Annotated in this window: 97 protein-coding genes and 4 tRNA genes (2 of these 101 cut by a window edge); 61 read left to right on the top strand and 40 right to left on the bottom strand. The window is 43.8% G+C overall.

What is annotated here, in order from left to right; genetic code table 11:
- Positions 1-575: the 3' portion of an amino acid ABC transporter substrate-binding protein gene (locus C7Y69_RS04085; RefSeq protein ID WP_126871904.1), read on the top strand. It extends 286 nt beyond the left edge of the window; only the last 575 of its 861 coding nucleotides appear in the window; its start codon lies beyond the left edge, outside the window; it ends in the stop codon at positions 573-575.
- Positions 576-706: 131 nt separating this feature from the next.
- On the opposite strand, the gene asnB is transcribed toward C7Y69_RS04085, so the two are convergent.
- Positions 707-2,380: an asparagine synthase B gene (asnB, locus tag C7Y69_RS04080; protein ID WP_013784944.1), complete on the bottom strand. Its 1,674-nt coding sequence runs from the start codon at positions 2,378-2,380 to the stop codon at positions 707-709.
- A gap of 391 nt (positions 2,381-2,771) precedes the next feature.
- Here asnB and C7Y69_RS04075 point away from each other — a divergent pair, with 391 nt between their 5' ends.
- A complete protein-coding gene (locus tag C7Y69_RS04075; RefSeq protein WP_013784943.1) occupies positions 2,772-3,554 on the top strand; it encodes an RMD1 family protein in 783 nt (260 codons plus the stop codon).
- A gap of 95 nt (positions 3,555-3,649) precedes the next feature.
- Here C7Y69_RS04075 and C7Y69_RS04070 read toward each other — a convergent pair whose 3' ends face one another.
- A complete protein-coding gene (locus C7Y69_RS04070; RefSeq protein ID WP_126871903.1) occupies positions 3,650-5,356 on the bottom strand; it encodes a M28 family metallopeptidase in 1,707 nt (568 codons plus the stop codon).
- Between the two features lie 69 nt (positions 5,357-5,425).
- On the opposite strand from C7Y69_RS04070, the gene C7Y69_RS04065 reads away from it, so the two are divergent.
- Positions 5,426-6,331: a DUF3025 domain-containing protein gene (locus C7Y69_RS04065; protein ID WP_126871902.1), complete on the top strand. Its 906-nt coding sequence runs from the start codon at positions 5,426-5,428 to the stop codon at positions 6,329-6,331.
- 57 nt (positions 6,332-6,388) lie between these two features.
- Here C7Y69_RS04065 and C7Y69_RS04060 read toward each other — a convergent pair whose 3' ends face one another.
- From C7Y69_RS04060 to C7Y69_RS03980, 17 genes are all read right to left on the bottom strand, one after another.
- Positions 6,389-7,090 carry a YIP1 family protein gene (locus C7Y69_RS04060; RefSeq protein ID WP_013784940.1) on the bottom strand — a complete coding sequence of 234 codons (702 nt, stop codon included), beginning with the start codon at positions 7,088-7,090 and terminating at the stop codon, positions 6,389-6,391.
- Positions 7,091-7,332: 242 nt separating this feature from the next.
- A complete protein-coding gene (locus tag C7Y69_RS04055) occupies positions 7,333-9,063 on the bottom strand; it encodes an SLC13 family permease (protein ID WP_013784939.1) in 1,731 nt (576 codons plus the stop codon).
- Positions 9,064-9,082: 19 nt separating this feature from the next.
- The gene (gene cysN, locus C7Y69_RS04050) at positions 9,083-10,498 is read right to left on the bottom strand and encodes a sulfate adenylyltransferase subunit CysN (protein WP_013784938.1); all 1,416 of its coding nucleotides are present in this window, start codon (positions 10,496-10,498) and stop codon (positions 9,083-9,085) included.
- 1 nt (position 10,499) lies between these two features.
- Positions 10,500-11,300, bottom strand: a complete 801-nt coding sequence (cysQ, locus tag C7Y69_RS04045; protein ID WP_013784937.1) for a 3'(2'),5'-bisphosphate nucleotidase CysQ — start codon at positions 11,298-11,300, stop codon at positions 10,500-10,502.
- The gene (cysC, locus tag C7Y69_RS04040) at positions 11,300-11,896 is read right to left on the bottom strand and encodes an adenylyl-sulfate kinase (protein WP_126871901.1); all 597 of its coding nucleotides are present in this window, start codon (positions 11,894-11,896) and stop codon (positions 11,300-11,302) included. Before cysC ends, cysQ begins: the two co-directional genes overlap by 1 nt.
- Positions 11,896-12,810, bottom strand: a complete 915-nt coding sequence (gene cysD / locus C7Y69_RS04035) for a sulfate adenylyltransferase subunit CysD (protein WP_013784935.1) — start codon at positions 12,808-12,810, stop codon at positions 11,896-11,898. The genes cysC and cysD overlap by 1 nt, the downstream gene beginning before the upstream one ends.
- Positions 12,811-13,096: 286 nt before the next feature.
- Complete coding sequence (gene putP / locus C7Y69_RS04030; RefSeq protein ID WP_126871900.1) at positions 13,097-14,605, bottom strand: sodium/proline symporter PutP; 1,509 nt, start codon at positions 14,603-14,605, stop codon at positions 13,097-13,099.
- Between the two features lie 150 nt (positions 14,606-14,755).
- Positions 14,756-16,564, bottom strand: a complete 1,809-nt coding sequence (locus C7Y69_RS04025) for a GGDEF domain-containing protein (protein ID WP_185864137.1) — start codon at positions 16,562-16,564, stop codon at positions 14,756-14,758.
- Positions 16,565-17,019: 455 nt separating this feature from the next.
- On the bottom strand, positions 17,020-17,724 hold the full coding sequence (locus C7Y69_RS04020; protein ID WP_013784932.1) for a DUF3379 family protein: 705 nt from the start codon (positions 17,722-17,724) through the stop codon (positions 17,020-17,022).
- On the bottom strand, positions 17,717-18,274 hold the full coding sequence (locus tag C7Y69_RS04015; protein ID WP_041452566.1) for a sigma-70 family RNA polymerase sigma factor: 558 nt from the start codon (positions 18,272-18,274) through the stop codon (positions 17,717-17,719). Before C7Y69_RS04015 ends, C7Y69_RS04020 begins: the two co-directional genes overlap by 8 nt.
- A 172-nt stretch (positions 18,275-18,446) precedes the next feature.
- Positions 18,447-20,300, bottom strand: coding sequence for a DUF885 domain-containing protein (locus C7Y69_RS04010; RefSeq protein WP_126871898.1), 1,854 nt, complete (start codon positions 20,298-20,300; stop codon positions 18,447-18,449).
- A 151-nt stretch (positions 20,301-20,451) separates the two neighbouring features.
- Positions 20,452-22,233, bottom strand: coding sequence for a BatD family protein (locus C7Y69_RS04005; RefSeq protein ID WP_126871897.1), 1,782 nt, complete (start codon positions 22,231-22,233; stop codon positions 20,452-20,454).
- A complete protein-coding gene (locus C7Y69_RS04000) occupies positions 22,234-24,231 on the bottom strand; it encodes a vWA domain-containing protein (protein WP_126871896.1) in 1,998 nt (665 codons plus the stop codon).
- Positions 24,231-25,265 (bottom strand): vWA domain-containing protein, encoded by a 1,035-nt coding sequence (locus C7Y69_RS03995; RefSeq protein ID WP_126871895.1) that lies wholly within the window; start codon positions 25,263-25,265, stop codon positions 24,231-24,233. Before C7Y69_RS03995 ends, C7Y69_RS04000 begins: the two co-directional genes overlap by 1 nt.
- Positions 25,258-25,830: a DUF4381 domain-containing protein gene (locus C7Y69_RS03990; protein WP_126871894.1), complete on the bottom strand. Its 573-nt coding sequence runs from the start codon at positions 25,828-25,830 to the stop codon at positions 25,258-25,260. Before C7Y69_RS03990 ends, C7Y69_RS03995 begins: the two co-directional genes overlap by 8 nt.
- On the bottom strand, positions 25,830-26,792 hold the full coding sequence (locus tag C7Y69_RS03985; RefSeq protein ID WP_126871893.1) for a DUF58 domain-containing protein: 963 nt from the start codon (positions 26,790-26,792) through the stop codon (positions 25,830-25,832). The genes C7Y69_RS03990 and C7Y69_RS03985 overlap by 1 nt, the downstream gene beginning before the upstream one ends.
- 3 nt (positions 26,793-26,795) lie before the next feature.
- Positions 26,796-27,752 (bottom strand): AAA family ATPase, encoded by a 957-nt coding sequence (locus tag C7Y69_RS03980; RefSeq protein WP_057793039.1) that lies wholly within the window; start codon positions 27,750-27,752, stop codon positions 26,796-26,798.
- Between the two features lie 305 nt (positions 27,753-28,057).
- Between C7Y69_RS03980 and fadI the strand changes: the two genes are divergently transcribed.
- From fadI to C7Y69_RS03965, 3 genes are all read left to right on the top strand, one after another.
- On the top strand, positions 28,058-29,368 hold the full coding sequence (gene fadI / locus C7Y69_RS03975) for an acetyl-CoA C-acyltransferase FadI (RefSeq protein WP_013784923.1): 1,311 nt from the start codon (positions 28,058-28,060) through the stop codon (positions 29,366-29,368).
- A 19-nt stretch (positions 29,369-29,387) separates the two neighbouring features.
- A complete protein-coding gene (fadJ, locus tag C7Y69_RS03970) occupies positions 29,388-31,526 on the top strand; it encodes a fatty acid oxidation complex subunit alpha FadJ (protein ID WP_126871892.1) in 2,139 nt (712 codons plus the stop codon).
- Positions 31,527-31,724: 198 nt separating this feature from the next.
- Positions 31,725-31,922: a hypothetical protein gene (locus tag C7Y69_RS03965; protein ID WP_126871891.1), complete on the top strand. Its 198-nt coding sequence runs from the start codon at positions 31,725-31,727 to the stop codon at positions 31,920-31,922.
- Between the two features lie 205 nt (positions 31,923-32,127).
- Here the strand turns inward: C7Y69_RS03965 and C7Y69_RS21500 are convergent, their stop codons facing one another.
- From C7Y69_RS21500 to C7Y69_RS03955, 3 genes are all read right to left on the bottom strand, one after another.
- Entirely contained in the window at positions 32,128-32,292 is a 165-nt protein-coding gene (locus C7Y69_RS21500) for a hypothetical protein (protein WP_167542083.1), read from the bottom strand.
- 192 nt (positions 32,293-32,484) lie between these two features.
- A complete protein-coding gene (locus tag C7Y69_RS03960; RefSeq protein ID WP_126871890.1) occupies positions 32,485-37,029 on the bottom strand; it encodes an EAL domain-containing protein in 4,545 nt (1,514 codons plus the stop codon).
- 156 nt (positions 37,030-37,185) lie between these two features.
- Positions 37,186-39,933, bottom strand: a complete 2,748-nt coding sequence (locus C7Y69_RS03955) for an insulinase family protein (protein WP_126871889.1) — start codon at positions 39,931-39,933, stop codon at positions 37,186-37,188.
- 169 nt (positions 39,934-40,102) lie between these two features.
- Here C7Y69_RS03955 and sixA point away from each other — a divergent pair, with 169 nt between their 5' ends.
- Entirely contained in the window at positions 40,103-40,615 is a 513-nt protein-coding gene (gene sixA / locus C7Y69_RS03950; RefSeq protein ID WP_231518498.1) for a phosphohistidine phosphatase SixA, read from the top strand.
- A 165-nt stretch (positions 40,616-40,780) separates the two neighbouring features.
- Complete coding sequence (locus C7Y69_RS03945) at positions 40,781-40,969, top strand: hypothetical protein (RefSeq protein WP_057793023.1); 189 nt, start codon at positions 40,781-40,783, stop codon at positions 40,967-40,969.
- On the opposite strand, the gene C7Y69_RS03940 is transcribed toward C7Y69_RS03945, so the two are convergent.
- Positions 40,966-42,258, bottom strand: coding sequence for an HlyC/CorC family transporter (locus C7Y69_RS03940; protein ID WP_057793021.1), 1,293 nt, complete (start codon positions 42,256-42,258; stop codon positions 40,966-40,968). The two genes, C7Y69_RS03945 and C7Y69_RS03940, sit on opposite strands and share 4 nt — an antisense overlap.
- A 128-nt stretch (positions 42,259-42,386) precedes the next feature.
- Entirely contained in the window at positions 42,387-43,178 is a 792-nt protein-coding gene (locus tag C7Y69_RS03935; RefSeq protein WP_063458300.1) for an inner membrane protein YpjD, read from the bottom strand.
- 322 nt (positions 43,179-43,500) lie between these two features.
- Here C7Y69_RS03935 and ffh point away from each other — a divergent pair, with 322 nt between their 5' ends.
- The 7 genes from ffh to C7Y69_RS03900 all read left to right on the top strand — a co-directional run bounded on the left by ffh (position 43,501) and on the right by C7Y69_RS03900 (position 54,478).
- Positions 43,501-44,931, top strand: a complete 1,431-nt coding sequence (gene ffh / locus C7Y69_RS03930) for a signal recognition particle protein (RefSeq protein ID WP_126871887.1) — start codon at positions 43,501-43,503, stop codon at positions 44,929-44,931.
- A 163-nt stretch (positions 44,932-45,094) separates the two neighbouring features.
- Positions 45,095-47,155, top strand: coding sequence for a YncE family protein (locus C7Y69_RS03925; RefSeq protein WP_126871886.1), 2,061 nt, complete (start codon positions 45,095-45,097; stop codon positions 47,153-47,155).
- 284 nt (positions 47,156-47,439) lie between these two features.
- Positions 47,440-47,850: a hypothetical protein gene (locus C7Y69_RS03920; RefSeq protein ID WP_126871885.1), complete on the top strand. Its 411-nt coding sequence runs from the start codon at positions 47,440-47,442 to the stop codon at positions 47,848-47,850.
- 334 nt (positions 47,851-48,184) lie between these two features.
- Positions 48,185-51,949, top strand: coding sequence for an ATP-binding protein (locus C7Y69_RS03915; protein WP_126871884.1), 3,765 nt, complete (start codon positions 48,185-48,187; stop codon positions 51,947-51,949).
- Positions 51,946-52,581 (top strand): condensin complex protein MksE, encoded by a 636-nt coding sequence (locus C7Y69_RS03910; protein WP_126871883.1) that lies wholly within the window; start codon positions 51,946-51,948, stop codon positions 52,579-52,581. Before C7Y69_RS03915 ends, C7Y69_RS03910 begins: the two co-directional genes overlap by 4 nt.
- The gene (locus C7Y69_RS03905; RefSeq protein ID WP_126871882.1) at positions 52,578-53,798 is read left to right on the top strand and encodes a phosphoenolpyruvate carboxylase; all 1,221 of its coding nucleotides are present in this window, start codon (positions 52,578-52,580) and stop codon (positions 53,796-53,798) included. The genes C7Y69_RS03910 and C7Y69_RS03905 overlap by 4 nt, the downstream gene beginning before the upstream one ends.
- Positions 53,799-54,058: 260 nt before the next feature.
- A complete protein-coding gene (locus tag C7Y69_RS03900; RefSeq protein ID WP_126871881.1) occupies positions 54,059-54,478 on the top strand; it encodes a TerB family tellurite resistance protein in 420 nt (139 codons plus the stop codon).
- Positions 54,479-54,709: 231 nt separating this feature from the next.
- Here C7Y69_RS03900 and nhaD read toward each other — a convergent pair whose 3' ends face one another.
- The 5 genes from nhaD to C7Y69_RS03875 all read right to left on the bottom strand — a co-directional run bounded on the left by nhaD (position 54,710) and on the right by C7Y69_RS03875 (position 64,061).
- Positions 54,710-55,954, bottom strand: a complete 1,245-nt coding sequence (nhaD, locus tag C7Y69_RS03895; protein ID WP_126871880.1) for a sodium:proton antiporter NhaD — start codon at positions 55,952-55,954, stop codon at positions 54,710-54,712.
- A 321-nt stretch (positions 55,955-56,275) separates the two neighbouring features.
- On the bottom strand, positions 56,276-59,395 hold the full coding sequence (locus C7Y69_RS03890) for an efflux RND transporter permease subunit (protein WP_126871879.1): 3,120 nt from the start codon (positions 59,393-59,395) through the stop codon (positions 56,276-56,278).
- Complete coding sequence (locus C7Y69_RS03885; RefSeq protein ID WP_409513415.1) at positions 59,388-60,434, bottom strand: efflux RND transporter periplasmic adaptor subunit; 1,047 nt, start codon at positions 60,432-60,434, stop codon at positions 59,388-59,390. The genes C7Y69_RS03890 and C7Y69_RS03885 overlap by 8 nt, the downstream gene beginning before the upstream one ends.
- Before the next feature lie 130 nt (positions 60,435-60,564).
- Positions 60,565-62,325, bottom strand: a complete 1,761-nt coding sequence (locus C7Y69_RS03880; protein WP_126871878.1) for an ABC transporter transmembrane domain-containing protein — start codon at positions 62,323-62,325, stop codon at positions 60,565-60,567.
- Between the two features lie 458 nt (positions 62,326-62,783).
- On the bottom strand, positions 62,784-64,061 hold the full coding sequence (locus tag C7Y69_RS03875) for an O-acetylhomoserine aminocarboxypropyltransferase/cysteine synthase family protein (RefSeq protein ID WP_126871877.1): 1,278 nt from the start codon (positions 64,059-64,061) through the stop codon (positions 62,784-62,786).
- Between the two features lie 148 nt (positions 64,062-64,209).
- Between C7Y69_RS03875 and C7Y69_RS03870 the strand changes: the two genes are divergently transcribed.
- The 7 genes from C7Y69_RS03870 (at position 64,210) to C7Y69_RS03840 (ending at position 70,316) form a co-directional block, all read left to right on the top strand.
- Positions 64,210-64,869: a DsbA family protein gene (locus C7Y69_RS03870; RefSeq protein ID WP_013784902.1), complete on the top strand. Its 660-nt coding sequence runs from the start codon at positions 64,210-64,212 to the stop codon at positions 64,867-64,869.
- 208 nt (positions 64,870-65,077) lie between these two features.
- Positions 65,078-66,388: a M20/M25/M40 family metallo-hydrolase gene (locus C7Y69_RS03865; RefSeq protein WP_126871876.1), complete on the top strand. Its 1,311-nt coding sequence runs from the start codon at positions 65,078-65,080 to the stop codon at positions 66,386-66,388.
- Between the two features lie 201 nt (positions 66,389-66,589).
- Positions 66,590-66,841 (top strand): 30S ribosomal protein S16, encoded by a 252-nt coding sequence (gene rpsP / locus C7Y69_RS03860; protein ID WP_013784900.1) that lies wholly within the window; start codon positions 66,590-66,592, stop codon positions 66,839-66,841.
- Between the two features lie 24 nt (positions 66,842-66,865).
- Positions 66,866-67,387, top strand: coding sequence for a ribosome maturation factor RimM (gene rimM, locus C7Y69_RS03855; RefSeq protein WP_013784899.1), 522 nt, complete (start codon positions 66,866-66,868; stop codon positions 67,385-67,387).
- A complete protein-coding gene (trmD, locus tag C7Y69_RS03850) occupies positions 67,388-68,149 on the top strand; it encodes a tRNA (guanosine(37)-N1)-methyltransferase TrmD (protein WP_082819710.1) in 762 nt (253 codons plus the stop codon). It abuts the gene before it with no gap.
- An 18-nt stretch (positions 68,150-68,167) separates the two neighbouring features.
- A complete protein-coding gene (gene rplS, locus C7Y69_RS03845) occupies positions 68,168-68,527 on the top strand; it encodes a 50S ribosomal protein L19 (protein ID WP_013784897.1) in 360 nt (119 codons plus the stop codon).
- Positions 68,528-69,452: 925 nt separating this feature from the next.
- Positions 69,453-70,316: an alpha/beta hydrolase gene (locus tag C7Y69_RS03840; RefSeq protein WP_126871875.1), complete on the top strand. Its 864-nt coding sequence runs from the start codon at positions 69,453-69,455 to the stop codon at positions 70,314-70,316.
- 9 nt (positions 70,317-70,325) lie between these two features.
- On the opposite strand, the gene C7Y69_RS03835 is transcribed toward C7Y69_RS03840, so the two are convergent.
- Positions 70,326-70,994, bottom strand: coding sequence for an alpha/beta hydrolase (locus C7Y69_RS03835; RefSeq protein WP_126871874.1), 669 nt, complete (start codon positions 70,992-70,994; stop codon positions 70,326-70,328).
- A 117-nt stretch (positions 70,995-71,111) separates the two neighbouring features.
- Here C7Y69_RS03835 and C7Y69_RS03830 point away from each other — a divergent pair, with 117 nt between their 5' ends.
- From C7Y69_RS03830 to tyrA, 3 genes are all read left to right on the top strand, one after another.
- Positions 71,112-71,741: a trimeric intracellular cation channel family protein gene (locus tag C7Y69_RS03830; RefSeq protein WP_126871873.1), complete on the top strand. Its 630-nt coding sequence runs from the start codon at positions 71,112-71,114 to the stop codon at positions 71,739-71,741.
- A 248-nt stretch (positions 71,742-71,989) separates the two neighbouring features.
- On the top strand, positions 71,990-73,081 hold the full coding sequence (locus tag C7Y69_RS03825; RefSeq protein ID WP_013784893.1) for a 3-deoxy-7-phosphoheptulonate synthase: 1,092 nt from the start codon (positions 71,990-71,992) through the stop codon (positions 73,079-73,081).
- Positions 73,082-73,124: 43 nt separating this feature from the next.
- On the top strand, positions 73,125-74,270 hold the full coding sequence (gene tyrA / locus C7Y69_RS03820) for a bifunctional chorismate mutase/prephenate dehydrogenase (RefSeq protein WP_126871872.1): 1,146 nt from the start codon (positions 73,125-73,127) through the stop codon (positions 74,268-74,270).
- Positions 74,271-74,357: 87 nt separating this feature from the next.
- Here the strand turns inward: tyrA and pheA are convergent, their stop codons facing one another.
- From pheA to yciH, 3 genes are all read right to left on the bottom strand, one after another.
- Positions 74,358-75,539, bottom strand: a complete 1,182-nt coding sequence (pheA, locus tag C7Y69_RS03815) for a prephenate dehydratase (RefSeq protein WP_126871871.1) — start codon at positions 75,537-75,539, stop codon at positions 74,358-74,360.
- Between the two features lie 333 nt (positions 75,540-75,872).
- The gene (locus C7Y69_RS03810; RefSeq protein ID WP_126871870.1) at positions 75,873-76,673 is read right to left on the bottom strand and encodes a response regulator; all 801 of its coding nucleotides are present in this window, start codon (positions 76,671-76,673) and stop codon (positions 75,873-75,875) included.
- Positions 76,674-76,715: 42 nt separating this feature from the next.
- Positions 76,716-77,048, bottom strand: coding sequence for a stress response translation initiation inhibitor YciH (gene yciH / locus C7Y69_RS03805; RefSeq protein ID WP_126871869.1), 333 nt, complete (start codon positions 77,046-77,048; stop codon positions 76,716-76,718).
- Positions 77,049-77,227: 179 nt separating this feature from the next.
- Here yciH and C7Y69_RS03800 point away from each other — a divergent pair, with 179 nt between their 5' ends.
- From C7Y69_RS03800 to C7Y69_RS03765, 8 genes are all read left to right on the top strand, one after another.
- Positions 77,228-77,533: an STAS domain-containing protein gene (locus C7Y69_RS03800; RefSeq protein ID WP_126871868.1), complete on the top strand. Its 306-nt coding sequence runs from the start codon at positions 77,228-77,230 to the stop codon at positions 77,531-77,533.
- Between the two features lie 38 nt (positions 77,534-77,571).
- Positions 77,572-79,224, top strand: a complete 1,653-nt coding sequence (locus tag C7Y69_RS03795; protein WP_126871867.1) for a fused response regulator/phosphatase — start codon at positions 77,572-77,574, stop codon at positions 79,222-79,224.
- A 99-nt stretch (positions 79,225-79,323) separates the two neighbouring features.
- Entirely contained in the window at positions 79,324-79,764 is a 441-nt protein-coding gene (locus C7Y69_RS03790; protein ID WP_126871866.1) for a TerB family tellurite resistance protein, read from the top strand.
- 198 nt (positions 79,765-79,962) lie between these two features.
- Complete coding sequence (locus C7Y69_RS03785) at positions 79,963-82,047, top strand: EAL domain-containing protein (protein ID WP_126871865.1); 2,085 nt, start codon at positions 79,963-79,965, stop codon at positions 82,045-82,047.
- A 300-nt stretch (positions 82,048-82,347) separates the two neighbouring features.
- Entirely contained in the window at positions 82,348-82,629 is a 282-nt protein-coding gene (locus tag C7Y69_RS03780) for an EF-hand domain-containing protein (RefSeq protein ID WP_232043546.1), read from the top strand.
- A gap of 103 nt (positions 82,630-82,732) precedes the next feature.
- Complete coding sequence (locus C7Y69_RS03775; protein WP_126871864.1) at positions 82,733-84,130, top strand: sensor histidine kinase; 1,398 nt, start codon at positions 82,733-82,735, stop codon at positions 84,128-84,130.
- Position 84,131: 1 nt separating this feature from the next.
- Entirely contained in the window at positions 84,132-84,716 is a 585-nt protein-coding gene (locus C7Y69_RS03770) for a hypothetical protein (RefSeq protein ID WP_126871863.1), read from the top strand.
- A gap of 2 nt (positions 84,717-84,718) precedes the next feature.
- Positions 84,719-86,059 (top strand): sigma 54-interacting transcriptional regulator, encoded by a 1,341-nt coding sequence (locus tag C7Y69_RS03765; protein ID WP_057792972.1) that lies wholly within the window; start codon positions 84,719-84,721, stop codon positions 86,057-86,059.
- 107 nt (positions 86,060-86,166) lie between these two features.
- On the opposite strand, the gene C7Y69_RS03760 is transcribed toward C7Y69_RS03765, so the two are convergent.
- Entirely contained in the window at positions 86,167-86,625 is a 459-nt protein-coding gene (locus tag C7Y69_RS03760; RefSeq protein ID WP_126871862.1) for a GAF domain-containing protein, read from the bottom strand.
- Between the two features lie 206 nt (positions 86,626-86,831).
- Entirely contained in the window at positions 86,832-87,779 is a 948-nt protein-coding gene (locus C7Y69_RS03755) for a DUF72 domain-containing protein (RefSeq protein ID WP_260563418.1), read from the bottom strand.
- A gap of 162 nt (positions 87,780-87,941) precedes the next feature.
- Between C7Y69_RS03755 and aspS the strand changes: the two genes are divergently transcribed.
- From aspS to C7Y69_RS03655, 20 genes are all read left to right on the top strand, one after another.
- Positions 87,942-89,702, top strand: coding sequence for an aspartate--tRNA ligase (aspS, locus tag C7Y69_RS03750; protein ID WP_126871861.1), 1,761 nt, complete (start codon positions 87,942-87,944; stop codon positions 89,700-89,702).
- 3 nt (positions 89,703-89,705) lie between these two features.
- Entirely contained in the window at positions 89,706-90,146 is a 441-nt protein-coding gene (gene nudB / locus C7Y69_RS03745) for a dihydroneopterin triphosphate diphosphatase (protein WP_013784877.1), read from the top strand.
- Entirely contained in the window at positions 90,146-90,664 is a 519-nt protein-coding gene (ruvC, locus tag C7Y69_RS03740; protein WP_013784876.1) for a crossover junction endodeoxyribonuclease RuvC, read from the top strand. Before nudB ends, ruvC begins: the two co-directional genes overlap by 1 nt.
- A 116-nt stretch (positions 90,665-90,780) precedes the next feature.
- On the top strand, positions 90,781-91,401 hold the full coding sequence (ruvA, locus tag C7Y69_RS03735; protein ID WP_013784875.1) for a Holliday junction branch migration protein RuvA: 621 nt from the start codon (positions 90,781-90,783) through the stop codon (positions 91,399-91,401).
- Between the two features lie 107 nt (positions 91,402-91,508).
- Positions 91,509-92,513, top strand: a complete 1,005-nt coding sequence (ruvB, locus tag C7Y69_RS03730; protein WP_013784874.1) for a Holliday junction branch migration DNA helicase RuvB — start codon at positions 91,509-91,511, stop codon at positions 92,511-92,513.
- 457 nt (positions 92,514-92,970) lie between these two features.
- Complete coding sequence (ybgC, locus tag C7Y69_RS03725; protein WP_013784873.1) at positions 92,971-93,369, top strand: tol-pal system-associated acyl-CoA thioesterase; 399 nt, start codon at positions 92,971-92,973, stop codon at positions 93,367-93,369.
- Positions 93,359-94,051, top strand: coding sequence for a protein TolQ (tolQ, locus tag C7Y69_RS03720; protein WP_013784872.1), 693 nt, complete (start codon positions 93,359-93,361; stop codon positions 94,049-94,051). The genes ybgC and tolQ overlap by 11 nt, the downstream gene beginning before the upstream one ends.
- 48 nt (positions 94,052-94,099) lie before the next feature.
- On the top strand, positions 94,100-94,525 hold the full coding sequence (tolR, locus tag C7Y69_RS03715) for a protein TolR (protein WP_126871860.1): 426 nt from the start codon (positions 94,100-94,102) through the stop codon (positions 94,523-94,525).
- Positions 94,526-94,533: 8 nt separating this feature from the next.
- On the top strand, positions 94,534-95,313 hold the full coding sequence (gene tolA, locus C7Y69_RS03710) for a cell envelope integrity protein TolA (protein ID WP_126871859.1): 780 nt from the start codon (positions 94,534-94,536) through the stop codon (positions 95,311-95,313).
- Positions 95,314-95,317: 4 nt separating this feature from the next.
- The gene (gene tolB / locus C7Y69_RS03705; protein WP_013784869.1) at positions 95,318-96,673 is read left to right on the top strand and encodes a Tol-Pal system beta propeller repeat protein TolB; all 1,356 of its coding nucleotides are present in this window, start codon (positions 95,318-95,320) and stop codon (positions 96,671-96,673) included.
- A 40-nt stretch (positions 96,674-96,713) separates the two neighbouring features.
- Positions 96,714-97,280 carry a peptidoglycan-associated lipoprotein Pal gene (pal, locus tag C7Y69_RS03700; RefSeq protein ID WP_126871858.1) on the top strand — a complete coding sequence of 189 codons (567 nt, stop codon included), beginning with the start codon at positions 96,714-96,716 and terminating at the stop codon, positions 97,278-97,280.
- Positions 97,280-98,068, top strand: a complete 789-nt coding sequence (ybgF, locus tag C7Y69_RS03695) for a tol-pal system protein YbgF (RefSeq protein ID WP_013784866.1) — start codon at positions 97,280-97,282, stop codon at positions 98,066-98,068. The genes pal and ybgF overlap by 1 nt, the downstream gene beginning before the upstream one ends.
- Positions 98,069-98,403: 335 nt before the next feature.
- A tRNA-Lys gene (locus C7Y69_RS03690) sits at positions 98,404-98,479 on the top strand.
- A gap of 24 nt (positions 98,480-98,503) precedes the next feature.
- Positions 98,504-98,579: transfer RNA gene (locus tag C7Y69_RS03685), tRNA-Lys, on the top strand.
- Positions 98,580-98,674: 95 nt separating this feature from the next.
- Positions 98,675-98,750 (top strand) — tRNA-Lys (locus C7Y69_RS03680).
- A 350-nt stretch (positions 98,751-99,100) separates the two neighbouring features.
- A complete protein-coding gene (gene nadA, locus C7Y69_RS03675) occupies positions 99,101-100,156 on the top strand; it encodes a quinolinate synthase NadA (protein ID WP_013784865.1) in 1,056 nt (351 codons plus the stop codon).
- A 160-nt stretch (positions 100,157-100,316) separates the two neighbouring features.
- Positions 100,317-100,406 (top strand) — tRNA-Ser (locus C7Y69_RS03670).
- A 311-nt stretch (positions 100,407-100,717) separates the two neighbouring features.
- Positions 100,718-102,373 carry a site-specific integrase gene (locus tag C7Y69_RS03665; protein WP_185864136.1) on the top strand — a complete coding sequence of 552 codons (1,656 nt, stop codon included), beginning with the start codon at positions 100,718-100,720 and terminating at the stop codon, positions 102,371-102,373.
- Positions 102,374-102,400: 27 nt separating this feature from the next.
- On the top strand, positions 102,401-102,850 hold the full coding sequence (locus C7Y69_RS03660) for a hypothetical protein (protein ID WP_126871856.1): 450 nt from the start codon (positions 102,401-102,403) through the stop codon (positions 102,848-102,850).
- A 21-nt stretch (positions 102,851-102,871) separates the two neighbouring features.
- Complete coding sequence (locus C7Y69_RS03655; protein ID WP_126871855.1) at positions 102,872-103,309, top strand: antitoxin Xre/MbcA/ParS toxin-binding domain-containing protein; 438 nt, start codon at positions 102,872-102,874, stop codon at positions 103,307-103,309.
- An 887-nt stretch (positions 103,310-104,196) separates the two neighbouring features.
- On the opposite strand, the gene C7Y69_RS03650 is transcribed toward C7Y69_RS03655, so the two are convergent.
- The 4 genes from C7Y69_RS03650 to C7Y69_RS03635 are packed head-to-tail and all read right to left on the bottom strand — an operon-like array spanning position 104,197 to position 107,830.
- The gene (locus C7Y69_RS03650) at positions 104,197-104,985 is read right to left on the bottom strand and encodes an alpha/beta fold hydrolase (RefSeq protein ID WP_126871854.1); all 789 of its coding nucleotides are present in this window, start codon (positions 104,983-104,985) and stop codon (positions 104,197-104,199) included.
- A gap of 9 nt (positions 104,986-104,994) precedes the next feature.
- Positions 104,995-106,197, bottom strand: a complete 1,203-nt coding sequence (gene pcaF / locus C7Y69_RS03645; protein ID WP_126871853.1) for a 3-oxoadipyl-CoA thiolase — start codon at positions 106,195-106,197, stop codon at positions 104,995-104,997.
- Positions 106,197-107,015 (bottom strand): CoA-transferase subunit beta, encoded by an 819-nt coding sequence (locus tag C7Y69_RS03640; RefSeq protein WP_126871852.1) that lies wholly within the window; start codon positions 107,013-107,015, stop codon positions 106,197-106,199. The genes pcaF and C7Y69_RS03640 overlap by 1 nt, the downstream gene beginning before the upstream one ends.
- Before the next feature lie 2 nt (positions 107,016-107,017).
- Positions 107,018-107,830, bottom strand: coding sequence for a CoA transferase subunit A (locus C7Y69_RS03635; RefSeq protein WP_126871851.1), 813 nt, complete (start codon positions 107,828-107,830; stop codon positions 107,018-107,020).
- A 197-nt stretch (positions 107,831-108,027) separates the two neighbouring features.
- Here C7Y69_RS03635 and C7Y69_RS03630 point away from each other — a divergent pair, with 197 nt between their 5' ends.
- Positions 108,028-108,807, top strand: coding sequence for an IclR family transcriptional regulator C-terminal domain-containing protein (locus C7Y69_RS03630; protein ID WP_126871850.1), 780 nt, complete (start codon positions 108,028-108,030; stop codon positions 108,805-108,807).
- Between the two features lie 6 nt (positions 108,808-108,813).
- Here the strand turns inward: C7Y69_RS03630 and C7Y69_RS03625 are convergent, their stop codons facing one another.
- Positions 108,814-109,722 (bottom strand): LysR family transcriptional regulator, encoded by a 909-nt coding sequence (locus tag C7Y69_RS03625; protein WP_221885325.1) that lies wholly within the window; start codon positions 109,720-109,722, stop codon positions 108,814-108,816.
- A 103-nt stretch (positions 109,723-109,825) separates the two neighbouring features.
- Between C7Y69_RS03625 and C7Y69_RS03620 the strand changes: the two genes are divergently transcribed.
- The 7 genes in view from C7Y69_RS03620 to C7Y69_RS03590 are tightly spaced (at most 50 nt apart) and all read left to right on the top strand, a layout consistent with a single transcriptional unit that may run on beyond the window.
- Positions 109,826-110,941, top strand: a complete 1,116-nt coding sequence (locus C7Y69_RS03620) for a muconate/chloromuconate family cycloisomerase (RefSeq protein WP_126871849.1) — start codon at positions 109,826-109,828, stop codon at positions 110,939-110,941.
- Between the two features lie 9 nt (positions 110,942-110,950).
- Complete coding sequence (locus tag C7Y69_RS03615; RefSeq protein WP_126871848.1) at positions 110,951-111,229, top strand: muconolactone Delta-isomerase family protein; 279 nt, start codon at positions 110,951-110,953, stop codon at positions 111,227-111,229.
- A 50-nt stretch (positions 111,230-111,279) separates the two neighbouring features.
- On the top strand, positions 111,280-112,218 hold the full coding sequence (gene catA / locus C7Y69_RS03610; RefSeq protein ID WP_126871847.1) for a catechol 1,2-dioxygenase: 939 nt from the start codon (positions 111,280-111,282) through the stop codon (positions 112,216-112,218).
- A gap of 25 nt (positions 112,219-112,243) precedes the next feature.
- Positions 112,244-113,611, top strand: coding sequence for a Rieske 2Fe-2S domain-containing protein (locus tag C7Y69_RS03605; RefSeq protein WP_126871846.1), 1,368 nt, complete (start codon positions 112,244-112,246; stop codon positions 113,609-113,611).
- Between the two features lie 12 nt (positions 113,612-113,623).
- Entirely contained in the window at positions 113,624-114,106 is a 483-nt protein-coding gene (gene benB / locus C7Y69_RS03600; RefSeq protein WP_126872067.1) for a benzoate 1,2-dioxygenase small subunit, read from the top strand.
- A 15-nt stretch (positions 114,107-114,121) separates the two neighbouring features.
- Positions 114,122-115,144: a benzoate 1,2-dioxygenase electron transfer component BenC gene (gene benC / locus C7Y69_RS03595; RefSeq protein ID WP_126871845.1), complete on the top strand. Its 1,023-nt coding sequence runs from the start codon at positions 114,122-114,124 to the stop codon at positions 115,142-115,144.
- Positions 115,141-115,343: the beginning of a 1,6-dihydroxycyclohexa-2,4-diene-1-carboxylate dehydrogenase gene (locus C7Y69_RS03590; RefSeq protein WP_126871844.1), read on the top strand. The gene runs 577 nt beyond the window's last position; 203 of the gene's 780 nt are visible here — the first part of the coding sequence; the start codon lies at positions 115,141-115,143; its stop codon lies off the right edge, out of view. Before benC ends, C7Y69_RS03590 begins: the two co-directional genes overlap by 4 nt.

Genomic DNA, 115,343 nt, shown 5'->3' with positions numbered 1-115,343 from the left:
AAGACCTTCTCCCTATTAGGATCCCGATTGCGAAAGGACTCATTGGCTTGCGGGTATTTGTTATCAATGTAGATAGGGAAGCGGAATTTGCTCGGGTTTCATCAAAAAATGAGTTAATGAACTTCACGCCATTGCAGGGTGAAGAATGGCCAGACACTAAAATACTACAAGCCAACGGCTTTAATGTTGCTACGGTTCCCAATTTCAAAGACGCTTATTCATTGTTACTTCAAAACAAAGGGGATTTCTTTCCTCGCTCGGTCATAGAGGTAACGGCTGAACTTGAAGGGCGATCGGCATCGCTCAAGTTAGAACCTGATATGGCAGTTTATTATCCTACTGCCATGTATTATTTCGTTAATAAGAGTAACCCAACGTTAGCACGGTTAATTGAAACAGGATTGAATCGTGCAATTGAAGACGGCTCTTTTGAAGCGTTATTTAAATCTTCGAATGAAGCCATTTTAGAGCAACTGGACATCAAGAATAGACGAATCTATACGTTAGATAATCCCTTATTGCCGCCTGAAACGCCGTTAGCCGATGAACGACTTTGGTACGTACTTGATAAGTAGAGTTTGTAATACGACCTAAACGCTATCTTGAGCCCATATAGAATTGATAAAGATAGAACTAATAAAAATAGAACCCATAAAAAAACGCGGCAAGAGCCGCGTTTTTTATTTAAAGATTTTGGTGACTAGAACTAGTCAGAGGCACCTGAATGCACGTCTTTCATTGAACGACCTGAAGGATCGGCATTGTTCTTAAAGCTTTCATCCCACTCAAGCGCTTCAACCGTACTACAGGCAATAGATTTGCCACTAGGTACACATCGAGCCGCGCTCTCTTGCGGGAAGTAACCTTCGAAGATAGTACGGTAGTAGTAACCTTCTTTGGTATCTGGTGTGTTCACTGGGAAGCGGAACTCAGCAGAAGCAAATTGTTGGTCAGATACTTCGTTCTCTACGAAATCACGGATAGAATCAATCCAAGAATAGCCTACGCCATCACCGAACTGTTCTTTTTGACGCCATAGCACTTCGGCAGGCAGAGTATCGCCGTTGTCGAACGCTTTACGTAAAATCCATTTTTCCATTTTACCATCAAGACACATTTTATCTTGTGGGTTTAAGCGCATGGCCACGTCGATAAAGTTTTTATCTAGGAATGGTACACGAGCTTCAACACCCCATGCAGAAGTTGCCTTGTTTGCACGAGCACAATCGAACAAGTGAAGACGATCTAGCTTACGTACCGTTTCTTCGTGGAATTCTTTCGCATTTGGTGCTTTGTGGAAGTACAAGTACCCACCAAAAATTTCGTCGGCGCCTTCACCAGACAATACCATTTTAATGCCCATGGCTTTAATCTTACGGGTCATTAAATACATTGGCGTTGCCGCACGAATGGTGGTGGTGTCATAAGTTTCTAGGTGGAAAATCACGTCACGAATGGCATCAAGGCCTTCTTGTATGGTGAAGTGAATTTCGTGGTGTACCGTACCAATCATATCAGCCACTTTCTTCGCAGCTTTCAAATCGGGTGCACCTTCAAGGCCTACCGCGAAGCTATGTAGGCGAGGCCACCATGCTTCTGTTTTATCTTCGTCTTCAACACGTTTAGCAACATACTTTGCCGCAATCGCAGAGACTAATGATGAGTCAAGACCACCCGATAACAATACCGCATAAGGTACGTCAGACATCATGTGAGACTTCACTGATTTTTCAAACGCTACACGTAAATCGTCAAGGTTAGTGGTGTTGTCTTTTACTGCATCGTATTCCATCCAGTCACGTTTGTAGTATTTCGTGATCTGACCGTCTTTACTCCAAAGATAATGCCCAGGAGGAAATTCGCTAATGGTTTTACAAATAGGCGCCAAGGCTTTCATTTCTGAAGCAACGTAGAAGTTGCCATGCTCATCGTAACCTGTGTATAGAGGAATAATACCCATATGGTCACGAGCAATTAGATAAGCATCTTGTTCTTCGTCATAAAGCACAAACGAGAACATGCCTTCTAATTCATCAACAAAACTCACACCTTTTTGTTGAAAAAGCGGAAGAATAACTTCGCAATCTGAGCGAGTTTTAAATGGATAAGGTTCTGCTAAATCATCAGCAAGTTGCTTGTGATTATAAATTTCGCCATTGACGGCTAAAACTTGTTTGCCATTTTGGCTGATAAGCGGCTGAGCGCCGGTGTCCACATCAACAATAGCCAATCTTTCGTGACAAAGAATGGTATTGTCATTATTCCAGATTCCCGACCAGTCAGGGCCACGGTGGCGCAATAATTTTGTTAATTCGAGGGCTTGGGTTCTGAGTTCAGACACATCGGTTTTGATATCAAGGATACCGAAAATACCACACATAAAACGGATTCTCTCTGTTCACTTGTTGAAAAATAATTGAGGTTTTTTCTGTCGGGTACTCGCGAACGAGTTGGCGAAGGTATTGTTGTTTTTTTTAATCGCGCTTTCGCATGCCTTGAATGTGCCAGTCTGACAGGAAATTGCAAGTACAATATGATGAGAAAATGGAAATTATTATTCCAAAACACGATGTTCTTTGGCCAAAGCGTCGCTGCTGTTAGTGTCATTAACTAAAATGTCGCACAAATACTAGGCAGTATACAAGTTTTACCTCCTGTGTTTATATCAAAATTTATTTTATAACTCGTTGATTTTGTAGTTTTTATATTTGTATCTCTTTGCGTTCTTTGGGCGCATAATCTGCCGGTTTTTTCAACACCTGGTAAAGGGTATGCAATTTTCAAACGACCGAGTTTCGGTATATGTTATTCCTGATGTAGATAGCCTTCAAATGGACGCGAGTGTTCAGGGTTCACGCTATCGTGATGCCATGCACATTGAAGTGACAGGCGGTGAAGCTTGGCTTTTTGAGTATGGTGTGGTGGTTTTTTGGGGTGTCGTAGAAGAGGAGCGTGTAGCCTTGCTAAATAGGTTACAGGTTAGCCCTAAGTTGTTGTCTGGTATTCATCAAGAGCATCTGCAATTTGCATTTACTAGTGATGTACTTAGATTGCAACGGGACTTAATTACGCTCTCGATTGACGATCCATTACTTCGGTTATCAATCAGCCACGGATTAGCGCAATCAATAAAGCTCAATGAATACGAGCATAAAGCGCAAGATACTATTACGCGCTATGCGTATTTGCCAAAAGCGTTGGCCGAAACAGGCAAGATAACGTTACGTCGACCCGCATTGGCGAAAATCCGCGGGCATTTATTTAGCACAAAGAGCGACATCTTTTTGCATTATGGGTTGCTTGATACACCCGAGTTCTTTTGGGAATATCCAGAATATGAACATGCTTATAATGCCACGGCGCGATACTTAGATATCCGCCCCAGGGTAGATGTTCTCTCCAACAAGCTGAATGTTATTCATGAGTTGTTCGAGATGTTAGCTGAAGAGCTAAATCATAAACATTCATCGTTTTTGGAATGGATAATTATAATCTTGATTGCGTTTGAAATAGCGACGTTTGGCGCTGAAGAACTCAAAGGGTTGTTCATGTAAGACGCACTATTTAAAGCGTGTTGTATTAGCAATAAAAAAGCCCTGTATCTACAGGGCTTTTTTTATTAAACGCTAGTGTTAACTGAGGTTAAAACTCAATTTTTACGTTGAAACTCACTGGTTTCTTTCCAGGCTGGCCACTGCTCGGCGTTAGCAACGTTAAAACCTACATCAAACAATAGCTGTGTGTCTTGCACAATGCCGCTTAAATCCCAATCGTCACGGTATTGGTCACATACTTGGTGATAACAGCCCGTTACAATCACATTCATGCGTTTACGGTATTTAGCCGTTGTTTCGTCAGCCGGCTCATTACCACCTTCTGCATACAGGGCAGGCACGCCTTTTTTCGCAAAGCTGAAGTGATCGGAACGATAATAGTAGCCAGCTTCAGGACGATCTTCCTGCGTTAACGTTCTGCCTTGTTTATCAGCTGCAGTTTTAAGGTAATCTTCTAAATCTGACTTTCCCATGCCTACCACGGCGACGTTCTTGGTTTTACCTAACACGTTCATGGCATCCATATTGATATTGGCCACCGTATCTTCCAGTGGAATGACGGCGTTATCTGCGTAGTATTTACTGCCTAGTAAACCTTGTTCCTCAGCCGTGACTACTAAAAACGATACAGAACGCTTCGGCGCAATATCTAAGTTGGCGTAGGCTTTTGCCATCGCTAAAATAGCAGCACTGCCTGTAGCGTTATCATGTGCACCATTGTAGATATTGTCGCCTTCTTTAGATTCATCTTTTCCTAGATGATCCCAGTGCGCGGTGTAAATAACATGCTCGTTGGGTAGTTCTGAGCCAGGTAGTGTGGCAATAACATTGTGGCTTTTAGATTTCTTAAATGTATTTTGCACGGTTACCGAAGCATTGATATCCATCGCTTTATGATAAGGCCCAAGCTTGGCTTGATTCTTTTCGTCTTGAAAATTAAAACCTGCGTCAGCAAATACTTTTTCTGCGGCACTTAAGGTTAGCCAACCTTCAATGGCAACGCGGCTAGCGCCTTTGTCCTTAGATACTAGCCCATACTGAGGGCCACTCCAGCTATTCGCCACTACTGACCAGCCGTAAGAGGCCGGAGCCGTTTCGTGAACAATGAGTGCGCCGGCAGCACCTTGGCGGCTAGCTTCTTCGTATTTGTAACTCCAGCGACCATAGTAGGTCATCGTTGTGCCTTGAAACTTCCCACTTTCAGGGTTTTCGAAACCTGGGTCATTCACCAATATCACGACGGTTTTGCCAGTAACATCTAAGCCTTCATAATCGTTCCAGTCGTATTCGGGAGCGTTAACGCCGTAGCCAACAAATACCAGTTCTGAGTTTTCAAGTGAAACGGTTTCTTGCTCACGCTTAGATGAAGCAACCATGTCATCTTTATACGCAAAGCTATTATCACCAATTGTCATGGTCATTTCAGGGTTAGCGGTAATTTCCATTAACGCCACTTCTTGAAGGTAGCTGTCGCCATTACCCGGTGACAATCCCGCCTTTTCAAACTCCCGAGTGAGATAATCCAGTGTTTTTGTTTCACCAATGGTGGTGGGCAAACGACCTTCAAATTCATCAGATGACAGTATTTTTAATGGTTCTCGAATATCTGCATCTGAAATGTTGGCGTAAACTGCGTCGAAGTTAGTCGCGATATGCTTTTTTTGAGTTTGAGTTTGAGTTTGAGTTTGGGTTTGAGTTTGAGTTTCAGGCTGCGTCGTGTCTTTTTCAGGCGCGTTATTGGGGCTGCAAGCACTTACCACTGATACGGCAGTTACCAGCAAGGGCAAAAACATTTTTTTCATTGTTAGTCTCTGTTTGCTCTACAATACCGACCAGTATAGAGAAAACCTTAAGACGAACCAATATTAAGTATGCCAATACCTGTTACTCCTTGGTGTAAACACCATATTCAAGATAATGCGTCTTTACCAGTACATACGCTGTTGAAAGAATTCATGTTGTTAGACGACACTGATTTTCCTAGTGCTGCAAGACTTAACCTTTTGCGTGAAGCGTTTCAACCGCAATGGCAGGGTCCTGCGTTTATAGCGCAAGGAGAGCTTGATAAGAGAACGGCCAACAGTTGTGACAAAAGTACAGAAAATGACAGCCGTTACTATGAAGAAATTATCGCGTGCGACAACTGCGTACCTACGCGGGAAAATAGCTGGCATGATTTGTTCAATGCCCTTATCTGGATCCAATTTCCCGCTACAAAAGCGTTACTGAATGCGCTACACATGCAAGATATTGCGCACCATGGCACACACCCAAGAACCGAGCGACGAAACCGCATTACGCATTTTGACGAATGTGGCGTAGTACTGGCGCTTGAGGAAGGCGACGCGAGTAAATCAAACATGTTGCTGAATACGTTAGCCCAACATCAATGGCAGGATAGCTTTGTTATCCATAGACATGAGTGGGGAACCCACATGACCCCCTTTATTTTTGGGCATGCAAACCTTGAGATGATGCTCTCGCCTTTTATCGGGCTTACGGGGAAGTGGTTGGCAGTGAGTGTGCCTAAAGGGTTTAGCGAGATGAATAAATGGGAACAGCGCCAAGAGGTAGACAAATCATTGGTAAAACGTATCACTGAGCTTGATGCGTTTAACAAATCTCCGCTACTAAAACCTATTCCTTTGCTTGGCATACCAGGGTGGTACGAAAACCAAGATGAAGCTTTTTATAACAATAGCGAGTACTTTAGGCCTATTAGGGCGGGAGCGAAACCGTCTATTCAGCTACCGCTTTTCGACATAACGACGGTTTGAACTCACTTCTTACACCAAGCTTAGGTGTAAGAAGCGCGTTGCAAGTGGTATAGCATACTAGATAAGCGCGAACACCCCCCAAATACCGTAAATCACGACGTATGGCGCAGAAGCAATAATTGCCGCCTTTTTCGTAGAGAATGAGGTCCATTGGGTAATGCCTACCATAGTGAGGTAGATAGTCCAAAACAACTCAACACGAATAGCTTGAGCAAATGCAAACCATGGTGATGTCATTTCGACACCGAGTAGGTAAGAAAGTGACAGTGGAGCAAGTATTGCCGGTGATATTTGATGATCGCCCGCAAACATAATAAGTGCCGCCGCGATAAGGCCTGTTACTACGTAAGGCATAGATACCCACCAGGTAAAACCATACCAATCTGTAAAGCCGAAAACATGACTGTCATCACTGCGTGTCGTTAAATTCAAATAAACAGCAAAAATAGCGTTAACGATAGTAAGAGCAAAGAATGCGCCTACTAATTGGGAAAGCATGAGGGTGTTTCTGGTGAAAAAGGCGCGCATTTGGTCTTCTTCTGCTGGGCTCATGGCATCTTGGGCTGCAATATTAATATTTGCAAACCATTCGATATCAACGAAGTTAACGTATAGATATTGAGCCGCTAACGTGATCATCATAACAATAAGAAAGGGGAACCAACTCCAGTTGTTTTTTTCACCGACGGCTTTAAACACGCCATTAGGCCGAAAAAATATATCATTACACGCTTGAAAGGGGTTTGATACCGAATGCATCCGTTGCTCCGAGATAAAATATTATATTAGTTTTGTTTAGGTTACTGATATACCAAGGCTAAGTACAGGAGCGGGTTAAAGAACTGTACCTCTTTTTAGTAAAAACTTGTGTCGAGAGCCTAGCTGAGAAACTCAACTGTACTTACAGCAATGCCAAAAACGTAAAAAGGCCAGTATTACATACTGGCCTTTTGATAACGTCATCTATTGGATAGCTACTACTTAGTAATAGCGGTTTATCGTTACTGACTTAAATACGTTAAGTTCAATAAACACAGCACGATAGCGCTATACAGTAACGAGATAGGTAGCCCTATTCGTATAAAGTGGCTAAATTTATAATTAGCCGCATTAAACACCAATAAGTTCGTTTGATATCCAAACGGCGAAATAAAGCTAGCACTTGCCGCAAAGGCAACCGCTAAGGCGAATGGCATAAGCGGTGCGCCTATTATTTCAACCAGCCCATATGCGAAGGGGAACATGAGCGCCGCTGCTGCGTTGTTGGTCACAAATTCGGTTAATAGTAGGGTAGTAAAATACACTACAATTAACGCAATAAACCAATTGGTGTCGGCTAAGTAGGGAATCAATTGCGCAGTAGAAATGGCAATAACGCCCGACGACTCTAATGAGGTGGCTAAGCTTAATGCTCCAACAATAACAATAATAAGGTTCAGCGGTAAATTACGCTTCATCTCACCGTTGTTCGTTACCTTTGAGCCAATCAATACGGCCGCCAAAAACAACAGCCCGATTGCGAGTGAAATAATATCTGCCGCGGCTAATGTCACAACGGTAAGGAAACCGCCAAGGGTTATCCATTCCTGTCGGTTGGTAAGCGGGCGAGAGATTTTTTGCTCAGACAATATAAAGAAGTTCTTACTTAAATTTTGTCGCGTATTGAAATCTGGGCCAGCGGCAAGTAATAGGAAATCACCTGCTTTAAGTTTTATTTCACCGAGCTTGCCTGATAGCTGCTCGCCATCACGGCGAATAGCCACTACGGCTGAATCGAACAAAGCCCTAAAACCGAGGTTTTTTATGGTTTGTCCAATAATTTGAGCGCGGTTTGCTACCACCACTTCGGTTAAGCTTTCACGCAAAATGCCATCGGTTTCGGCAAAGGTGGTTAACCCTTTTATGTGGCTTAAGTTATCAAGCTTTTGCACATTGCCGGTAAAGATAAGTTTATCGTTTTCAGCAATCACTAGGTCGGGGCCTACGGGAGAAATAAGGTTCCCGTCACGAACCACTTCAACCAAAAATAATTCAGGTAAGTTACGAAGGTGGTTTTGCTCAACGGTTTTGCCAATGAGTTCTGAACCCGAATTTACTTTCGCTTCTACCATGTACTCTTGGTAGTTGTCATTCTTGTTCGCAATATTAGGTAGTAATGGTGTAAGCAAAAACATCAGTACGCCGCAGCTTAAACCGGCTACTAGCCCATATAGCGTGAAGTCAAAAAAGTTAAACCCAGGATGACCATGCTCTTGCAAGAAACTATCTACAATTAAGTTGGTGGAGGTACCAATTAGGGTGACTGTTCCACCGAGTATGGCGGCATAGGAAAGCGGAATAAGTAAGCGCGAAGCAGGGTGATATTGATTCTGCTTAATAGGGCCTATAAGGCTGGCCACAATAGCCGTATTGTTTAATAGCGCTGAAGAAATGAAGGTGAGTGAAAACAATTTCCAATATGATTTAGAGAAGCTCGTACTCACTAGCTTTCTACCAATACGCTTTATTAACGCAGTTTTATCAATTGCACTGCTGACTAGCAGTAGCAAGACAAGGGTTATTAACCCTTTGTTGGTTAAGTTCAGCAAAATGTCGTCAAGCGACAACTGCTGAGATACCAATAGTAATAACACGGCGCCTGAAAAAACAGTAGACGGGCGCTGATTTGAAAAAATCAGCGCAAAAATCGTGCTGGCGAAAATCGCCAGCACGATAAACTGGTTAATATCCATATATTTTCCAGTCCTGCTTTTACAGCTTGCTAATGTCCACAGCGCTCCAATGAGGGAAGTGCTTACGTACTAGTGCATTAAACTCTAATTCAAACTCTGAGAAGTCTGGAGAAGCGTGTTGTGCATCTTTAGCAAGTTCATCAATGATCATACCTGCACCAACAGTACTGTTAGTCATGCGATCAATAACGATGAAAGAACCAGTAGGGCGATTACGCTTGTACGGGTCGCACGCTACGGTTTGGGTAAATTTCACATCTACCACACCAATTTCATTCAAGTTAAGGTGCATCGCGTCTTTTTCTTCAAGGGTGTTCACATCAATTTGGTTATCGATATGAGACACAACACCTGTCGTTGACTTGGTCGCAAACTTAAACAAGAACTGCTTGTTTGGCATAAGTGGCTCTTCGTCCATCCATACCAAATGTGTTTTAAATTGGGTAGAAAGTAGTGGCAAGTTACCTGATTTAACAATCATGTCGCCACGTGAAATATCAATTTCATCTTCCAGTGTAAGGGTAACCGCTTGAGGTACATAAGCACGCTCTTGGTCGCCTTCAAAAGTCACAATCGATTTTACTTTCGACGTTTTTCCAGAAGGAAGAGCAGTTACTTCGTCGCCTGGTTCAATTTGACCAGATACCACCGTACCGGCAAACCCACGAAAATCTAGGTTAGGGCGGTTAACGTATTGAACAGGGAAACGGAAATCATCATGATTATCGTCTTCACCAATTTTTGTGTTCTCTAGCATCTGCATAAGCGGAATACCATCGAACCATGGTGTGTGTTCGCTCACGTTTACTACGTTATCACCTTCAAGTGCAGAAAGTGGTACGAATTGAATATCTGGAATATCCAATTGCTCTGAAAACTTCAGATAGTCTTGCTTGATCTGGTTGTACACTTCTTCAGAGTAATCCATCAAGTCCATTTTGTTGATAGCAACAATAACGTGCTTAATACCTAACAAAGATACTAGGAATGAGTGACGCTTAGTCTGTACTTTTACACCGCCACGGGCGTCAACAAGTATGATGGCAAGGTCGCATGTAGATGCGCCAGTTACCATGTTACGTGTGTACTGCTCATGTCCTGGAGTATCAGCAATAATAAACTTACGCTTATCAGTAGAGAAGTAGCGGTACGCTACGTCAATCGTAATACCTTGCTCACGTTCTGACTGAAGGCCATCAACCAATAAGGCTAAATCGACTTTCTCGCCAGTTGTACCTGACTTTTTGCTGTCTTTAGTAATGGCAGCAAGTTGGTCTTCATAAATCATTTTTGAGTCATGAAGTAGGCGACCGATTAGGGTACTTTTACCGTCATCTACACTTCCGCATGTAAGGAAACGTAGCATGTCTTTTTGTTCGTGTTGCTCAAGGTAAGACAGTATGTCTTGCTTTAATAAATTGTTTTCGTTGTTCATGTTATGCGCTCACAAGGAAAAAGGGGTTTAACACAGACTCTTTTTGGTTGTAAGTAAGAGCGTCGGCGTTGTCATTTAACGGATCGTTCGGGTCTAGCACAGTCACATTGGCACCTGCGGCTAGGGCTACAGCATGAGCTGCGCCTGTGTCCCATTCGGAAGTTGGGCCTAAGCGAGGATAAAGGTGAGCTTCACCTTCAGCCACTAGGCATAACTTTAATGAACTACCCATGGCCACTAATTCAGTTTCACCCTCTAGTTGAGACAGTAAATTTTGAATTTCAGGGCTTTGGTGAGAGCGGCTACCTACTATTTTCCATACTTCAGCACCATCGTGCTTGCGTGCAGAAATAGCAGTAAATTCGCCGTCTACTTCAGTCCATGCGCCTTCACCTACAATACCTACATAGCTTTTGTTAAGTGCCGGTGCGTACACCACACCCATGGTAGGTTTGCCGTCTTCAATCAACGCAATGTTCACGGTGAATTCACCATTCTTTTTAATGAATTCTTTCGTGCCGTCAAGCGGATCAACAAGCCAATAAGACTGCCATTGTTTGCGCTCATCCCATGAAATGTCTGCCGACTCTTCAGATAAAATAGGAAGGTCAGATTCTTTTCCAAGGGCATCAACAATTACGTTGTGCGCCGCTAAGTCAGCTTCGGTTAGCGGGCTGGTATCTTGTTTTTCGTAAATAGCGAAATCTTTATCGTAAATCGCCATTATCTTATCGCCTGCTTCTTTAGCAATGCGAAGAATGGTTTGTGCCAGTGTATTAGTCATTGTATTAGCCTGGGCCATTACACAAGTCCTTTTTCTTGCAGTAACGCATATAAGCGTTCAGCAGTTTGCTCTGCAGGTTCATCTTGATACGTTAAATGTATCTCAGGCTTTTCCGGTGCTTCATAAGCAGAGTCGATACCAGTGAAATCTTTAATCTCACCGCTACGCGCTTTTTTATAAAGCCCTTTCGGGTCGCGCTTTTCACACACTTCGATAGGTGTGTCGATAAACACTTCAACGAACTCACCGTCTTCTAAAAGACCACGGCAATAGTCGCGATCCGCTTTAAAAGGAGAGATGAACGCTGTTAATACCAGCGTGCCAGAATCGACAAATAGTTTTGCTACTTCACTGATTCTGCGAATGTTTTCTACACGGTCTTTATCGCTAAAGCCCAAGTCGCCACATAAGCCATGACGCACATTGTCACCATCTAATAGGTAAGTGTGCTTAGCTTGCTCGTGAAGCTTCTTCTCAAGCAAGTTGGCCAGAGTTGACTTACCAGAACCACTTAGGCCGGTAAGCCAGAACAGGCGAGGCGATTGATTCAGCTTTGCAGCGCGGGTGGTTTTATTCACCTCATGCTTGTGCCAAACAACGTTGTCGGTGGCCATTAGAAATACCCTTCCATTTTCTTCTTCTCCATAGAGCCAGAGCTATCGTGATCGATCACGCGGCCTTGACGCTCAGAGGTTTTAGTCAGTAGCATTTCTTGAATAACTTCTGGCAAGGTAGCCGCAGTAGATTCAACAGCACCCGTTAGTGGGTAGCAACCTAGCGTACGGAAACGTACTGAACGCATTTCAGGCGTTTCGCCTTCGTTCATTGGCATACGTTCGTCATCAACCATAATCAATACACCATCACGCTCTACAACAGGGCGAGGCTTCGATAAGTAAAGCTGAGGAATGTCGATGTTTTCTAGGTAAATGTACTGCCAGATATCAAGCTCAGTCCAGTTAGACATAGGGAATACACGAATGCTTTCACCTGGGTTAACTTGAGAGTTGTAGATGTTCCAAAGCTCAGGACGTTGGTTTTTAGGATCCCAACGGTGGTTGCTATCACGAAATGAGTAAACACGCTCTTTCGCACGAGATTTCTCTTCGTCACGACGTGCACCACCAAAGGCAGCATCAAACTTATATTTGTTTAATGCTTGCTTAAGTGCAGCAGTTTTCATGATATCAGTGTGCTTTGCTGAACCATGTGAGAACGGGCCTACGCCTTGTTCAACACCTTCTTCATTAATGTGTACTAGCAAATCGAAACCATGTTTCTTGGCTTGCTGGTCACGAAACTCAATCATTTCCTGGAATTTCCACGTAGTGTCTACGTGAAGCAATGGAAATGGAATTTTACCAGGGGCAAAAGCTTTGCGCGCTAAATGCAACAACACCGAAGAGTCTTTTCCAACAGAATAAAGCATTACCGGATTATCAAATTCCGCAGCAACTTCACGGAAAATTTGAATACTCTCGGCTTCGAGTTGTTTCAGATGCGTAACAGACGGGATACTTGCAGTCATTTTCGAGTCCGATTTATGTTATATAAGATTAAGTTATATACGAGTTATTTTTATGCATAGAACAATAACACATTTATTTACTAATGTAGTATGCGATTTAGCTATTTAAAATAGCTGCCTTATTCCAAGAAATAAAACTGTCATACAATTTTGGCATAAGCGCCGAATTTTCAGTCAAAGGTCGCCGGTGTTACATACTCTAATTGTCAGAAAATAGTGCAATTGTTAACGGGTGAAACCTACAAAAAAGCCCCGTAAAACGGGGCTTTATATAATTTCCTATCGACTATCTATGTGATTCAAGTTTCTTTTGAAACGCATCGAAGGTTTCAAGCACCCCTTCTCGAGGCGTACCTGATTTGCTCAATATTATAATGGTCAGACTAGATAGGATGAACCCAGGCACAATTTCGTACATCCAGCTTCCTAACGATTCTCCGTTAATAGTTACCGGTAGGTAAATCCATAATAATACGGTAACCGCACCCACAATCATGCCGCCAAGGGCAGCACGACGGGTCATTTCACGCTTGAACAAGCTGAATAATACCAGTGGACCAAATGCCGCACCGAAACCAGCCCACGCATTACTCACTAAATCAAGAATACTGCTGTCTCTGTCGTAAGCTAAGAAGATTGCAACAAGGGCGACCGCCACCACGCTAACGCGACCGGCAATGACCAATTCCTTATCAGACGCATCACGTCGAACAAAAGTCTGGTAAAAATCGTTAGTTAATGAACTTGATGTTACTAACAGCTGAGATGAAATAGTACTCATGATGGCAGCGAGAATAGCTGCTAGCAAGAAGCCACCAATTAGTGGGTGGAAGAGGATTTGAGATAAGTAAATAAAGACAGTTTCAGGGTCAATATTGTTCCCATTGCCCGTCACATAGGCTAGGCCAAACAAGCCTGTCATTAGCGCGCCAATAATAGAAACTATCATCCAACTCATGCCAATTCTTCGTGCCGTTGGAATATCTTCTACAGAGCGAATTGCCATAAAACGTACAATAATATGTGGCTGTCCGAAATAACCAACACCCCAAGACATCAAAGATATGATACCGATTACCGAGATAGCCTCATTGGTAGATGCATCCATAAAAGCATTGAATAGGGCAGGGTTAATAGTATCAAGTGCATCAATAGAAGCGCCTATACCACCTAATTCAGTGATGACCACTGCTGGCACAAGTATTAGTGATATAAACATAATACAGCCTTGCACGAAGTCAGTCATACTGACTGCCATAAAGCCACCTACCAGTGTGTAAGCAACCACTACGCCTGCGGTAACATACAAACCGGTTTCGTAGGAAAGACCGAATGAGGTCTCAAATAGCTTTCCACCCGCGACTACGCCTGAAGAGGTATAAAGGGTAAAGAAAATAACAATAACAACCGAGGCAATAACACGAAGTAATCGAGAGTTGTCAGCAAAGCGGTTTTCAAAATAATCAGGAAGAGTAATAGAGTTATTCGCAACCTCCGTATAAACCCTTAGACGAGGTGCAACCAAGATGTAATTAGCTAATGCGCCTAGTACAAGACCAACGGCAATCCACGCCGCGGAAAGGCCTGAAACATACATTGCTCCGGGAAGGCCCATGAGCATCCACCCGCTCATATCTGATGCACCGGCTGATAATGCAGTGACGGCTGGACCGAGTTGCCGGCCACCTAACATGTAACCTTCTACATTAGTATCTGTTTGGCGGTAAGCGAAAAGACCGATACCCAGCATGACAGCAAAATAGAGTCCCAATGAAATGATCGTACCCGTGGCCATATAAATTCCCTATGTTTTTTCATGCAATGCTACCATCAATAGCAAAGACTCTCTACGTAAGTCATTAACCTTGCATATGTTGGATACGTGCAAACCCCAATAAAGTTTTCTAAATGTAGAAACCTATCAAGGCCGAAATGGACGTTGATTTTATATGTTTTCATTCAAATAAGCGGGGAACGACATGGTTTCTATCTTACCTCTGCCGGTACTTTTAGCGCGATAGAGTAAATTGTCGCATGCCTTAATAATCTTATTGATATTACGCTCGCCTTTTACCTGAATGACGCCGGCAGAAAAGCTAGCACTAAATGTAGAGTCAGTTGCTGACCAATTCTTATTGCTCTCTAACGATTTCTTTATGTCTTCAAGCAAGGCATTCGCGTTTTCTTCTGTTGTATCGTGCAAATATAACAAAAACTCTTCACCGCCATAGCGGCAGAACTTATCTGTCTTTCTAATACGCTGGCGAACAACTTGCCCAAATTTTGTTAGTACTTCATCCCCAACCACATGACCATATCTGTCATTGACTTGTTTAAAGTGGTCTAGGTCGATGAGCACTAAACAGGATGCAATTTTGTTGGACATAGGTTTTGCGATTTCTTTGAACATAGCACGTCGAAAAAGGGCGCCTGTTAGCTCGTCAATTTCACTGGCTTGAGCACGCGAACGCTGTTCACGCCAAAACCAGAAAAGTAAAAACGTCGACATCAGGGCAGCTAACGCAAAAGTGAGGGCTTGGAATCGCTCCGCTTTTAACTTTAAGGTTTGTTTGTCTTTTAGTCGTGCCATTTCTTGCAACTTGTTAATGGTGATGTCTCGTTGCAACGGTGAATCGATACTTAACTCATCCAAGTGTATATATGCTCTATTGGGCTGGCTTTTCAGAAAATCGTACTGATGCTGGTGGTAAAGCGCTTTCTTAAAATGGCCTCTTAACGTAAATAAATCTCTAAGAAGGGTATGCTTGTTAAGTAAAATAGACCTACTGTAGGAAGAACGCTTAGCTTGTGAGTCAAAATCCGACGTTAACAAATTCATGGCCTCTTCGAAATTAGCGTCGCTGCCTTCAAGGGCCAAATAAGTTGCTTTAAGAGCCGATAATACGGGCACTAAATTTATATTAGTGGGGAGTGTAGTGCCCTCAAAGTGAGATAAGTTTTCAGTTAGCGCGGCTATTTTCTCACGATCGCCCTGTTTATCTCTGTGAAGGTAAACACTGACTTTTAACCATAAACTGAATAGCGTTTGTTGAACACTTCGATTTTCGTTAGAAACTTGCTCAGCCTCCTCCACCAATGTGAAAGCATCGTCGAATCTTTGTAAGTGGTTTAGACTATTGATAATTCCAACATATACGTAGGACGTCGCAATGTCATGTTCGTGGCTATCTTCTATGACGAATCTCTGGTGAGCGACAGCGCGACTATAAACATCCATATTAGTATAAGCATCGGCGAGCCATGAATGCGCCGTTCTTTTATTAAGTGCAGTTTCTAGGTTGTACTCTTTATCAAAATGTTTCAAGAAAGGCAGTGCATATTCAATTTCCACGACTGCTTTCATTTGATTTATTTCGGAATATTCCATTGCAAGCCAGATGCTTGCAATGGCGACCGCATGATGATTTGTGGTTTTTAGGGCTTCTTGTTTGAGCGAATAGAGTAGGGGAATACTATATTCTAAACGTTCACTCGTTTCTAAATGCGCATTCGCAGTTTTATACATAATGAAGACGGCTTTTAAAGCAAAATACCGGCTTACATTAATATTCTTGAGATACGCCCAATCAGCTGGCGATGCTTCCTCAACCAAATTTAAGGGAAGTTTTGAATCTGGAGTAGATAGGGAACTGTCTAAGTGATAAAGAACGGTTTTGATTACCTTGCCAATCTCTGATGAATCCTGTTGAATTCCGCTCTTTTCAACCAGAGGAATGATCTCATCGTTACTCATCCCAGAAGAGCTGTTCCACATGTACATAACAGTGTTGACAAGATTGCCTAATTGGCGAAACTTTTCTTCTTCGATTTGAAAGTTATTAGCAACCGCATTAACTGAAGTAAGAGAGAGCAGGACTGCGAAAAAACAGAGGCGTGTCTTCTGAAAAAAGAAGTAGAAAAGAGGGGAAGCCGCACTACTAAAGCGTATATTCATAGGGTAATACTCGTTTTCTTATCTACTCTAGACGGGCGCTAGGGAAGAAAAACGACACCAAATGTTATTATTATTAGACAATAGTATAAAGTAAACTGCGCAGTGTTTAAATATACTGGGCCAGATAACTATATTTTATCTTATACTTAAGTATAGAAAATCGGCCGCAAGGGCCGATTGAAAAAGGTGGGTATAGTGGATACCGTTAAGCTATTCAACCTAAGCTAAAACAGCCAAAGCTAAAATAGAATAAGCTAAGCAGAAAAGTGAATTCTGTCGGTAATGGCTTTTTTCATTTCAGTTAAGTCAGCGTCTTTATTACCAACCACCATAATATTGGCGTGATGCATTTTTATGCTTTCGCCATGATATTGCTTGTCTTCAAACTCAGCCGGTACTCTCACATCACCGCGCTCGGGCACGATAAACACTGACATTTTCCCTTGCGGGGTATCAACAATAAGATGCAAACTTCTTACCGTACTTAAGTGGCAGTAGTTAACCACTTCAACATCACCAATCATGTCTGTAAAACTGCCACCAAAACTGGCTAGTTTTGCATTAACTTGCTCTAAATCTACAGGCAATAACGTATGCGCTCGCTCAGTCTCTGCGTATTGCATGTGAGCAAGTGCCTGCCCGCCAATACTAACCGGCTGGTGATACCACATAGTAAAACCTATCCCCACCGTAAAGGCAATACTAGCGGCCATAGCCACATACCAGCGACTACGCTTCTGGTAGCTTGCAAATTCGTTCGCCGATTGCTGCCAAATAAGTTTGTGCTTTAAATCTTCAGGCACGTCTACTTTTACAGCTTGTTTTAACTGCTTATCGAATTGCTTTTGTTCGTTCCAGAATTTACGTTTGTTTTCATCAGCTTTCGCTGCGGCGATAACATCACTGTCAGTGGTTTCTGGATCGGCGTAAATTCGACGCCTAAATTCTAATTCATCCATTTGCCTGACCTCTCTGTTCATTTTGCCTTTCTAACGCCTCTCTCAATTGGTTTCTTGCTCGAAATAATCGCGTCATCACGGTATTTTTATTCAAATTCAGTTGCTGTGATATTTCATCACCGCTAAAACCAAATATAAGCTGCAAGACCAGAGGCTCACGATATTCGTCGCTTAGTCCGCCTAACAAACGATGTAGCTCTCTGTCTTGTACATCGCCTTCTGCATCTTGGGTTTCATCATGCACCGACACATCATCGATATCGACAGTATCAAATTGCTTACGTTCGAAACGACGCGCATTTTCACGGCGCAATATGGTAATTAACCATGATTTGGCCGCTTTTTCATCGTTGAGTGAGTCGAGTGAGCGCCATGCTCTTAAAAAGGTTTCTTGCACAATATCTTCCGCAACCGAGCGGTCTTTAACCAGCCAGTATGCATAGCGGAATATATCTGCGTGAAACGCATTGACGAGCGCTTCGTATCGTTTGTGTTTTGCTTTCATGTTGGATAAGACCTGACTGCTTCCAGATCTATTTCGTGCAAACATAAAAAATCCCACATTTTTTTAATTTTGTTAATTATGACACAAAAAAGCAGCCGGAAGGTTATCCTTAAGGCTGCTTTAAGTTTCATTGCTAGAGGTTATTAAATTGCGTAGAAAGCGGATTTAATAACAAACGCGTCTAATGTTAGAACCCGTTTAATTTTGAAATACACAACTAGCTAACTTTTTTACTGGCTATCCAATTGTTGATATTTTCTTCTAAAATTGAAAGCGGAACAGGGCCATGTTTAAGTACTTCATCATGGAAACCGGCCCAGTCGAAATTATCACCTAGCTCAGTCATTGCTTTTTCTCTAAGCTCCATGATTTTGAGCTTACCAATCATGTAGGCTGTTGCTTGACCCGGCATGGCGATATAGCGCTCAATCGCTTTTTGTGCATCGTATTGTGGGTTAGGCGTATTTTCAACTAAGTAAGTTACCGCTTCTTCGCGACTCCACTTTTTAGCATGAATACCGGTATCAACAACCAGTCGGCATGCACGCCATAATTCCATCGCAAGGCGGCCAAAGTCAGAGTAAGGGTCTTGGTAGAAGCCCATATCTTTAGCAAGCTCTTCGGAATAAAGCCCCCAACCTTCGGTGTAGGCTGTAAAGCTTAAGAATTTTTGGAACTGAGGCACACCCTCAAGCTCTTGTGCTATTGCGCGTTGCATATGGTGACCTGGAATACCTTCATGGTACGCCAATGCTTCTAGTTGATAGGTTGGCATTGCGCTCATGTCGTAAAGGTTTGCGTAATAAGTGCCTGGGCGGCTGCCATCTTGCGCAGGGCTTTGGTAAAACGCCTTACCGGCTGATTGCTCACGGAACGCTTCAACACGTTTAACCACCATAGGGGCTTTAGGAAGAATGCCAAAGTAATCTGGTAGTGCTTCGCGCATATCGTCAATGGCTTTCGTTGCGTCATCTAAATATTGCTGACGTCCGGCCTCAGTGGCAGGAAGATAAAATTGTTCATCTTCACGCATAAATACGAAGAACTCTTGCAACGTGCCTTCAAATTCCACCTTTTTCATAATATCGCGCATAGCTGTATGAATACGCTCAACATTCTCAAGGCCTATCTGATGCACTTCATCGGCGGTTAAATCAGTGGTAGTAAACCAGTTTAAGCGGTTCTGATACCATTTATCGCCATCAGGCAAGCGCCATACACCATCACCTTCAGGGGTAATGGTTTTTTGATGTTCTAATTCTTGAATAAAGTCTTTGTAAGCCGGCATAACAGAAGTAACTAGCGCAGCTTTTGCTTCACCCAACAAGGTTGTTTTCTCTACATCATCAAGCTCAAGGTTATCAACCTTGGCATTAAAGTCTTCCCAAATAGTGGAAGGCGTATCGCTGGTATCAAAAGGGGCGCCTGTCACCACGTTCTGTGATGCAGCAATCATCTGATCATAAGCCCAAGCAGGGGGAAATACGCCAGCTTGCTCACGTAGCTTCATCTGACTAATGACTTGTTTGAAATACTCGCTCACATTGTCTAAACGGCTTATATAAGCTTGGGCGTCTTCTTTGCTTTTTACGCTGTGTATATTGATAAGGAAACTAGGGACTTGAGTATGCGCGGCACGAAATTGGTGTACGACATAGCTATGATGACGAAACTCGTCGTTAGCTAAATCTCTTTCAATACCTAATTTATACAAACGAAGGCTTAATTTTTCTTGCTCGTTCAGCTTAGTCGTATCGAAACTTTCAATAGTTTCAAGGCGGTTTTTGGCCTTAGCAATGTTCTTTTCTTTTTGCTCCTCAGAAACATCATTCCACTTGTCGTAGTCCCACTTAATGCCTAAATAGCTTTGAAACATAGGCGAGCTTTTAAGGTCTTCTTCGAAAGTACGCTCAAAAAAAGCATTAACCCGTGCGGAGTCAGTTTGAGTTTCAGTTTCTATTGCTGGGGCCGGTTGCTTGGCGGTTTGGCTCGTTTCTGATGCGGGTGAACAAGCCATTAGCCCAAGCATTGCAATAGCAATGGGGGATAACGATAACAGTGGTGCTTTCATGAGTTCTCCTGGTTAGGTGGTCGCGGTAGTATTGCTACCGTCTATTTTTTAGCTTTCTCTTTAAATTCGTACCCCTAGCACGAGTTAATGCTTATTGATAAGCCACTCGTGCCTAGCAGTCCAAGTAAAGCGCCTTTCCTTTGCGCAGTATCTAGGTAGAGGGGTACAAATTAGTTAAGGTATTTTTACCAGACTTCTTGTTTTTTAACCAAGTATCTCTGGCGTTTTTAATCGCACTTTGCATCGATTCTGGTTTCCAATCGCCTTTCGACTGACTAAACCGCGTTTGCTGCAATGCATTTAAATGAGGCTGAATCTCACTAGTTGCACCGTGGTCGGATGGATTTATAAACCCTCTTTGATTAGGATATAAACACTTCAACCAGGTTTGCAATGCTGGTGCAATTGCCGATGTATTACTCGCTTTTACTGACGCCATTAACGACTTAAATGCCGCCGCTTCATCACCTGAATTCGCTGCTGAAAAAGTATTAGCGGAAGTGGCCGTATAATCTGGCTTTTGCTTTCTTTGCATTAGATAAGTCGCTATCCAAGCGATAGCCGTGATCACCCAGAGGGCTGCAAATAGCCAAGTTAAGTAATGGGGAGTTTGCGCTTCGCCATTATTGGCTACTGAATTTTGTGATTCACTATTTAGCCCGCTATCACTTTCAGTTTGGCCAGCTTGATTAGCTGGCATTGAGGTTGCGTTACTAGCCGATTGATTATCGAAACCTGACTGTGTAGGCATAGAAGGTGACGTTGCACCAGCATCTGGTTGAACGTTGGCTGGCTGAACGGTGACTGTGCGGGCCGGGATAGTCGCATACTCTGTCTGTTCGGTTAAGGTATTAAACCAAGGAATAGTGACTTCCGGTAATACAAAGCTACCTGCTTGAGTTGGGATCACCGCCAGTGAACTTTTACGTTGTGCAATCAGCGTACTGTCTTTTTCTACCGTGGTAGTAGAGGATTGATCTGGATACAACTTAAAGTGAGGAGGATAAAACTCTGGTATTTCTGGTAACTGTTCTTCCACTACACCTAGTGCCGTAAGCGTGACCACGCGAGTGATCGGCTCGCCGACTACAAAGGCATCACCTTGGGGCCATTCTTCATCAACCCGTGCCATTTCAGATGGCAACCAGGGGTAATCAATACCCGCGGGGATCGGTTTAATATTTACCGTAATATCGGGTCCAACACGGTTAACTTGCTGAGTTCGGTTGAACAATCCAAAACGCTGATTAGTATTAGCGGCAGCCACTTCTGCAGTAAAAACTGGCCCTCTAATGGTAAATTCACCTGAAGCTTGGGGCACAATGGCAAACTGGCGTTCGATAATTTGGTAACGTCTACCATTTACAATGTCGGTATATTGTTTGTCATCACCTAACTGCTTTATTTCGGCGTTTTGCATGGTGGGTGATTGCAAACTCCCGCGCTCAATATTCGTCGCCAAATGCAGTTTTATGGTGTAGAAAAGCTGTTGGTTTAAATAGGCTTCTTTTAAATCAATATCGGTAGTCACAAAGTAATCGCGCGCGACATTATCAGACTGTTGAACAGGAATAACACTCACCGACATAGGCGCAGATTGTTTGCCTTCTATGTTAATAGCCGGAATGGTAAAGGTACCTTCTTTACGCGGAAACAAGGTGGTAGTCCAGGTAGTGGTTTTCTTGGTGTCGAAGTTCACAATAGATGTTTGACTGCTTACCGACGTTCTACCAACAACGAAGTCTTTTAGTAATATTGAGCTATCAAAAGACTCACGGTCTGCGCCGCCATTTGCCACAACGGTTAACCGAATAGCCTCATCAAGCATAACCGGATTTTTATCGATAGTGGCTTCAACCGAAGTCACATCTGCCAGCACAACCATGCTGCGTAAAAGTAAGAAAAGGGTTGTAGTGAATAAAATTGCTTTCATCTACCAATCACTCCGATTTGAAGGCATGCGTTGTCTTTGGCGCTTCTGCGCTTCTAATTGCATTTTTCGTTTTAATAAGAACGCGGGGTCATCTGGTACTCTGCGCATTAAATTTTCAAGACGTTGCTGTTGTTCTTTTTCAGCATCTGTCATCTCACCAGCTTGGGCCATGGCTGCATCGGTTTCTTGCTGGGTTTCATCTGTACCTTCTTCATTTCCAGTATTTTGTGGGGTGCCTGAGTCTTCTTTGTCGTTTTCTTCACCGTTGGCACCATCTTGCGCGTCCGACTCATTTTGGTTCTGACTATCATCTTGTTCACCCCCTTCATTTTGTGAAGATTGGGGGTCATTTTGGCTATCACTTTCATCACTAGCATTTTGATTATCAGACGCGTTCTGCTCGCCATTTTCTTCAGATGAGTCTTCACTGTTTGAACCATCATTACTTTGGCTATCTTGGCTATTATCGTCGCTACCTTCTTGATTTTCACCTTCGCCAGAATCTTGTTGGTTGTCACCCTCATTCGATTGCTGATTTTCTTGATTTTGCTGTTCTTGTTCTTCTTGTTGCTGCTTCAACTGTTCCAATAACGCTTTATTTTCTGCAGCATCTTGATAATTAGCATCTAGTGATAGCACTTCATCATATTTGGCGATGGCCTCATCTAGCTTGCCCAGGCGAGCCAATGCATTGCCTTGGTTGTACAAACCTTCAATACCGCCTTGTTGTTGATAAGCGGCAAGTGCCTGTTCGTAGTCGCCGGCTTTGTAATGTGCCGCGCCTTGCCACGCAGGGTCTTCAAAAGTAGAGGCGGCTTCATCAAATGCGTTATCAGCGTAGTTTGCTAACCCTTCTTGATTGGCATTTAAAAAAGGTTTTTCCCACCACGACACTGACGAGGACGTCGAATTCTCTGACGGCGGTTCTTGGGCGACAGATTGCGCCATCACAGATTCACTGCTCATCGGCATGTAGATGGCTGCTATGACTGCAAACACTAAACCTCGCCGAAACCCAAGGGCTATTAAGGGAAGTAAACCCAATAATAGATAGGGGCCAAATTCGCGCCATTGGTCGCCTTCGGTATCACTCGCACCTTCCTCAGATTCGCCGTCTCTATCAAGTAACGACAAGGAAGCGAGTGAAGTAATATCGTTATCATTAGTGGTGATTTCACTAAATTTACCGCCGCTAGCTCTTACAACGGCATTGACTGCACTGCTATTAAGTTTAGGGATCACAATAGCGCCACTTCTGTCTTTAAGTAATTCACCTGTTATCTGCCTAATAGGAGCTCCGTCATCTGTTCCTACCGCCAGCGCATTTAAGGTGAAAGGTAATTCGGCCACGTATTCTTGTAGTTCTTGTTGCTGGCGAAAGTCAACGCCATCGGTTATCCAGTAGATCATACCTTTACCGTAGCCAGCGTTCGTTAATAACTCAGCTGCGGTTTCAATACCTAACAAAGGGTCGCTACCAGGAACGGGCATGATTTCAGGCGATAGACTTGGAAGCAGGGTAGTGATATTGGCTGCATCTTGAGTGAGTGGACTCACTACAAACGCGTCTCCCGCATAAGCCACTAAACCCATTTCGCCTTCGCCTATTTGATTTACAAGATCGATGGCTTTGTATTTTGCACGGGTAAGTCTATCTGGGGTAATGTCGGTAGCACGCATCGACAGAGACATGTCCATCACGATGACATGGCCCATTTTCAGTTGATAAACCGGTTGGGGGAGGCGTTCCCATGTTGGGCCTGCTAAGGCAACAACCGCTAGCAACCATCCTAATGCAAGCAGCCAGAATGGGGGCTTCTGCCCTTTCGTAAATTTCCCTATCACCATATGCTGGTATAAATGTGAGGGTATAACCGACTGCCAGCCCGACTTTTTCGACGTATTTCGCTTAAGAGCTATATAGAGTATAAGCGCGGGAATAAGTGCTATAAACCACTCGGGTCGCAAAAAATGGACATTGTTAATAAAGTCTTCCATTACACACTTTCCTTTTTATCGCTTGATGAAAGAGGTGTGCGTGACAGTGATTTAATCAATGTACTTCCAATCATTACTAATGCCCATAAGGTAGATAAAGCTAAGGCTACCGCCAATGGAAAGTAGAAAAGAGCGGTAAGTGGCCGCATTTTGCGTGCTTCACCCTGTATAGGTTCTAATGCATCTAACTTTGCGTAAATGGCTTCTAATTCATTTACATCTCTAGCGCGGAAGTATTGCCCGCCTGTAGAGGTAGCAAGGTCACTAAGCATGTCTTCATCTAACTCCTGCGAGGGGTTCACCTGTCGGCTACCAAAGAAACTTTGAATAAGCATTTTATCTGCGCCTACGCCAATGGTGTAAACCTTCACTTTTTTATTTACCGCCAACTCTTTTGCTTGCTCAGGAGTAATAAAACCAGCGGTGTTTTGTCCATCGGTAAGCAAAATAAGTACATTGTTTGACTCTTCTTTTTCATCAAATCGTTTTACAGCCAAACCAATAGCATCGCCAATAGCGGTTTGCTCTCCCACCAAACCAATCACAGATTCGCTAAGTAAAGTCGAAACTGTATCTCTGTCATAAGTGAGTGGCGCTTGAAGGTAGGCTGTATCGGCAAACAATATTAAGCCTAAACGGTCACCCACGCGGCGCTGGATAAAATCGTACAGCACAGACTTTGTCATGGTCAGTCGATTCACTTGCCTGCCATTTAACTCCATGTCATCAATTTTCATACTGCCGGATAAATCTACCGCCAACATCATCTCTCTGCCTTCACTCGGAATGCTTATGGGCTCTCCCAACCATTGAGGGCGTGCCGCTGCAATTACCACGCAGAGCCAAATTAGCGATGCAATAACCACCGGGATTTTGCTGCTTTTAAGCGGTGAGGGAGTGTCTTGAATACCCGGCCTTAAAGCAGGCACTTGTAGGGCAGCCATTACGTGCTGGGGTTTCGCGGGCACTAAATATCGAACCAGTATAGGAAGGGGAAGTAGGAACAAAGCCCACCACCATGCGAACTCAAGCATGGGTTGCCTCCTTACCTTTTTGCTGTTCAAACGATGATGGCTGCTGTGAAGCGCGCAATCTCTTATTATTAGAAGGCGAGGTGACGTTAAAGTGTTTCACCCACGCAATTGCTGCTTTACTACATTCGTTAAAATGCTTGTTATCACATTTGGGCGCGTACTGCTGCGAATGCAGCGTTGATAGTGAGTCGCTCATAGTATTTTTGCGTCTTTCTGGCAGCGTATTCAATAGAAAATCATGCCAACTGTTCCCATAAAGCCCTGCTACTTCTTGTGGTTTGAAATAGGTCACGGCGGTACGTTTTAGTACACTATTGATTTGCATAGGCCAGTTTTCATCTAAAGATGAGATACTTCCAAGCAGTTTTAGTGCATCGCGACGAGGCTTGTTGAATTTACGCTTTTTAACAAGATAAATAATGAGACTTATTGTGCCTGCTAAAAATAACGCAATTAAGCACCACCAGCCCCAGTCCAGAGGCCAGATGTCTACATTGTTAGGAACGTGTATATCTTTAAGCTGTGCAAGAGGATCGGTTTGCGACATACCTTGGGCTGATTGCATCAAAAGCGCTCCTGTTGCATGCCTTGAATTTGGGTATCAAGAGGCAGTCCCGCAGAAATATGGTAACGAGAAATATTTGCTTGTTTAAGCGATTGTTCCATTGCACTGTTTTGTTGTTCACGCCAACGTTGATAGGTATCTTCTTCTTTTCTGTCACCTAATAGCCATCGTTGTTGGTTAATGCCATCGGAAACGCTTACCCGTTGAATGGAGCGAGTTTGAGGCAGTGTATGCTCAATAGGATCGTCGACAATAATTGCTCTCACTTCACAATGACGTGAAAGCTGACTTAAATGCTGCTGTGCTGCACTGCCTAAATGCTGAAAATCAGACAGTAGGTATACTAGGCTACCGGGGCGAGCTAACCGACGAAGTCGAGCACACGCATCGGCAAAGGCTTGGACATCAGCCTCATTACTCGCTACCTGCTCATGGCTAGTAGCATGTAAATCCATCAATTCGTGACAAATGTGCAAAACAGCTCGTTTTCGAGCAAGGGGCTTCACTTCTTTATGCTGGCTTTGGTTAAATAACAAGGCACCTACTTTATCGCCATGGGCTGCCGCAGACCAACTTATCAACGAACAGATGTGGGCAACCTGCATAGATTTAGTCAGTAATCGTGTGCCAAACATCATTGACGGCGAGAAGTCGCAAAACAAAAATACAGGGCGTTCTCGCTCTTCACGATATATTTTGGTGTGGGTTTTACCGGTACGGGCGGTAACTCGCCAGTCGATCGCACGAATGTCGTCGCCGGGCTGATAATGTCTCGCTTCGTCAAACTCCATGCCGCGACCCTTGTGCTTGGTTAAATAGCTGCCAGCAAGTCGGGCTTGAGGAGAACGCTTGGGCGCAAGACTAAATAATTTTGCCAACTGCTGATACCGCAATAGTTCAGCAGTAGACAAATTAACCCCGTTGGTTTGCAGTAACGCTAACTGCGAATGAACATCACTCATCGTTTATGGAACAGCTACGGTAGCAACAATTTGGTTAAGCACATCATTCATAGTAATGCCTTGTGCTTCTGCGTGATAAGACAAAATAATGCGATGGCGAAGTACATTATGTACCACCGCTTGAATATCATCAGGGCCAACGAAATCTCTGCCACTTAACCACGCATGTGCGCGTGCGCATCTGTCTAAACTAATGGTGGCACGAGGGCTAGTACCCATCGCAATCCATTCGGCAAGGTTGGCGTCAAATTTAGCTGGCTGTCTGGTCGCCATCACCAATTGCACTAAATACTGCTCAAGTTCGGGCGCCATATGTAGTGCTAGCGCCTCTTTACGTGAAGAGAAGATATCTTGCTGGGTTAATTTAGGCGGCGTTACTGGCGGTACTGATAATGCTTCACCACGGGTCAATCGCAAAATCTCTAACTCTGTTTCGGCATCTGGATAATCAATATCGACGTGCATCAAAAAGCGATCGAGCTGAGCTTCTGGTAGTGGGTAAGTCCCTTCTTGTTCTAGAGGGTTCTGTGTCGCCATTACCAAGAATAAAGGAGGAAGCGGGTAGGTCTTGCTGCCTACCGTTATTTGGCGCTCAGCCATGGCTTCCAACAGTGCCGATTGTACTTTAGCTGGAGCACGGTTAATTTCATCGGCTAATACTAAGTTGTGAAATAGGGGGCCTTTTTGAAAAACAAATTCACCGGTTTCAGGGCGATAAATATCAGTGCCGGTTAAATCAGCAGGCAGTAAATCAGGGGTAAACTGAACGCGATGAAAGTCACCGTCGATACCATTAGCAAGCGCGTTAATTGCTCTGGTTTTTGCAAGACCTGGAGGCCCTTCTACTAAAAGGTGCCCATCAGCTAAAAGCGCAATAAGGAGGCTTTTGGTAAGTGCACTTTGACCAATGATTTGCTGGTCTAAATACTTCTGCAGTTGCTGAAATTGTTCCGCTGCCATAATGCAATTATTCCGTTGAAATTCTAGTTATCAGGAAAAGTAAACCAATTAACTCGCCCAAATGTATGTTACGAGTAGATAAATTGGCATAAAACAGACTATGTTTTTCTTATATGGTTCCCTTGTCGTCTAGTTCAAGTCGTTAAAAACATCTAATTTTCAGATAGGCGACGATTATTCGACACAAATAGGCTGAAAACTGTCCGTGAACGTTGATAATTTGCTATTTTGTTCATTGTTTGTAAAAATTGGGTTTATTACAGGTCAGACCACTTATTTCCCGTGGTCCTTAATTTAGGTGCATTATGTCAACAAGACAATCTGTTACTACCCGCGAGGGTGATCGTATCGCCATTGTGGCGGGGTTACGTACTCCGTTTGCAAAAATGGCGACATACTTCCACGGTGTTCCCGCTGTCGATTTAGGTAAAATGGTCGTAAACGAACTGCTCGTTCGCCATGGCATTCAAAAAGAATGGGTTGATCAGGTTGTCTATGGTCAGGTTGTTCAAATGCCTGAAGCGCCGAATATCGCCCGTGAAATCGTATTGGGTACTGGTATGAATGTGCATACTGATGCTTACAGCGTCTCTCGTGCATGTGCAACCAGCTTCCAGTCTACCGTTAATATTGCCGAAAGTATGATGGCTGGCCACGTTCAGGTAGGTATTGCTGGTGGTGCGGACTCTACGTCTGTATCGCCAATTGGTGTATCTAAAAACCTAGCACGCGCATTGGTCGATCTTCAAAAAACTAAAACTTTGGGTCAGAAGTTTAATATCTTTAAGCGTTTAGGCCTTAAAGATTTAGCGCCTGTGCCGCCAGCGGTTGCAGAATACTCAACAGGTTTGTCTATGGGACAAACGGCTGAGCAAATGGCGAAATCCCACCATATCTCACGTGAAGAACAAGACGCACTTGCGCATCGTTCACACAGTTTTGCCGCGCAAAGCTGGGAAGAGGGTAAGTTAGACAGTGAAGTAATGACCGCTTACGCAGAACCGTATAAAGGCGCGTTATCTCGCGATAACAACGTACGTTTCGATTCTAAGCTTGAAGGCTATGCCAAACTTCGCCCTGTTTTTGATAAAAAATACGGTACAGTAACGGCAGCGAACGCTACTCCGCTAACTGATGGTGCTTCAGCCGTTATTATGATGACGGAAAGCCGTGCTAAAGAATTGGGTTATAAGCCATTAGGTTACCTTAAGAGTTATGCCTTCTCAGCCATTGATGTATGGGAAGACATGCTGATGGGGCCATCTTACGCCACGCCAATTGCGCTAGATCGCGCAGGCATGACATTAAACGATATTACGCTTATCGAAATGCATGAAGCTTTTGCCGCACAGACACTTTCGAACGTAAAAATGTTCGCCAGCGATAAATTTGCCCAAGAAAAACTTGGTCGTGCAAAAGCTACCGGTGAAATCGACATGGACAAATTTAACGTTATGGGAAGTTCTATTGCTTACGGTCACCCGTTTGCGGCAACAGGCACGCGAATGATTACCCAAATGCTTAACGAACTTAACCGTCGCGGTGGTGGTACTGGTCTACTAACCGCTTGTGCAGCGGGTGGTTTAGGTGCAGCTATGATTGTGGAGACAGAATAATATGAGTCAGGACACAACAATGACAAATGACGTTCAAGCAACATCTGGTGCCTTTACGTTAACCAAGCAAGACAATGGCGTTGCCATACTCACCATGGATGTACCTGGTGAGTCTATGAATACGCTAAAAGCCGCTTTTGGCGATGAAATATCTGCCATGCTGGATGACATTGATGCTGATACCAGTATTAAAGGTGTAGTGCTGGTAAGTGGTAAAGCAAATTCGTTTGTAGCCGGTGCCGATATAAGTATGTTGGCAGCGTGTAATACTGCAGAAGATGCCACCACCATCGCGGCTGGCGGCCAAGCTATTTTTGACCGTATTGAACGCATGAAAGCAACTTTTGTTGCAGCCATAAATGGCCCAGCATTGGGCGGTGGTCTAGAGCTTGCCCTAGCATGTCACTATCGAATTTGTACCGATTCACCGAGCACTCAGGTAGGTTTGCCTGAAGTTCAACTTGGTCTATTGCCAGGTAGTGGTGGAACGCAGCGATTACCTCGTTTGATTGGTATACAGCAAGCCATGAAAATGATGCTTACTGGTGCGCCAGCGCGCGCCAAGCAAGCTAAAAAGTACGGCATTGTTGATGATGTAGTACCGCATAGCGTGTTACTAAAAGTGGCAGAGCAGTTCGCCCTTAAGCGTAAGCCTGAGCGTGAAGCGCCGCAAAAAAGCGTAATGGACAAAATGCTTGAAAATACCGGCCCAGGCCGCGGTATGATGTTCAAAAAGGCCCGCGAAGCAACGTTTGCTAAAACCAAAGGTAACTATCCAGCGCCAGGTTACATCATTGATGTCATCGAAACTGGCATGCGTGATGGCATTGAAGCGGGCCTTAAAGCCGAAGCTGAAGCATTCGGAAAGTTGGTGATGACACCAGAATCTTTTCAATTGCGTCAGATTTTCTTCGCGACTACCGATATGAAGAAAGAAAACGGTATTGAAGGCGTAGCGCCAGAGAAGATGAAAAAGGTTGGCGTACTCGGCGGCGGATTAATGGGCGGCGGTATCGCGTTTGTAACCTCTACTAAAGCTGGCGTGCCTGTTCGTATTAAAGATGTTCGCCCTGAAGGCATTGCTAACGCGATGAAATACAGCTACGACATTTTAAATAAGAAAGTGAAGAAGCGCTTCATGCGTAGTAGCGAAATGCAAAAGCAGCTGTCGCTTATCACTGGCACCTTAGATTATAGCGGCTACCAAGATACCGACATTGTGGTTGAAGCGGTATTTGAAGATTTAGATCTTAAGCAAAAAATGGTCGCGGATATTGAAGAAAACTGCAAAGAGAACACCATCTTTGCCTCTAACACTTCTTCTATTCCAATTACCCAAATTGCTGCCAAAGCAGCTCGTCCTCAAAACGTGATTGGTCTTCATTACTTTTCACCTGTAGATAAAATGCCATTAGCCGAAGTTATCGCTCATGAAACTACGTCGGATCAGGTTATTTCATCTACCGTCGAGTTTGCGAAAAAGCAGGGCAAAACACCCGTCGTTGTTAAAGACGGCGCAGGCTTTTATGTTAACCGTATTTTAGCCCCTTACATGAATGAAGCGGCAAGCTTAATTCTTGCTGGTGAGCCTATTGAGCACATTGATAAGTCCCTAGTTAAGTTTGGCTTCCCAGTTGGACCTGTGAAGTTACTTGATGAGGTAGGCATTGATGTTGGTACTAAGATCATTCCTTTCCTTGTAGAGGCCTTTGGAGAGCGTTTTACGGCGCCTTCAGCTTTCGATAAAGTACTGGCTGATGGTCGTAAAGGTAAAAAGAACCAAAAAGGTTTTTACAGCTATGAAGGTAAGAAGCCAGGTAAAGAAGTAGATGAAAGTATCTACTCGTTATTGGGCTTAACACCGTCAACGAAATTAAGTGAAAAAGAAGTGGCTGAACGCTGCGTTCTTATGATGCTTAATGAAGCCGCTCGTTGTCTAGACGAGAGTGTTATTCGCAATGCCCGTGATGGCGACATTGGTGCTATCTTTGGTATCGGATTCCCACCTTTCCTAGGCGGACCTTTCCGTTATATGGACACACTGGGAATTAAGCATGTTGTTGAGCGTTTGAATCATTACGCTAGCACTGTGGGTGACAAATTCGCACCTGCAGATGTATTGGTGAAAATGGCTGAAGATAATAGCACCTTTTACTAACATGTAAGCTACAGATAAAAAGCCGGGAGCCTGAAATGAAGGTTCCCGGCTTTTTTGTGTGTAATAAGTAATTTTGCTGGTTTGCTAGTCAATTATCAGTACAATTCTGCGGCTTAAAAAAATACCAGTCAAAATATTGGCGTTATATTTAAAAGATTTTTTTATTTCCCTTAAGAGTGAGCTAAGTAGGAGAGTGTCTTGTTTGTTTTAATATCGATAAGCCTGTTAAGCAGTGCTTTCTTTTATGTAGAGGCTGTAAAGTGGGGAATGAATGCCAAATATTGGGCAGTGCTTGCTTTAGTGATAGGGCCTTTTGTATTCCCTATGTTTGGTATTGCCAGACATATACATTGGCGCAGAGCGGTAGGATTTAATAATTTGATGGTAGAAGCTTAAACGGCTACGGATTGGCTAGAGAGCGGTTAGAGAACGATTAGATAAAGACTAAAGAAAGACAATAGAACGGCTATAGAAGCCCTGTTGTGGTTAAAGGGGTTAACCCTCTCTATTTCTCATTGAGGCTATACATTTAGTGCACAGCTAAATTGCAGGCATAAAAAAAGAGAGTCTATACTCTCTTTTTTGGAATTCTTGAAGGCTATTATAAGCCTACACCGTAGCCATTGCCGGTTTTAGGGCGGTAGCTTTGAGGTTGAGTAACAGACTCTTTTTGCTGCTCAGGGGCTTGGTTAGCGCCTTCTTGCTTATCAGCAGCAACAGGGGTAGCGGTAGATAGTACTAATGCAACAGCATACTCTTTTAACATTTTAATATTCCTCTGATTTTTTTATTTTAAGAACGAACAAACAAAACCGATAGAAAGGATGTTTACCGGTTACAGAAGATATTGCGAGAGATGTGCCAACTTTTTAAGTTGTTGATGTGTAGTGATTTAATTTGTTTTCGGTGCATTTTTTGACACTTGAATTAGTCAAAAGTAGTAAGCGCCAAAAAATAGTCAGATATTTGAATGGCCAAGCAGGTTGTGAAGTTTTTGATTTTCAGTCAGTAATTTTTCAAATCGCTCTGCGTTAAGGGGGCGACTGTATAAAAAGCCTTGCAACATCTCGCAATCATAGCGGCGCAAGATATTTAATTGCTCTTCTTCCTCAACCCCTTCAGCCACTACTTTTAAGCCTAGGTTGTGGGCGATATTAATTATTGCTGCTGCCATATGACGATCTACGCTACTTTTAGCGATATCGTCAATAAAGGCTTTATCTATTTTAAGGGTATTGAGCGGGAATCGCTTTAAATAGGCCAAGGACGAGTACCCAGTACCAAAATCATCAAGGGCAAGGTGTATACCACGCTCTCTCAATCGGCTCATCATCCGAAGACCATTTTCAGGGTCTTCCATTAAGGTCCCTTCGGTAATTTCACATTCTAAGTGCAGTGGAGAAAGGCCTACTTCGCTTAAAATGCGGTTAATTCTGTCGTCTAAATCTGGAAGTTCGAATTGTTTAACAGAGATATTTACGGCTACTCGGCCAGTAAATAAGCCTTGAGAGACCCAGCGTTTGGTATCTATACAGGCTTTACGTAATACTTGTTCACCAATTTCGATGATCTGACCTGTTTGCTCAGCTAGGGGAATAAATTGCCCAGGACTCACTATGCCTTTCTGCGGGTGTTCAAAGCGCACTAACGCTTCCATACTCACCAGTTTGCCAGAGGCGATATCAACTTTCGGTTGGTAGTAAACCGTAAATAAGTCGTCTTTAATACCTTGGCGAATTAAGTTTTCGATTTGTAACTGACGAACCGCATTTTGGTTCATTTCACCGCTGAAGAATTGATAGCTATTACCACCATTATTTTTTGCAAAGTACATGGCTGTGTCGGCATTTTTTAGCATTTCTTGTGGCGTATTGCCATCGTCAGGGAAGAAGGCTATCCCTAAGCTTGCGCCCAACACAAACTCTTGCTTATTGATAATGAAAGGGCGAGCGAGGGTGTCTAGTAAGTTTTGCGCGTAATGGGTGACAGTATGAATATCTGCACTATCTTCCATTAAGACACTGAACTCATCGCCACCAAGACGGTAACAAGTCGCATTTTTACCCGTAATACGTTGTAGGCGTTTGGCAATTTGTTTAATTAAAATGTCGCCAGTTTGGTGGCCTAGCGAGTCATTTATCTTCTTGAAGTTGTCCATGTCCAAACACAGCAACGTGTGAGGCGCGCCTTTACGGACTAAGTTTTGATGACTTGCTTGGTAGAAAGAGCGGTTAGGTAGTTCAGTTAGCGGGTCAATATTAGCCAGCTTAAGTAATTCTTTTTCGGTACTCTTACGTGAGGTGATATCACTAAATACACCCACGAAGTGACTTATCTTTCCGTCGTCATCGTGCACTGCATCTATGTTTAGTTCCATTTCATAACGTTCACCATTAACGCGAACTGATTCTACTTCACCCGACCAATTACCTTTCGTTTTCAGGGTCTTTTTAATCTCTTCTGTAAACGCATCGGGATACAAATGGAAATGTAGGTAGCTTGCAAGGGCTTGTTCTCTAGTTTCACCTGTATAGCTACAGTAAGCGTTATTTACTGAAATAAACTTAAACTGTGTGGTGGTAATAAACACACCCTCAGAAATATTTTCAATTGAACGCTTAAACAGGTTTAGTTGCTCTTCAGCTTCTTTTAGGTGGTTAATATTCTTCAAGGTTCCGGTCATACGAACCGGCTGCTGGTTATGATCCCGTTCAACCACTTTTCCGCGATCGAGTAACCATATCCATTGGTTTTTGAAGGTTTTAGCGCGATAGGCAAGCTCATAGAAGTCACTTTTACCTTCTAAATGGCTACGTAAGGCGTCTCTAACACGGCCTATATCATTAGGATGGATATTCGCATCATAGGCGCCAGTGGTTCTTATATCGTCTTGTGGGAAGTCTAACGTGCCCCAAGTGTTTGCTCGATATACTTGACCACGGTATACATCCCAATCCCATAGCTCGTCGCCAGAACTCCATAAGGTAAGTTTGAGTCGCTCTTCTGATTCACGTATGGAAAGTTGATTAGATTTACGTAATTGGTATTGTCGAATGATAAAGGCCAAAACAATGGTAAGTAACAGTGCATAAAAAACTAATGCGACAGTATGAAGCCAAGGCGGGCGATTAATATAGATTCTTAACTCGCGACTTTTAGACCAATGTTTCCCCGGCTCGATAGCTTGGACTTCAAAAATATAACTGCCAAACGAAATGTTGTTAAATTGAGCAGTTCTGACATTTTCGTTGTAAACCCACAGATTATCCATGCCTTTTAGACGATAGCGGTATGAAACCTCTTTTGGGTAGACAGCGTTAATTAAACCAAACGAAATGCTGAATCTAGTTTCAAAATACTCTAGCATTTTTTCACTGTTGTAAGTGATATTCGCAAGAGATGTCTCTTCAGCAGCTTGCTTATCGATTCCTAGTAAACCAGTGTTAGCTTGATTTGACTCTCCGAAAATACGAAATTCGAATAGCTCAGGTTTGCTTGTCCGGTTTTCAGTTTCAACCGTCGAAACCTGATGTGCCTTAGATATCCTATTGAAGCCTTTGTTGCCGCCAAAATAGATATCCCCATTAGAGGTTGCTAAAACTGCACTCTCCCCTAAAGAATTAAATTCAAGTTGGGCATTCGAAACTTTGGATATTTCACTCAATGTAGATAAATCTATTTGATGCACACCTGCGCTGTCTGCATACCAAATACTGTCGTGGGTACCAATAGATGAAAAGATGAATCCATTTCCATCATCACGAGTTTGTCGCTGTACGACCTGCAGAGTTTTCTTGTCAACTTTAAGCACGCCATCCGAACGGGTGGTTAACCAGAACGCGTCAGGTGTTTCATACACGCCGTAAACGGGTGACGAGAGGCCTTTTTCTTTGCCAATTCTCTCTACTACCGTGTTGCTAGAGAGGGAGTAAATAAGAATGCCATTTTCCTGCCGAAGCCATAGACGATTGTTATTGTCAGTAAATATAGGGAGTAGAATATTTGAGGTGTTATCTACTTCGTGATGCACCGGTAAAGGTAATGCCGAATTTGTAGAGGTGTCTAATGAATACAAACCATTGTCTTCTAGCCAAACCCAAACTCTGTCTTTACCCTTATATATATAGTCAACAAACTGCCCTGGGAAATAACGTTTTAAAAGTTCAAGCTTATTATCTATTCGCTTATAGACACTTAAACCACCTGAACTGGCAACCCAAAAATACCCTTCTTTATCAATTTCAACATCCCAATAGCTAGTGCCAAGAGATATCTCCTCATCGAAAGATAAATAGTCGAAATCACCAGTGACGCGATCAAGCCTCCCAACTCCATCTTGTTGAGAAGCAAAATATATGTCATTGGAAGAATCTTGAGCTAGACCCCATATCGTTGAGTTTTTATCTCCATCTGTGTCTTTAAGTGCACTAGAATGAAAACGTATTTCTGAAAATTCTGAGTGGAATTTGAACGCATTTTGCATAGTGCCCAGCCACAGCGCACCGGATCTATCTTTAGTAATACCGAAAATAATGTTTTGAGTAAGCTTGGTTATATTTTTTTTGTCTGAACTTAAATGGGTAATGTCTGCAGAAGATATATTTTTTGGTGATTCAATATTGGTATTAACGATAAAAAGGCCATTGTCTGAGCTGAACCAAACATGCTCATCAAACTCTATGATAGAGGTGACATTTACGTCGCCATCAAGGTTCATTAACTCTTTACTTATATGCTTGAGTTGGCCGCCATTCGCACTGATAACATATACGCCTTCATTAGTGGCCAACCAATAATTGCCTTCTATTACTGTAATATCATGCAAAGCCCCTGTATCTAGACTGATCCCCCATGGGTTGACCATACCCAAATCAAAAACTTCGTTGGTATTCTTATCTAAAATCTTTGCACCAAGCTCATTTGAACCAAACCAAATTCTAGACGACTCATCAAATATTAACTTGATGGTACTTTCAGCTTTATAGATTTGGGAGATTATCTTAATTTTGTCGTTTTCTTTCTTAGATAAGGAATAGGCATATTTATGGTCCGAAAACAAAATGCTACCGTCAATACCTTCACTAATTGTTGTGATTACATCGAGTTTGATGACAGAGTTTTGTTTGGAAAATGTTTCAAAATCATCGCTTTCGGGTCGGTAACGGGCTAATCCTGAATGAGTCGCAATCCAAAGGATGCCATCAGAATCGACAAATAATTTTTGAATAAATCCACTAGGAAGGGCATGGGGGTCGTTATCTGACGGGTGATACTGATTAATTTCATAACCAGAGTAACGGTTAAGCCCGTTAGGTGTCGCAAGCCATATGTATCCCTTGTCGTCTTCGGCAATGTCGAGGACAACAGTATTGGATAAACCGTCTCGTTTATCTAACTCAGTAAATTGTAAATCAGCAACTTCTATGGCCGCCGCATCGGAGAAAATTACTCCGAGCAGTTGAAGCCATATGACTATAACTGAGTAAGCTAGGGTTGAGCGCACCTACACACCTTTGGCATTACGCCTTATCATTATAATTTATAGTTAGGCTGGCCGCATCCCTAACAGCCAGAATAATAAATATGCCGAAATAACGCGGGCTCTACAAGCGATTTTTAGTTATAGGAGGGTGATGGTTCAATTGTTAACCATCTTTTGCTAGTAATAAGGAATTTGGGATTTAAACTCTGAAATTCCATTTATGGTTCTGTGCTTTGGCGTTTCTAGTTTTTCGTGCTTTCCTTCTGCAAACAGAATCAACTCTCCGCAACGCTCTCGCTTGGCAAGTTGATGGGCGTAACTTTGTATATCTTCAAAACTTAACGCACTGATACACTCAGCAAGCTGTGTATTTCTATTAAAGCTTAAATCTTGAGTACCTAAGCTTATCCATAGTCTTTGCGACTTCATCGACAAATTAAGGTCACGTTCTTCAAGTTGCTTTAATAAGTTCTGTTTGATGGTAGACCAATAAAAACGATAAAACTCGATTTCTTCTAACTGCTGAAACAGAAATACGGTCATGGCATCAAGTAGCGTTTTGGCACTGTTATTAGGGCTTTGCACATAAAATGCCATCCCAGGGTGTTGATTGTGGGGAACATAGCCGGTTCCCACAATGTAGCCCAGCTGCTGTTCTGTTCGAAGCGCATTGAAAAATGGTGCCGCCAACATTTGCTCTAACACCATACAAAGTGCAGTGTCGTGTAGGCCTGCAGTAGGGGCTTGTAAATACAGCACAACAGCCGCATCGTCGTGCTCACAACTGACTTGATGATAAAAAGCTTCGCCAACGGGAAGTTTCGATACCGCGCGAGACAAAGGTGCACCGCTAGTGTTAACACATTTACTATCAATAGTGTGTGCGAATCCCATCGCTTGCTCGCTGGCCCAATTGCCATGCACAAAACTTTCTATGAAATAATCGTCAAATGCAGTGTCACGCACTTTAATCATATCTTCATAGGAAGTGTTGGCTACCGCTTGTAATAACTCCACAGGAGCTTGAGTATTACGTTGTATCAACACACTCAGCCTAGAGAACAAGCGGTTAGTTGGTTTGTTTAACAATGAGTTCTGTAAATTTTGAAGCTGCATTTGTTTGTAATGCTGAAAATTAAACTCTGATGGTTTGAACGATAAGACCGCTTCTAGTAACTGCTCAGCTAACAACATCTGCTGATTGGTAAAGCCTCGGGTATGCAGTGTAAAGCCAGCTTGGTGGCCATAAATTCGATAATGTAGCCCCGCAATTTCGGCGCGGTAATACTTGGCTTGCAAGTAGTCATTTAATGCACTTAACCAAATTCGCTTAGCAGCAACCGCGGTTAAAGAATCAGAAAAGTGCACCATATCAAACGAGACATAAATGTCGCCCTTGGGGCTAAAAAACTGTTGGTCTTGTGCAAACCAAAAGCGCACGCCGTCTTTATCAACCAATTTCGTAGGGTTATCGAATCCTGTTTCTGGTAACACTAACGCGTAGCTTTCCCCTAAATAAGGGTTCGGAGGGGGCAGCGATAATGCTTCAATCGTTATTGGTGACGCAAAGGCGTTCAATTGTTCTTCAGCAATAGGCTGAAAACGGTATCTTGCATTGTAATATGCGCAGCTTCTGTCGGTTTCTACATCCGGAGAGATTACCTTTAATCGAATGTTAAACGGCGTAAAGAACGACAAGGCCTCTTTCATGACTGTGCCGTCGTAGCTACCGATACTCGTGCGAAGCTTTCTTAGTTGCTCCGGAGTGAATAAAAACTGATGCTGAGCAAATTCGCTAACCATCGTTAACGGCTTGACGTTCTCTTCATATTCTAGTGCTAGTGCGGTAAGTTGTGCTTTCTCTTCGAATCGCCATGAATCATTTATAGAAAGCTTAACCAATTCTAAGTAACTAAATAGTGCCATTACCACATGGTGTTGGTTTGCTAACCCAAGCTCTGTTAACTGAAAGCTAATATTGAAGTCTTTGAATTTGTCGCCTTCAATACCCGAACCTGCAATTAGATTTACCGCCCAGTTTTGGCTCTTTAAGTAGGCAAGTAGACTGCCTTCGCCTTCATCGCCAAGTAAATGACTAATATAATTTAGCGGTTTGGTGTCGATATCATTGTGAATGCCTGGTAATGCAAAGGTTACTATCATTCGCCGCGCTGTTTGCAGCGGTTTGATATTAATTTGAATGCCAAGCTGAGAAGAGGAATAAAGCGCAGGCCAAGAATCATTGGCTAACACGCCGGCCTCAAAACTCGAAAAACTCTGTGTTATCAAGGCTTCTAACTGAACAATAGGAACCGGGCTTGAAATACACAAACACATATTGCGACCACAATAATACTGTTTATGTAGGGCTCTTAATGCCTCGCGAAGGCTACTCACTTCATGCTTTGAAAATATATCAGCATTACCAACCGAAAATTTTGAGAAGGGGTGGGCAGGATTACAGGTTTCTTTGTGAATCTGATAAAGCCGGCGTAAGTCGTCTTTAATCTTAAACTGAAACTCTGCATCAATAGACTTTATTTCATTAGTGAGCGCGGTTTCATTTAAAATAGGTCGGCGCAGCATATCGGCAAAGGCCGGAAGGGTTTGCGCTATAGCTGAGCCGTCACACTGATAGTGGTAGTTTGCATATTCAGTGCCGGTCCACGCGTTTATATTACCGCCATGCTGCTCGATGAACCCATTAATACTATTTGGGTTTGGAAAATGTCGACTCCCCATAAAGAGCATATGTTCTAGTAAGTGGGCTAATCCCTGGCAATCATTTGGATCATAAAAATGACCCGCACGAACCGCCATAGAAACATAGGAAGTGCTGGATTGTGGCTCATGGCATAACATAACCCTAAGACCGTTAGGCAAGGTAAGATGGTATGCATTATCAAATTTTTGAACGTTAGTCACATGATCTCATTGTAAAAACTCAAGACAAAATTGTCAGGAAACCACAAACTGCTCACAATCCCTGAAATGAAATAATACAGTTTAATAACCACTATTTAGGTTTTGTGCTATGCGTAATTAAAGCACTCTGTTATCGTAACTGCACTTAAAACATAGTATGCGTAATGTTATGTCAGGTCAAAGTAGCAACGACGACATTTTTTTATTTATCATGCGCCACGGAGAGGCAGAAGCACCGCGTTTGGATGACAAAAGTCGGCAGCTCACTCAAGTTGGTAGACAGCAATCGTCGGCCGCTACGCAGTGGTTGTGTGCGAATTATTGCCCTGATAACGCCGTGGATTTGGCGCTAATCAGCCCTTATCGCAGAACGCGTCAAACCCTTGATATGGTCTCCCTCGATATCGTCGCTGATAAAGTCGAAGTTAATGAAGATATTATTCCCGACGGCTCGGCAGAATTGGTGAGCGATTATTTGTCGGCGCGCATTCACAGTGCTGTGAATTCTAAACAACCCCTCAAACGAATATTGGTGGTTAGCCACATGCCGTTAGTTAGCTATTTGGTTGACGCATTGTGCCAGTCTTACACAACCAGTTTATTCGCTACTGCTTCCATCGCCGTCATCCGTTATTCGCTCAGAACACAAAAAGGCACCTTGGTAACACATTACCAAGGCTGAAGGTTCAAATAGCGATAAAAGGTCGATACACGTGGTGTATCTGGCTTGAATGACAATGGTTACATTAGACTAAAGATTTATTTGTGAATTTTGCTTCAGAAGTTTTGTTTTTGACCGATAATAATTATTGAGAGTGTCAAAGTTTATTCGAAAGCAGGGTGGGGAATGACCAGCAAATCTATTCCTGAACTCCTCAAGCGTTCATTGCAGTCGCATATGGCGGAAGCAGATTTGCGCGAAGACGAGGAGATGCAGGACATTATTACAAAATTGACTACGTTGTCTGACAAGGTTGCGGCTGCAAAAGCGCAAGTGCTTGCCAAACGTGCTCAAAAAGCAGTAGATAAAATCTAGTCTGAAGCGCCAGACTGGGGGGCGTTGAAGTACTCCGGCATAATGCGAACCGTTTTGATCATGTTTTCTGTAATATCGACAATCTCTAACGGGTAACCTGCCAAGCGAACACTCACTTTGTTCTCTGGAATCTCTTCTAAATACTCTAGCAATAGCCCATTCAATGTTTTCGGCCCTTCAGTAGGCAAGTTCCAATCCATTTCTTTATTAAGGTCACGAATATTAGCACTGCCGTCTACCAATACAGAGCCATCCTGCTGAACGTGTGCTTCTTTACTGTGATCAGGCACCATGCTGGTGGTGAAGTCACCGATGATTTCTTCAAGAATATCCTCTAATGTAACCAAGCCCATAATATCGCCATACTCGTCGACAACGAGCGCGATACGTTCTTTTTCTGCTTGGAACTTATACATCAACGTATGTAATGGCGTAGATTCTGGCGTGTAGTATATTTCTCTTACCGCACGAAGCAGACTCGATTTCGTGAACTGGTCTTTCGACAACAAGCGAAGGGCGTCGCGCACATGTACAAACCCTACCGCATCATCAATGCTATCGCGATAAAGCAGTACGCGGGTATGCTGAGCGTGGGTAAGATGCTTCTGAATTCGCTTCCATTCGTCGTTAATATCTATGGCAACAATTTCAGCTCTTGGCACCATAATATCTTCCGCTGTTACGCTCTCTAAATCCAAAATACTCACCAACATATCTTGGTGTTTTTTGGGAATAAGGCTTCCGGCTTCATAAACAACGGTGCGTAATTCTTCGCGACTTAAAGAGTCGTCATTGCCGTCTGCGGGGCTAATTTTGAGCAGCGCTAAAATGCCATTGGTGATGCCATTGATAAAAGCCACGAACGGATAAAGTATCGTCAACAAGGGTAATAGTATTACCGAACTTGGGAAGGCCACTTTTTCTGGGTAAAGCGCAGCTAATGTTTTCGGGGTAACTTCAGCAAAAATAAGCAAAATTAAAGTTAAGCCAAAGGTGGCTGCAAATAAGCCCCAATAATCGCCAAACAAGCGAATACAAATAATTGTCGCTAATGATGAAGCGGCAATATTAACAAGGTTGTTCCCTATTAAGATAAGACCTATAAGTCTATCAGGGCGGTCGAGAAGTTTTTGAACCCGTTGGGCAGATTTATTGCCTTCGTTTTGCAGGTGCTTAAGGCGATATCGGTTTATCGACATCATGCCTGTTTCAGAACTAGAGAAATACGCAGAAAGTAATATGAGTACGCCGAGCGCGATAAACAGCGTACTCGTAGATATGTCGTCCAACTATTGGGTTCCTATCATTTATTGATGTTCAAATACTGTAATTTGAAATTGGGTCTACATGTGCAATATACGCAGCATACGCAAGGTGTGCACGTAAATTTGACTAATTCATTTGGATTAATGGCGATTTATAGCAATATTTCTCGAACTAATTTACTACCGAAGTACGCAAGTGACAGTAAAATAACACCGAGTACTGTCATGAATATCACTTGTTTTCCGCGCCATCCTCGAAGCTTCTGACCTACCAATAATATTAAGTACACCACTAACGCGGCACTTGATAGCGCCGTTTTATGCGCATACGTTTTATTAAACATATCATCTAAGAAAACAAACCCGCTAAGAAGTGACACAGATAGCAAGCACGTTCCTGCCAGCAAAAGCTTAAACAATATGCCTTCTACTAACATCAAAGGTGGCAAAGATGAATGTAACAGCGTTGCGCCTTTTTGTTTCAATCGATAGGTAATGTATGACATCTGCAAGGCATAAAGAAAGGCAATAACCAGTGTGCAATAAGCAAACAAAGATAAGCTGATATGCACCACTAGCCCTGGTTGTAACTCTATATGCATAATATAAGACACGGGAATAAATAGCGAGGCCAGCACCGATAAGCTAGCAAACCCAAATACTACCGGAAGCAAAATAAGGTTGGGAATAGCGCGAGCAAATATCAGCATGGCGGTGGTGATTATCCAAGCTACTAATGAAAGCACGTTGGTGATACTCATGTCTTGGCCAGGCGCTACTATAATAACGTTAAGCAAAAACGCAATGTGCGCAACAACACCTAAGCTAGCAATGCCTAAGCCTAAGCGTTTGTTCGGGCCTTCTTGGTGTACAAACTTGCCAAGTAAAACAATGGCGGCCATAGCGTAAAGCGCAGCGGCGGCAATGGCGAAAGCGGTGTTCATGATGTTTCCTGTAAAAAATGGTGTTTATCACCAATACTGGCGGTATTGATACTGGAAGTTGGGCTTAAATTCAACCGTCTCCTTGTTTTTCTTTATGCAAGTACCATGTATTGGGGCAATAGAGTTCGTTTAATTCCCTCGCATGCAAGCCTACGAGATGAGACAATAACTATCTGGATTAGTTTAATGGCGGCTCATGGCAGGCTTGTATGCATGAGCAGTAGACAGAGGAAAGAAATTTCCTTCACTAGACGGTACGTTAAGTCGCCCTTTTACGTTACAATAGGCGCATTACGTCTGAAATAAATAGAAGTTTCATACTATGTTTGAAAATTTATCAGAACGCTTAGGCCAGACATTACGAAATGTCAGTGGTAAGGGGCGTCTTACAGAAGACAACATTAAAGAAACGCTTCGCGAAGTGCGCATGGCGTTACTTGAAGCGGATGTTGCATTACCGGTTATCAAATCCTTCGTTGCACAAGTTAAAGAACGTGCGGTAGGGACTGAAGTCACCAAGAGCCTTAAGCCTGGCCAAATCTTTATTAAGATCGTTCAGTCTGAGCTAGAAGCGGTGATGGGGGAAGCTAACGAAAAGCTAAACCTAGCTACCCAGCCACCTGCGGTTATTTTAATGGCCGGCCTGCAAGGGGCGGGTAAAACCACCTCTGTAGCTAAGTTAGCTAAATACCTAACAGAACGTGAAAAGAAAAAAGTCATGGTAGTGAGTGCCGACGTTTATCGCCCAGCGGCGATCAAACAGTTGGAAACTCTTGCTAGCGAAGTGAACGTTGCTTTTCACCCATCAACTATTTTGCAAACGCCTATTCACATTGTTGAAGGCGCCATTGATGAAGCGAAGAAAAACTTTTTCGATGTACTGCTAGTTGATACCGCGGGTCGTTTACATGTCGACAATGACATGATGAACGAGATTAAAGATTTACATGCTGCTGTGAAGCCAATTGAAACCTTGTTCGTGGTTGATGCCATGACAGGCCAAGATGCGGCTAATACAGCAAAAGCGTTCAACGATGCACTACCATTAACCGGCGTAATCTTAACGAAAGCCGATGGTGATGCGCGCGGCGGTGCTGCCCTTTCTGTTCGTCATATTACAGGTAAACCTATTAAGTTTATCGGTATGGGCGAGAAAGTAGATGCGCTAGAGCCATTCCATCCAGAGCGTATCGCGTCACGTATTTTAGGCATGGGTGATGTGCTCAGCTTAATTGAAGAAGTAGAACGTAAGGTTGACCGCAATAAGGCGGAGCAACTGGCCAAAAAAGTTCAAAAAGGCAAGGGCTTCGATCTGCAAGATTTTAAAGATCAGCTTGAGCAAATGAAGAACATGGGCGGCATGATGGGAATGATGGACAAACTGCCTGGTATGGGCGGTATGTCAGAAAAGATTAAAGAACAAGCTAACGACAAGCAGTTCAATCAGATGGAAGCCATCATTAATTCGATGACACCCGCTGAACGCTCTCGCCCTGATATCATCAAAGGGTCTCGTAAACGTCGTATTGCTGCAGGTTCTGGTACTCAGATTCAGGATGTGAACCGTTTACTTAAGCAGTTTACCCAAATGCAAAAGATGATGAAGAAAATGTCTGGCGGCGGCATGAAAAAAATGATGCGCCAGATGAAAGGTATGATGCCTCCAGGTGGTCCTGGCGGTCCAGGTGGATTTGGTGGCGGCGGAGGCCCAGGTGGCTTCGGCGGCGGTGGCGGTATGTTCCCCCCAAGATAGCTGTTAAAAATTGATTATTTTGAAAGCCTCATTTGACTAAATGAGGCTTTTTTTATTTTTTTGCATCTAATTCTATGTGCAAGTCGTTTGGTTTAAGTGACAGGGCGTTAGCAGTTTCACGCGTCTACTTAATCTGAGAGCACGTATAATGGAGTTACACTGCATGAAAATGGTAAATACAACATCAAACACACTTAAATTAACGGCTATTTCTGTAGCGGTGGCCATGCTGTTATCTGGTTGTAATGGCGACGACGGAAAAGATGGTATAGACGGCGTTGCTGGTATGGATGGCGCAGACGGAAGTAACGGCGCACCAGGCTTGCCTCAAGGCCAATTTCTTATTGCCAATAATGGTGAGAGCAATAGTGGCACCGTAAGTCTTGTTGACCAAAACGCGAACACGCTTGAAACGCTAACCACAGGCGCAAATGAAGGTGTCGTTTTCACCCAAACAGGCAGCGTAGTGCAAGCAGGAGACAGCGATACGCCCTTGTTACGTACTTTATGTTCCTTATCAAGCAGCACATCAGGCATGTATTCAGCAGATGCTGACACAGAAATTAGTGGTGCCAACACAGGACTAACTAACCCGAAAGGAATTGCAGTAGCTAATGACGCGGGCATTATCTTTGCTGCCGACTTTACTGGTATGCGCATTAGTATTTTTGGTAGCCAAGCTGCTGGCGATGTGGCTCCGGTAGCGGAAATTGTAACCGCAGCCCAACCTTGGGATGTGGCATTTGATGAAGATTCAGACCGCTTATTTGTGGCACTAACCGATGGTACCATTGCGGTATACGATGATGTGATAGCCTCTGAGTTTGCCCCAACAGTGACGCGTACTATAGTGCCTTCAGATAGCGATGGAAACCAAATCTCTGTTAACGCTCACGGTATTGTTTACGAGCCTATGTCAGACAGATTAGTGATATCGGATGTTGGTGATGCTGCCGTAGCTGACGATGGGCAACTATTTGTGCTTACCAGTGCAGCCTCTGCTGATGGTGCTACCGTACCTACCAGAACTATTGGCGGTGCATTAACGGTATTAGGTAATCCTGTTGATATTGCGCTTACCGGTTCTACTTTGCGCGTGGCTGAAAAGTCGAATGACGCTATTCTTGTCTTCACCAACATATTTAGTGGTGAGAGTGGCGACATAGCTCCTGACCTTGTTACCTCTACCAGTAAGCCTGAATCAATAGCTGAATTAACAGATGTAGAAATGCAAATGGACGCGTCTGACAATGGTCTATCTACCATGCCCATCAAGGGGCTTAGTGTAACCAGTAATCCTGGAGAAGCTAGCGATACCACCGGCGGTGTTACGCAGTATAGCGCCACATTAAGCAGTGAATTAGCTAGCTTCGATAGCACTATTAGTATTGAGAGCGCAACTTACACCGCCGTGGGGGACGGGTATATTACCTTTGATGATACGGCAACCAGTACAGGTGGCATATTGGTAGTAAACCGTCTTAAATCTACCCGTAATGACGGTATGTATAATACGTCTTACGACCATGAGATTAGCGGTGATAGCACGGGACTTATTGCGCCTAAAGGTATTGATGTTTCATCAAACGATAATCTTATATTTGTTGCCGATATAGATGCCAGCGCACCAGGTGTTCGCATTTTCTCAACGTGTGCCGCAGGTAATGTTGCTCCGTTGCTTACGCTAACGGCATCTAACGGCGCTAGCCCTTGGGATGTTGACTATGATGCAGAAACAGACCAAGCGTTCTTAGCGCTGACTAACGGTACTGTCGCGGTATTTGAAGATGTGGTGCGTAAACTTAATAGTGGAATGGACACTATTGACGGTGAAGACCGATTAATTACGCCCGCAATGTCGGGAACGGCTGTTGCCGCGCCTACGAATATTCATGGTATCGATTACGATGCACAAAGCGACTCATTGGTCATATCAGATGTGGGTAGCGCAGCAGATGCCACCGATGGAAAGCTCTATGTTATTCCAGGTGCTAAAAACGCAAGTGGCCTAACGGATATGTCGGTATCTATCTCTGGTCCGTTAAGCATGTTAGGCAACCCAGTCGATTTGATGTTAAGTAACGGTCATGTGTATGTGGCTGAAAAATCGAATAGTGCTGTATTGCGTTTCGATAATATTCTAAATCAGGCATCTGGTGATATGACGCCTAGCTACAGTGTTCCATTTACTGCACCTGAATCGGTATCTGTTTTACTAAATTAATAGCGCTATGCAGTCAATAATAATGCGAAGGTAGGGAAAACGGCAACTGAGTGATTCCTGCTTTGAAGCATTAAAGGTGCTAAGTTGAAATACTAAATTGATGGACTAAGTTGAAGTGCTAATCTGAAACGAAAAGGGGCTAGTTAATAGCTCCTTTTTTGTGCCTTCACATTGTGAAAAAACGAGTCCGCCACGGATAAGTTGAGTGAAAGCTCAAGCATTTAGTTAACTATCTTCTATATTAAAATAAAGCTTCTGATAAAACGGGCGAGTGCTTAGTTAAAATGAAGAATAAACATTATGTTATTAGACGAGACAATAATATTGTTGTCATCCACGTAAAAGGTGCGTGGGACGCAATGATTACTGAGAGCTTTAGCAAAGCCTTTAAAGATACAGGTCGAATGATAAGCCACGCGCCATGGGCACATTTAGTTTATTTTGATGAGTGGGCGTTATCAACTCCTGATGCAGAGCCTGTAATCAACGAAATGCTGGTGTGGGCGGAAGCAAATAATATGACCCATACCGCGAGAGTCTATAAAGACAACGCATTAAAAACCTATCAGCTTGACCGTATGATCGATCTGCAAAAACAAAAAGGGTCAACACGCCACTTTGAAACTGCATCAGATGGTTTTGACTGGTTGGCTGAACACGGGTTCAACGCTGAAACCGCAAGGGTATCAGAGTAAATAGATAACCCGATTAACTCACTTTTCTCCCTATAAATATGCTCACATCTTGTCCTGCTTTTGCCTAGCCTAGTTCTTTGGAACAAAGCGCATGTTAATATTGAGCAGCCTTTGAATAAAAAAGCAGCATTCATTTGCTCTGGCATGCCACAAACCCTTTTCCCATCTGTGCAAATCATTCAATTCATAATACACTGACCGGCTAATTAACCATTTAACAAGCGTGTCTAAAGACAGTAATAGTTTGTTAAACATGGAATGATAAAGACGGTTGATTAACGTGGTAGTAGCTTATTCAGGCTACATGCAAAGACTCAAAAATATAGGATACTGAATGGCAGGCTTAAAACGTATTGTTCTCATCGATACCCATTTACCGGGTGTAGTAGAATTGAAGCTTGATGGGCATACCAACATTTGTGGTACAAATGCATCGGGTAAAACTACCTTGCAGCGGCTCATTCCGGTTTTTTACGGCGAATATCCTAGTCGTGTAGTACCTGCCACCCGTGACAGTTTTGAACGTTGGTACTTACCTCGTTTATCTAGTTTCATTATTTATGAGTATGCGCGCGCCGATGGTGATTTGTGCCAAGCGGTCTTAAGCTCCAATGGTACGGGTGTTAACTATCGTTTGGTGGGTAAGCCGTTCGATATTGATGATTACTTAATTAAGCAAAAAAGTGGCAAGCACATTAGCGTAAGTAGCGCTGAACTTGCCCGCGCCATGAAACGCAATAACGTGATGGTAACCAGCTTACTTAACACCAAAGATTTCCGTGCAATTGTGCAAAACGATCATGGTGTATTAAACCAAAGCGGTAACGGCCGAGAGCTGTTAGGTTACGCTAAAATATTTAGCCTGTGCGAGCCAAGCAAGCACATGCGTCATATCGAAAAACTTGCAAAAGCGGTGCATTCGAAAGAAGGCAAGATGGAAACCATCAAAGCCATGATTGCCGCTATTTTGGAAGAAGACGGGGTAACACCGCCTACTTCAGGTTTAAGCCGTCACCGTGTTGATGACTGGATTAAAGAGTGCCAGTTAATCAAACAGTTCGACAATATTCGCCCTGAGTTCAGCAAGCTTGAACAAGCCGATATGGCGTTAAGCAGCACTGAGCAACTATTAGCTAACTTAAAGCACAGCTTTGAGTTGGATAAAGTGCATCTATCTACCCGCGTTGATACCACTAAAAACGAATTAGATGAGAATACATTTCAGCGTAAACAAACGGATAGTCAGTGGCACGATACCCGCGATCACCTTAACCAAGTTATTTCCTCTGCCCGTGCTGATGTTGAAAAATACACCAGTGAACTCGATACCGTTGAGCGTGAATTCGATAAATGGCAAGACCAGAATATTGACCAGTTAAAAGAAGACGTTGCCAATTTAGCGCAATGGCAAAACGCCCGTGAATTGGCCGACAGCCGCTATCTATTACTTACCGAAAAACACCAAGATATTGAATCAGCTTATAACAAACGATTGGCTGAACTAGGCGATAAGTTGTCACTTTCGTTAGAGTCGCTATCAGCGGCTAGGCAAGAGGCAGCGGAAACCAAAGCAGAGCAAACCCAACAAGAACATGAAGCCATTGCCCGCATTCGCGATGATTACGCAGGCCAGCTCAGCACCTTACAAGCAAATTATCAAACCGCATCTGGCGAACTTAAAGTCGCGGAAGCTGAACTAAAGGCCTCGCTATCTAACGCGGGTTACAACGAATTTGAGCAGTCGCAATTAGATTTGCTTGATGCCGCTACTAAAGAAGCGTCAGTTAACGAAGATGCAGCTCGAGCGGCTTACCGACAAACTCAGCAAGCCCATAGTAAAGCGGTCCAGTTTAGGCAAGATGCTTCAAACGCCCTTGATAAAGCGCGCGTTGCCTTTCAAAAAGAAGAAAGTGCAGTTTCAAAAATCAATAGTTTGCTGTACCCAGGTGAGGGCTCATTGCTAGAGTTCTTACGTGCCAATGTTGATGATTGGGAATTAACCCTAGGTAAAGTACTTCGCCCTGAATTGCTCGACCGAAACGACTTAAGCCCCAGCGTGACTAAAGCTGCCGAAGACGCTAAATCGAACGCTAAATCGGACGCTAAATCAGACACCAGCGAAACTAGCACTTCGCTGATGGGCATCAACTTAGCCCTCTCAGAGCTTGAAACGCCTGAATACGCGCAAACTGAACAAGCCTTGAAGCAACAACTTCAATTAGCCGAAACTCGTCAAGCGGCATCACTTGCTGCGCAAAATGAATGTGAAACGCGCTTAGCTAAAGCCAATGAAGATGTTCGCAATGCTGAATTGTCGATGACGCAAAAAGACAATGCGGTTAAAAGTGCTGAAGCTAGCCGTAAGCGCACTCAACAAGACCGTGATAGCCTGTTAAGTGAATATCAGCAGGCGCTTTCCGCGCGCAAGCAAAAGGCGAAAACAAAGCTTGAAGCTAATCTTCAAGCCCAAAAACAAGCCAAAGCCCAATATGAACTTAGCCGTGACGAAATAAAAGATCAGCAGCGAGAGTCGGAAACAGAACATAGCTTCCATTGGCAACAGCTAATTGCCGATAGCACAGGGCGTATTTCTCAAATTGATAAAGACATGCAGCAGGCAAAAGCGAATGCCGCTCGCGACCGTGAAGACATGCAGAAGTGGCTTGAAAATGAGCTGAATAATCGCGGTGTAGATATAGACGAAATAGGTCAGCTTAAAAAGCAAATTAATAAGCTGAAAGAAGATATAAACCGCACTGAAGCCCACCGCCATAAGGTGGCTGATTATGAACGTTGGTATGCCAACATTTTCACTAAACAAAAAGTGGTGTGGCAGGACGAACTAGCGAAAGCACGGAAATCTTTAGGAGAATCTGAACGCGGTTTAGCTCAAAAACAAAGCGAGTACAAAGCGACGCGGGAACAATTACAAGAACAGCAAGCTTTACTTGAAGCTAGGCTGAAGACAGCAACAGATCAACTAGAACAAGTTCGAACGTTAAGTAAGTCACTCAGTAAGCTTACCCTGCAAGCCGCGAAAGAGTTTACTGAAATTAAGCATGACGATGTCAGTGTGAACCAGCGTATTTCTGAAGTTCAAGGGCACTTGCAAGAACGAGATACCCTTTATAGTGATATTCGCGCCTATGTAGAAAGGTTTGATCAGTTAATAGCAGCGCAAGCTGGAACTGGGCTTTCTGATACATGGGAACGGGCTCGCGAAGAATGCGCCACCATTAACGCCCATGGAGTAAAGAGCTTCGACCATCGCCGTATGGTATCGCACTTATCTCAGCTGCTTAACGTGATAGTACCTCAGAAACTGCAAGGCCTACGTGAGCAAGGCAGAATATTCGGTGCCGATTTGTCTCAGTACTACTTTGTACTTGCAGATATAGACAAGCGTATTGTGTCGCAAAGCCGCCGAATTACCCAAGAAGTCGACGGTGAGTTGTTCCTAGATGGCGTGTCTGATTCAGCTGTGAAAATTCGATCTCGCATTAGCGAGCTAGAATTTTGGCCAGAACTAGAGCAGTTTAGAAAGCTGTACGAGCACTGGATGGAAGAGGGCGCAAATACCTTGCCTGATGAAGAGTACGGGCTAAGTATGCGTCGTGTGCTAGACATTTTAGGGCGCGCTGCACTTACTGGCGGCATCAGTAAATTGCTTGATATCGAACTTCATTTACGTGAAGGCAAGAGCGACTTGGTTATTCGCACCGATCGCCAGTTAAATGAATCGTCTAGTCATGGTATGGCTTACCTTATTTTATGTAAATTCTTACTGGCCTTTACCCGTTTATTGCGAGGCGATGCAGAAGCAACCGTACACTGGCCAATTGATGAACTAGGTACGCTGCATCAAAGCAATGTGAAGAAAATATTTGATGCCTGTCAGAATAATAACATTAGCGTAGTCGGGGCGTTTCCTAATCCTGAATCGGAAGTACTTACTTTGTTTGAAAACCGCTACTTAATTGACAAAGTAACCCGCCAGTTGCAGGTGGTTCAGCCTAGAACCAGTGGTATTGCCGCTCGCCTACAAGCAAAAAAAGCACAAGATAAAGGGAACGCCGCTAGCCAGGAGACATTATCATGATGACTGAACAAGGCCGCGTGTTAAGCGCACTATTGCAAGGAACGTTTATTTGTCAGGTTACTGACGAAGAAGCATGGCGTTTTTTAAAAAACCGTGAAAAAGCCCAGCAACTAGAGCCACATTTAGCCATGCTAAATCGCACACTTTCAAGCACAGCTGAAGGCGATGTGTTTTTTGCCAGTTACCTCACCATTGGTGAGGCAGAGCGCAAAATGCTAACGCAACAGTTTCAAGATACTGCGTCTAATTTAGTGCCGCTGGTGGAATGGTTATTGTTAGTACAACAAGCCAATGAATCTGATATGCCGGTTACCATGGGCAATGCTATTCGCTTGAACGAACTGCAAACCACTATTGAAGATACCCCTGCGTATGCCGAGCAACTAGAGAAAATTTCTCGTTACCGCATGTTTGGTTCTACCAGCGTGAATCTAGATGGTCAGTTAAAGCAGGTATTTAAGCGCCTAACTGAAATGGGCTACTTAACCAAGCCAAACCCAGAAAAGCAGATTTACCTTGCCACCGGTAAGGTAGAGCACCTTTATGAAATGCTGCGTTTTATTGATGAAACCGAAGCGCTAAGTTTATCTGAGCAAGCTGATGCTGCTATAACCCAGGGTAGTTTGTTATGAGCCAAGCGCTTATTCAAACAGGCACTCGCTTACTGAATGCATTGGGTAAGCACAGCGACCTTATCATGCAGGCTTATATTAGCGGCACGGTTGATGAGCAAAATCACAGCCCTAAAGTATTAGGGCAACTGGTGCAGCTTGGCGTGCTTTGGCGCCCAGAGTCACAAAGTGAGTTGCGGCTTAAAAGCGCGGTGCGTACGTTACTAGAAGGTAGCTTACAAGACGAAAGAAACCGTACGATTAATGCTAATATCGGTGCCTCGCTAGCGAGCTTAAAAACCTTAGCCGAGCATTACAAAGAAGCCCTGCATTATAATAAATACAACGAATCTGCTGCTCATATGAGCGATTTAACCGAACATGTGTATCAACTGTCTGAGTCATTATCGAACAGCGTACGTGTGTTGTTCGGGCGTATAACTAATGAGTTTGGTTATGTGTCGTCGGTAGATGCGAAAATTCGTGAAAACGAACTGGCGCAAGGGCAAGTTACTGACTTGCTGTCACAGCTGGAATGTTTCCGCTTTGACGAATTAAGTGAAATCGCTGGCTCAAACCGAGAGCTTCGCCATTTGCTGGTGGTGTCTTTGCAACAGCGCTTTTCAAAAGCCGCGCAAGAACTCTCAGTAGTACAAGCGCGCTTGATAGATTTACTCGGGCGATTCAGAGAATTCCAAGGTCGTACTCGCTTACTTAAGGGCTACTTGCTGCACATGGAGCAACACCCTGACTTTGCGCCGGGTAACTACACTAACTTGACGCAAGTGCCAATTCTGTTTAATCAATCGAACAGCGTGATTAGTGCTGCTGCGCCAGATGTGAATAACGTTGAGCACGAGAATGATTATCAAGAAATTGTGTCCTCGCTTACGCATATTCATCAGCGTAAAGGAAAACATGACGAAGCCGACGAGCCACAAGATATTGATGTAACCGCACAATCTACGGTATCTCTTGAAAAGGATGAACTACAGTTGGCCATAGAAGACTTTTTCTGTGAAGTCATTGATTCGGGCCAACCGAAAACCGCGTTAACCTACTACGAAGAAAAAGCATTAGGATTTGATCGAGAGGTCTGGATGTATCAAGTGATTGGCGGCTATCAAGCGCTTGCCGATCAAGAAAAGCAATTTTTTGCCCTCGATCCCCATGGTGAAAATGACAAAACGTTTACGGGGAACTTCTACATTAATGATATCACCCTAGGGCTGCGTTAGCGGCTCTATCCTTTTCAATTATATTCACACTTAGTTTGGGCTTCTTATACGCATATTTACTTGGATCCCACGGTAAAAAGACTATAATGAAACAGTTATTTTACATTTATTTCACACATTGAACTTAATTGTTCATGGTGTCGTAATATAGCTGTCAACGAGCAGGAGCAACATTAAAACTCTCGTTAGAAACATAAACTGCCTAGCAGGATGCGGGCAAGTAGTGGTGCCAATGCGTATGGCACGAAGAGGATGAAACTATGCAACTTTCACAGCAACAAACCTTTAATCAAGCACTTATCAAATTATCTGTTTTGCTATACCAAGTAGACGGTATGGTGACGCTATCCGAACAAGATTATCTCAATTCAATGGTTGAAGAATTAGACTGGCAAAGTCCAATTTGCCGAGAAGCTTTCTTAAACGATACGATTTATCAGACCAGACAAGCTATTGATACTGGCGATGAACTTGAATTCATGAGATCGCTAAAAGATGACCTGGCTTTTGACGCGGAAAAAACCCTAGAGGTTGCCATGGCAATTACTGGCGTAGATGGAGAGCGAAGTGAAGCAGAAACAGAGCTTTTATCAGTACTTACTCATAAACTGTTAGCAAAGGCATTGATAGCAGGCAGCAGTACGCTGCCCAATCAGGTTAGTAGCCAAGCTCCGCACTAACTTCCTAGAGCTCGTATGCATCATATGTATCTAGCGCTCGGTAAACGCCTAGCGCTTAGCACGATGTAAAGCACACAAGTTACTTTTTTGTATCAAAGCTTGGTAACAAGCCTTTTAATAAGATTGGCAACTAAGCTTGGTAGCAAAGGCAGGTAGCAAAGACTGGGTCACTGAATAGTGATTTCAGTACATTTTCTCGCTAGTAGATTGTCTTGCTAGTACATTGTCTTGCTAGAACAATGCATTAGCTAACAGCAATACCATGGTGTAGCCAACACTATAGGCAAGTAGTAATAGGCCAGAGTAACGAAGGAAGGAAGCAAACGTTAGCCCTTCCACTTTACTCATGGCCACAATGCCTGCTGCAGATCCTATCACCAATAAAGAGCCACCCACACCTACCGCATAAGTGAACGATAACCACTCGGGCGTCGTCATTGCTATTTCAGCTTTTAACAATGCTGCGGTTAAAGGTACGTTATCTATCATGGAAGACATTATCCCCATCAGATAATTAGCCACACTTACAGGCAATGAATCGTATAAATACATGAAGCCGTTAAGTGCATGAATATGTTCCAACATACCTACAAGCAATAGTACGCCTAAGAAAAACAGCAGGGTGTCGAATTCAATGTAACGAATGTAGTCAAGTATGGGGTCGTTGTCGTTATGTTTTCCGTAGAGCGTTGCCACCATGAACATAACTGCCATACCGGTTAAAAAGCTAAGTACGGGTGGAATGGAAAACATGACGTTGGCGGCCAGTGTAAATATTATGGTAGCAAGAAATATGGCGGCAATGATGTAATCTACGGTTGCAATATCATTTCGCTGTTTTTTAATTCTTACTTCCCCGGTAATGCCAATACTCAATAATGCTGCTAGCAACATCACGGTAATAAAGGAAGGACCTATCAGCATGAGAAGTTCGGTAATAGATACTTTGTGTTGTAGGAAAATCATCAACGTTGTGACATCGCCGGTAATTAATGACACCCCACCAGAATTGACGGCAAACACCACCAACACAGAAAAGCGGATGGTTTGTTTCAATGGCAAGCCCAGAGATAGCACGAGCGCAATTGAGACCAAAGTTGCCGTAATGTTATCGGCTAATGAGGAGAAGCAAAAACTGAAAATAGCAGTAAAGAACAATAATGCTTTCAGGCTAATTTTCTTTGGCATCACAATATTCATCACATTTTCAATTAACCCTTTTCGGTTTAAATATGCCACGAATGTCATCGCTGCCACCAAAAATAACCACAGTGTGGAAATCTCAGTAAGGTTAGTCATCAATGCGTCGTTGATGTGCTCGGTCTGAGAAATAGAGGAGGAAAATATAAATAGAAGCAACCAAGAGATAGTGCCAAGTAACAAGGTGGTTTTGGCTTTGTCTACATGAATAAGGTCTTCGAAGATAACGCACAGTAGCGCAAGAATGGCGATGACAATAAGTGCCACGTCTAACATGGTGTCAGTTCCTAACAGCAATTTTTATTCGCGCGGATTGTAAAAGCTAGGGAATGAAATAAACAGTGAAATGGGCATGAATGAACCATTTTATGCGATACTTTAACTATCAGTGTGATAACTTTTCGCTATCACTGATGGCAGAGTGAAAAAACGCTTTACCAATTACATAATCGGCGACAATGATAATCATGATGAAGCTTAAATAGTGCAGCCTTTATTAGCCGCTGAGTTATAAAAAAGCCCCGTTAAAAACGAGGCTTTTAAAAGGTACATTAGGTACAAATGAGTAAGCGAGTATTCACGCCGTCTGTATTGGCCTTAACTTACACTGGCTTCTTCGCGCAGTTCAGCGTCTCGCATTTCCCCTTCTAACCGCTGGCTTTCATCGGCGCGAGGTTTAGTAAATCGCGCTAGGGCAAGATAAAGTACTGGCGTTAGGTATAAGGTGAAGACAACTGCAATACCTAGCCCACCAAATACAACCCAGCCAATAGCATTTCGCGCTTCAGCGCCAGCGCCGGTTGAAAGTATCAGTGGCAGACCACCTAGTATAGTGGACACCAATGTCATCATAATAGGGCGAAGGCGAACCCGACCCGCTTCTATAATGGCATCGTAAACGCTATAGCCTTTGTCGCGTAACTGGTCGGCAAACTCAATAAGTAATATGGCGTTTTTCGCTAGAAGACCAATCAACATCACTAAGCCAATTTGCGAGTATATGTTAATGCTCGTACTGGTTAGGTACAGGGCATAAATTGCCGCAGCAATACCGAAGGGGACCGTTAACATAACCACGACGGCTGAATTCACACTTTCAAACTGCGCTGCCAATACTAGCAGTACAATAATAAATGCGAGTACATAAGTTAGGGCAACTTGCTTAGACGTTTCTTCATAGGTTTGCGCTTCACCTAAGAATACTAACCCCATGCCATCGGGAAGTGTTTCATTGCCAAGTTCGCGGATGCTGTCTACCACATCACTTAACGCTAAGTCTTCTGGCAAATCCATTTCGATATTAATGGCACGGCGCTGCGCTTGGCGTTCAAGCTCTGCCGCCACGCCTTCTTCAGTAATAAATGCGACACTGGATAACGGCACTAAGTTACCAGTACTGCTTTTCACATACAGATTAGTCAGATCTGATGGGTTAATAGAATTTCTATTATTAGTTTGCAGCATGATGGGAATGGCTTGGTCACCTACGTTTAAATCAGCAATATCATCACCATTTACTGCGGCGCGAAGGGCACTGGCAATATCTGGCAGTGGCACTCCTAATTCCTCTGCACGTCGCCTATCTATATTAACTCGCATTTGAGGCTGGGTAGGGTCATAGCTGATTTGCGGTCTACCCACTTCAGGTAACGCATTTTCTATTTCGTTAGCAAACGCCAATGCCGCTTTATGAATGTTTTCATAAGTATCACCAGTGAGTGCCAGTTCCAAACCACCGCCTTGGCCACGTAAATTAAGGCTGTTGCCGCCAAAAGCATTGCCCGGCGCACCTGGAATGGCTTGCAAGCCTGGGCGAATTTCACCCACGATGTCTTGTAACGATTTGTCGCGGTCATCCCAATGCTTAAGCGGAACAGTAATAAATACAATGTTAGGATCCCACTGGCCTACCACCGTATAAATTGAGTCGATGGTGCCGTTTTCCACATAAGGGAATAGCATTTCCTCCATCTTCTCGGCCTGTCGGTCCATAAAGTTCAGACCTGCGCCATCGGGCCCACGAGCAAATATCCGAATTGTGCCTCTATCTTCACTTGGCATTAATTCATTATCGATATTCTTGGCCAGCAGGTATGCACCACCGCCAGCTAGTAAGCTTAGTATGCCAACAGCCCATGCGTATTTTAACGCGAACACCAATGACCTTTGGTATAGCCGTAAACAAGCGTGACCGAAGCGGCCAAACGTAGCATCGAAAAAGCCCGACTTCGTAGATTGTTTTTTTGAAAGTCGAGCGGTAAGCGCGGGTACTAACGATAAAGCAACAAACGATGAGATAATGACTGCTCCGGCTAGCACGCCGCCGAATTCTCTAAATAAGCGCCCTGCGGTAGAAGGCAAAAATGCGATAGGTATAAACACCGAAGCTAGTACTGCCGTGGTAGCAATAACCGCAAAGAATACTTCGCGGGTACCAATAACCGCTGCTGCACGAGGACCAAGCCCCATAGCCCTTCTGCGCTGAATGTTTTCAGATACCACAATGGCATCATCAACAATCATGCCTGTGGCAAGCACCAACGCCAATAAGGTTAGAATATTAACCGAAAAGCCCATGGCCCAAATGATACCTAACGCACCTGCAAGTGAGACCGGAATACTCAGCGCTGGCACAATAGTGGCGCGCCAAGAGCCAATAAACACTAATAAAGTAAGAATAACCAAGGCTACGGTAAGACTTAACGACACCACGACTTCTTTCACCGAATCTCGAATAAATTCAGCGTCGTCAGATGTCACTACAATCTTCATGTCCGTAAAGCGTTTATCTAAGTCTTTCACCATAGAAAGCACTTCATCTGAAATTTCAATGGTGTTTGAGCTAGCTTGTCGGATAACGCCTAAGCCAATAACAGGGCGGCCATCAAGTCGAACCATACTGCTGGAATCGGCTGGGCCAAAATACACACTGGCTACATCGCTAATTCGTATATCACCTGAAATGACAATGTTACCTACGTCTTCAGCACTGACTGATGTCGCGTCTGCACGCACAATTAAGGCTTGGTCGGAAGATTGAATACTGCCTGCTGGCACATCAAAAGGGGCGAGTTCTAATGCGCTGGCAATTTCGGCCATCGATAGCCCAAAACTGGTTAAACGAAGGGGATCAACAGATACCCTAAGCACACGTTCTCTGTCGCCACTCATGCTGACATCGGCTACCCCAGGAATGCTCAAAAAAAGCGGAGCGACATCGGTATCAACACGCTCAGTCAGAGTTTCCATGTCTAGGGTGTCGCTTGAAATAGCTAGGCTTACTACTGCTTGGGCATCACTGTCTGCGCGAATAATGGCAAGCTCTTCAACATCATCCGGTAATTGTCGCTGAACACGGCTCACCGACTCTCGGGTTTCGTTGGCGGCATCTTCTAAGTTAACGCCAGCGCGAAACTCTACTCTTATCCGTGCTGAGTTTTCTTCGCTTTGTGCGGAAATGTTTTTCACGCCGCTGACCCGAGCTACCGCGCCTTCTAATCGACTGGTAACTTCGGCATCAACAGTTTCCGGTGATGCACCAGGGTAGGTGGCAGTCACCGTAATTCTTGGCGTATCTACGTCGGGAAGTTCTCGTACTTCTAGTGCATTTAATGCCGATAAACCAGCAATCGCAATCAGTAAATTAAGAACAACTATGAGTACCGGCCGTCGAATTGATAAAGAGGGGAGGTCATTGGTTGCAGGCGTATTACTCATTGGCGGGGCCCCCAACCAATTCAGTCGTAATCGCTTGTCCATTTCGAAGGCGTTGCACACCCTCAGCAATTAATGTGTCTCCTTCGCTAATAGCGCCAGACACTAATATTGCACCGCGTAAACGTTGATGAACGTCTACATCAACACGCTTTGCCTTGCCAGACTCTGCCAGCCAAATGTAAGCGCCGGTGGCACCCCATAATAACGCGGCTTCCGGGATCGCTGCATAGCGGTCGCCTTGAATACTTAAATTTACCCGAAAGCTCATACCAGGGCGGAATTTGTCTGCAGAGTTATCTAACAGTGCGCGGGCACGCAAAGTACGATCTGCTTCGTTAATACGCGAGTCAATTTGTGCAATTTCGGCTTTAATAGACACTTCGCGATCGCTCCACGGCTCTAGCGTCACGTCCGGCGCATTCATTAGCACAGGTAAAGCGGCTTCTGGGGCTTTGAAGTTAATGTAAAGCTTACTTCTATGGTCCAGAGTAGTGATTAACGTTTGTTCGTTTATTCGATCGCCCACTTCAATGTCAGTAATGCCTACAACGCCATCAAAAGGTGCTTTTATAAACCGGTCATCTAAGTCGACAATAGCTTCTTCTAAAGCAACTTCGGCTAGGTCACGCTGAGTGCGAGCAAGGTCAAGTTCACTAATAGGCACCGCGCCTTGCGCATGGCTAGTGATAAGCCTATCAAGTGTACGCTGTGCATCTTTCAATGTTAACTCTGCACGCTTAACGGCATTCTTCTGGCGACGGTTATCTAGCTTTATTAAAACTTTGCCAGCTTCAACGAGTTGGCCCGGAACAAAATTGACCTCGATGACTTCATCGGCAACAGCAGGGTAAAGTGCAATAGAGCGAAGCGCCTCAGCACTGCCCACAGCTTCCACTTTTCGGGTTTCATACATGAAAGAGACTGGCTCAGTTACGACTAACTTAGCCTGTTTGTCACCCATAAATTGACTGTAAGCCGGCACACTGGTTAGTGCTAATACCACACAGCACGCCGATACCCTCGCGTATCGGGAGATCATATTTGTCATTTTTTTTCCGAAATCTTTTAGTTTTTTATTTTTTTAATGATGATAATTAGTGGCTGTTATCGCGTTCTTTTTTTGCCACTTTACTCAAGCAAAATTCTAGTGTTATAGCACCATAGGCGGCTTAGCTAAGCAATTGCAGTTCAGCGTATTCCCTATACAGGGTATCGCTTTTCATTAATTCTGCGTGTGTGCCCATACTTACAATGCTGCCTTTATCCATCACAACGATACGATCTGCATGCTGAACGGTGGCCAGGCGATGCGCGATAACAATACTGGTCTTGCCTTCCATTAAACGATTCATTGCCTGTTGAACCATACGTTCACTCATGGCATCTAGCGCACTTGTTGCTTCATCTAAAAGAAGAATAGGGCGATTTGCTAATATTGCACGGGCTATAGCGATACGTTGTTTCTGACCACCAGAAAGTTTGATGCCACGCTCACCCAACTGAGTGTGATATCGGTTTTCTAGATTATCGATAAACTCATGAGCAAAGGCTTTTTTGGCTGCATTAATCACTTCGTCGTCACTTGCATTCGGGCTGCCATAGCGAATATTTTCCATTACGCTACTGGCGAATACTACAGGCTCTTGGGTAACAATGGCGATATGTTGGCGCAAGCATCTTAGCGGCATGCCCACAATGGGCGTGTCGTCAAACGTGATTTCACCGGTAGTGGGGTCATAAAAACGCATAAGTAATTGGAATAGTGATGATTTTCCAGCGCCACTCGCCCCCACTAGAGCAAGGTTCTCACCGGCTTTTATATTCAAGTTTAGGTTGTTAAATAATGGCTTAGTGCCTGGGTAGCCAAAACTCATGTCTTTGAACGCAATAGCGGGCGCTACCTGAGGCACTTGAGATGAAGCCGAGTGTTCAGACAGCGAGGTCACTTCTGATGTTGCATTCAGCAGCTGATAAAGGCGTTCACTGGCGCCAACGCCGCGTTGTACTTCTCCAATCACTTCACTTACAGTCGCAATACTGCCGCCTGCCATCACCGCGTAAAATAGAAAGGCAGACAATTCCCCAACGGTCATTTTGCCTTCTAATACTTGGCGTGCGCCTACCCAAGCAATAAATATTATCGCTGTTATGCTTAAGCACATAATGCAGCCGATTAATAAAGAGCGGTAATGTATACGATGCTTGGCCGCATCCATGGCAGACTCTACGCGAGATGAAAAGTGGGCTCGTTCTTTGTCTTCTGCGGTATACGCTTGAACCGTCATAATTTCATGCAGGCTTTCATCTATGTGAGAGCCTAAATCCGCCACTTTATCTTGGCTAATTTTAGCGAACTTGCGCACTTGCGGTGCCAACACTTTAATGGGGACAAGTACGGCAGGTACCGCGATAATGACGCAAAAAGTAAGTAGTGGGCTGGATATCCCCATTAGCACCAACGCGCCAACAAAGGTGACTACCGAGCGAAGCGTCATCGAGAGGCTCATGCCCACCACGGTTTGAATTACTGTGGTGTCGCTAGTGAAGCGTGAAATAACCTCACCGGTTCTAAGCTCTGCAAAAAATGAAGGGGGAAGTGAGAGCAAATGAGAATAAACCTGGTTTCTAATGTCGGCGCTAACTCTCTCGCCTAACCACGTCATTAAGTAAAAACGGGCATAAGTCGCGATACAGGCAATCAGTGTAATCACTAGCACAATAACCGTGGCCTGATTTAAGGTTTCAGAGGCGCTTTCAACGAAGCCACTATCGATAGCGTATTTAATGCCTTGCCCTAGCATTAACCATGCTATAGCAGCAGTAAACAAAGCGGTAATGGCCCCAGCAACACGTTTTTTGTATTGGCTTAAGTGTGATCCTATCCACTGCAGTACTTGTTTTGTAGACACTTCATTTAACGGTGTTGCCAAAATAACCTCTTTTAAATTTTTAACAGGGTAAAGCGACGTTACGGTAAACCGTATTTAATTTGCGCTATCGATGCGTTCGAACAGCAGTTAAGAACGGTTAAGTGTTCAGACTATACGCTGAATAAGGAAAAGTTGATTTACTCATGCGACTACAGCTGCAGTAAATCAGGTGGGTGGAGCTGACTTGCCCTTACTTGTGCCTGACTCACACCGGCTTAATTAAAAATTTGTTAGAGAAGCCGGAACCGAACAAAGAAATGAAAGAGCATATCAGTAAAAAGAGAAATGAAATGAGCGCCGAGAAAGAAAACGGCTAGGTTAAATGTGAGAAGCTAGAGGCTGGGGTTCCTTTTACAATCTAGAACCCCAACGCTCTTAAATATAGCTAAGCACTTTGATGTGTAGAGTGTAGCAAGTAGCAAATAGCAACTAGCAACTACCAATGTTTAGCTTTGGGCTTAGCTTTGGCTGGCAATAAGCGCTTGCTCAATGTCAGCCACAATATCGTCAATATGTTCGATACCCACCGAAATACGCACCATATCTTCACTAACACCAGCCGAAGCCAATTCTTCAGCATTTAATTGTCGGTGTGTAGTGCTAGCAGGGTGACAGGCTAAAGACTTTGCATCACCAATATTAACTAAGCGTAGAATTAGCTGTAGGGCGTCGATAAACTTAGCGCCTGCTGGCAATCCACCTTGAATCCCAAAGCTAATAATACCGGCCGCTTTACCGCCACAAATGCGTTGGCAGGTGTCGAAGTGCTCACTATCAGGCAGAGCCGCATAGTTAACCCAATTCACTGAAGGGTGCTTTTCAAGAAACGCAGCCACTTTTTCTGCGTTTTCGCAGTGGCGCTCCATCCGTAACGATAAGGTTTCTAAACCTTGCATAATATTAAACGCACTTTGTGCTGAAAGTGCAGCCCCTGTATTACGCAGAGGCACTACGCGGCAGCGGCCAATATACGCAGCTGGGCCAAGTGCTTCTGTGTAAGTAACGCCATGGTAGCTAGGATCGGGTGTAGTCAGCATACTGAATCGTTCTGGCTGAGCAGCCCAGTCAAAGTTACCTGAATCAACAATAATGCCGCCCACGGTAGTGCCGTGACCGCCAATATATTTGGTTAGGGAGTGAATGGCTATATCTGCACCGTGATCGAACACCTTGCAAAGAATAGGGGTGGCAACGGTGTTATCAACAATTAACGGCACGCCTGCGGCATGTGCAATATCGGCCCAACGTTTAATATCAACAACGTTTCCTGCAGGGTTACCAATAGACTCGCAAAATACCGCTTTGGTATTTTCATCAATAGCAGCAGCAAGGCCGTCGAAGTCATTTGCTTGTACGAAGGTAGTTTGAATACCTTGGCGAGGAAAAGTATGCGCAAAAAGGTTGTAGGTGCCGCCGTATAACTGTCCAACACTTACAATATTGCTACCGACTTCTGCGATAGCTTCTATGGCGTAGCGAATAGCGGCCATGCCAGAGGCTACCGCTAATGCCCCAACACCACCTTCTAATTCAGTTAAACGCTGCTCTAACACAGCATTGGTGGGGTTCATAATTCTACTGTAGATATAACCTGGCACTTTAAGGTCGAACAAATCAGCACCATGTTGCGTATTATCAAACGTAAACGATGTGGTTTGATAAATAGGAGTAGTTGCTGCTTTTGTAGTTTCTTCGCTAGTATAGCCTGCGTGTAATGCAATGGTTTCTGGTTTCATTGAACATACCTTAAAAGTTAATTCATATTTTGTGCGTTTAGATGTTTAGATGGTTAGACGTCTATAAAGCTTTTGATCAAGGTAATCCAAAAATCTTTACTTGTGAAGTATTAAAAATTTATTTGTTAATTAAATGTAGGAGAGTGTTTTGGAAAAGCCAGTGCATCAGCCCAGACAACAAGTAACACAGCAAGGTAGTAAATCTATTCTCTACTACGTGCACGACCCCATGTGCAGTTGGTGCTGGGCGTTTGTACCAGTATGGAACACCATAAAACAAAACCTGCCAGATCACATAGAGGTGCGATATGTATTAGGCGGGCTAGCGCCCGATTCTAACGAACCCATGCCAAGTGCTATGCAAGCTGCCATCAGCGGATATTGGAAAACCATTATGCAGCGGGTGCCGGGTACCACATTCAACTTTGATTTTTGGGAAAAATGCGAGCCACGACGCTCAACTTATCCGTCATGCCGTGCGGTAATTGCTGCAAGAAATCAAGATGCCAGTAAAGAAGAATCGATGATAAATGCTATTCAACAAGGGTACTATCTTCGCGCCATGAGTCCGTCCAATGACAGTACGTTGATTGAACTGGCCAGCGAGTTAGGATTAAACCCAGAGCAATTCGAAGAAGACTTAAACAGCGCAGAAACTCAACGAACATTAATAGAAGAAATAAACATGGGGCAAGCTATTGGCGCCCAGGGCTTTCCCAGCTTAATTTTAAAAAATGAATCAGGTTATCGATTTATTGCCCTTGATTATAACGATGCGAATGTAACGTTGGCTCAGTTAGGTTTATAAACTACAGCTATAAAACTCTCATATGACATGGGTCAACTTGGGCCCATGTCGCAAAACTGTTTACGCATTTTTAACGGCTTCTAATAAAACATTATTCACTAACATTCCCTTTTTTCGTCGCACTAGACATTACAGAACGCCCGTTTTACTCTCATTATTCTTCCTGTTTCTATTCAAGCCTTAAATGATAATAAATAAGAGAAAATTCATGATCAAAAGAATCAAATTCAACACTTTGTTCGTTGGCATGCTATTCATGTTTAGCCAAACCAGTATGGCTAATACTGCCACCGAGCAGAAAATTACAAAGCATATTAATGATAACCTCACCCAATCCCAAGCGCTGTTAGAAAAAACGGTGAATATCAATAGTGGCACCATGAATTTCGACGGAGTCAAAAAAGTAGGGGCTATTTATCAAGCCGAGTTCGATGCAATGGGGTTTGATACCCAGTGGGTTGATGGAAGTGAATTTAATCGGGCTGGGCACTTAGTGGCCAGCTATGGCAATTCGGGGCCAAAGATTCTGATGATAGGCCATTTAGATACAGTATTTGCTAAAGATGATGCATTTCAGCACTACAGTGTCGTTGATGACACCCATATTGCAGGGCCTGGCATCACCGATATGAAAGGCGGCGATGTGATTATTATTGCGGCACTGCAAGCGCTGAAAGCCTTAGATTTACTCGATAAAATCAGTATTAAGGTAGTGATGACGGGTGATGAAGAAAGTAGTGGCCGCCCCCTTTCGTTATCTAAGAAAGCCTTGGTTGATGCGGCAATATGGGCAGATATCGCGCTGGGGTTTGAAGATGCCGATGGCGATATTAAAACGGCCGTGGTTGCTCGTCGTGGCTCTATAGGCTGGCAGCTAGATGTAGTAGGTAAGCCTGCGCACTCTTCACAAATATTCACCGACAATGTGGGCTATGGCGCTATTTTTGAAACCGCCCGTATTTTAAATGATTTCCGAGAGCAACTAGCCGGCGTAGGCAATATTACCTTCAACCCTGGCCTTATTGCGGGTGGTACAGAAGTTGAAGTACAGCCAGAGAATTCTATTGTACAAGGCTTTGGCAAAACCAATGTGGTGGCCAAAGAAGTGACTGTAAAAGGGGGCATTCGTACCTTAACGCCTGATGAGCTAGCAAAAGCTAAAACGGTGATGCAAGAAATTGTAGCAGATAACCTTCTACACACATCAGCAACTTTAACGTTTGCCGATGGTTATCCGCCAATGGCGCCTACTGATAAAAACTATGCATTATTAAAGATGTATAGCGATGTGAGTGAATCTTTAGGTTATGGCCCTGTTGCGCCAGTAAATCCGCGAAACGCCGGCGCCGCTGATATTTCATTCGCTGCAGATCATGTAGACATGGCAATTGATGGTTTAGGTTTAATGGGGGACGGCGGGCACACCAAAGATGAAGTGGCCGATATGTCTACCTTTGCGCAAAACATGCATAAAGCCGCTATTTTACTTTATCGTTTAGGTGAGAAGGGCGCCCAATAACCTCACCAAATATCCGCTTCATAGGCGCTAATACCACATTAGTCATAAATAGGGATGCATAATCCCTATTTAACCCGCATTTATACTTGCATTCACACCCCATATCCGTATAATTCGGCGGCCTTCTCTTAGGCGCTTAATTTATAGGCGTCGAAAGAAGGCTTAAGTTAACGGTAACGCTACAACGAGTTTGAGGCATTTATGGTTACTATTCGTTTACAGCGTGGTGGCGCGAAAAAGCGTCCATTTTATCAACTAGTGGTGGCTGATAGCCGTCGTGCAAGAAACGGTCGTTTTATTGAAAACGTTGGTTTCTTCAACCCAACTGCACAAGGTCAAGCAGAGCGTTTACGCGTTGACCTAGAACGTGTTGATTACTGGGTTGGTGTTGGCGCGAGCTTATCTGAGCGCGTAACTAGCTTGGTAAAAGAAGCTAAAAAATCTGCAGCGTAAGTTGCAATTAACTGGTGAGTATAGATGAGTTTAGCGTCTGACATTGTGGTTGTTGGCAAAATCGGTGCACCTTACGGTGTAAAAGGTTGGGTCAAAATCAACAGCTATACACAAACACCAGAAGGTATTTTTGAGTACTTGCCTTGGTTCCTTGGCGAAGAAAACGAATACCAAATTGACCAATGGCGAACGCATGGTAAAGGCCTGGTAGCAAAGATTGTTGGTGTGGATAACCGAGATGATGCAGAACGCATCAAAAACTTGGATATAAACATTAGCGCTTCGCAACTTCCCGATTTAGGGGACGATGGCATTTATTGGCGCGAGCTCACTGGCATGAAAGTGGTAACTACGCAAGGTTACGACTTAGGTGTGGTGAAAGAAGTATTTAATACAGGTGCCAATGACGTGGTTCACGTTAAAGCAAATGTAGGCGATGCTTTTGGTCAAAAAGAAAGATTAATACCTTTTGTGTTCGACGACGTTGTACAAGAGGTTGATCGGGAAGCGAAGGTCATTAAAGTTGACTGGGATCCGGGGTTTTAAGTGACACCGGAAAAATGGTTCGGGGTAGTTAGCCTGTTTCCAGATATGTTTGCGCCATTCACCCAGCAGGGTGTAATCGGCAGGGCAGTTAAGTCTGGTAAATTATCGGTTGATACCTTTAACCCCCGCGACTTTACTCACGACCGCCATCGCACAGTTGACGATCGCCCCTATGGTGGCGGACCCGGCATGCTGATGATGGTTAAACCGCTTACCGATGCTATACAAGCTGCCAAGAAAGTTGGTGGCGAAAACAGTAGCGTGATCTACTTATCACCTCAAGGGAAACCCCTTGACCAAGCAGGCGTTCAACGTCTTGCTGGCATTGACCGTACGATTTTAATCTGTGGTCGATATGAAGGAATTGATGAGCGCGTAATCGAAAGCCATGTAGATGAAGAAGTCTCCATTGGTGATTACGTTCTAAGTGGCGGTGAACTGCCGGCAATGGTCTTAATGGACGCAGTTGCCAGATTAGTTCCCGGCGTGTTGGGGCATAAAGCTTCAGCAGTTGAAGATTCCTTTACCGATGGTCTTCTGGATTGTCCGCATTATACGCGGCCAGAAGTACTAGATGGTCAATCGGTACCTGACGTGTTGTTAAGTGGTGATCATGAAAAAATTAGGCAGTGGCGATTAATGCAGTCTTTGGGTAGAACCTTACTGCGTCGCCCTGATTTGTTAAATCACCTAGCTCTGACTGAGGAGCAGCAGCGGTTATTGGAAATATTCCAAACGCAGTTGCAGCGAGATGACAGTTAACTAGGACGAGAGGATATGATGAGCAAAGTCAGTCAAGATATCATCAAGAAAATTGAGCAAGCACAGCTTAAATCTGATGTTCCAGGGTTCGGCCCGGGTGACACAGTAGTTGTTAAAGTTCGCGTTACCGAAGGTGACAAAGAGCGTCTTCAGGCTTATGAAGGTGTTGTTATCGCTAAGCGTAACCGTGGTCTGCACTCGTCTTTTACCGTACGTAAGATTTCTAGCGGCGAAGGCGTTGAGCGTGTGTTCCAAACACACAGCCCGGCTATCTCTTCAATTGAAGTTAAACGCCGCGGTGCGGTTCGTCGTGCTAAGCTTTACTATCTTCGTGAACGTTCAGGTAAATCTGCACGTATCAAAGAAAAGCTTAACTAAGATTACTAATCCTTGCGTTATTGTTAACTTCGAAAGAGCCCGCTTATTAGCGGGCTTTTTTGTGTCTGCAAAAAAGCGGTAGGGATGTGGTGTTGGGCTCTCTGACTCGCCGTAAACCCATCCATGGGGGCTCTGCCAGCGCATCCTGCGCTGGAAGGTCAGCGAGCCCAACACCACATCCCTTCGGTCGCACTTTGTAGCCACGATAGGTGAGTTGAAGGATGGTGCCAATGACTCGCCGTAAACCCATCCGTGGGCGCTATGTCAGCGCATCCTGCGCTGGAAGGTCAGCGAGCCCAACACCACATCCCTTCGGTCGCACTTTGTAGCCACGATAGGTGAGTTGAAGGATGATGCCAATGACTCGCCGTAAACCCATCGTTGGGGGCTCTGCCAGCGCGTCCTGCGCTGGAAGGCCATCGGCACCTACACCGCATCCTCCGGTCGCACTTTATAGCATGAGTTGGTTAGGTGAAGGGAAAGGGCTTTGTGTGCCTCTGAAACCCGGCGTAAACCCATCCATGGGGCCTTCGCTACAGCATCCATGCTGTAGAGAGTTTCCGAGGCGCACAAAGCCCTTCCTTCTGAACAGCCGGTTAAGGCTCACCGTTGAATATTAATACTAGTCGCCAGTAGAAGCCCACGTGAAACGCGGCGTGAATCCATCTTTGGCGTTTTCGCAATAGCTCTATGTTGTGGAAGGCTTCTGATGGGGCGACTCCCTCTCCTATAAACGCTGACCCGTACCATGGAGTAGTGCGGCATAAACCCATCCGTGGGCGCTATATCAGCGCATCCATGCGCTGGAAGGTCACTGCCAACTACGTAGCATTCCGGAATGTATTCCTTGGTGTTGGCACAATTGCTCAATGCACGTTTGCGAGATAAGATGTTGAAAATAGATAATTAAAACAATGAGTGGCCCATGCGATTGCGTTTTTTCTGGGTAATAACGGTGTTTGTCTTTAGTGCTCTGGCTAGTACCGTGGCAAATGCTAACGTTGAATTCAAAATACCTAGAAGTACTGTTGTGGAGCTTCAAGACATTAAATCTAGCCGAACTTACCCCATTTTTATCAAGTTACCGAAAAGCTACCGAGCTAATACCAAAGCATCTTATCCTGTCATTTATTTGTTGGATGGTTCTTATGCATTTCAGGTTGTGTCCGGGGCAACACGTTTTCCTATGAACAGCGGCGTAATGGAGCAGGCTATCATAGTGGCCATATCCTATTCGAAAGGGTCTAAGGGTGCCTCTAGTCGCGTTCGCGACTATACCCCTTACCTTGCTGAAGATTGGAAGCTTGAAACTGGCAAAGCGGGGCAACATGCTGACTTTATCAATGACACGGTATTTACCTACATAGAGAATAACTATCGCGTGAAGGGAATGCCTAGAACGCTAGTGGGAAATTCTTTAGGTGGGTTGTTTAGTGCCTATGTGCTTTTTACTCGTCCAAATATGTTTAGTAGTTACATTATTGGTAGCCCATCGGTATGGTTTCGCGACCATGCTGTTTTGTCTGAACCGGTTGTTAAACCTAAAACGCCAATTAAGGTCTTTCTTGCCGTGGGCGAATTAGAACGCCCCGAATATGGTGAAAGGCAAGATATGGTGGAAGGAGCACAAAAACTGGCTCAAAAAATAACGCAGCAGAATGATAATCAGGTAAATCTGAAGTTCACACTTATTGGTGAGGCCACTCACGCTACTGCGTTTCCTACCACCGCTATTCAGGGGGTAGATTGGCTTTACGCAAACAAACCACATGGGAAGGTGCAGCAGTAAGCATGAGTGCTATTGTGCGTTTTGGGGGCCTGATTCACTAATCCAATGTTTTAGCGGTATTACCCATTCATCCATAGGACGATAGAAGGCACCATGTTCTTTTCCTGTAGTGATGGCTATCTCTTTAAACTCTTTAAGCTTGCGGCTTCGTGCTTCTAAAAGGTTGCATGAGCCAACGTCGTCAGAAGTTTCATAAATAGAAAGCACACGGCCGTATAGCTGAATATCGCGCTTACGATTAATTAATCCTGCACAGCCCGCTAAAATCACAACATTAACTCGAGAGTTTTTTAATTCGTTTGACGCGAGTATTGTAATCACGCCGCCCCGTGAAAACCCGGTAAGGGTAATGTTCTGTGGGGGAACACCTGCGGTGATAAGTTGTTTAACTTCTCCAGCAAGACGTTTAGCGTAGTCGATAGGACTCACACCTTCTGGTCTGTGGTGAGCTACTAAAACATAGCTTTCGTCTTCAAGTGCTTTTAGAACGCTAGGAAAATCATAAACACCCCACCTAGGGTGTATGGGCGTTCGCTCTTCCCCTTCTACAATAAAGCCATGTGAATAGAACACGTAGCGTTTGGCTGGGTCTATACTATTTGGAAACGCATATTCGCTAGACGCTGCCTGAGCGTTAACAGTAGTAACAACAAAGAATAAAATGAGTATAAATTTCATCTATAAAATAGGTTTGCATGTTTAAGACAATAATATTGACACGAAATTCGTAAATTAACGATCTGTACTCGACTATTCTCAGAATAAACCTATAACCAATGTGCGAGTGAGACAGGGATGACGGCAGATTACTTTCTTTTTTTAGGGCTATTTGGGGTGGCGTTCTTTGCGGTATCGGGCGCACTTATGGGGCATGAGAAAAGTATTAATGGTTTTGGCGTGGTTGTAGTGGCCTCGGTCACTGCACTAGGCGGTGGAACCATCAGAGACTTGTTGCTTACCCAACCTATTTTTTGGGTAGAAACGCCTTCTTATTTATATTCTGCCTATGGCGCAGTAATACTCACAGTAATATCCATTCGCTATCTACCGCCATTATCCAACTATTACTTTATTTTGATGGATGCCGCAGGGCTTGCCATTTTTAACATCATGGGCATGGAAAAAGCGCTGATAGAAGGTACAGGTATGATAGTGGCGCTAACTATGGGCATGACCACAGGGATATTTGGAGGTTTACTCAGGGATGTGATTTGCCGAGAGGTTCCATTAGTAATGCGTGGTGACCTTTATGCTACAGCATGTCTTTCTGGAGGTTTGGCGTATGCTGCCTTGTTTACGTTAGATGCGCCCTATGCATGGTGTATTTTGGGTTCACTGATAACAACCGTATTTATTCGTCTAGGTTCGCTACATTGGGGCTGGAAACCAAATATATTTAAGAAGGGCTACACGCCGAAAAGCTAAATTCACCATTGATTGAAAAGTAAACTAATCAAGCATGAACTTAACCGATCGTCATGTAAAAAACATATTTGTTGGACTTAAAGCAAAGTATTATACGTAAAAGCTTGCGTGCTTATTCGTTTGTTGTTAAAAAGTCAATGACGTTAAAGAAAATTAGAAAATGCCTGTTGTACATATAAGTTTACACGCGAAAATATACTCTTTTGACGTTTTATTTTTTCCCGTTTTTTAGTAGTTAAGAGAGCCCCATGATCAAGGACACTGTAAATAATATCCACGTAAGTGCAGAAGATGTGCTTATTACCCCAGAAGCATTAAGTGCTGAGTTGCCTGCCTCAGAAAAAGCGCTTGCTGCCATTTCAGAATCTCGCAAAATTGTTTCTGACATTATTCACCGTCGCGACCATCGTATGTTGGTGGTATGTGGACCATGTTCTATCCATGATGTTGAAGCAGCTAAAGAGTACGCGCTGAAGTTAAAAGAGCTGCATGAATCGTGCAAAGACACGCTGTTTATTGTTATGCGCGTATACTTCGAAAAGCCGCGCACCACCACGGGTTGGAAAGGGTTAATTAACGACCCTCACATTGACGATACATTCGATATTGAAGCTGGTCTGCGTAAAGCCCGTGAACTATTGATTTGGTTGGCTGAACTCGAACTTCCGGTTGCGACTGAAGCGCTAGATCCAATTAGCCCTCAGTACTTAGCCGAATTATTCAGCTGGTCTGCAATTGGTGCTCGTACCTCAGAATCACAAACTCACCGTGAAATGGCCAGTGGTCTATCAATGCCAGTAGGCTTTAAAAATGGTACTGATGGCAGCTTAGATATTGCCCTAAATGCCCTTAAATCAGCAGCATCAGGTCATCGCTTCATGGGTATTAACAAGCAAGGTCAAGTGAGTGTTATTGCCACCAGTGGTAATCCAGATGGCCATATTATCCTACGCGGTGGTAAACAACCAAACTACGATTCCGTGTGTGTGTCTGAGTGTGAAGTTGAAATGCAAGAAGCAGGGCTAACAGCTGGCTTAGTGGTGGACTGTAGTCATGCGAACTCTTCAAAAGATTACCGTCGTCAGCCTCTGGTTGCACAAAACGTAGTAAATCAAATACTCGAAGGTAACCAGTCTATTATTGGCGTGATGTTAGAAAGCCACTTAAAAGCGGGTAACCAAAAATCTGATGGGAAAAAGCTAAGCGAAATGGAATACGGTGTGTCTATCACCGACGGCTGTATTGACTGGGAAACCACAGAATCGCTTATTGCTCAAACCAGAGATAAATTAATAACTGTGCTACCCTTACGCCAAAATAAGCGCACCGATGTTGCCTAATAGGTGAGGTAGTCAGTGCCATTTGATTTGAGGGACACACTGAATGGCCGATTTTTCGCAGCAATTAAACACGCTGCGTGAAGGAATTGACGAGCTGGATACCCAGCTCGTTGAACTTCTCGCAAAACGCAATGCACTTACTACACAAGTAGGTCAGGTAAAAGCCGAAGCTGGCATGCCTGTTTATGTACCTTCCAGAGAAAAAGAACTCATTGCTTCACGACGAGCGCAAGCTGAAGCGTTAGGCGTTTCCCCTGATCTTACTGAAGACCTGTTACGCCGCATCATGCGTGAATCTTATCATACGCAAAATAATCGATACCTTGGGGTAAATGCTGACGTTGGTACCATTGTGGTTATTGGTGGGGCGGGGGCACTGGGTAAAATATTCGTAAGCTTGTTCGAGCGAAGCGGCTATTCAGTCTCTGTCGTCGAGAGAGAAGACTGGGAGAATGGTCATGCTGAAAACGTGCTTTCAACCGCTGCATTAGTGGTAGTGGCTGTGCCTATTAACCTTACTGAACAGGTGATAGGTCAGCTCTCGATGTTGCCCGAAAGCTGTATTTTAGCTGATATTACGAGTATCAAGGTTAAGCCCATTGAGGCCATGATGGCAGTGCATAAGGGGCCCGTGGTTGGCTTACACCCTATGTTTGGACCCGATGCTCCAGGTATGATTAAACAGGTCGTGGTGGTGTGTGAGGGGCGCGAAAAAAGCGCTTATGGCTGGCTTATCGATCAAATGAAAATCTGGGGCGCCACTATTCACAACAGCACCGCCGAAGAGCATGATAAATCTATGGCTTATATTCAGGTAATGCGCCACTTCAATACCTTTGTGTATGGTGAGCATTTACGTGGAGAAGATCCTGATCTTGAATCCCTCACTATGTTTAGCTCACCTATCTATCGGTTAGAGTTAGCGATGGTTGGGCGGTTATTCGCGCAAGCCCCCGAATTGTACGCGGATATTATTTTTAATAATCCTGATAACTTCGCTTTGCTTCGACGATTCTATGACCGTTTCGGTCTAGCCTTAAACGTGTTGGAAAAGGGAGATAAAAAAGCGTTTATCAAACAGTTTCTAACTATAGGAAACTGGTTTGGCAGTTACGCAAAAAACTGTCTGGTTGATAGTAAACAATTGTTGTTAAAGGCCGATGATGGCCAGCTATTGCGTAAAAAATAATAAGGTATGTTTTCTTTAAACTAGCAACAAAAAACGGTACTTCGATGGCCATTAACCCCGCAGTACCGCTCGTATAGCTGGTTTATATTATTCCGCCAATGCACTTGCCGCAGCGACTTTGGTAGGGCTAATTTCTTCGCTAGGGTAACAACCAAGTATCTTCAAATAACGGGTTATACTGCGTAGCGATTCAATTGCTTTTTGCACTGGCCCATCTTCTACATTGCCTTTCACATCAATATAAAACATTTCTTCCCAGGGGTTACCAGGAATAGGACGAGACTCTAGTTTCGTCATATTAATATTGTTTTCACTTAGCACTAAAAGCGCTTCAACTAATGCGCCAGGCTTTTGAACCGTTGACATAACCAGTGTGGTTTTGGCCGGAACTTGAAGTGGCACGACTACCGCTTTACGAGCAACAACAATGAAACGACTGTGGTTTTCTTTTTGGTTGGCCAAGTTGCTTTTTATTGCAGTAAGACCGTAAAGGTTTCCACCAGCCTCACTGCCAATAGCCGCAATGTCATCTCGTTGTAACTCACTTACTGTCAACATGGCCGATGACGTACTGTCCATAGTTTTCACTTCAATATTGCCAAGCTCAGCTAAGAAGTGACTGCACTGCGTGAATACTTGTGGATGCGCGTACACGGTTTTTATTTTATCTACGGTAGTGTCTGCGCCAACAAGCAAGGTGTGACGAATAGGGTGAGTAAGTTCGCCTATAATGCTCAAGTGAGTATGTTGAAGTTGGTCATAAACTTCATTAATACTGCCTGAAGTTGTGTTTTCAATAGGTAGAACCGCATAGTCGGCTTCTGCATTCTCTACTTTCTGAATAATTTCACTAAAGCTCTGACAACCTATCTCCAGTAATTCTCCAGGACGTCTAGAAAAGTATTTCTGGGTAGCAAGATACGAGTAAGAGCCTTTGTCGCCCAAGAAAGCCACGCGATTAAGAGGAAGCGTACTGCCAGGGTTGGCACGTTCAGCAAGCATTGCTTGCTGATTTAATACTGAGTCTTCAATGATGACGTGAAATATTTGGGTAACGTAGTGAGGGTCAAGGCCAGCGTCCTTACCTTCTTTAATCAGGCGAACAAGGAGTTGCTCTTCACGCTTCTGATCCCGAACTGGAATATGGTGCTTAATTTTAGTTTCAGCAACCTCGTTGGTGAGCACACGGCGCTCAGCCAATAAGGTTAGAAGTTCACTATCTAATGATGTTATGCGCTCTCTTACAGCATCTAAGGCGTTGTCAGACATAGTTTTCCACTTATCGTATTAGCTAAAAAAAAACCTCCCTTGAGGGAGGTTTTTATGCATGTAGCTGCGCCTCCCTATTTAAAGAGCATAAACGCAAAAAAGATAGCCACTGCATGTATATTATTCTGTTTCATACGATTGACTTTATGCGTACAGCGTTTCAGTGTCAACCTGTTTTTACATTGGTTTTGATTTTTATTGGGGGGAGGGCTTGATAGATACTAGTAGAAGGGGTAGGGCGAATAACGAATTTGCCTTAAAGCAGTAAACCGACGCTATGGTGTCGGTTTTCTGCTTTAATCAATATGGGGAGATTATTTGCAATTCGTAATGTTAGTTACCCAATAAGGCCGCTAGCATTTGACGAACTTCCGTAGGTTCGAATGGCTTATCACATAGCGCATTCACACCGGTCTGTTGAATATTGGACATATGGGCACTATCGGCTGCTTCAGACGTTACCATGATGATAGGAATATGCGTGGTTTCAGGGTTGAAACGGATGAACTCAGAGAGTTCTCGGCCATCCATTTCTGGCATATTGTAATCGGTAACCACTAAATCGAAGGCTTCATCTTTAATAAACGTGAGTGCCATTGCACCGTTTTCAGCTTCTTTTATGCGCTGTAGGCCCATACCTTCAAGTACACGGCGAATGTGGTTGCGCGCTAATTTACTGTCGTCAACAAGCAGCACCCTAACATCGTGAATATCGAATAGCTCTAGTTCAAGTTCGTCGTGATTGATTAAATCAAGGCTAGCGTTTAGAGCACGAGACAAATGAAGGGGCTCGAAAGGTTTAGGAAGAATGGCTGCAACACCTGCTTGTTTAAACTCTTCCAGTTTACTTAATCTGTTCTCACTTGATACCAGCATGAATGGAATAGATTTAAATTCGTCACTTTCTTTAATGAACTTGAGTAAATCTAATGCTGTGCCGTCTTCGAAATACATCGCGCTAACAATCAGGTCTGCACCGTGCGCTTTAACCGCTGACATAGCCTCAGAAAGGGTACTAACAGGATCAATTTCCCTTACCTTTTCTTTCAACAATAGGGTAGTAATAATCTTCCTCTGTGTATCAGAGGGTTCAACTAATATGATGTGTAAATCAGAAATTGACAGCTTTTCCATTCCGTTCTCTTTTTGGTATTTTAAGGAAAGTAGGAGGGTGAATTAACCCCCAGCAATTTTAGCGCTAAAGCCCTTATCTTGCAGCAAAGCTTTTAGCTTCTCACGGTCATCCGTTTGAACTTCAATTTGTCCATCTTTAACCGCGCCACCACAGCCGCACTTCTTTTTTAATTCAGTGCCTAGCTTTTTTAGCGCATCGGGGGCTAAATCGAGCCCTTTTATTATAGACACGCCTTTTCCTTTGCGGCCTTTTGTTTCTCTATGTATGCGAACAATACCATCGTCGGAAGTGGAACGCTTTGCTTCTTTAGGCGAAGGTTTAACTTTACCTTTATCGGTACTGTACACCAGCAGTGCATCTTGCCAATCTTGCATTTTATCCTCTGATTACTTTTCCTGTACGTTAAAAGCGCCATATTTAGGCTTATCTACAATTGTAGCATGGCAGGCTGAAATATCTGCGCTAGAATAAATTCAGTAAAGCCTAATTACACGCTGTGTTTTTCTCTGGAGAACAAAGTAAACAGTGTAGTCCACGTAGAAGGAGTCGTTAAATGAATGTCTCAATGGATAAAGTTAATCAACAACAGACTTTAATAATAGAAATGGGCGAAAAGTTTGACTTTAGTAAAGTGGAAGCCTTTCGCTCAGCCTATCAAGATTTAGACTCTGACGTGAAACACATCACCGTAGACTTGGCTAAAACAGAATATATGGATAGTTCAGCCTTAGGTATGTTGCTAAATATGCAAAAAGTATTATCACAACGAACGCTTACATTCAGTATTGAAAATAGCCGACCACCCGTTGAGCGAATACTAAAAATATCGCGTTTTGACAAAAAATTTATTATTCGTTGAGACGTAGCGGTAAGTAAGCCACAGGGCGCTAACATTAAATGAAAATTCTTATCGTTGATGACGAACCAATAAATCGCACCATGTTAGTTAGCATGTTAAGCGAGGCGGGGTTTACTGATTGTGTTGAAGCTGCATGCGGTGAAGACGCGCTAGCGATAGTTGAACAAGCGATACCCGATTTAGTGTTACTTGATGTAATCATGCCGGGTATGAGTGGTTTCGAAGTTGCACCACAAATTAGAACCTTAGCTGGCGGCCGATACTTACCTATTTTATTCATCACCGCGCTGGATGACAAAGAAAGTCTGGTTAAGTGTTTAGAGGTAGGAGGGAATGACTTTGCGACCAAACCTTTCGACAAACATATTCTCACCGCTAAAATTCGTGCTCACGAAAAAATTCGTAACCTAAGCGCGCATATCGAACAGCAAAATGAAGAGCTTAGATTTTATCAGCAACGGGTAGCAAGAGAGCATGCCATTGTTGAGCATATTTTCAGTCATGCCATTGTTAATAAAAGCCACATTCTTAAATATTTTGATCACGCATTAACGCCAGCTGAAACATTTAATGGGGATGTATTTGTGTGTGAGGCTAGCCCAAGTGGCGGCCTGTACTTTTTAGTGGGAGATTTTACTGGGCACGGGCTTGCTTCAGCCATAGGTGCATTGCCGGTAACGCGCGCATTTCAAGAGATGTCTTTAAAAGGGTTATCGGTAAATGAAATGGCGACAGAGTTTAATAAAATACTTCTGCGATTTTTACCCAGCGATATGTTTATGGCGGCGGTTATCGGCGAGGTTGGCTCTGATGGTTCTCGTATTACCCTTTGGCAAGGTGGCATGCCGCAGATGCTGGTGGTGTCAGACAAAAGGAAATTTATTAAAACTATTTCTTCTCCACATATGGCGCTAGGTATTCTTGAGCAGCACGAGTTTGACAGTGAATGCGAAATTTTTGAGATGTTGGCGAATGACAAGTTAATTATCTATTCCGATGGGTTAACAGAAGCGGTTGATGTACAAGGAAATATGCTAACCGAAGAGGGGATAAAGCAATGGTGTGCTGAGGTCAAGGATATTACCGCCGAAGGAATTTTCGATCACGCTAAAGCATTTTCGGCTACGCCTACTTTTGACGACGATGTGTCTATCGTTGTTTTTAAAAGTCAGGCTTTAGAAGGGATTAAGCCTTATAAAGCTACCGATGATATCCCATTGAATATCACCATCACCTTAAGTGCTAAACATTTAAAGCAGCCTGACATTCAAACTCGCATGCTCCATCAAACCTCTCAGTGTAGTGGAATTGAACATGTTCGCTCAGTGCTTTTTACCGTGGTTTCCGAAATGTTTAGCAACGCCTTAGAGCACGGGATTTTGAACATGGATTCACGTTTAAAGCACTCTCCAGAAGGCTTTCAACTATATTATGAGCAGCGAGAAAGGCTGCTTAGTGCCCTAGATAAAGGGACGATTATTATTAATATTGAGTCGGATCCTGCAAAAGAAATTGTCTTCCTTTCTATAGAGGATAGTGGAAATGGTTTTGAGTGGGAGCAACAAGCCAGCCCCGAAAGTAATGACTCATTCGGAAGAGGACTAGGCCTCATTAGAGCGCTAAGTAGTAAAGTGTGGTTTGAAAAAGGCGGGAGAAAAATAAACTGTTTGCTCAATACAGTCGTTGAATAACTACCACTAAACTAAAAATGCCAACGATTTGCCGTATATCCCCACTTCGAAACGGTGGATGTGTTATGCAATAGCTTCGTTGTTTATTTGGAGCGTCTAATGCTTAAATCTTTGTTACAGCTTTTCGAAACGAAAGAGTCAGAAGAGCAACAGAAACATACAGTCGAACTTGCCACTGCTGCTTTGTTAAGTGAAATAATAAGGGCAGATGATAATGTTACAGACAGCGAGCTCAATGCTTACAAGACGCATTTATATAAGCAGTTTGAGCTTTCTGACGAAGCGCTAAAATTACTTATGGAAGAAGGGCGTTCATCAGCAGAAGAAGCCGTCGATTTAATCCAATTTACCAAAATAATTAATCAAACTTGTGATCCAGACCAAAAGCGGGACATTCTTGAAGGCTTATGGGCTATTGCTTATGCGGATAACCAACTTGCTCCTATTGAAGAGCATACAATCCGGCGTATATCAGATTTGTTGCATGTGCCGCATTCCCATTTTATTAAAGCTAAATTGCGTGTTTCGCCAGAAAATTAAAGCAATACTTAACACACCCACATGCTATTAATTTTGAAAAAAAAGTGCTTGTTACACAGGTAATTAGTAAATAATAATGCTATAAATAAATCATGAATTTCCATGGTCTCATACACACTTGAGATTGTGATGACTACGTAAGATTTATTTGAAACATGATTGCAATCTATTACGCGGGTGGTGTTAGAGGAAGTGGGTGTGTTTAAGTCTATAAAAGCCCCAATTAGTATAGTCGTTACCTTGTCTATGTCTGTTATGGCTGCCGCGGTGTTGTGGTTTGCAGTATTAGAACATAAAGCGCTTTATCTCAAGTTGGCACATTCTCATACTGTTTCTCTTGCAAATGGTGTGGTGAAAAACGTAGCGCCAGCTATGTTATTAAATACACAAAAAGCCCCATCTATTTCGAATGTTTTGATCCTATTGAAGGAGCATGAACATGTTATTTCAGCAAGAATCTATGACAGTAACTTTACCCTTTTATTAGAAGAAGAAGGCCCATCTGCTGATAGGTTAAATGAGCCCTTTTTCAATACGCTCGACCCATTTGTTCTAAGCGAAGGCGTATCCTCGGAAAATGACGTTATTATAGCGCGAAGGGCTATAGGTTCTTCGCAAAAGCCAGACGGCTTCTTGATACTCTTCGTGGATGCTAAGGCACCTCTCACCGGTAGTGTTAAAAGTTTATTGCTGAATGTCGTTCCTCTTATCTTCGTGCTTTGGGTAATAAGCATTATTGGCACATTGTTTTTTATTAGTCGTGTATTTCGCCCTTTAAGTGAGTTGAGTTTTTTCACCAAACAAGTCACCGATACAAAGGATTATGCGTTACGGCAAAACCTTACTTCGAGAGATGAAATTGGGGAGTTAGGAGAAAACATCAACCTCCTGTTAGAAATGATAGAGGTTGAACTACTCATTAATCATGAACAAAATCAAACGTTGGTCGACCAACAGGAAACCATGATTCGCTTGGCGAACTATGACAGCCTGACCGGGTTACCTAATAGGCAATTTGTGCTTGATAATTTGCGTTTAGAGTTGGCTCGAGCTCGAAGAAATGATGATGATCTAGCGCTTCTGTTTTTCGATTTAGATGGGTTTAAAGGAATAAATGATTCACTCGGTCATGAGACCGGTGACCTAATATTGATAGAAGTGGCAGATAGGGTGAGCGCACTGTTGCGGGAAGGGGATTTAGTCGCCCGTTTAGGGGGAGATGAATTTTTAGTACTACCCGACAGGGAAACGCGAGATACCACTCTTGAAAATATGGCCATTCGATTAATTGATGCCTTTACCAGTCCTTTTGAATTACGAGGATTATCATTGTCTGTCGGCGTTAGTGTGGGCGTAGCGCGAGCCATAGACGCCGACTACGATTTAAGCGAATTAATGAGCAACGCAGACCTTGCCATGTACCGCTCTAAAGCTAAAGGGCGTGGCAGCTTTACCATATTTACACCTGATATGGTGGAATCACATAAGCGTAAATTCCATTTAGCTAATGCCATAGAGCAAGGGCTAAAGAATGATGAGTTTATGGTGTACTACCAAGTTAAAGTCGATCAAAAAGGGAAGGTTATCGGCTTAGAGGGGCTTCTTAGATGGCAACACCCCGAATATGGCTTGGTCAGCCCGAATGAATTTATACCCATCGCGGAACAAGGCGGCAAGATATCTGCCATTACGCGCTGGGTCATTGAAAAAGTCTGTATTGATCTGCCCAAATTAAGAGAATGGCTTCCCCATCGTTTTCGCGTGTCAGTGAATCTATCAGGGCACGATCTTCGTGATAGCAACCTGTTTGATAATATCTATGAGATTTTTACGCGCTACGATGTAAACCCTGAATATGTAGAATTCGAGGTAACCGAGTCTGCTTACTTAGAGAACTTTGCGTCTTCAAATAAATTCTTTAAGCGCATGAGCAACATGGGATGCGCCATTGCCCTTGACGACTTCGGTACGGGTTATTCTTCACTAAGTTATTTGACCCAAATAAGTATCGATACCCTAAAAATTGATAAGCAATTTGTACATGAGTTAGAAACATCAGACAGAAGCCGTTTGGTAACGGGCGCTATTATCGATTTGGCCAAACGTCTTTCACTGTCTGTATGTGCTGAAGGTATTGAGAATGAAACACAGTGGCATTATTTGATTGATCACGGTTGTGACTACATTCAAGGATTTATGTTTAGCAAACCTATTCCTATGGATGAGCTTGTTCAATCACCTAAACAATTTTACATCGGTAATACAGACAATAGTGAAGCCTAGGTAGGCATTCAATGCCAATGCATTTCTTTTTTTAAGGGAGTTAAATAGGCTATTCTAACAGGCTGTTTTTGCAACCTATTTGACGCTTTATTGGGTTGTTGGATACATTTACAGGAGTTTGTGTAACTGTGTCTGTTTCTAGATACATCGAACAGGAGACTAGTCAGTTTATTTTCTGTAAGTGTATGATATATAGTTTAATTGTATTTTTGGCTCAATTTTAGCTTATCTAATCAGAGTTAACAGCGTTATCGAAGTTAGTTTAAGGGAATTATAAACAAGCAGTAATGCGGAGGATTCATGATGAAACGACTAGAGAAGGTTTTTCTGATTTTAATGACTATCACGGCGATACAGACTATTTCGGTAGTTGAAGCGCATGCGTCACCTGCGAAAACGTTAATGCAGCAGCTAGATACTAATAAAGACGGTTTGATATCACTAAAAGAAGCGGTTCGTCACACCGAACTATTGCGTAATTTCGGGTTAATTGACGACAATGAAGATGGCAAATTAACCGAAGACGAATTAGCAAAAAGTAAACTGACACCGGGAAATGCAAAATCTGCCGTTAGTAAATAGCGGCAGTCAGCGAGCAAAATAAATAAAAGCCTAGCAGATGCGCCTGCCGGTACTTGTTTGAAGGAATACCACTCTGATTGAGAAATTTTCATTTGGTGAACGGCTGGTTCAGCTAGGCTCATTACGTCAACTAACGCTAGGTAGCTTCGTGCTGGCGTTAATTCCATTAATTGCGCTGTTGTGGCAAAGTCAAAGTGACTTAGCTAAAGTGGGGCAAATGACCACGCTGGAAACCCGGTATGTGGTTGATGTTGTGGGCGATATGCAGCGCCTGGATGGTGCTGTTGTTGATTTAGAGCGAAGTATTCGCCAATACGCCGTTATTCGCACCGAAAAAGTTGCCACCTTATCCGATAATGCACTCGATCAATTTGCCGTGGCTGCTGATAATCTTTGCCAAGCCTTATCTGTTCAGAGAACCTGCGAGAGGTTGTCAGAACAATTAGGCGACCTTTCTGATTACCGCATAATTGAAGATCAACTCCTACTTAATGCGTATCTAGCTAACGTCTCACGAAGTGTTTCACAACTTCGAGGCGACGTGGAACTTGCTATTTCCGAACGGGTCAAAGTGCAGCAAGATGACTTAAACGCGATGCAAGCAAAGCAGGCGTGGTCTACGGCGATGTTGGTAAGTGTTTCTTTGCTGCTTATCCTATTAGGAAGCCAACTGATTGTTAATCCAGTCAATAAACTAAAGCAAATAATACGCATAGTGGCTCATCAACAAGGTGATCTTCCCCCTTTGTCTCGCCAAGCTCCGCGAGAGTTAATAGATGTGGAGAAAGATCTGCATTGGCTGTACGATCGCCTTGGTCAATTGGAACATATACGCACAGCATTGTTGCGGCATGCTGCTCACGAGTTGAAAACACCGTTAGCCAGCATTAAAGAAGGATGTAGTTTATTATCGGAAAATGTTGTGGGCGATTTAAATGATCCTCAACGTGAAATATTGTCGCTTCTTAGCGCAAGTACGCAAAGATTGAACACACTAATCGAAAAATTACTCGATTATAATTTGTTATTACAGCAAGCTCAGCCCGACATTGTTAAAACTGATGCGAAGAAGTTGGTTGATGCATGTTTGGGTGATTACGCACTGGCGTTACAAGAACGTGAAGTGACGGTATCGGTAGAAAGCAGTCATATTTGGACTGACGAAGAGTTATTCCGACGAATACTCGACAATTTGGTGTCTAACGCAGTAGCTCATGGTGCTGTAGGGCGACCCATCAATGTACATATATATTTAGATAATAACTTTGCTATATTGGACGTTGCAAATCGGGGCAAGCGGATTGCCAAAGAGTCGGTTGCAACACTGTTTGAACCTTTCACCCGTGGCGCAGAGCCGAGAAATGACAACGTTATAGGCACAGGATTAGGTTTATCGATTGTTGCGGATTGTGCGCGACTGATGCATGGCGACGTGCAAGTTGTCGATGTTGATTATGCTGATGTGTGCTTTAGGGTGACGATTCCTCAACAGGAAAAATAAAATGAGAATAAGTTGTATGATACTGGCCCTGACGATGATGTCGGGTTGCAGTGTGTTGTCTAAGCAGCCAATCGAACAGAAAATTGAAGTTTCTCCACCCCAGATCGTTGAAGTGGCTGTAGATGACGATATTTGCCTGTTCACTTCAGAACCTGAAAATTTTGATTACAATTGCGACATGGCTTACTGGTTGGAAGTTTGGCTTGAAGCTGATGCTACGCCTTGGATTGAACGCAAAGCGCAATTGACAGCGCTTGGTCAATCGAAAAAAGACAAAATTCACGCTTACCTTTTATCCTTATCCAGCGATACCCCGTATCAAGACAGGCTACGAGCCCAACTTTCTATAGATGATTTAATGCCTGAATTTACCGACGCTGCCGCGTTGGTTATTGACGTTGTGGTAAGTAACCCAAACAAACAATTAATGGAACTTGAGTCTGCGTTGAGTGTATTAAGCAAAGAAAACACCCTTCGAGGTCAAGAATTACAAAAGCTGTATGCTGAGCTTAAAGCTCAGCAGAAAAAACTAGAAGAACTACTCCAAATTGAAGCAACACTTATGGATAAAAACAGGAACAACTAACAATGAATGAAAGTAGCAAGAACAAACCCCATTTATTGTTGGTTGATGATGATAAAAGTTTACTTCGCCTTTTAACCATTCGTTTAGAAGGTGAAGGTTATCAAGTTACTGCGGTTGAAGATGGTAATGCGGCGTTAAGAAAGCTTCAAAATGATGCTTTTGACGTGGTTCTCAGTGATTTGCGCATGCCTGGCCTTGACGGGTTAAGTTTATTTGAAGAAATCATGGGTATTCGAAAAGATATTCCCGTTATTTTAATGACCGCCCACGGTACTATTTCGGACGCGGTTGCGGCTACTCAGCGTGGCGTATTTGGTTTTCTTCCAAAGCCTGTTGATCATGATGAACTTCGTACCTTGTTACAAAAAGCATTAAGTCAGTCACAAGCGGCTCAGCCCGGTGAATGGGCGAAAAGTATTGTTACTCGCTCTCAAGATATGCTTAATGTACTTGATCAAGCGTACCGGATTGCACAACGAGAAGTCAGTGTACTCATTAGCGGAGCAAGTGGTACAGGTAAAGAATTACTTGCCAATGCCATGCATCAGGCAAGCGACCGACGTGACAAGCCGTTTGTTGCCATTAACTGTGGCGCACTGCCAGAAAACTTACTTGAATCAGAGTTATTCGGACACGCTAAAGGTGCTTTTACTGGTGCGGTAGCTGCTCACCCAGGTTTATTTCGAGAAGCCGATGGCGGTACTTTATTTTTAGATGAAATTGGTGATATGCCAATGACACTACAAGTAAAACTATTACGTGCATTACAAGAGCGTCAAATTAGGCCTGTAGGCAGCAGTAAGCATGTAGATATCGATGTTCGTATTATCTCGGCAACGCATAAAGATTTGCTCAAAGAAATGGAAGAGGGCACTTTCAGGGAAGACTTATATTACCGTTTAAATGTGGTGAACTTAAAGCTTCCATCGTTGAAAGCGCGTAGCGAAGATATTCCATTACTCGCTCGTTCATTGTTACAGCAAAGTGCTCAGCGTCATGGTGTGAACGTGAGCCAGTTTTCAGACGATGCAATGCAGTTGTTAGTGAAATCATCTTGGCCAGGAAACGTGCGTCAATTGGTGAACGTGGTAGAGCAATGTGTTGCGTTAACACAAACTCCAGTAGTGCCTCTGCATCTTGTAGAGCAAGCACTATCAGCCACTAAGCAAAGTTGGCCAACGCTGACCGAAGCCCGCGATGCCTTCGAACAACAGTACTTGAACAAGCTTTTGAAAATGACGGATGGAAACGTGACCCGTGCAGCTGAGCTAGCCGGTCGTAACCGAACCGATATGCATAAGTTAATGAAGAAGCATGACTTAGATGCAGGAGACTTTCGCTAGTACGATCTGCACTGGAAGTATCTTTGAAGCGTAAAAGCTGCCACCCAATGTGGCAGCTTTTTCATTTAGATTAGTGGGCTTTTATAGCCTTGTCAGCGATTGTTAATCTACCATTGATTCTCATTAATGATGGTTTCCGCTTTCTTGGCCATCTCTTTTAACATAAGAATTTCTTCAGCAGAAAACTCTCTCGGTTCATCATGAATAACACATAAGGTGCCAAGCTCGTACCCATCGGTTGAACGAAGAATAGCGCCTGCATAAGAGCGAATGTAAGGCTCACCTTTAACCAAGGGGCCGCCTGCAAAACGGCTGTCTTTTGTTGCGTCGGTCACAATCAAATATTCTTCTTCCGCTATCGCGTAAGTGCAAAATGAAATATTGCGCGGTGTTTCTGACACATCTAAACACTGGCGAGACTTAAACCATTGTCTGTCTTCGGCAATTAAGCTCACCAAACAAATTTTGCATTTAAAATATTCTTGGGTTGCTTTGGTAACGGCATCTAGCTGTGCGTCGGGTTTGGTGTCTAGAATATTTAAATTTTCTAGGGCTTTTAATCGCAAGGTTTCGCGATCAAGCGTTGATTATTCCATTAATTATTTCACTTAAATAAAAAGTTACTATTGAGACTGTCTCAATAACTTTCATCTTATAGTAAGGTAAGAATAAGCACTAGTTAATATTCTTAATTTATAGTGCACGGCTTTGCTATTTTAAAGAGGTAAAACAGCAGCATTTTTAAAGAAATTTATGTGCATCAGAATGCATGCTAAAACAAGGCGTTTTGGCTCGGCTGTTGTTTAATGGCAAGGTTAGGAATTGCCGTATCACCATGCTTTTGGTTGTACAAATCAATAAACTGCTGCGCCAACCACGGGGCATCTTTGTTATCGGGTCGATGACAAAAGAAATACGGGCTTTTTCCTTCTAGCCGCCATTGATGAATTTTATTTACCCAAGGCGTTAAGCACGCAATATTATCTTCGTCTGTATCATTTCCTACAAAACGAACGACGGGGTTATTCGCGGTGGCAATCACATTCACCGGCACTCTAGGTTTTTTATGTCGTACCTCACTTAATAGCGCACTGTTGCTCGCCCTTGTATTAGCCCCTGTATCTAGCCTTGAAACAGGGCCGGTAAACAAGGCGCGAGTATCCATAATAATACGGTTAGCGTTGTGCTCAATTAACAGTTGATTCAATTTCTTTTCTTCATCGCCCTTACCAAAAAAAGCCAAATGCCTGACTTCAACCGCAACGGTAATGTGGCGTGGTAAATGGTGTAAAAACGCAGCCAGCCTTTCTAGTTTTTCAGGGCCAAAGCTTGCAGGAAGTTGCAGCAGCATCACACCGAGTTTGTGCTTGAGTGGCGCAAGAATTTGTAATTGCTCATTTACTTCATCTTCACAGTGCAATAATTGATGAACGTGGGTAATTTGTTGGTTAAATTTGAAGGTAAACGAAAAATCGCTTCCTACTGATTGCTCCCAGCGTGCTACCGCATCAGAATGGGGGAGAGAATAAAAGGTCGTATTTCCCTCAACCGTATTACACTCATTAGCGTAATGAACCAGTTGATTGTCACTTTTCGGGTAATTAGCAAACCAAGTTTTAGGCCAATGACTATGCTGCCACTGCGGCAAGCCAATAAATACCTTGGGTAGCGCCGAAGAAGTTGATAATTTAGTTACTGCAGGATTGTTTGTATTTGTCATTGGGCTTTACTGCGCATTTGTTTATACTATGCGACCTTAATTTAACACATAGTGCATGATGGCAAGGGGCGCGATCGCCTCATTGTAGAGTAATGGCAAGCAGGTTCAAGGGTTTGCCTTCCATCGTGTAACGCAAGATAAGAATATCAGGGGTCAACGACCATGCGCACAGATTACTGTGGGAACATCGATTCATCATACATTGGGCAAGAAATCACCCTATGTGGTTGGGTAAACAAACGCCGTGATTTAGGTGGCGTTATCTTCATCGACTTACGAGACCGCGAAGGTATCGTTCAAGTGGTATTCGACCCTGATTTACCAGAGGTATTAAGCATAGCGAATAAACTTCGCGGTGAATTCTGCGTGAAACTTACTGGTAAAGTTCGTGCTCGCCCAGAAGGTCAAATTAATAAAGATATGCGTACCGGTGAAATCGAGATTTTGGGCACTGGCCTAGAAATCATCAATCGTTCTGATGCGCTACCACTTGATTGGAACCAAGAGAACTCTGAAGAGCAGCGTTTACGCTACCGCTACCTTGATTTACGTCGCCCTGTTATGAGCCAGCGCTTGCAGTTTCGCGCTAAGGTAACTGGGGCAGTACGTCGTTTCTTAGAAGGCGAAGGCTTTCTAGATATTGAAACCCCTATTTTGACCAAAGCGACACCTGAAGGTGCTCGTGATTATTTAGTACCTAGCCGTACGCATAAAGGCGAGTTCTTTGCACTGCCGCAATCGCCACAATTGTTTAAGCAATTGCTGATGATGTCTGGCATGGACAGATACTATCAAATCGTAAAATGCTTCCGTGACGAAGATTTACGTGCCGATCGCCAACCAGAATTTACTCAAATCGATATCGAAACTACGTTTCTAGATGCCGATGGCGTAATGGCGATTACTGAAAGCATGATCCGAGATTTATTCAGCACTATGCTGAACGTAGATTTAGGTGACTTCCCACACATGACCTACGCCGAAGCAATGAAGCGTTTTGGTAGCGATAAGCCTGATTTACGTAATCCACTAGAGCTTACCGATATTGCTGACTTACTTGAAACTGTTGAGTTTAAAGTATTCAGTGGCCCAGCTAACGATCCTAAAGGTCGTGTTGCTGCTATTCGCGTACCTGGCGGTGCGAGCATGTCTCGTAAGCAAATTGACGAGTACACTAAATTTGTTGGCATATATGGCGCGAAGGGCTTAGCCTGGATGAAAGTGAACGAAATGGCACCTGGCCAAGAAGGTTTACAATCACCTATTCTTAAATTCTTAAGCGAAGATATTACCGACGGTATTTTGCAGCGCACTGGCGCTCAAGCTGGCGACATCTTGTTATTCGGTGCCGACACTAACACAGTAGTTACCGAAGCCATGGGCGCACTTCGCCTTAAGCTAGGTGAAGACTTTGAACTCTTAGAAGGTGAGTGGAAGCCGTTGTGGGTTGTCGACTTCCCTATGTTTGAAGAATTCGATGGACAGCTTCATGCTATACACCATCCGTTTACTGCACCTCGCGGCTTAACCGCAGAAGAGCTTAAAGCAAACCCGGTTGGCGCATTGTCTGATGCCTACGATATGGTATTAAATGGTTGCGAGCTTGGTGGTGGTTCAGTACGTATTCACAACGAAGAAATGCAATCTGCCGTGTTTGAGATTTTGGGTATTGAAGAAGAAGAAGCGAAGAATAAATTTGGCTTCTTACTTGATGCGTTACGCTTTGGTGCGCCGCCTCACGCAGGTCTAGCGTTCGGTTTAGACCGCCTTGTTATGCTTATGACAGGTGCTAGTTCTATTCGAGATGTAATGGCATTCCCTAAAACCACGACAGCGGCATGCCCATTAACGTCTGCGCCAAGCCCAGCGAATCCACAGCAGTTGGAAGAGTTGGCGATTGCAACGGTAAAAAAGCCGTCGTAAACGATGGCTTATAAAAAGCCCGAGTCGGTCCTTGTGGTGTTGTACGATCAGCACCATAAGGTACTTTTGCTACAGCGCAATGACGACCCTGAATTTTGGCAGTCGGTTACCGGCGCAATGGAAGATGGCGAGCTCCCTATTGAAACCGCATACCGAGAAGTAGCGGAAGAAACAGGGATTGACGCCAAACAACTGTCTATAGAAATGTTTAACCACAATAGACAAAACCAATACGAAATTCGCAGCCGCTGGTTGCATCGATATCCCCCCGGAACACGGTTTAACACCGAACACGTTTTTTCTCTTCAAGTAGACAGTACCTTGCCGTTGGTGCTTACTGAACATTTGCAGTATGAGTGGGTAGATAAAGCACAAGCATTAGCGCGACTTTGGTCGCCTTCAAACAAAGAGGCGGTATCAATGTTTGTACCAAACGTACCTTAATGGTTATACTGGGTATAGATCCAGGTTCTAGGGTTACAGGCTACGGCGTTATTGAGCGTAAGCAGGGTAAACTTGTGTATGTGGCGAGCGGTTGTATTCGCGTTGGAACGGCAGATTTGCCGTCGAGACTAGCCAATATTTATACCGGCATTAGCGATATTATTCGCCAGTACAACCCTGCGCAATTTGCTATCGAGCAAGTGTTTATGGCAAAAAATCCCGACTCTGCATTGAAGTTAGGGCAAGCCCGTGGTGCCGCTATTGTGGCAGCCACTCAAGGTGAACTGCCAGTAGCAGAATATTCGGCAAGGCAAATTAAACAAGCGGTAGTCGGTAAGGGTAGTGCAGATAAAACCCAAGTGCAGCACATGGTGAAGCATTTATTGAGTTTAAGCGGTACACCGCAAGCTGATGCTGCTGATGCGCTTGCTGTGGCGCTATGTCATGCCCATACCGAGCAAAGCCTTATTAATATGGCAGGGCAAGCACGTAAAACCGTGCGAGGCCGTTTACGCTAATTGCTTTGCTCGCCTATAAAAAGCGTGCATTTTTGTAATCACTTTTTGTAAACAATAGAACCTTCCTATTCGTTTTATTTCCCTACATTGGGAAAATACCAGGTAAGAGAGCAGTCATGATTGGACGTATTCGCGGTACATTAGCCGAAAAGCAGCCCCCAGAAATATTGGTAGATGCAAATGGGGTAGGTTATGAAATTCATATGCCAATGACCAGCTTCTATCAATTGCCAGCCGTGGGTGAAGAAGTCGTTGTGTATACCCATTTCGTGGTGCGAGAAGACGCGCAATTATTATTTGGTTTTGCTGATAAAATGGAGCGAGGATTATTCCGAGAGCTAATTAAAGCAAACGGTGTAGGCCCTAAATTAGGCTTAACCATATTATCGGGTATGTCCGCAGGCCAATTTTTGTCAGCGGTTCAAAATGCAGATGTTTCGGCACTAGTAAGTTTACCGGGTATTGGTAAGAAAACCGCTGAAAGGTTAGTGGTTGAGTTAAAAGATAGGTTAGCGAAGTTTGGCAAAGTGCAAAGTATTGCTATTCCACCGCCAAGTGGTGATTTACTTAATACCAATACGTTAGTAGAAGTAAACGATACGAGAGAAGATGCCCAGAGCGCGCTAGTGGCACTAGGCTATAAGCCTGCGCAGGCCAGTAAACTTATCGATAGCGTGTATAAAGAGGGCATGGAAAGCGAGTCGCTTATACGTGAAGCCTTAAAAGCCGCTATTTGAACCTAGTTACGCAAGGCCAGAATAAACTAAGGCTAAAAATGAGCCAAAGCTCAATATGCCAAGAATGATAGAGCAACGTTGCCGATTTACACTAAAGCAGAGCCATAATGATAGAAGCTGACAGACTGATTACGCCTGATGCGAGTACCGAAGATGAAGTTATCGACCGTGCTATTCGCCCTAAAATGCTTGATGATTACACAGGCCAGCCTCACGTATGTGAGCAAATGGAAATCTTCATTCAGGCAGCTAGAAAGCGTGACGATGCTCTCGATCACTTATTAATATTTGGTCCGCCTGGGCTAGGTAAAACTACGCTAGCAAATATTGTGGCGAACGAGATGGATGTCAGTATTAAAACCACCTCAGGGCCGGTACTTGAAAAAGCTGGTGACCTAGCTGCATTGCTGACTAACCTTGAACGCAACGATGTGCTTTTTATTGATGAAATTCATCGATTAAGCCCTGTAGTGGAAGAAATTCTGTATCCGGCGATGGAAGACTATCAATTAGACATCATGATAGGCGAGGGGCCTGCTGCTCGTTCTATTAAGCTAGATTTACCGCCCTTCACACTCGTTGGTGCTACAACGCGGGCAGGTTCGCTTACTTCACCATTGCGTGACCGGTTCGGGATAGTTCAACGATTAGAGTTTTATTCGGTTAAAGACCTTACCACCATTGTGGCTCGTAGTGCGAGTTACTTAAATTTGGATATGAGCTCAGAAGGCGCTCAAGAAATTGCACGTCGCTCTAGAGGTACACCGCGTATTGCAAACAGGCTATTGCGACGAGTTCGAGATTACGCTGAAATTAAATCTGATGGTACGGTAGGTGTTGAAACCGCTGCAAAGGCATTGGATATGCTAGATGTAGACAAAGAAGGTTTCGATTACATGGATCGGAAATTGCTTTGTGCCATCATAGAGAAATTTGATGGCGGCCCAGTAGGGCTAGACAACTTAGCAGCGGCAATTGGTGAAGAGAAAGAAACCATTGAAGATGTAATAGAGCCCTTTCTTATTCAGCAAGGATTCCTGCAGCGTACTCCACGTGGACGCATAGTGTCACAGCGGGCGTATCTTCATTTTGGCTTCACTCCTTCAGCTTAACTGCCCACTGTATGCATGGTTGTATGAGCAGACCTTACGTTTGCTCATACTCAATGTACTTATATCTGCTATGTACATCACTTTTCTTCAGGCAAAAAAAAGCCCGCTCAATGAACGGGCCAAAACAACAAGTGTTAAAGGAAATAAATCCAGGGAACTCATGTCTAACAGGAGAAAAACTCTTGCATAACCGTGTGATACACCATTACGCTCTGTAGGACTGATGCTGCGTATTATAGGCTTAGTTAGTATTCTTGCAATTGAGTAAAATTGTTTTTTAGCCTTAGAAAAACTAATGTGTTGCGAAGGTGTTAATAGTTTATCATTTTATCTTTAAAGACAGCTAAACACTCTACGTAGCTGAGATTGAGAGTGAAGAGCAGGTTGGGAAGATTTACTGATATGCAGCCAATTACCTTGATTATCGATGAATTTTATTGACGGTGAAAGAATATTTATGCATTTACACCAAGTAAGAGTGTATTACGAAGATACCGATGCAGGTGGCATTGTTTATTATGCCAACTACCTCAAGTTTATGGAAAGGGCAAGAACCGAGTGGCTTAGAGCCCTTGGCTTCGAACAAGATAGATTAATGGAACAATCGGTCGCTTTTGTCGTCAAACGCGTTGAAATGCATAACTATGCGCCTGCTCGATTCAATGATCTGTTGAGTATTGAAACGCAGGTTGTAGAATTGAAAGGTGCGAGTATGACGTTTCAACAAACCATTAAAAATAAACAAGATGTAACTTTGGTATCTGCCGATATTCAAGTTGCTTGTGTCAGTCTAGATACTATGAAGCCTAGACGACTACCACGTACATTGTTAGGGGAAATAACGCGTGTCATCTGATCTTACTTTTATCGGCCTATTTTTGCAGGCCAGCTTTATTGTTCAACTTGTTATGTTGCTTTTATTAGGCGTATCAGTTGCCTCTTGGACATTTATCTTTCAGCGTAGTAAGGCGCTTTCAAGTGCACGAGAAGAGATGCGTCAGTTTGAAGATAAGTTTTGGTCAGGTGCTGATTTAAATCGACTTTATCAAGAGTTATCTGCTCGCCCTAACTTATCAGGTATCGGCACTATCTTTTGTGCCGGCTTCAAAGAATTTGTCCGCTTACGCAAATCAAATACCGGCACCAATGCTATTGTAGACGGTACTTATCGCTCAATGCGGGTAACAATGTCTCGCCAAGTAGAAGAACTAGAAAGCCGACTCCCGTTTCTAGCAACAGCTGGTTCAATTAGCCCGTATATCGGCCTATTTGGTACGGTTTGGGGGATCATGAACGCCTTTATCGCGCTAGGGGAAGTACAACAAGCTACGCTAGCCATGGTTGCACCAGGTATCGCTGAAGCGCTTATTGCAACAGCTATTGGCTTATTTGCGGCCATTCCTGCGGTTATTGCGTATAACCGTTTTAGTCACCAAGTTGAAAAATTGGAAAACAGCTACGGTAACTTCATGGAAGAGTTTTCTGCCATTCTTCACCGTCAGGCAGTATCTGGTCAAGCTCAGCAGCCGCAAGCGTAAATGCGAACATTGATGCGAGCTTAATTCACTGGTGAGAGAGGAATTATTATGTATGTAAGAAAGCGCCGTAGGCCGGTTTCTGAAATTAACGTAGTGCCCTACATCGATGTAATGTTGGTGCTACTGATTATCTTTATGGTAACGGCTCCGCTAATTTCGCAAGGGGTTAAAGTTGATTTACCTAAAGCGAGTGCGAATCCTATTGAGCAAGAAGATAATCCACCTATTATTGCGTCAGTAGACGTTAAAGGTCGCTATTTTCTTAATGTGGGAGACGACCAAGAGTCGCCCCTGGAACAAGAAGACTTAGCAGCGTTAGTACAAGCTCAGCTACAAAAAGATCCTAATACGCCAGTGGTAGTAAAAGGAGATGGACAAGTTGCTTATAATGAAGTCATTCAACTTATGGTGTTATTGCAAGGCGCGGGCGTGCCTTCTGTAGGTTTAATGACAGACCCCGTTGAGCCAGAGTAGGTTTATTGATGACTGCAAGTTCTGTTGGCATTTATAAATCTATCGCACTCCACCTTGTGGTGGCTGCAGTGTTGCTAATTAGCGTCAGCTTTTCACCTTCTCCTTTGCCGACAATGGCCACTAATGCGCCGGTTATTGAAGCTACCTTTATTGATGCTCAAGCCATTGCCGATACCAAACGGGAACAAGCGCAGGCACAAGCTCAAGCGAGAGAGTTAGAAGCGCAACGAAAGAAGAAGGAAGCGCAGGCTGCTGCAGCTAAGCGTAAACGAGCGGCAGAGGCTAAGCAGGCTAGAGAGAAGAAGCAAGCTGAAGAAGCAGAATTCAAACGTCAAAAACAGCTAGAGCAGTTGGCAGCGCAAAAGGAACAACAGCGCAAAGAACGTGAAGCGAAAGCGAAAGCCGATGCAGAGCGCAAGAAAAAAGAAGCCGCTGAAAATGCTGAGATGGAGAGAATTATGCAAGAGCAACTTGCGCAGGAGCAAGCGGCTCAGCAGCAACGAAGACGTGCACAAGTTCTAACTGAAGTAGAGCGTTATACCGCATTAATTCAGCAAACGATAAAACGGAACTTGTACAACGATGACAGCTTCAAAGGTAAGGTATGTAGATTGAATATCAAATTGGCTACCACAGGTTTTGTGACTAGCATACGTATCTTAGGCGGGCATGATGCCCTATGCAGAGCGGCAGAAAGTGCCGTACGCCGCGCAGAAGAACTGCCGGTCTCAGATGCGGCCGACGTCTATGAGCAACTAAAAGATATTAACTTAAAAGTGGAACTGTAGTGCAATGAAGAAAACAGGTTTATGGATAGCCGCCATCGCGATGGTATTTAGTGCCAAGGTGTTCGCGACATTAGAAATTGTGATCACCGAAGGCATAAACAGCGCTCGACCTATTGGTGTAGTGCCGTTTAAGTGGAAAGGTACAGGCACATTGCCTAGCGATATTTCTGAAGTCATCATGGCAGACCTGATGCGCAGTGGTAAATTTAGCCCCGTTGCAACAAGTAAAATGCCACAAATGCCTGAAACCGCTGATGAGGTTAATTACTCAGCGTGGGCGTCTCTTGGTGTTGATACCGTTTTGGTCGGTAGTATTGAACCTGAAGGTACCGATAAATATTTAGTTTCTTACCAACTGGTCGATGTACTAAAAGGGCAGTTAGACGGTGGCCAGTCTCAGGTATTAAAAAATGGTGAGTTAGTTGTAAGTAACGAACATGTAATAGCAGCGCGCCAATCTATTATTAGCCCTAGAGACTTTAGGCAATACGCACATCGCATTAGTGACGTCGTGTATGAAAAGTTAACAGGTGTTCGCGGTGCATTCTTAACCCGTATTGCTTATGTCATTGTACGTGATAGAGATGCGTACGAAAAACCATACCAACTAGTAATTTCAGATTATGATGGCGAGAACGAAACACGCTTGTTGTCGTCACCTGAGCCTTTAATGTCTCCGGTTTGGTCACCAGACGGTGAAAAGCTAGCGTACGTAAGTTTTGAAAACCGTAGACCTCAAATCTTCATACAAGACATTTATACTAGCAAACGTACAACGGTAACCGATTTTCCTGGTATTAATGGGAGTCCCTCGTTTTCACCAGATGGCAAGCAACTTGCAATGGTTTTATCGAAAGATGGGAACCCAGAGATCTATGTTATGGATCTTGCTACGAAAAATTTGACTAGAGTAACGCGCAACCGCGCTATCGATACAGAGCCTTCATGGCTACCTGATGGTAGTGGTTTAATTTTTAGCTCTGAACGGGGTGGTAAACCCCAGATATATAGCGTAAATTTAAATTCTAGAAAGGTAAGACGCGTTACTTTTGTAGGCGAACAGAACTTGGGTGCTACATTAACGCCCGACGGTAAGCAAATGGTAGTGGTTAATCAAACCAATGGAAACTACCATATTGCTAAGCAGGCATTAGACGGTGGCTCTCCTCAGGTACTAACAAGAACCTTTTTGGATGAGTCTCCTAGTGTAGCGCCTAACGGTAGTATGATTATTTATAGTACCCTTCATGAAGGGACACAAGTACTTTCACTTGTTTCTCTTGATGGGCGCTTTAAAGCCAGATTACCTGCAGCCGATGGGCAAGTGAAATCGCCAAGTTGGTCACCATTTTTGTTCTAACAATTGAAATATCAAACAATAACATTTAAGGATTAGTAGGATGCAAATGAATAAATTAATGAAGAGCTTCATTATCGCCTTGCCAGTGGTGACCATGATGGCTTGTTCGTCTGGCCCTAGCGAAGAAGAGCTAGCCGCTGAACGTAACCGTCTTGCACAAGAACAAGCACAAGCAGAGCAAGATGCTCGTCAAGCTGAAGCACAGCGCGTAGAAGCAGAAGCTGCTCAGCGTATGAAGCGTTCAGAAGAAATGGTTCAGCAAGAAATGGAAGCGCTGAAAAACGAACAAACCGTTTACTTCGATTTTGACCGCGCTAGTATCAAGCCAGAATTCCAACGTTTACTTGATAAACATGCAGCGTTCTTGGTGAAAAACCCTAGCACGAAAGTGACTATTGAAGGTCACACTGATAGTCGTGGTACGCCTGAGTACAACATTGCACTAGGTGAGCGTCGTGCTCAGTCTGTTGAAACTTACCTAATGAACGCTGGTGTAAGCAGCAGTCAAATTACGGTTGTTTCATACGGAGAAGAAAAATCTGCGGTAATGGGTTCAACTGAATATGCATTCGCGCAAAATCGTCGCGGAGTGGTTGTTTACCGATAATGGCTTTTACAGCAATTAACACTATTAAAGCAGGCGTCACCTTGTGTGCCGCCTTTGCTATTTCAAGTTCAGCTTTCGCACAGGCGCCAGTGGTAGATGCCAATGGCGGCAGCAACCTAGAACAGCGTATTGCGGTTTTAGAACGTATTGTTAAAAGCCGAACTGAAATGCAGCACCGTTTACAAACCCAATTGGACAACATGCAAAGCGAAGTTGACCAATTGCGAGGGTCTGTTGAAGTTAACACCAACGAGCTGGAAAAGGTGCTTGAACGTCAGCGTGAATTGTACCTTGAGATAGATAAGCGTGTTGAGGCACTTAAACAAGGCGGTTTGGCAAACGTAGGTGGTACTGGCGCTTCGCAAAGCAATTCTGCAGGGGTTACCCCTTCTACAAGCTCATCATCCCCACAAGAGGGTGAGGACGAAGCATACGACAGTGCTGTTAATCTTATTCTGAAATCTCGTGAATACGATAAAGCCATTCCTGCTTTTCAGTCATTCATACAACGATTTCCGAATAGCGAATATGCGCCAAATGCGCACTACTGGCTTGGACAGCTGTTGTTTAACAAACAGCAATGGAATGACGCTATTGAGCAGTTTAATATTGTATCGAACCGTTTTTCTGATTCAGTGAAACGTCCGGATGCATTATTAAAGTTAGGCGTCATTGCCGAACGCACTGGCGACAGTAGTGGAGCGCGAAACTTCTTTCAGCAAGTGATTAGCGAATACCCTAATTCTTCTGCAAAGCGGTTAGCGGAATCTAGATTAAATAATCTATAATAAAAAAACCTCTCTTAACGAGAGGTTTTTTTTCACCCCTTTGAAATTTTATACCTCTGTTGTACTGAACCAGACACAATATTTATAAGTATATTTTTAAAGAAATTCCAAAAACTACGCATTTTTTTAGACTTAATTCGGTAACATTTTGTCGGTCTAAAAAAGTTTTATAATGGTTTTGTGGTAGGAATTATGCGCGATTTGTGTTGATTTTGAGCGGTTGAAAGCTTTTTACTACAAAAATCAAAATAAAAACGCCTTTTGGGTTGCGTCAGATAAAAATCTGAGTATTATATGCCGCCGTTGCCAAGACACAGGCAACATCAGGAAAGATTGGGTCGTTAGCTCAGCTGGTAGAGCAGTTGACTTTTAATCAATTGGTCGCTGGTTCGAATCCAGCACGACCCACCAATTCTTCTCCTGGCTCCAAATGACGGGTCGTTAGCTCAGCTGGTAGAGCAGTTGACTTTTAATCAATTGGTCGCTGGTTCGAATCCAGCACGACCCACCATCATTTGAAAGCGAAGTACAATCAAGCTAATACCAACAGCTTGTATGCTCATTGTTTCATTTGTAAATGTGTGAGTAGTAAATGTGTTATTTGATGGGTCGTTAGCTCAGCTGGTAGAGCAGTTGACTTTTAATCAATTGGTCGCTGGTTCGAATCCAGCACGACCCACCATCATTTCATAAAGTGCTTTCTACCAAGCTTACTACATAAAAAATATCACTCCCAAAGCGATATATTCAAAAATTCCCTTCTACCTATTAGTGTGCTGCGCCAAAGTTGCTCCAGAACACAATATTCAAGTAAAAGAAACGTAGCGCTGTTAGGCTATCTGCTGCTAACAATTCTGCAAAAATGGGGTTACCGGCTCGTGTTAATCCTCAACTAGCACTTATTCCATGTGTAATTCACTTTTTTAGAATGATGTGGTTGAAAATCGGTCAATCATCCTTAACTAAGTAGTATGTATTTTTTATGACAGTTGGGTATAATCCACGCCCTTGTCACAACCGAGATGTAGGTCAATGTCAGTAGCCTTTCGAGTGGAACAGGTAGAGTATCCTTTTCCCGCTAAACCGCAGCCATTATCAGATGCCCGTAGAGCATCGCTTAAAGCTGAGATTAAATCTTTGCTTAAACAGCGAAATGCTGTGCTGGTTGCGCATTACTATACCGATCCTGAAATTCAGGCATTAGCTGAAGAAACTGGTGGTTGTGTTGCTGATTCGTTAGAAATGGCACGCTTTGGTCGTGATGCAGCAGAACAAACGTTAATTGTAGCGGGCGTTCGCTTCATGGGGGAAACAGCAAAAATACTCAGTCCAGAAAAAACGGTGTTAATGCCAACTCTGGAAGCTACCTGTTCGCTGGATATTGGTTGTCCCATCGAAGAATTCAGTGCGTTTTGTGATGCACACCCCGATCACACGGTCGTGGTTTATGCTAATACTTCGGCTGCCGTAAAAGCCCGAGCAGATTGGGTAGTGACCTCAAGTATTGCATTAGAGATAGTTGAGCACTTAGATAGCCAAGGTAAAAAAATCATCTGGGGGCCTGACCGTCACTTAGGCTCGTACATTGCCAAACAAACTGGCGCGGAAATGTTGATGTGGCAGGGCGAATGTATTGTTCATGATGAGTTCTCAGCGCAGAAGCTGGCTGACATGAAAGCACTGTATCCTAACGCGGCAGTATTGGTTCACCCTGAATCACCTGCCAGTGTGGTAGACATGGCTGACGCAGTAGGCTCCACTAGCCAACTGATTAAAGCGTCGCAAACCATGGACAACGACACCTTCATTGTGGCCACCGATAAAGGCATTTTTTATAAAATGCAGCAACTCACGCCCAATAAAACATTTATTGAAGCACCGACTGGTGGAAACGGCGCAACGTGTAAGAGCTGCGCTCATTGCCCGTGGATGGCCATGAACGGCCTTGAGGCGATAAAAGCCTCATTAGGCGCTACATATGAAGGCCATGAGATCTTCGTTGACGACAGCCTGCGTGAGGGCGCTTTAATCCCACTCGATCGTATGCTCACTTTCTCAGAAGAACTAAAAGCAAAAGGCGGCCTATAACGCTTATTAAGGTAAAGACGAGTAATTATTCAGCAGTTAGCGTGTTTTTTCGCGCAACGTCTTGATTAAGACACTCGCTTTACCTACTATACGCGCGCTCTAGGCAAATGCTTTGGCAGTATTTCGTTATTTGCGTTCACCGCAAATAGCACAAAAATTTGGAGAGGTGGCTGAGTGGCTGAAGGCGCACGCCTGGAAAGTGTGTTTAGGGTTAAACCTAACGAGGGTTCGAATCCCTCTCTCTCCGCCAAATAACGACTGAAGCCCTGTATTTACGGGGCTTCGTTGTATTTGATTCTTGGTTAAGAATATACTCTGTCACAGAACTCTGTCACAAAAAGGCAGAGAAGCATGCAAAACCGCTCACCAACTTACCTATATAAATTCAAAAATTCGTCTAATTATTTTTTTCGAATCCGATACGGAAATTTTGATCAAACATGTCATGTTTGTCTAAAAGACAAGTATTTCGTTGCTTCGTTGGGTACTACCGACTATGACACCGCGAGATGGCTTGCTCTTTACATCAAGTGTAATTTGATAAAAGACAAGGATGTGAACATGATAGATGTAGATAGAAATACCCATAACCAAGGAGTGTTGAGCAAAGGCGCGACGGTAGATCCAGCTGAAACTCTCGCTTGCATAGGCGAATTGACGCCGTTCCCAGAGGAGTACACCCCTCAGTATCTTCTAGCGCAGCAACTGTATAAAAAGCAACTGAAAGACAAGTATCGTTTGTTATTAGCTGCTGGCAAGGAGATTATTAATCATGGTGTGGCGACCCAATTGGGGGCGCTAGATTCAATGAAAGAAGATGCTCTTAATAGCGCAACCTCAGATCTAAGCCGCTTTTGTGATGTAAACACTAGGCGCGAGCTCGTTGACATACTTTTACCGCATCAACCAATTAAGAACATTCAAAAGCCTGAGGTCGATAACAGATATGTCCGTGGCGTTAAGATGTTAAATGAGCTCATGGCTGCATTATCAAGAGAGAACCGAAAATTCGATACTTTTGATGAGGTTTATGAATGCGAAGATAGCCCTATAGCTAGTAGTTCTGCCACCTTTACCCAAGAGCAGCTATTAAGCGGTATGGTAGATATGATCAGTCTGTTACCTATGTTCAGAACCATTAAGGAAAAAGCTACTGAGAAAGCTACTCCTACAGATGTTGTTGAGAACACTCACTTTAGTTTGTTTGGGCAAATGGATAAATTCTTGAATGAAAAGCAGGGAACTATCGCAGACAGAACTATCGACAAGTACAAAGCGTCGTTTTCATTGTTAAAAGAGATTTGGCCCGATGACAGTGACGTAAGAGATTGGAAAAAGCAGAAAGTACAAGAAGTGAAGACGGCACTCACTCAGCGCAAGTCAAACCAAAGTAAGAATTGCAATGACAGACCAATGAGTATTACTACTAAAAATATGTACTTATCAAACTACCGGACATTATTTTCCTGGATAATTGAAAACACCGACGCTGATATCAAGAACCCTTTTGCTAACAGTGCATTTCAAAAGGCAAGAGGAAAATCGAAGCCTCCCACACGACGCTCGTTTACCGTTGAAGAAGTTCGAAAAATTCTTCGATACAAGCCGGAACACGGAAGTGAGGCCAAAACCTTCCGCAATGATGCGAAATGGTACCTCAAGGTTTGTTTATACTCCAGTATGCGCCTCAATGAACTGTCAGCACTTCCAGTGGCAAACATTAAGCAAATTGATGATGTGTGGTGTTTTGATCTACGTGGTTTAGATTTGAAGAATGAGGCTTCTGAGCGAGTTATCCCAATCGCTCAGTATCTACTGAATGAAGGGATTCTTGACTATGTAGAGATGTTAAAGAAACATAAAGAAGAATTTTTCTGCCCTCAAATTCGCCATGGAAAAGCGGAACCCAGTAGCGCAGGTTGGGGAGATCCGATAAGTCGTTGGTTCAGTCGTACCGTACTTAAAAAAGTAGGGATAGATAAAGACAAGGAGGAGCAAAAAGGAACTTTGATTTGTTTTCACTGCACGCGTCGAACTTTCATATCGACGTGTATAAACAATGGTGTAGAGAAGTATCTCGTCAAACGACTAGCAGGGCATTCAATAGATGATGATATAACGTTGAGCGTATACTCTGACGTAGATAAAATTGACCTTAACCTTTTAAAGAGCGTCATAGATAAAAATCTAAAATGGCATGAAATTAACTTAGGATAGCAAGTTGGTTTATATAAGGAAAAAGATATGGATGACAGTTATTTGTTAACTGGCACTTTACGTGATGTTCGAAGATGTTACATAGACAACACTGAAATTTCGTTTCTGTTTGGTTACGTTATTGACCACGTGAGCACTCGGTATTCTAAAGATGACTGGTTTGCGTCAAGTTATATTCGTGAAGTCAAAATCGTCAATGGGAAATATCACTTTTACACGGCTAATAGCGTCTATCTTACTGACAATTATACTTCGATAATTGTATCAGATGGTGACATCGATAACATTCGCTTAGGTATGCCCCCTGAGGTAATGAACTCAGCTGAGTCAATAAATGATCTTGTTACATTAGTAGGCTTAACTAAAAAAGTAGATAGTTGGGCAAAAGAATATAAATTAGGGATTAATGAGATTGTGGATGCTATTGCTAATAACGCTGATGAATTGTTCACCGGCAGCAATGATGGTTCCTCTTAATTCGTAAATGGTAATTCTTATATGACAAGGTATAATTTGAACGAAAAGTCTAATAACGCGCTTTTGGATGAACTTGGGCTCCCGGGTGGAGATCTTGCGCTTCATGCTGTTATCACCAGTGGAATTTCCTATGCCGCTTTTATACGCTTAGCTAAACTGCTGTGTATCGATGTAACAAAGCTGGCTACTTGCTTGTCTATAACCCCGGTGGTCTTTGAAAATCGAAAAGAAGTTGGCCGTTTCACTGCCGAGGAAAGCGACAATATCTACCGCGTTGTTTGTGTATTTTCTGCCGCTATTGTCTTTTTTGAGGGGGATCACAAAAAGGCAGCCATTTGGTTTCAGTCGAAGGTAAAAGGCCTTGGTGGCAATAAACCAATTGATATACTCTCAACCAGTGCAGGAGGAAATGCAGTTATTGAAATTATTCAGCGTCTTGAGCACGGAGTCTTTGTTTGAAGAGCATTCATTTGTATTAATGCGGCTACCTTTCAAGTTGAGTTAACCTAAATCGGATATTCATTACCTCTCTGCGGGTGGAGATGGTTGAACTTTGAAGATTGAATGAGAGGTAGAGATAACCTTCAAAGTTATGTTGAAAGGCCTCTATTCGAAGTCCTTTGGATCCAATGCGCTTACCCTTGTTAATGAACCGTGAGCTTTAATTTCCTCATCAGTTAGCGTCTGATCTTCAAATCTTTCAAGTTTAATTGAACGTGTATCTTAAATATGATTTATATCGTAGCCACAGCTACAAAGATTGACTATGGAGCGAGTGTTAGTTTAAACAATCTACCCAATTCAATAGTCTGCAACTCGTCTATTCTTTGATAGAGCATTCAGCAAGGTTGCACTCAGCACAGTCGTGCCGCAGCCTGACAGACGCTCAATGAGCGTATAGCAGACAGTCTGATTTTACAGGTGTTCAACGGAAAGGAAGAGCCTAATAGCCAGACGCTGAAAATTTCTAATTCCAGTTAATTCAAATAGCGAGAAGGCTAAAATCATCTGCTGGATATTCAACTTCCGCTTAAGTCTTAATGTTGCTTGTCAGTTCAAGTCAAAACCTATAGGCATAATTTTCTAATTAGTTATGAGCCAATAGATGTAACTAATTATAACCCGTATTCGGAATCGCTTTTTCAGACAGTTAAATGCTGTAATTGCTAGTTGACCGTAGTTTTACATAACTTCGTCGATCATAGCTTAATTGTTACTTAACATATTTTATGACATCAGAGTCACGCGTTCTGTTAAGAATGAATATCTGTCTTACTGAGTTAGCCTTATAATTTCTAGTAGCATCCCATTCTTTTATTAAACAGCTTTTCAGATTCAGGAGCTTTTTATATGATCTTCTCCAAATGCTCTTGTATCAGCAAAGCAAACTCGCGACTTGCTTCAACTGAAGGTACATGCCCAGTTTGCTTTAACTCAATCACAGGTGCGCTTAGGGTTTCGCCTAGTGCTTGTAATAATGAGGTTGGTGTAGCGACATCATCTTCACCTGCAATAAGCAAAATAGGTGCTCCATTAGGTTTAAGCTGTGTATGCGTGTCTCGTTCGCCTAACCACGCACACAATAAACCGTAAGAGTGATCGTCAACGTTCGCTAGTAATCCTTCCCATTGGGACAGTAACGTGGGGACACGTTTGGTACTCACTGGGCTAAACCATCTTGGAACTAAGGTAGCCGCTAGGGTTTCAAGCCCTTGTCTGGTCACATTTTTCTGGCGCTCCAGCCATGTTTTAGTGGAACCTATTTTCATAGCAGTATTGGTTAACACCGTGCTTAACAAGCGTTCTGGGTGGGAAATTAACAGTTGTTGACCTAACATTCCGCCAATTGACGTACCCATGAAATGAAACTTATCGATACCTAGAGAGCTACATAGGGTTAATAAGTCGTCAACTAACTGTGATTCACCAAGGCTTTTCGTATTGGCGGGGAACGCTACACTGTCACCGTGTCCAGGTAGGTCATAACGCAAAATACTGAAGTTCACCATTAAGTCTTGTACCAAGTAGCCCCAAACACGCATATTCATACCCAATGGGTGAGCTAGCACTAAAACGGGTTTGTGCTTATTTTCTATGAACTGGTAGTGAATACCTTGCTCTGATATTGTCGCCATGTTGAGTTCCTAAATGCGTTTTAGCAGTGTCGCTATACCTTGGCCAACACCAATACACATACTGCATAGTGCGTAATCGGCCGAGGTTTGTTCAAATTGTAATGCGGCGGTATGTAGTAGGCGTGCCCCCGACATACCGAGCGGATGGCCAAGTGCAATGGCACCGCCATTAGGGTTCACTCTTGGATCATCTGCACTAAGTCCAAGCTCCTGCATACAGGCCAATGCTTGCGCTGCAAAGGCTTCATTAAGTTCAATTGTGCCAATATCGTCTAGGCTCAACTTTTGTTTTGCAAGCAATTTGTTAACTGCAGGTACTGGACCTACACCCATGATAGTGGGTTCAACGCCAGCGGTAGCCATCCCTTTAATTTGAGCAACAGGCGTTAGTTTATAGCGTTCAACGGCTGCTTCACTTGCTACAAGCATGGCCGATGCACCATCGTTAATACCCGATGCATTACCTGCGGTAACCGAGCCATTTTCACGAAACGGTGCTTTTAGTTTTGCCAATGCCTCTAATGTAGTTTGAGGACGTATGTGCTCGTCTTTGTCGATGACGATGGCATCGCCTTTTCTGGGTTGAAAGGTCACAGGCGTTATTTCTTTAGCAAAACGTCCAGACGCTTGAGCTGTAGCCGCTTTTAGCTGAGACTGATACGCAAAGTTGTCTTGTGCTTCTCGGCCAATCGAGAATTTCGCTGCTACATTTTCTGCAGTCTCAGGCATGGTTTCTGTGCCGTATTGCTGCTTTAATGCAGGATTAATGAAGCGCCAACCCATGGTGGTATCTTCAAGTATTTGTGAACGGTCAAATCCGTTTTGTGCTTTACCCATCACAAATGGAGCTCGCGACATAGACTCAACGCCACCAGCGAGAATAAGGTCTGCTTCACCTGATGCAATTGAACGATAGGCAAGGCCAATGGCATCCATACCAGAACCACACAAACGATTAATTGTGGTGGCTGGTACCGAAAATGGTACGCCTGCAAGCAATGTGGCCATTCTAGCCACATTGCGGTTGTCTTCACCGGCTTGGTTGGCACAGCCGAAAAACGCATCATCAATACTTTCAGTTGGTAATTGAGGGCACTGCGCTAGTACTGCACGAATAACTTGCGCGAGCAGATCATCAGGGCGAATGTTGGCTAGCCCACCTGCATAACGACCAATGGCAGAGCGGTTGGGGTTACATAAATAAACGTTCATTACGCAGTCTCCGTTTGACTGTGTGCCGCTTCAGTAACGCGCTTTAGTTCTCTCAATACATCAATTTCGCTGGTGGTGGGTTCATCTGTAGTTCGAAGTGTGTCAGCAAAGCGAATGTCCCAGCCAGTGGCATCAATTACCTGTTGCTTTGTAACGCCAGGGTGCAAACTCACTACAATAAGTTCGTTGGTTTCATCTTCTGGCTTTAATATACAAAGGTCAGAAATCACCAAAGTTGGGCCTTTACCCCGCGTAGATTTGCCTTTGCGGCCTTGACCGTCGCGACCAAAACCCAATGTGGTAATGAAGTCGACATCTTTAACAAAAGTGCGCTTTGAATGCCTTACGGTGATGATCACTTCTTTTGCATTGGTTGAAATTTCTGGTGCACCGCCACCGCCAGGAAGACGCACTTTAGGGTTGGCATAACTGTGAGCGCCATCAGGGCCACTGTCTTTGTGTGATGCAGCGATGACCGTGGTGTTAATGTTGCCGTATCGGTCTACTTGTGCGGTGCCAAGGAAACCTACATCAATATGACCACCTTGCAGCCAATAACGAAACATTTCGGGAACCGAAACGGTGGTAAGCGCCGACTCGCAAAGTTCGCCATCACCTATAGATAAGGGCAGAATCTGCGGTTTGGTTTCTATTGTACCTGACTCATAAATAAGTGTTATGTTAGGGGCATGAGTAAGGCGTGCTAAGTTCGCTGCAGCACTTGGTAAGCCTATGCCCACAAAACAAGTCGAATTGTTATTCAAAGCACGGGCCGCGGTAATCGTCATCATTTCGTCTGAAGTATATTGTTCGGTCATAATTATTCTCCTGCTTGGAATACTTCTTCATCTAGCCACTTTAAAAATGGCTCGCGCTCTCGGCTTATGCTGTCCCACTTCTTGTAGTAACTGTTGTCGCGCGGGTAGTAACCATGTGTATAAGACGGTTTAGCGCCAAACGGTACGGTGGCAATGGCGTTGATAGTCCAAGCGGGAAGCACACAACTATTTGGACCTGCTTCCAAGTCGTCCACAATTTCTTCAACGGTGACGATGCTGTAGCACGAAGAGAGCACAACTTCCTTTTGCACCCCTAAAATACCTTCAATGAGTACGTTTCCTGCACGGTCTGCTTTTTGCGCATGGACTATGCCCACATCGGGTTTAATAGATGGCACCGCTGCAAGCGCTTCGCCAGTAAACGGGCAAGTAACGGTTTTGATGTTGGGGTTAACGTGCTGTAGATCACTACCTACATAACCTCTGAATAGCGCTATGGGTAAGCCTGATGCGCCCGCTTCATAAGCATTCGCCATTGCTGCGTGACTGTGCTCTTCAATTTCAAGCGGGGCGGGGTAGCCGTGTTCAATGGCATCACGTACGCGGTGTAAAGAACCTACACCTGGGTTTCCTCCCCATGAAAATACAAGTTTGCTAACACATCCTGCACCGACTAGCTGATCGTAGATAAGATCAGGGGTCATTCTTACCAATGTGAGGTTGCGGCGCCCTTGGCGAATAATTTCATGCCCTGCAGCGAAAGGAATAAGGTGAGTGAATCCCTCTAACGCAACGATGTCACCGTCCTTGATGCCATCTTCAATAGCTTTTGAAAGTGTTGTAAATTGTGTCATAATAAAAGTTCGCAATACGAATGTTGATTCATAGTGCGAACAAATTAATAATTTTGATTGTTTAGGTCAAGTAATAAATGTTAAAAAATTGCTAGGACGATCAGTCAGACCAATTTATGTTGCTGAATTCATAAGAGAACTGGCACTTTGTTAAACAATAAGAAATAATTCGCAAGAACCAACAAGAGACACAGTGCATGAGTGAAGAAAAAATACCGTCAACCCATCGCGATTACATAAGCGCGCTTGCTACCGGACTAGAGGTGTTAGGGGCGTTTGATGGTCAAAACAAAGAAATGACCTTATCGCAAGTAGCTGAAAAAATGGGTATTGATAGGGCCAAAGCGCGTCGTTTTTTGCTCACATTGCATTCTCTTGGCTATATCCGTCGCGAAGGTCGACTCTTCGCCTTGGCACCTAAAGTGTTGTCGTTAGGGCAAGCTTATACCAGCAGCAATGGTTATATTGCAGTGGTCGAGCATTACCTTAAATCGATTACAGCAGAATTAGGGGAGTCGGCTTCTCTTGGGAAGTTAGATGGACAGTCAGTGGTGTACGTGGCGCGTTCACCGGCATCTCATCGTCTTATGTCGATTAACATAACAACGGGCACTCGACTGCCTGCACCGTATACATCAATGGGGCGAGTACTTGCGGCACATCTTGACGCTTCAGAATTAACAACGTGGGTGAATGAAGCACAGTTACACCCACACACTGAGAAGAGTATTACCGCTACACAGGCGTTAGAGCAGGAACTGATTAAGGTTAAGCGACAAGGCTACAGCATTGTTGATCAAGAGCTTGAAGCGGGGTTGCGTTCGGTTGCTGTCCCCGTGTTTAGCGGCAGCGGTGAATTGTTGGGGGCGATGAACTTAAGTACCAATGCATTAAGGGTGAGCTTAGAGACCATTACCGAGCATTGTATTCCTGTACTTAAGCATGCTGCTGAGCAAATAAGACAAGATCTGCGCTGACCCGTTTTAGGGGTAGCGACCTTCTAGTCGGTTTTGCACCAACTCATCTAATATCACCATGGCCGCAGCCATGATGTCATCTTCGGCTTCCTCGCGTTTACTGAGAAAAACCGGGCTGTTTATGCCGTCGTCGTTAAGCCGAACAAACGCTACACCATTTCTATTCATGCGCATCACTTGTTCAGGAACAAGGGTGAAGCCCATATCTGATGCAACTAGACCCAGTGCAGTGCCTATATCATTAACTTGTTGGGCAACTCTGACTCTCAACCCGCGACTGGCAAACAGATCCAAACAGATGTTAGCAAACGTTGGAGGCTTACCACCTGGGTAGGTAATTAACGGCAGTGCCGCGAGCTCTGCCATATCAACATCGTCATTCGCTAGTGGATGATGGACAGGTAGAGCGGCAAGGATAGGCTCGCTGAACAGCAACTTCTGAGTCACATCGGCTTCCAGTGATGGCATCACAACCCGACCGAAGCCCATATCAATTTTACCTGCCTTAAGGGCTTCAATTTGTTCACCGGTTTTCATTTCGTGCAGTTCAACATCCACTTTGTGCTGCTGTCTTAAACGCCTTACTAGCTGGGGAAGTTGTCCGTAAAAAATGGACGGAACAAAGCCAATTCTGAAAATACGCTTTTTTCCTGCATCAATTCGCCGACTTTCTTCAACACATGAAGCTAACTTTTCAAGTATGAGTTGGGCCTGTTTCCAGAAGTATTCGCCAGCGGGGGTTAGGGTAATGCCACGGGCTTCTCGCTGAATGAGTTGAACGCCAACCTCTTCCTCTAACTGTTTGATTTGTCTTGTTAAAGGTGGCTGTGCCATAAATATCTTTTCGGCCGCTCTGGTCATGTTCTTTTCTTCCGCTACCGCGCAAAAGTAGCGTAAATGCCTTAACTCCACCATACCTCCTAGGTATCGATACTAACTAAATCAATATTGGTTGTTAACAAAAAATATTTGTAGGTTACATGTAGACATTTACTGGCAACACAAAATTAACATTTATATGATATCACAGATTCAAACTTACATTGTCGATATTCCTACGATACGACCACACAAATTGTCCATGACATCTATGGCGGTTCAGTCGATGGTTATCGTAAGAATTACCGACGACAACGGCCTTGAAGGTATTGGCGAAGGTACAACAATAGGTGGTCTCGCGTACGGTGCTGAGAGCCCAGAAAGTATCAAAACCAACATTGACACTTACTTAGCACCTTATTTGATTGGACAGTCAGTTGCCAGCCCAAAAGCATTAATTAACAAGTTACACCTTGCTTTTAAAGGCAACCCTATAGCCAAATCTGCGGTGCAGACAGCCCTGCTTGATTTACTTGGTAAACAACTTGGTGTGCCGGTTTCAACCTTACTTGGTGGTGCTTGCAACAATCATTTGTCTTGCCTTTGGGTATTAGCGTCAGGCAATACCGAAAAGGACATCGAAGAAGCGAAAGGCCTGGTAGCCGAGAAGCGCCATAACATTTTCAAACTGAAAATTGGTTCTCGTTCAGTACGTGACGATGTTGCGCATGTGGGCAAGATCAAAGCAGCGTTAGGCGATGACGTAAGTATTCGTGTTGATGTTAATCAAGCGTGGAGCGAGCCTCAAGCTACTTATGGTATGGCTGCACTACAAGAGGCAGGTATTGATTTAGTCGAGCAACCGACCCCTGCAAAAGATTTTGCCAGCCTAGTGCGTCTGTCGAAGAAATTTAACATTGGTATTTTGGCTGATGAGTCTATTGCTGATAGCACAGATACCCTTTTGTTGGCTCAACAAGGTTTTACCGGTTCAGTGGCCCTTAAGATAGGCAAAGCAGGTGGACTATTTGCTGCACTTGATGTGGCTGCTGTGTGTAACGCTGCAGGTATTGGGCTATATGGCGGCACGCTACTTGAAGGCACTGTAGGTACCACAGCCGCGTTACACGCATGGTCGACCCTACCCGTTATTGAATTTGGCACCGAGATGTTTGGCCCACTGCTGCAGAGCGATGACATCGTTAAATCCCCTCTAAATTATCACAACTTTGGCGTTGAAGTTCCTACGACAGCCGGGCTAGGGCTCGAAATCGATGAGGACAAATTACGTCAATACACCCGCAAGGCGAAGTAAGGAAAAATTATGTTATTCAAAGTTGAAATGACTGTGATACCGCCAGCACATCTGAGCGAAGAAGAATTTAATGCAATTAAGTTGAAAGAAAAAAACTATGCCGAAGGACTGCAGGAAGAAGGCATTTGGGTACACCTTTGGCGAGTGGCTGGTCAATACGCCAATGTCAGCATATTCGAGGTGAAGGATAACCAGCATTTACACGTCGTCTTAATGGGCTTACCGCTGTACCCCTTTATGACGATGAGTGTGACACCTTTGTGTCAGCACCCTTCATCAATCAAATAAAAAACCTAACAGGAAAAAACTCGCTGCATTGCAGCGCGGAGACTAAGACTATGACTACTATCAATACTTTACAAACTGAACATGTTCAAACGTTACTTAAGCGTGCCGCTGGCCTAGACAACGACAAAGGCAACCCACGCACTAAAGAAATTATGCACCGCTTGCTAACTGACGTGTTCAAGATGATTGAAGACCTCGACATTACGCAAGAAGAGTTTTGGCAAGGCGTTAACTACCTAAATGAATTAGGTGCTAATGGCGAAGCCGTGCTGCTTGCGCCAGGTTTAGGTTTTGATCATTTTCTTGATGTTCGTGAAGACGCCAAAGATTTTGCAATTGGTGAGCTAGGCGGTACACCACGTACTATTGAAGGTCCGTTGTATGTTGAAGGAGCGCCAATAAGCGAGGGCGAAGCAAGAATGGATGACGGTCAGTCTCCTGGCCAAGAAATGTGGCTACACGGTCAGGTTGTTGATGAAGAAGGAGACCCTATTGTAGGCGCAGTCGTTGATATCTGGCATGCCGACGTGAAAGGTGCTTACTCGCATTTTGACTCATCTCAAACACCGTTTAACTTACGTCGCCGCATCATTGCTGATGAGCAAGGCTGCTATCGCGCACGCAGTATTGTGCCTAGCGGTTACGGTTGTCCCCCAGGTGGCTCAACGATGAAAGTGCTAGAAAGCCTTGGCCGTCATGGTAATCGCCCTGCGCACATTCACTACTTTGTAGCTAAAGACGGCTTCAAGCACCTTACTACGCAAATTAACTTAGCAGGTGATGAATACACCTATGACGATTTCGCTTTCGCAACGCGTGACGAATTGGTTGTTGAAGCAAAAAGTGTAACTGAGCCAGAGCAAATTAAAGCCATGGGCTTTAAAGACAACTACCTTGATGTGAAATTCAACATAACATTAATGGCAACGAAGAACGATGAGAAGCAAGACAAGCATGCTCGTGCCCGTGCAACTGTGGAACATGCGTAAGTCTGCTACCTTCGGGAGATAAATTATGTCAGCAACATTGAATCAACTAGAACAGAAGATCCGTGGTGCCGTTGAGGCCGACGAAGAGATGGGTCATTATCGCTGTGACCGTGGGATCTTTACCGACAAAGATTTGTTTGATTTAGAAATTAAACACATCTTTGAAGGAAACTGGGTATTTTTGGCACATGAAAGCCAAATTCCCGAAATCGGTGATTATTACACTACCACTATTGGCCGTCAGCCGGTGGTCATTACGCGTAACAAAGACGGCGAGCTAAATGCCATTTTAAATACGTGTTCGCACCGCGGTGCCACATTGTGTCGTCGTAAGCGCGGTAACAAAACGTCTTTTACTTGTCCATTCCACGGTTGGACATTTAACAACTCGGGCAAACTGTTAAAAGCGCGTGATCAGAAAAAAGGCGGCTACCCTGAGTCTTTCAGCACTGACGGCTCACACGACCTTAAGCACATTGCTCGTTTTGAATCGTATCGCGGGTTTTTGTTCGGTAGTTTGAATGCCGATGTATTACCGCTAAAGCAATATTTAGGTGAAACCACCAAGGTTATCGACAACATTGTGGATCAAGATTCAGAAGGTATCGAAGTTATTCGTGGCACCTCAACGTATACCTACGAAGGTAACTGGAAGCTAACCGCTGAGAACGGCGCCGATGGTTATCACGTTGGAACCGTGCACTGGAACTATTTATCAACCATGAGTCACCGCAATTATGAAGAAGGCGGTACGGAAGCGGTTGACGCGAAAAGCTGGTCGGGTGAGGGCGGTTTCTACTCGTTCGAAAACGGTCACATGATGTTGTGGACACGTTTAACCAACCCGGCTGCACGCCCTATTTATAGCCAACTAGAACGCCTTCAGCAGGAAGTGGGTGAAGCGCGAGCTGACACCATTGTAAACCAAACGCGTAATTTGTGTTTGTACCCTAACGTTTATGTGATGGACCAATTCTCAACGCAAATTCGTGTACTCCGCCCTATTTCTGTGAATAAGACAGAAATCTCTATTTACTGCTTTGCGCCTAAGAGTGAGTCTGCTGAGAACCGTCAAAAGCGCCTTCGTCAGTACGAAGATTTCTTTAACGTATCTGGCATGGGAACACCGGATGATCTAGAAGAATTCAGAGGTTGTCAGCAAGGCTACGAAGCGCGTGATATGCGTTGGAATGATATGAGCCGCGGCGCTGCGCACTGGATGGAAGGCCCAGACGATTATGCCAAAGGTGTTGGTATGGACACAGTGGCATCAGGTATCAAACCAGAAGATGAAGGTTTATACGTTCATCACCACAAGCATTGGGTTGAAGAAATGCTAAATGCGATTGAGCTAGAAAGAGCCAGTCATATTCCTGTAGTGCAAAAAGATTAAGAGGTGACCGTGATGACTTATCAGGAAATTCAGACGTTTGTATTTCGCGAAGCGCGTTTACTTGACGATCGTCAATGGGATGAGTGGCTAACGTGTTATCACCAAAAATGTGAATACTGGATGCCAGCATGGGATGATGATGATCAGTTGACTAACGATCCTCAAAAAGAAATCTCACTCATTTATTACCCTAATCGCAATGGCTTGGAAGACAGGATATATCGCATTAAAACTGAGCGCTCTGGCGCGAGTATGCCAGAGCCGAGAACCACGCATCAGTGCAGTAATTTAGAAGTGCTGAGCCAAGACGAGACAACTGTGGAAATTCGCTACAATTTCAACACGCTTAGCCATCGCTATCGCGAGACATCACACTTTTTCGGAACTGTGTTTTGTTCATTGGATATCAGTGGCGAAACGCCAGTTATTACGCGCAAGACAGTGATGTTGAACAACGATTACATCAACCAAGTTATTGATGTGTATCACCTGTAAAGACGGAGAATTATTATGTCTTTCAAAGTAGCTCTTAATTTCGAAGACGGCGTAACACGCGTTATCGAATGTAATGATGGCGAGACAGTGCTCGACGCTGCCTATCGCCATCAAGTAAAACTGCCAATGGACTGCTCTGATGGTGTTTGTGGAACCTGTAAAGGTAGCTGCAAGCAAGGTACTTACGATTTAGGTGATGAATACATCGATGAAGCGTTAACCGATGATGAAGCCGCTGATGGGTTAATTCTTACCTGTCAGATGCTGCCTCAATCAGATGTGGTGGTGGCTATTCCTGCGGCCTCTTCGCTGTGCGCATCAGGTCCACAAAGCATTACAAGTACCATTACCAGTGTAAATGCATTGTCAGACACCACCATTGAATTAAATGTCGCTCTGTCTGATCCTCTTGATTTCTTGCCCGGTCAGTACATTAATTTGGGGCTGCCGAACTCTGATAAGACTCGTGCGTATTCATTTAGCTCATGTCCGGGAAGCAAAGATGCGAGTTTCCTTATTCGTAATGTGCCTAATGGCCTAATGAGTACTTATTTGAGCAAAGATGCAAGTACTGGTGATGTGCTTCCGGTAACCGGTCCACTAGGTAGTTTTTACTTGCGCGCGGTAGAGCACCCAGTACTGATGCTTGCAGGCGGTACAGGGCTTGCACCTATTCTTTCTATGCTAGCGTCGCTTAAACAGAACCCAACAAGTCAACCTGTATATTTACTATACGGTGTGACTAATGTGGATGATTTGGTCAAGCTTGAAGCCTTGCAAGAATATGCCGATGCATTGGACAACTTTAGCTACGTTACTGTAGTAGTTAACCCAGATAGCGCACATGAAAAGTTGGGTTTTGTCACTGATCATATGGAAAGTGTTCCATTTGCACTTGCTGATGCTGATACGTATTTGTGTGGGCCTCCGCCAATGGTTGATGCCGTGCGTCAATACTTTAAAGATGCTGGCACAAACCCGTATTCGTTCCACTACGAAAAATTCAACCCGAGCCAGCCTAAAGAGGAAGCCGCATGAGTTTGCGCTTCGATGGGCAGGTCATTGTAGTCACTGGCGCAGCGCAAGGCATTGGCCTTCGCGTTGCACAACGCGCTGCTGCTGAGGGAGCAAAGTTGGTATTGGTTGACCGCTCAGCGCATGTTCAACAGATTGCCCAGTCACTCAATAAAAACGGTGCGGATGCTATTGCTGTAGAGGCTGATTTAGAAACCTATGA

This window comes from Alteromonas sp. KS69, assembly GCF_003989595.1.
GTDB classification, from domain to species: Bacteria; Pseudomonadota; Gammaproteobacteria; order Enterobacterales; family Alteromonadaceae; genus Alteromonas; species Alteromonas naphthalenivorans.
Note: the sequence above shows the minus strand (reverse complement) of the source record. Positions and strands in the feature narration are given on the sequence as shown.

What these genes read in the sequence shown, in the direction of transcription:
- asnB (WP_013784944.1), bottom strand. Translation starts at nt 2,380, where the DNA reads ATGTGTGGTATTTTCGGTATCCTTGATATCAAAACCGATGTGTCTGAA.
- C7Y69_RS04075 (WP_013784943.1), top strand. Translation starts at nt 2,772, where the DNA reads ATGCAATTTTCAAACGACCGAGTTTCGGTATATGTTATTCCTGATGTA.
- C7Y69_RS04070 (WP_126871903.1), bottom strand. Translation starts at nt 5,356, where the DNA reads ATGAAAAAAATGTTTTTGCCCTTGCTGGTAACTGCCGTATCAGTGGTA.
- C7Y69_RS04065 (WP_126871902.1), top strand. Translation starts at nt 5,426, where the DNA reads ATGCCAATACCTGTTACTCCTTGGTGTAAACACCATATTCAAGATAAT.
- C7Y69_RS04060 (WP_013784940.1), bottom strand. Translation starts at nt 7,090, where the DNA reads ATGCATTCGGTATCAAACCCCTTTCAAGCGTGTAATGATATATTTTTT.
- C7Y69_RS04055 (WP_013784939.1), bottom strand. Translation starts at nt 9,063, where the DNA reads ATGGATATTAACCAGTTTATCGTGCTGGCGATTTTCGCCAGCACGATT.
- cysN (WP_013784938.1), bottom strand. Translation starts at nt 10,498, where the DNA reads ATGAACAACGAAAACAATTTATTAAAGCAAGACATACTGTCTTACCTT.
- cysQ (WP_013784937.1), bottom strand. Translation starts at nt 11,300, where the DNA reads ATGGCCCAGGCTAATACAATGACTAATACACTGGCACAAACCATTCTT.
- cysC (WP_126871901.1), bottom strand. Translation starts at nt 11,896, where the DNA reads ATGGCCACCGACAACGTTGTTTGGCACAAGCATGAGGTGAATAAAACC.
- cysD (WP_013784935.1), bottom strand. Translation starts at nt 12,810, where the DNA reads ATGACTGCAAGTATCCCGTCTGTTACGCATCTGAAACAACTCGAAGCC.
- putP (WP_126871900.1), bottom strand. Translation starts at nt 14,605, where the DNA reads ATGGCCACGGGTACGATCATTTCATTGGGACTCTATTTTGCTGTCATG.
- C7Y69_RS04025 (WP_185864137.1), bottom strand. Translation starts at nt 16,564, where the DNA reads ATGAGTAACGATGAGATCATTCCTCTGGTTGAAAAGAGCGGAATTCAA.
- C7Y69_RS04020 (WP_013784932.1), bottom strand. Translation starts at nt 17,724, where the DNA reads ATGGATGAATTAGAATTTAGGCGTCGAATTTACGCCGATCCAGAAACC.
- C7Y69_RS04015 (WP_041452566.1), bottom strand. Translation starts at nt 18,274, where the DNA reads ATGTTTGCACGAAATAGATCTGGAAGCAGTCAGGTCTTATCCAACATG.
- C7Y69_RS04010 (WP_126871898.1), bottom strand. Translation starts at nt 20,300, where the DNA reads ATGAAAGCACCACTGTTATCGTTATCCCCCATTGCTATTGCAATGCTT.
- C7Y69_RS04005 (WP_126871897.1), bottom strand. Translation starts at nt 22,233, where the DNA reads ATGAAAGCAATTTTATTCACTACAACCCTTTTCTTACTTTTACGCAGC.
- C7Y69_RS04000 (WP_126871896.1), bottom strand. Translation starts at nt 24,231, where the DNA reads ATGGAAGACTTTATTAACAATGTCCATTTTTTGCGACCCGAGTGGTTT.
- C7Y69_RS03995 (WP_126871895.1), bottom strand. Translation starts at nt 25,265, where the DNA reads ATGCTTGAGTTCGCATGGTGGTGGGCTTTGTTCCTACTTCCCCTTCCT.
- C7Y69_RS03990 (WP_126871894.1), bottom strand. Translation starts at nt 25,830, where the DNA reads ATGCAATCAGCCCAAGGTATGTCGCAAACCGATCCTCTTGCACAGCTT.
- C7Y69_RS03985 (WP_126871893.1), bottom strand. Translation starts at nt 26,792, where the DNA reads ATGAGTGATGTTCATTCGCAGTTAGCGTTACTGCAAACCAACGGGGTT.
- C7Y69_RS03980 (WP_057793039.1), bottom strand. Translation starts at nt 27,752, where the DNA reads ATGGCAGCGGAACAATTTCAGCAACTGCAGAAGTATTTAGACCAGCAA.
- fadI (WP_013784923.1), top strand. Translation starts at nt 28,058, where the DNA reads ATGTCAACAAGACAATCTGTTACTACCCGCGAGGGTGATCGTATCGCC.
- fadJ (WP_126871892.1), top strand. Translation starts at nt 29,388, where the DNA reads ATGACAAATGACGTTCAAGCAACATCTGGTGCCTTTACGTTAACCAAG.
- C7Y69_RS21500 (WP_167542083.1), bottom strand. Translation starts at nt 32,292, where the DNA reads ATGTTAAAAGAGTATGCTGTTGCATTAGTACTATCTACCGCTACCCCT.
- sixA (WP_231518498.1), top strand. Translation starts at nt 40,103, where the DNA reads ATGTCAGGTCAAAGTAGCAACGACGACATTTTTTTATTTATCATGCGC.
- C7Y69_RS03945 (WP_057793023.1), top strand. Translation starts at nt 40,781, where the DNA reads ATGACCAGCAAATCTATTCCTGAACTCCTCAAGCGTTCATTGCAGTCG.
- C7Y69_RS03935 (WP_063458300.1), bottom strand. Translation starts at nt 43,178, where the DNA reads ATGAACACCGCTTTCGCCATTGCCGCCGCTGCGCTTTACGCTATGGCC.
- ffh (WP_126871887.1), top strand. Translation starts at nt 43,501, where the DNA reads ATGTTTGAAAATTTATCAGAACGCTTAGGCCAGACATTACGAAATGTC.
- C7Y69_RS03925 (WP_126871886.1), top strand. Translation starts at nt 45,095, where the DNA reads ATGAAAATGGTAAATACAACATCAAACACACTTAAATTAACGGCTATT.
- C7Y69_RS03920 (WP_126871885.1), top strand. Translation starts at nt 47,440, where the DNA reads ATGAAGAATAAACATTATGTTATTAGACGAGACAATAATATTGTTGTC.
- C7Y69_RS03915 (WP_126871884.1), top strand. Translation starts at nt 48,185, where the DNA reads ATGGCAGGCTTAAAACGTATTGTTCTCATCGATACCCATTTACCGGGT.
- C7Y69_RS03910 (WP_126871883.1), top strand. Translation starts at nt 51,946, where the DNA reads ATGATGACTGAACAAGGCCGCGTGTTAAGCGCACTATTGCAAGGAACG.
- C7Y69_RS03905 (WP_126871882.1), top strand. Translation starts at nt 52,578, where the DNA reads ATGAGCCAAGCGCTTATTCAAACAGGCACTCGCTTACTGAATGCATTG.
- C7Y69_RS03900 (WP_126871881.1), top strand. Translation starts at nt 54,059, where the DNA reads ATGCAACTTTCACAGCAACAAACCTTTAATCAAGCACTTATCAAATTA.
- nhaD (WP_126871880.1), bottom strand. Translation starts at nt 55,954, where the DNA reads ATGTTAGACGTGGCACTTATTGTCATCGCCATTCTTGCGCTACTGTGC.
- C7Y69_RS03890 (WP_126871879.1), bottom strand. Translation starts at nt 59,395, where the DNA reads ATGAGTAATACGCCTGCAACCAATGACCTCCCCTCTTTATCAATTCGA.
- C7Y69_RS03885 (WP_409513415.1), bottom strand. Translation starts at nt 60,434, where the DNA reads ATGATCTCCCGATACGCGAGGGTATCGGCGTGCTGTGTGGTATTAGCA.
- C7Y69_RS03875 (WP_126871877.1), bottom strand. Translation starts at nt 64,061, where the DNA reads ATGAAACCAGAAACCATTGCATTACACGCAGGCTATACTAGCGAAGAA.
- C7Y69_RS03865 (WP_126871876.1), top strand. Translation starts at nt 65,078, where the DNA reads ATGATCAAAAGAATCAAATTCAACACTTTGTTCGTTGGCATGCTATTC.
- rpsP (WP_013784900.1), top strand. Translation starts at nt 66,590, where the DNA reads ATGGTTACTATTCGTTTACAGCGTGGTGGCGCGAAAAAGCGTCCATTT.
- rimM (WP_013784899.1), top strand. Translation starts at nt 66,866, where the DNA reads ATGAGTTTAGCGTCTGACATTGTGGTTGTTGGCAAAATCGGTGCACCT.
- rplS (WP_013784897.1), top strand. Translation starts at nt 68,168, where the DNA reads ATGAGCAAAGTCAGTCAAGATATCATCAAGAAAATTGAGCAAGCACAG.
- C7Y69_RS03840 (WP_126871875.1), top strand. Translation starts at nt 69,453, where the DNA reads ATGCGATTGCGTTTTTTCTGGGTAATAACGGTGTTTGTCTTTAGTGCT.
- C7Y69_RS03835 (WP_126871874.1), bottom strand. Translation starts at nt 70,994, where the DNA reads ATGAAATTTATACTCATTTTATTCTTTGTTGTTACTACTGTTAACGCT.
- C7Y69_RS03830 (WP_126871873.1), top strand. Translation starts at nt 71,112, where the DNA reads ATGACGGCAGATTACTTTCTTTTTTTAGGGCTATTTGGGGTGGCGTTC.
- C7Y69_RS03825 (WP_013784893.1), top strand. Translation starts at nt 71,990, where the DNA reads ATGATCAAGGACACTGTAAATAATATCCACGTAAGTGCAGAAGATGTG.
- tyrA (WP_126871872.1), top strand. Translation starts at nt 73,125, where the DNA reads ATGGCCGATTTTTCGCAGCAATTAAACACGCTGCGTGAAGGAATTGAC.
- pheA (WP_126871871.1), bottom strand. Translation starts at nt 75,539, where the DNA reads ATGTCTGACAACGCCTTAGATGCTGTAAGAGAGCGCATAACATCATTA.
- C7Y69_RS03810 (WP_126871870.1), bottom strand. Translation starts at nt 76,673, where the DNA reads ATGGAAAAGCTGTCAATTTCTGATTTACACATCATATTAGTTGAACCC.
- yciH (WP_126871869.1), bottom strand. Translation starts at nt 77,048, where the DNA reads ATGCAAGATTGGCAAGATGCACTGCTGGTGTACAGTACCGATAAAGGT.
- C7Y69_RS03800 (WP_126871868.1), top strand. Translation starts at nt 77,228, where the DNA reads ATGAATGTCTCAATGGATAAAGTTAATCAACAACAGACTTTAATAATA.
- C7Y69_RS03795 (WP_126871867.1), top strand. Translation starts at nt 77,572, where the DNA reads ATGAAAATTCTTATCGTTGATGACGAACCAATAAATCGCACCATGTTA.
- C7Y69_RS03790 (WP_126871866.1), top strand. Translation starts at nt 79,324, where the DNA reads ATGCTTAAATCTTTGTTACAGCTTTTCGAAACGAAAGAGTCAGAAGAG.
- C7Y69_RS03780 (WP_232043546.1), top strand. Translation starts at nt 82,348, where the DNA reads ATGATGAAACGACTAGAGAAGGTTTTTCTGATTTTAATGACTATCACG.
- C7Y69_RS03770 (WP_126871863.1), top strand. Translation starts at nt 84,132, where the DNA reads ATGAGAATAAGTTGTATGATACTGGCCCTGACGATGATGTCGGGTTGC.
- C7Y69_RS03765 (WP_057792972.1), top strand. Translation starts at nt 84,719, where the DNA reads ATGAATGAAAGTAGCAAGAACAAACCCCATTTATTGTTGGTTGATGAT.
- C7Y69_RS03755 (WP_260563418.1), bottom strand. Translation starts at nt 87,779, where the DNA reads ATGACAAATACAAACAATCCTGCAGTAACTAAATTATCAACTTCTTCG.
- aspS (WP_126871861.1), top strand. Translation starts at nt 87,942, where the DNA reads ATGCGCACAGATTACTGTGGGAACATCGATTCATCATACATTGGGCAA.
- nudB (WP_013784877.1), top strand. Translation starts at nt 89,706, where the DNA reads ATGGCTTATAAAAAGCCCGAGTCGGTCCTTGTGGTGTTGTACGATCAG.
- ruvC (WP_013784876.1), top strand. Translation starts at nt 90,146, where the DNA reads ATGGTTATACTGGGTATAGATCCAGGTTCTAGGGTTACAGGCTACGGC.
- ruvA (WP_013784875.1), top strand. Translation starts at nt 90,781, where the DNA reads ATGATTGGACGTATTCGCGGTACATTAGCCGAAAAGCAGCCCCCAGAA.
- ruvB (WP_013784874.1), top strand. Translation starts at nt 91,509, where the DNA reads ATGATAGAAGCTGACAGACTGATTACGCCTGATGCGAGTACCGAAGAT.
- ybgC (WP_013784873.1), top strand. Translation starts at nt 92,971, where the DNA reads ATGCATTTACACCAAGTAAGAGTGTATTACGAAGATACCGATGCAGGT.
- tolR (WP_126871860.1), top strand. Translation starts at nt 94,100, where the DNA reads ATGTATGTAAGAAAGCGCCGTAGGCCGGTTTCTGAAATTAACGTAGTG.
- tolA (WP_126871859.1), top strand. Translation starts at nt 94,534, where the DNA reads ATGACTGCAAGTTCTGTTGGCATTTATAAATCTATCGCACTCCACCTT.
- tolB (WP_013784869.1), top strand. Translation starts at nt 95,318, where the DNA reads ATGAAGAAAACAGGTTTATGGATAGCCGCCATCGCGATGGTATTTAGT.
- pal (WP_126871858.1), top strand. Translation starts at nt 96,714, where the DNA reads ATGCAAATGAATAAATTAATGAAGAGCTTCATTATCGCCTTGCCAGTG.
- ybgF (WP_013784866.1), top strand. Translation starts at nt 97,280, where the DNA reads ATGGCTTTTACAGCAATTAACACTATTAAAGCAGGCGTCACCTTGTGT.
- nadA (WP_013784865.1), top strand. Translation starts at nt 99,101, where the DNA reads ATGTCAGTAGCCTTTCGAGTGGAACAGGTAGAGTATCCTTTTCCCGCT.
- C7Y69_RS03665 (WP_185864136.1), top strand. Translation starts at nt 100,718, where the DNA reads ATGATAGATGTAGATAGAAATACCCATAACCAAGGAGTGTTGAGCAAA.
- C7Y69_RS03660 (WP_126871856.1), top strand. Translation starts at nt 102,401, where the DNA reads ATGGATGACAGTTATTTGTTAACTGGCACTTTACGTGATGTTCGAAGA.
- C7Y69_RS03655 (WP_126871855.1), top strand. Translation starts at nt 102,872, where the DNA reads ATGACAAGGTATAATTTGAACGAAAAGTCTAATAACGCGCTTTTGGAT.
- C7Y69_RS03650 (WP_126871854.1), bottom strand. Translation starts at nt 104,985, where the DNA reads ATGGCGACAATATCAGAGCAAGGTATTCACTACCAGTTCATAGAAAAT.
- pcaF (WP_126871853.1), bottom strand. Translation starts at nt 106,197, where the DNA reads ATGAACGTTTATTTATGTAACCCCAACCGCTCTGCCATTGGTCGTTAT.
- C7Y69_RS03640 (WP_126871852.1), bottom strand. Translation starts at nt 107,015, where the DNA reads ATGACCGAACAATATACTTCAGACGAAATGATGACGATTACCGCGGCC.
- C7Y69_RS03635 (WP_126871851.1), bottom strand. Translation starts at nt 107,830, where the DNA reads ATGACACAATTTACAACACTTTCAAAAGCTATTGAAGATGGCATCAAG.
- C7Y69_RS03630 (WP_126871850.1), top strand. Translation starts at nt 108,028, where the DNA reads ATGAGTGAAGAAAAAATACCGTCAACCCATCGCGATTACATAAGCGCG.
- C7Y69_RS03625 (WP_221885325.1), bottom strand. Translation starts at nt 109,722, where the DNA reads ATGGTGGAGTTAAGGCATTTACGCTACTTTTGCGCGGTAGCGGAAGAA.
- C7Y69_RS03620 (WP_126871849.1), top strand. Translation starts at nt 109,826, where the DNA reads ATGATATCACAGATTCAAACTTACATTGTCGATATTCCTACGATACGA.
- C7Y69_RS03615 (WP_126871848.1), top strand. Translation starts at nt 110,951, where the DNA reads ATGTTATTCAAAGTTGAAATGACTGTGATACCGCCAGCACATCTGAGC.
- catA (WP_126871847.1), top strand. Translation starts at nt 111,280, where the DNA reads ATGACTACTATCAATACTTTACAAACTGAACATGTTCAAACGTTACTT.
- C7Y69_RS03605 (WP_126871846.1), top strand. Translation starts at nt 112,244, where the DNA reads ATGTCAGCAACATTGAATCAACTAGAACAGAAGATCCGTGGTGCCGTT.
- benB (WP_126872067.1), top strand. Translation starts at nt 113,624, where the DNA reads ATGACTTATCAGGAAATTCAGACGTTTGTATTTCGCGAAGCGCGTTTA.
- benC (WP_126871845.1), top strand. Translation starts at nt 114,122, where the DNA reads ATGTCTTTCAAAGTAGCTCTTAATTTCGAAGACGGCGTAACACGCGTT.